The sequence below is a fragment of the Lachnoanaerobaculum sanguinis genome, from assembly GCF_033242365.1.
In the GTDB taxonomy this organism is placed as follows: domain Bacteria; phylum Bacillota; class Clostridia; order Lachnospirales; family Lachnospiraceae; genus Lachnoanaerobaculum; species Lachnoanaerobaculum sanguinis.
The window spans coordinates 1-115,343 of sequence record NZ_BTHK01000008.1 but is presented as its reverse complement, the minus strand read 5'-3'; the positions used below and the strand labels follow the sequence as shown (position 1 = coordinate 115,343).

The window sequence follows — 115,343 nt, the reverse complement described above, 5'->3', positions numbered from 1 at the left end:
TATTTTCTTAGAGAACATTATAATGACAAGCTTATGAGAGCAGAGTTTGATGTGGAATTGGCTGCATTGTTTGTGTTTATCAATAAGCATTGCTTTAATGGATTGTACCGTGTGAATGGTAAAGGCCTATTCAACGTTCCTTATAACAATAGCAGAAGGGCATCTGTTGATGAGAAGATTATCATGGAGACTTCGGAATATCTTCAGGGTGTAACGATTATTGAGGGTGACTTTGAGGCAGCATGTAAGGGTGCAGGAAAAGGAGATTTTGTATTTATAGATAGTCCGTATGCACCATTAAATCCAACTTCTTTTGAGTCTTACACAAAAGAGGGATTTGATATTGAAAGCCATAAGAGATTAGCAAAGTTGTTTGATGAATTAACTGCCAGAGGTTGCTATTGTATGCTCACGAATCACAATACAGATTTGATAAATGAGTTGTATGGGAACAAAGGCTACAAGATAGATGTAGTAAGTGTAAAGCGTATGATTAATTCGGATGCAAGTAATAGAGTCGGTGAAGAAGTAATTATATGCAATTATTAGAGGAGTCGAGATTATGGAGAACTTATTTACAAAGAAAGTGCCATTATATTTCGAGACAGAAGAATCGCAATTGGTGTTGGGCGATTCTTTCAAAATTCTGACAAAAATGAAACCGGAATCTGTGGATATGATATTTGCGGATCCACCATATTTTTTAAGTAATGATGGTATTACCTGCCAAGGTGGGAAAATGGTTTCAGTAAATAAAGGCTCATGGGATAAACTTTCGGATAGTGGAACCAGCGTCGATGAAAAGCACAAGTTTAACAGAAAGTGGATTAAGTTATGTAAGAAGGTACTAAAGCCGAACGGCACAATTTGGATATCAGGAACATTACACAATATATATTCGATTGGTATGGCACTGGAGCAGGAAGGCTTCAAGATAATTAACAACATAACTTGGCAAAAAACAAATCCACCGCCAAACTTAGCATGTCGATGCTTCACACATTCTACGGAAACCATTTTATGGGCAAAGAAGAATGATAAGAAGTCTCGGCATTTTTTTGATTATCAGAAAATGAAAGAAGAAAATGGCGGCAAGCAGATGAAGGATGTGTGGACTGGAGCATTGACAAAGCCTTCAGAAAAGAAAGAAGGTAAGCATCCGACACAGAAACCGGAATATTTGCTGGAAAGAATCGTGTTAGCTTCTACTGAAGAAAAACAAGTTATCTTGGATCCTTTTTGCGGTTCAGGTACTACTGGAGTGGAGGCGTTGAGATTAGGTAGAAAGTTTATTGGGATAGATGTAAGTGAAGAATACTTACAGATAAGCAAAAGAAGATTGGAGAAGGTAGCAAATGGCAAGTAGAGATTTTGATGAGTGGCTGAGCAAGTTCAGACCGAGTATATCAAGTTATGATTACTATATTGACTTTGATAAGGTTGTCAGAAATGTAGAAGAAATCAAGGTGGAATTAAATATTTTAAATTCTTTAATTGGCTCAAAAAACATAGAAGAAGATTTTGAGAGAATCGTGACAAAATATCAGGAAACATTGCAATCTGTACCGTTGCTTCTCGCAGTGCGCGGTTATGAAATCTATGCGCAGGATGAAGAAGGTGCGTTCCTATATAATTTCAAAAAGATGAATTATAGTGTGGAGCAGTATAAGGTATTTATGCGTAAGACCGGATTGTTTGATATGATTGCAAATCACTTGGTAAATAATCTTGTAGATTACGCTTTGGGCATCGAAACTGGATTGGATTCCAATGGTCGCAAGAATCGCGGGGGACATCAGATGGAAGATTTGGTGGAGAAGTACATACAGGAAGCAGGGTTTGAGAAGGATGTTAATTTCTTTAAGGAAATGTATCTTAAGGATATTGAAGAAAAGTGGGGAATTGATTTATCGGCACTTTCTAATCAGGGTAAAGCTGCGAAGAGATTTGATTTTGTAATCAAGACGGATAAACAGATTTATGGTATTGAAACAAACTTTTATGGTGGCGGTGGTTCAAAATTAAATGAAACTGCAAGAAGTTATAAAATGCTTTCACAGGAAGCAGATACCATAGATGGATTTATCTTTGTGTGGTTTACAGATGGAATTGGCTGGAAGAGCGCTAGAGGGAATTTGAGAGAAACGTTTGATGTAATGGAACATATTTACAGTATTGATGATATGGAAAGTGCAATTTTAGATAAATGTTTTTTATAGGGAACAAAAAATTAAAGTTTGACAAAAAATAACAAAAGGTAAGTGAGTTAGAATGATAAAAATAGAAAAGATAAAAATAGAGCGTTTTAGATCAATTAATTGTATTGAAATGTCAATTGATCAAGAAAATAACCTTATTGCAATATGTGGAAAAAATAATGTGGGTAAAACCAACGCATTGAGGGCAATAAATATATTTTTTAATCCAGGACAATATGATAAAGCGATTGATATGACAACACTTAAGCAGGCTACAGGAGGTGGTACAACTCATCCCAAAATTAGTATCACGTTTTATGATGATAAAAGTGAATTTTATTTTGAAATAGTGAGAGATATTAATTTGTATGAGAACGGTAAAGAGAGCTTTAGTGGAAAGAAATATCAGAAAGGTGGAGCAGGCAAAAGGAAGATTAATCCAACAGTTCTTACTGATGACGAGATAAAAGTCATTATAAATAAATTTGAATTTGTTTATGTAGAATCTATTAATGTGATTTTGCCAGAAATAATCAGTGACATTACGGAAGATGTTATTACTGCAGAATATGATAAAGCAAAGTTTTCTAGCAATAAAAAACAATTAAAAGAATCTTACGATTCGTACATTGATGGGTTGACGGAAATTTTGGGTGCATTTGCAAATGATATATCGGGTACGTTTAGAGAATTTCAACCTGCTTGGAGCGTAAGATTTGATGTTCCGAAAAATTCAGATTCATTCAGAGAGCTTATTTCTAATGATGTCAGCTTACAATTGGATGATAGCGGAAGTATAGGAATTGAGGATAAAGGTGCTGGGCTTCAGAGATTAGCGGCTATTCTATTGCAGTTTGAATTATTGATGAGAAGAAGGAAAAAAAATAAGATTAATATAGTTTGTATAGATGAACCAGATGCGTATATTCATGAGGGACTGCAACGGAAATTGAAAGATTTTCTCGAAGATAGAACAAATAATTCACAAATATTGTTAACAACTCATTCTAAAGTTTTCTTGAATCAATATAGCATGAAAAATGTTTTTTTATTCGATGCTAAGTATAGAATGCAATATTCAGCGAGAAGAAAGAGGGATATTAACGTTGTAGAAACATATTTAGTAGATATAAATACTGAAGATGGACATAAGAAAATATGCGAACATCTTGGGATCGAAACAATTACATGTGACCCATTGAAAAAACATAATTTAATTGTTGAAGGTGGTTGCGATGAAAAATACATTTCAGAATTGGGTAAATTTTTTGGGTTGAAATTACCATACATAATATCAGCAAATGGAGCGGACAATATATTTAAGTACCTAGAATTCTATGATTCATATTATAAAGACCTAGAAGAGAGACCGTATGTTAAAGTGCTTTTGGATAATGATGAAAAAGGGCGAGAAGTATTTAATAATATTAAAGAGAGTAAATATAGAAACATACAAGTTGAAAAAATAATGTTGAAAAACTTTAGGGGGACAGAGTTTGTGAATGACAAAAAATATCTGAATAATGAAATTGAAGATTTGATGTACCCTGAGATTATGATTGATTTAATAAATGTTATTTTAACAAGAAAAAATTTGAATAGAATAAGACAAGAAGAGGCATGCAATAAGATTAAAGCTCCTGCATTTGAAAAAAAGGGAGTTTTGTATTTGTGCGAAAATGAAAAGAATGAAGAAAATTTGGAAAAAGGAACAGAAATTACATTATATCCTTCTAGCGATGCGGGAATAAAAAAGAGTATTGCAGAACAGTTTAACTTGGAGGTAAATCTTAGACTTATTGAGAAGGTGGTTGAATGTGATAGAGCGTATCCTGCCGTTCGCGAATTTATTACAGGATTATTAGACTATCAGGAAAGTATATAGATAATAAGTTGAGAAGTATAGTTGTCTTGGGGAGTATAGGGCTGTGCTCCGTAAGTAATAGGTATGCAACACTAATTTTTACAAACCCTGTATTTCTGGGCTTTTCAAGATATCAAAACGTTAATTTTTGTTCTCAAAGAGATAATTATATATCGCAATATTACAGGGGATGTGAAAAAACTCAATCGAGTTTTTTCACATCCCCTTTTGAAGAAAAACCTTGATGCTTCAATTAGCTAGGGAGTCAATATGATGAAATTAGCAAAATATAAGGCATGCATATGTGAAGGCTCTGCAGAAGAAGCATATGATCAATTTAAACGTTCAGGGAAAAAGCCAAGTGAATTTTGTAAATCAAGTCTTAGGATGCATGATGTAAAATCGTATAATTTTGTGAAGAAGTACTTTAGTGATCCTCAGATATTGGTAAAAGCTATAAGAGAGTACCGTAGAACAGCAAATATTCATAATGGAGAATATGTATTGTCTGATTTACTTAGATGAGTTTGGAGTGATTTTGAAAAATTTACAATAGCGGTACAGAGCGTGCATTAAGTATAATAAAAGAGAAGAACCGGTATCTGTGTTAAATGGGATATTCAATACAGTCCGGTTCAGGCAAATAATAAATTAAAAAAGTTTATTCTACCGTAACAGACTTTGCCAGATTTCTCGGCTTATCAGGGTCTAATCCTTTTAAGAGGCTGACCTGATAGGATAAGAATTGTAATGGAATTACCAAAAGGCTTCCGGCAAAGAGAGGATGGGTTTTCGGTACACTAAGTATTTGAGCAAAGTCATCTTCCTCGACTGAAATATCTTCCATAGTGAGAGCAAAGCATTTTGCCCCACGACTTTTTACCTCGTGAATATTTGAAATACTTTTTCCGGCGAGTTCCTCTTGGGAAAGAAGAGCAATTACAGGACTGTCCTTTTCTATTAAGCTGATGGTACCGTGCTTTAACTCACCGCTGCTGTAGCTTTCACAGTGAATATAGCTGATTTCTTTAAGCTTTAAAGCTCCTTCCATGGAGATGGCCCAGTCAAGACCTCTTCCAAGGAAGAAAATATTGTCTGAGTCCTTAAGCTTCTTTGCCATAGGTAGGATTTCACTATCCAGGGAAAGACTTTGTTGAATCTTACCCGGGAGACTGAAAAGTTCATCTCTAAGGTTTCGAGCTTCTTCATCTTTAATTTTACCCTTTGCTTTAGCTAAAAGCAGGGAGAAAATATAGCCGGCAACAAGCTGACAGCTATATGCCTTTGTAGTGGCGACTGCAATTTCAGGTCCTGCCTGTGTATAAAAGACAAAGTCGGATTCTACGGCAATTGCAGATCCCTTGACATTTACAATGGAAAGAGTTTTTGCTCCCAATTTCTTTGCTTCTTTTACTGCAGCCAAAGTATCCGCAGTCTCTCCTGACTGGCTTATACTGATAACCAGTTCGCCGTCTTCTAAAATCGGATGATTGTAGCGAAACTCACTTGCAAGCTCCACCTGTACCGGAACTCTTGCCAGGCTTTCACAAACAGACTTTAATAAATAGCCTACGTGGTATGCAGATCCACATGCAATTATTCTGACTCTTCTAATATCCTTAAAGTCTCTTTCACTCATAGAGAAGGCTTCATAGGAAAAGTCATCATTTTCTTTACCGCAGGCATAAAGCAGAGTATCTTTTACAGCCTGTGGTTGCTCAAAGATTTCCTTTTCCATAAAATGTAGATATTCTCCTTTATGGATTCGGCTTTGATCAAGGTCGGCTATAGTGGAAGAGCGTTTTACCTCTTCCTTATTTTTGTTATAAATATGTATTTCATTTTCGGAAAGGCTTAAAATCTCCTTGTTTTCCAAGACATATATTTCATTTGTATAGTCCAAAAATGCGGAAATATCTGAAGCAATATAAAAAGAATTTTCCCCTTTTCCTACAATCAGAGGACTGTCCTTTCTCATTGCATAAAGAGTATTTGCATCATCTCTGAACATAATTGCAAAGGCGTAAGAACCTTTCAACTCTTTTTGCACTAAGAAGAGAGTCTTTAAAATATTCTTTTCTTTCAAGTAAAAATATTCAATCAGGTTTACAGCAACCTCGGTATCGGTTTCCGAGTAGAAACTGTATCCTTTGTCTTGTAAAAAGTTCTTTAAATCTGTAAAATTTTCAATAATACCGTTATGAACCAGCACAACTTCTTTATTCATAGATAAGTGTGGATGAGAATTTTTTTCATCAGCCTTACCATGAGTTGCCCAACGTGTGTGCCCGATTCCCATAGAGCAGGGAAACTCACATTCCCCCGAAGCTGCAACCTTTTTTTTCAATTCTTCCAATTTACCTACAGATTTTACCACAGTAAAAGGATTAGAATATAGGGCTATTCCGGCAGAATCATAGCCTCTGTATTCAAGACGCGAAAGACCGGACAGTAGAATATCCTTTGTATTCCCCTGCCCAACAAAACCAACAATACCGCACATCGTATTTTTCTCCTATTTAATTGTTTATTGTGCGAAGAAAGCTTTTGTTACGATCTTGATTTCGCTTTTTTTCTTTCTCTTACGATGCACTACTCCGAAACAGCATCCGCCGAATCTTTCGATAACTGTTTACCTCGTCAGCTAGGGGAATCCCCGAAGCCCTGGCGCTAATTTTCCCTCATTCCTCAGTAAAGAAAAATTTGTGTTATGATAACATATGAAAAAGAAATTTGGAATGCTTTTTTGCAAAAATTAAAAAAATTATATAAAATATGGTAGAATAATCATATGTAAATACGTAAATAGGAGGGTAAGTATGAGCGTCAGATTATTATTTATAGGATTAATGGTATTCTTAGGAGTTTGCTTTACTGCTATAGCACTCTGGCTTAGAAGCAGCTTGAAGAAAAGTTCAGTATACGGTATGAGTGGAGCGGCAAATAATCAAACCGATACAAGTAAAATGAAAATCGGTGAGATATTTTTATATATTTTAAGTATAGTTATTACGGTACTTATAGTGCTGAAGTTAATGAGCATTATGGGCTCAGGGGCTGCGGCTCTTGGTGGAATGATTATAGCAATACCTGTTAGATCTTTTTTTAATGCAAGAAAGCGTACATATAATGCTATATTTTCTCTTGCAGTATTGGCATTATTGTTTGTCTTTTTATGCTTCGGATATATTCTTATAGGTTTACCGGTAAAGCCCCCTGTAATGACTGTAGGAGGGATGAAAGTAACACTTAGTAAGACAAGTGTTGAAGACCTTTTAGACGGGGGATTTGATATATATATCATGAATGATGAGAATACATACGAATACAGTGAAATGCTGACAAGCGGTTCTTATACCAAGTATGATAGAAATCAGAGTCTTACTGTAGAAAGGGGATATAGAAGTACCGGAGAGACTCTAAGGGGAGCACCATATTTATTAGTTAAAGATGGTACACTTATAGGTGCAATAGATTTGTACGGAAGTCTTGATAAAGATGTGAATATAACAGATTCGAAGGTTGTGAATTTCTATATGGATGAGGACTGTGAGAATGCAGTGAAAAATGCCGGTATAGATATTAAGCTTGAAGATCTGGATCTGTTAGATACTTTTGATACAGATAATGTAAAAAATATTTTTAAAAAGAAACTTTGGCTAATACCGAATGAATCCGAGCCTACAGACTCTGTATATGGAATATCATGGCGTACCAACAGTGATTCTATATTCTGGAATGAGTATTATGCCTATATACGAATTGATGAAAATAAGAATATGAGAAATTTTATAGTTTCAACAAGCGTTGCGAAGGACAAACCTGAAAAGTAAAATTATACGTTTAAGAGCGAGAGAATATTTGCGTTTTTTTCCTATTTAGGATATATTATTGTATGTACAAATTAATTTATCAAGTATAGGAGATACAGATGGAATTAAAGCAGGAACTTATAATTGTTTTGGACTTTGGAGGTCAGTACAATCAATTAGTTGCAAGAAGAGTAAGAGAGAACAATGTTTATTGTGAGATTTATTCATATAAAACCCCTTTAGAAGATATCAAGAAGAAAAATCCGAAGGGAATCATACTTACAGGAGGACCGGACAGTTGCTATCTGCCTGATTCAGCTACATATTCAAAAGAGCTTTTTGAACTTGGAGTTCCTGTACTTGGACTATGTTACGGTGCACAGCTTATGCAGCATATGCTTGGCGGAAAGGTAGAGAGAGCAAGTGTAAGAGAATACGGTAAAATAAAGCTTACAGTTGATAAGGCTGACAGTGCATTGTTTGAGAATGTGCCTAAGGAAAGCATTGTGTGGATGAGCCATACAGACTATATAAGTAAAATTGGTGAAGGATTTGAGATTACATCACATAGTGATGACTGTCCTGTAGCTTCATATGAGAATACAGCAAAGAATCTCTATGGAATTCAGTTCCATCCTGAGGTTTTGCATTCAGAGTATGGACATGTAATGCTTGGAAACTTTATAAAGAATGTCTGCAAATGTGAATGTAACTGGAAAATGGATGCCTTTGTGGAAAACAGTATAAAGGCAATCAAAGAAAAGGTAGGCAACGGTAAGGTACTTTGTGCACTTTCAGGCGGTGTTGACTCATCAGTTGCTGCGGTAATGCTCAGCAAGGCGGTAGGTGAAAACCTTACCTGTGTATTTGTAGACCATGGACTTCTCAGAAAGAATGAAGGCGATGAGGTTGAGGCTGTATTCGGACCGAACGGCAATTATAAGCTGAACTTCATCAGAGTAAATGCAGCGGAAAGATTCTACTCAAAACTTGCAGGTGTAAGCGAGCCTGAAAAGAAGCGTAAGATAATAGGTGAGGAATTTATCAGAGTCTTTGAAGAAGAGGCGAAAAAAATCGGTAAGGTAGATTTCTTGGTACAGGGAACAATTTACCCTGATGTTGTAGAATCGGGACTTGGTGGAGAGAGTGTAGTAATCAAGTCACATCACAATGTAGGAGGACTTCCGGACTATGTTGATTTCAAGGAAATCATAGAGCCGCTTAGAGATCTTTTCAAGGATGAGGTAAGAAAGGCGGGACTTGAGCTTGGTATACCGAAGCATCTTGTGTTCCGTCAGCCGTTCCCGGGACCGGGGCTTGGAATCAGAATTATCGGTGAAGTTACAGCCGAGAAGGTAAAGATAGTTCAGGATGCTGACGCTATATACCGTGAGGAGATAGATAAGGCAGGACTTTCACAGGAAATCAACCAGTACTTTGCAGCTCTTACAAATATGAGAAGCGTAGGAGTAATGGGCGATTACAGAACTTATGACTATGCCATAGCACTTCGTGCAGTTAAGACAATAGACTTTATGACAGCAGAGGCTGCAAGACTCCCTTGGGAAGTACTTGAAAAGGTAACCAACAGGATTATCAATGAGGTAGACCATGTAAACAGGGTACTCTATGATATCACCAGCAAGCCACCGGGTACTATTGAGCTTGAATAATTTGAAATGCTTTAAGAATCCAGTATTTAGGCGGGCTTGCGGCACTTCAAGAAGTCTTTTGATAACAATTTGATAACGGTTGCATGAGAGTCATTATTCTTGTAATCCAGTGGTTTTCGGGTTAGAGAATGATTGACAGGTGGTTGTGCAACAAATAAATCCATATTATTTAGAAAGCCCTTAGCTGTGGGTAAAAAACTCATAGCTAAGGGCTTTTTTGGCGTTATTCAAGACCAGCTGTATTTAATTTCCATAGATTATTGTATAGAAAGCGATGTATTTCTTCATCATCGGCATACCATTCTTTATCATACCTGCTGTCTGACCAAGATGTTTTGCCTATTTCGCGAATATGCAACCGACCGTCTTTAATCGTGTAAATACGTTCATATTCTGAATTTCTCGAATCGTATGATGAACGAGTGCTGAATCCATCGTTTTGGAGTAATAGTTGCGTTCTGACACCCTTTGTTAATCGCATATTGATTAATCCTCCTTTGGTTTTGTGGTTGTAGAGTGAATAAAAATATCGCTAAGTGCCTGTGATGGGACTTTTGCCCATGTTTGCGTGGTATCAAATTCCGGGTAATGGTAACGCCACTTATCGTATTTGTCCTTGCTGATTTCTTCAGAAGATAGTTTGTCAGTCTGTTCTTTCCAGGCATACAGCATTTTCCGAAGTTCGTGAGCGTCCTTGCCTTTGGAAGTATCGACTTTCAGACAGATTTCTCCGTCTGCTGATTCACTGACCGTCAGACCGTATAAATCTTCAAGGGTAAATAAAGTGTGCATCAGTCCGATATAGCTGTCAATGTCAGGCACATCGAGGGCATGAGGGGAAACATCAAGAGCCTGTGCCAGTGCAGCGGTAAGTTCCGCCTTTGGTTTTCTTGTCCCTGTTTCGTATTGTGCTAAACGTACATCGGCACTTCGCTCAGGAAAGCCGACAATCGTACCAAGATATTTTTGTGTCATCCCACGCAGAATGCGGAAAAAATGTATTCTCTCTCCAATCGCCATAACGTGTCCACTCCTTGTATGTATTTTACAATGAGTATAGCAGATATATTTAAGAGAAGTCAAGATAATACAAAACAAAAAAGTTTAATATTTTCCGAAAAGCCACTTGACACAAACAAATATGCTTAGTATAATAAACTCAAAATTAAGCAAATAAGTTTAATAAAAATAAAATGACTGTCCGAATAGTATAAACCGCCAAGACCTTGCCAGACAGCAAGCGAGCGCCTGACATATTACGATATATCAGGACAGCACAGTGCCGAACAGGGAATACCTGCTGGAACTTTATTCGGATAGAGCGGCGATAAAAAACGAAAGAAAGGACTGATTATATGAAAAACAGATTTATTTGTGCCGAAGAAGTGGCACAGGAACTAAGCGTATCAAAGCCGTATGCCTATAAGCTAATCCGTCAGTTGAATGAGGAACTGAAGGCAAAAGGCTTTATTACCATTTCAGGACGGGTAAACCGCCAATATTTCTATGAAAGACTCTACGGAGCAGGAAGGGAGGAAGAATAATGCCGGTATTCAAAAACGAGAATAATGGAACATGGTATGTGATGGCGAGATATGTAAACTGGAAAGGCGAACGTAAGCAGAAATGCAAGCGTGGCTTTGTTACCAAGAAAGGAGCACAGGAATGGGAGCGAATGTTCCAGTTACAGAACTCCTCTGATATGGATATGAGTTTTGAAGCCTTTACTGAACTGTATATCCGGGACATGAAAAGCCGTCTGAAAGAGAACACATGGCTGACAAAGGAGCATATCATCCGTACGAAGATCTTACCTTATTTCGGCAAGCTGAAAATTAGTGAAATTTCCACGAAAGAGGTTATCGCATGGCAGAATGAGATGCTTGCCTATCGGGACGAGAAGAAAAAGCCATACTCACAGACCTATCTGAAAACACTGCATAATCAGTTATCCGCTATTTTCAATCATGCGGTGCGGTATTATGAACCGCGTTCCAATCCTGCCGCTAAAGCGGGAAATATGGGAAGTGAGGAACACAAGGAAATGCTGTTCTGGACGAAAGAAGAATACAAGAAATTCTCATTTGAGATGATGGACAAGCCTGTTTCCTTTTACGCTTTTGAATTGCTCTATTGGTGCGGTATCCGTGAGGGAGAATTGCTGGCACTGACTGCCGATGACTTTGATTTTGAGAAAGAAACGGTCAGAATCAACAAGTCCTATCAGTGATTACACGGCGAAGATGTGATTACCACACCGAAAACAAAGAAAAGCAACCGCATCATCAAAATACCGAAGTTCCTTTGTGAAGAAATGCAGGAATATTTGCAGATGCTTTACGGATTGAAGAAGAAAGAACGAATCTTTACGGTCACAAAAAGTTATCTCCATCACGAGATGGACAGAGGTGCGAAAGCCGCAGGAGTAAAGAGAATCCGTATCCATGATTTACGGCACAGCCACATCAGTTTGCTGATTGATATGGGATTTTCAGCGGTGGCGATTGCAGACCGTGTAGGGCATGAAAGCATTGACATCACTTATCAGTACGCTCATCTGTTCCCGTCAAAGCAGACGGAAATGGCAGATAGATTAGATGATTTAGGGAAAGGAGAGATTGAAAATGTCAGCTAAGAACAGAGACAACAAAAATCGTTGGAGAAACATCACAGTAGGGTTTCGGGTATCGCCCGAAGAAAATGAACTTATTAACAAGGCAGTTGCCTTATCGGGACTGCCGAAGCAGGAATACTGCTACCGCCGTTGTCTGAATCAAGATGTAGTGGTGCAGGGCAATCCGAGAGTATTTAAGGCACTCAAAACGGAAATTGCCGCTGTCCTCGCAGAACTAAAGCGGATTGAAGCAGGAAACCGTGTGGATGAAGAACTGCTGAATGTCATTGAACTAATCGCTGTTATTCTGGGCGGTCTGAAAGGAGAGAACGAGGATGGAAAATAAAAAAGAAAAGACTGCTCCGGATGTATCTGTTGGCGCAGATACGGAGCAGCCGATTTCAAAAAAACCTACAAGTAGTATATCCGAGAATGGTGGAAATATCAAGACTTTTGAGGAATTGCAGAGAGAAATGCAGTTGCGATCGGACCCATCCTATCTCCAGACAATTTCCATGAATGAGCTGTTTGACACACAGTATCGGAGTAAGCAGCCGTTGATTGACGGTCTGCTCTACCCCGGCACTTATATCTTTGCAGGTTCGCCCAAACTGGGAAAGAGCTTTCTGATGGCATAGCTTGCCAACCATGTCAGCACAGGCACACCGCTTTGGAATTATACCACCCGAAAAGGAACGGTTCTGTATCTGGCACTTAAGGACGATTACCGCCACCTGCAGGAGCGTCAGTACCGGATGTTCGGGACAGATCTTTACTTTACAATAATATTTGTTGATGTATAATCGAGAAGAAAGAAACAAATCGAAATTTGTGAGTTTTTGAATTCAACACAAAATCCTCTTTGTGTTGTTCAATTTTCCTCCCGTTGATAATATCATAGAGTCATCAAATAAAGGAGGCAATGAGCCATGAATACAGATAAAATTTATGCAGAACAGCTCGTTAACGAGTATGCACCAAAAGACACCTCAAAGGTTGTCGCACTTCGCAAACTGGATACGAAAGCAAAACTTCCAGCTATCATTTTCGCCTATACATTTGGAATTATCGCTACTTTGGTGACAGGTATAGGGATGTGTTTTTCTATGAATGTAATTGGCAATGGAACGAGTACAATGTTTGTGCTTGGTGTGATTATTGGAATTATCGGGTTAATGGGAATGGGAATTAACTATCCTGTTTACAGGAAAATGCTGGCAAAAGGAAAACAAAAGTATGCTTTTGAAATCATGGAACTGGCAAAAGAAATCAGCGAGAAATAAGCTGTGGAACAGACAAAGATGATTTTTAAGAAGGTGTTGCAGCCGAACAGATGGATTTTACTTTGTATGCCGCCAATGTCATTTGCCGCACTTGTTTTCATCTTTGAAATCCAAAATACCAAAAGTACGCTGGCATATCTGGTTTACTGTATGTTGGCGTATTCTCTTATAATATGGATTTCAGCACTTCCCAAAATGATAAAGAGGATGAAATCGGATATCAGGAACAGTAAAATCATGCAAAAAGCGACTGCTTCTAAAATTGTGGGACGTTATCTGACGGACACTGCTTTTCGCGGTAGTATCAATATTTATCAGGGGATGACAGTCAATTTTTTTATGTGGTGTTCCGTGTTATTGCAGGAATCCGCTATGCTTCAGTGTGGTTTATATCTATGGCGGTGTATTATCTGGTGCTGGGAATTCTGCGGCTGTATCTGATCTACAGTTATCGTCATCGAAGTCCGGAGTTGGAAAGTCGCTGTTACCGTAGAACGGCATGGATGTTGTTTTTATTAAACATTCCGATGGGCGGCATGATTGTTTTGATGGTTCGGACAAACTCCGGCTTTTCTTATCCAGGATATATCATTTATCTGTCGGCGTTTTACACATTTTATACGATGGTAATATCTGTTCTGAACCTTGTGAAATTCCGTAAATTAGGCAGTCCTATTTTGTCTGCGGCAAAGGTGCTGAATTTTATAGCAGCCATGATGTCAATTCTTGGATTGCAGACGGTAATGATCTCACGTTTTTCTGAAAATGGAGAAGCATATAGAAAAATGATGAACACTATTACAGGTGGATTTGTCTATGGTATTGTTATAGTGATTGCAATTACTATGTTGCTACATAGTAAAAAATCGCAAAAGAAGGAGGAAAGTATTGAACAAATCGGAAAGTAAGTATTTTGCAACTGCTGTGAGAATGGATGAAGCATTTTTGAGACTTCTGGAGAAAAAGGATTTTGATTATATTACAGTAAAAGAATTGAGTGAAACGGCAGGTGTCAACCGATCCACCTTTTATCTACATTATGAAACAATCGCAGATTTGCTCTCGGAAAGTGCCCAGTATATGAATGAACAATTTCTGACTTATATGAACAGGAATACAGAAACATTTGTCACAAAAATGAAAGAGTGTCCATTGGATGAATTATATCTTGTTACACAAGAGTATCTGACACCATATCTTAATTATATCAAAGAGCACCAACGATTATTTCGCACTGCAATGGAACACTATGTTATATTAGGAATGGATAGAAGCTATGAACGAATGTTTTGCCATGTATTTATACCGATACTGGAACGGTATGGAGTACCGAAAAAGGACAGGCATTATATCATGGCATTTTACATTCATGGGATTATGGCGATTATTTCGGAATGGCTGAGAACGGATTGTGATGATTCCATTGAATATATAATAAAGGTGATTCAACAGTGTGTAAAACGACACAGAGAGGAAAATGAAAGTAGGTATTTATTTAGGAAAAGAGCATATAGAAATTCGAGAATTGCCGTTACCAGAGGTTGGAAAAGATGATGTGCTGATACAAAATCTCTATTCCAGCGTTTGTGGTACAGACGTTGCCGTGTTTTCACACGGTCCGAATACAGGGCATAAAGTTACTGTCGGCGGTGAGTTTGGACATGAGACAATATCCCGTGTGGTTAAAGTCGGAAAGAATATCACCGATTTTACCGTGGGAGAACGGATATATCCGTATCCTCGTTATGCGAAAGATGATACAAAACGAGCCGGGACCATTGGTAGATTTTCAGAATATATTCTTATTCCGAATGCCAGACGCAATTATTCGCTTTATACTGTTGATGAGCGTATCTCCGACAAGCTTGCAAGTCTGATAGAACCTTTTACTGTTGGCTGCCGTGCTGCTCGCAGAGGTATGATTCCTTTGGGAGAGGGAAAATATGTTTCAGGGCAAAATGCGGTAGTTTTTGGAAGTGGAACCATCGGCATTGCTGCTGCGGTTGCATTTAAATACTTTGGGATGAAGAAGGTCATGGTTTGCGATTTTTCCGATTTTCGGTTAAATCTGGCGAAAAAGCTGGGCTTTGAGATTTGTAATCCTGCAACAGAAGATTTCAGTAAAAGATCCAAAGAATATTTCGGTATTGCCATGTCTTTAAATGGTGCGACTGCCGACATTGACTGCTGGTTGGATGCCGCTGGTGCAGAAAACATATTAGATGATTTTCTACATCTCGGAAAAATTGAGAGCCGATTTGTCTCTGTCGCAGTAAACAATAAACCTCGCAATATCGACCTGCTTTACATGACCTATGCACAACAGAGTATTATTGGTTCTGGCGGCTATATGCCAGAGGATGTATGGGATGTACAAAAAATCATGGCAAGTGGAAAATGGGAGTTAGAGAGTATCATCACTCATGAGTTTCCATTGGATAAGCTGGAACAGGCAATCCGGACAGCAGGTGATGTAGAACACGCTGGAAATGTAGTTGTGAAAATGAAAAATTGAAGTAGTTCGATAACTTCAATTTTGTTGGGGTAGTGTAAAAAATATTTGTTTATTGTATTTTGCAATATGGTGTTGCTTTTCTAAGTAAACTCGTTTATAATCTAAACTGGAATATATTGCTATTATCCACAGTTACGGAGCAAGTGTTATCAACAGCGATAACAAACTGATAACATTAGCCCATATAGGCAGGATAATATGGATAAATCAAAAAATTGAAAGAAAAGCAAACACGGAAACAAATAATCACTAAACAAAATCGATTAGTAATTGTCGAGCTGGAGTAAATAAATAACGCCACAAATCCTTTAAATACATGGGTTTGTGGCGATTTTATGTATGGTTTTAGTACAAAATTAGTACAAATTAGAAGTTTTGGAAGGTGACTTATGAGTGATGTTATTCTTGAACAGTTAAAATCAGATGATAGGGAGCAATTTATATTAGATAATCAGGAAGCATTTAATTATGGTGCAATGGTGGAGTTTGGTCTTAGAGATAACAACTTTGAAGAAGATGGACAAATTATTTCAAGAAAGACAATTGAACGCTCTATTGAAGGCGGAAAGGCTTATCGTATCATTTACAATAATAAAAAAGTCGGTGGAATTGTAATAAATGTTAAGGGTGAAAAAGGTGAATTAGATTTGCTGTTTGTTGCTCCAAATGTTCACGGTAAGGGAATTGGATATGCAGCATGGCGTGAGATTGAAAAAATGTATCCTAAAGTAAAAATTTGGGAGACGGTAACCCCATATTTTGAACAACGCAATATTCATTTTTATGTTAACAGATGTGGATTTCACATTGTAGAGTTTTTTAATAAGCATCATCCCGATCCTAACGAAAAGGAAAGTATGGATGAAGAAATCGATTCACAATTTAGAGATGGGATGTTTAGATTTGAGAAGAAAATAGACTAGCATATGAACTATATGAAGCCGGAGAGCATATTCCACAGGTGGGAGAATATAGTATTATTCTCAACGGCTCGGGAGAGCCTGTGTGTATTACTCAAACAAAGGTGGTGTATATCATGCCTTATAACTTAATTACGCCGGAACATGCATGGCATGAAGGTGAAGGTGACAGAAGCTATCGGTATTGGAAAGAGGTTCACGACAAATTCATCTGTGAAGAATATAAATCGGTTGGCAAAATTTTTTATGAACAAGCACCTATGTTATGCGAAGCATTTGAAAAGATTTATTAAATAAATTCCCGGTTGTATAAATCATTGAATAGTATAAAACTTGAGGTGGCAAATTGTGACCTCAAGTGAAGACAATACTCATGGTGGAAGAAGATATATGCCATATGTTTTTACATAACAAGGTATTACCATGCCGTCAGTCGTACTTAAAAGTGACTTGCAGTAGAGGTACGCATTAAAATTATGAATAGTTTTGTGGAAATAGAGATTGATAAATTAGAAATTTGTTTAGTTCCTTAGAGTAATGTATGAGCATTGCGTATTGTCTGATGCTCTAAAATTGTTCTAAGACCTTATATAGAAAGTAAGAGAATATGGGTAAAAAAGTAGCAATTATTGGAGCAGGTGTTTCTGGCTTGAGTGCTGGAATACATGCATTGCAGGCCGGATATTCAGTAGAAATATACGAAAAAAACAAAATGCCCGGTGGTGAGTGTGTAGGGTGGAATAGGCAAGGATATCATATAGATAACTGCATTCATTTTCTTGTTGGATGCAATAAGGATGAACAATTATATAAAATGTGGGAAAATCTAGGAGTTCTTTCTGATAGTTTGGAGATTTATCGTGAGCCATATTTTTATTGTATGGAAATGGACGGGGTAACACTACATTTGTGGAGAAATTTAGAGAAAGCAAGAAAAGAGTTTTTAGAACTTGCTCCGGAAGATACCAAAGAATTAAATTTGTTTTTTGACTGTGCTAAAAGCTTAGAGTGTATAAAGCCGCCATGTGATATTTCAATTGCTCATATGAACCTAATACAATTTATTAAACTAGGAATGAGTATGAAAGATGCTAATAAGGCTATAAAGGAATATGGAAAACAGTCTATGGAAGACTTTACAAATCGTTTTACAAATCATTACATTAGAGCGATTTTTAAAAATTACTTTAATAGCAACTTCATTGCCCTCTCCTTTGTTGCATCGTATGCTTTTTATACAAGTAATACAGCAGCTATTCCGGAGGGAGGTTCTGTTGGCTTGGTTAGTAGAATGCTTGCAAAATTTGAATCTTTGGGTGGAAAACTACATTTAGGTGTTAATATTGAAAAAATAAATATTGCAGATAAGCAGGTTGTTAATATTATTGGTAATAATGGAAAGGTTATCAACTCAGATAACTATATTTGGTGTGCAGATCCACATTCTCTTTTCTATGACTTAATTGATGAAGGATATTTGGATAAAAATCTTAGGTACATGTATGAGAATCCGGAGGGTTATGTTTCTAATACAGGTTATCAGGTTGCATTTGGAATAGTTGCTGAAGCGGATTTGAAATTACCTAAAGGAAGCATTATTTTTCCTTGTGACGAATATGATGTTGCAGGAGAAACACACAATTTTTGCGGAATGCGTGTTTATGATTATGATGAAACACTATTTCCTATGGGAAAGAGAGTTATTCAGTGTAATGTTTTACAAAATGCTGAAAATTATACTTACTGGTTTGGGCTAAAAGATAATAAAGAGAAATATAATCAAGAAAAACAGCGAATTGCAGAAGAATTGAGATTAAGGGTTGAAAAAAAGTTCCCTCAGCTTGAGGGTAAACTCATCGTGCTTGGAACGTATTCTCCAGTTACATTCACAACTTGGTGTAATGCCTACAAAGGGGGATATATGAGCTTTAATCCACAGAAAGGTTATAAAAGTAAGTATGTTAAGAGCATTATCAAAGGTATAAACAATTTATACCTTGCAAGTCAATGGATTCAAACCGGTGGAGGACTCCCTATAGCTGCAGCAAGTGGAAAGTTTGCCATAGATAATATGAAATCTCATAGATAAATCACGGGTTATCTAAATCATTGAATGGTATAAAAACAAGGCACATAACTTTAAGACTTAAAATCTTTCAGATATGTGCTTTTTCTGTGCTTATTTATATCGAAAGAAACTTTTGCTCTGATACCACCTCTGTAGAACTTTACATTATTTTATTCAAAGGGAATACAATCTTTTCATACTGTCTGGATAGTTCACTTTCCAATACTTCTTTTGTAATTTCTTTATTCTTATAGTTTGATTTCATTTCCTTACAATTGTCAAGTATTTCGTAAAAAAATAGATGTAACTATTGACATTACATCTGCATAGTGATAATATAAGTTCACAAGATGAAATAATAAAGGTTACATCAATGCAATAAATCAAATTCAGGAGGAAATTATCATGACAAACAAAGAGAAAGCATTGGCACTTATTAGCACATTTGCATCTGGAGATACAATGAAGGCAAGGGAACTTCTTGCAGAGGGTTACATTCAGCATAATCTTGCTTATGGAACAGGAAGAGATGCTTTTGTAGGAGCAGTTGAATATCTTGCATCGGCACCGGTTAAAACAACTGTTAATAATGTTCGTGCATTTGAAGATGGCGATAAGGTGTTTCTACAAACGGTATATAATTTTGCAGGAGCAGGAGAGCAGGTAGCGTTTGATATTTTCAGATTTGACTCAGAAGGAAAGATTGCAGAACACTGGGACAATCTGGCTACAAAAACTGAACCTAATCCGTCAGGACATACACAGATTGACGGCAACTTAGAGAAGAAAGATGTGGATAAGGAAGATACAAGAAAGGTTGTAGAGGGATTTGTAGGAGATATCCTTCGTGGAGAAAATCCTGATAGGCTTACTTCATACTTTGATGGAGATAATTATATTCAGCACAATACAGCAATTGCTGACGGACTTTCAGGGCTTGGTGCTGCACTTGAAGCTTTGGCAAAACAGGGAATACAGATGATATATAATAAGACTTATTTTGTATTGGCTGATGGAGATTATGCACTTGCAGTAAGCGAAGGAACATTTGGGGGTGTGGCAACATCCTTCTATGATTTGTTCCGTGTGGAAAATGGGAAAATTGCAGAACACTGGGATGCTATGGAAACCATAGCTGACAAAAAGACCTGGAAAAATCAGAATGGAAAGTTCTAATGTAAATTTTGATATTACAATATAACGTAGCAAGGGGTACAGGAAAATTATGATGGAAGCGAAGAATTATTTGAAATATATAGTAGATGAAATTCATACAGTCATAGTTGCTACTGTAGATAGCGAAGGTCTTCCAGTTACAGCGGCTATTGATATGATAGATGCAGATGATTCAAGTTTATATTTTTTGACCGCAAAAGGTAAGAACTTATATGATAGATTATCGGACAGGAAAATTCTTGCATTTACAGCGATGAAAGGTGAGGATACAATGTCACGAGTGGCGGTATCTGTAAGAGGGAAGGTTAGAGAGCTTGGATATGAAAAAATCCCTGAGTTATTTGAAAAGAATCAATATATGTATCAAATATATCCAACTGCTGAATCAAGAAAAGCCCTGACAGTATTTCAAATTTATGAAGGTACAGGAGAATGGTTTGACTTATCTAAAAAGCCTATAGAGAGAGCAAATTTTTCTTTTGGAGCTAAAAAAGATGAAATGAAAGGCTATTTTATTACGGATGATTGTATCGGATGTGGTAAGTGTGTGGAAGTTTGTCCACAAAATTGCATTAACCAAGAGACCATACCCTATGTAATTGAGAATAAGCATTGTCTGCATTGTGGTAACTGCTTAACGGTTTGTCCGGTTGGTGCAGTGGATAGAGTGTAAAAGTGGAGAAAAATATAGAATTTGTATTTGAAGGAGAATATTTGACATACTAAAATTGGGTCTGTAGGAATCATTCAAATAATGGGTTCTTTGTCAAGTGTTGGGGTGGGTTGATTTTTTAGCCCACTTTTTATATGTGGTTTGAGTGTTAATTTAAAGTTTTGGAGGCAGTTTAAATGGATGGTAAAGTTAAAGAGTTTTGAAGAGTTTTTCTACAGGCCCGGACTAAAAGATGGACTGAATATGAAAAGTACAGTAAAATCTATATTAGACATGTTATCGGGAAATATTCGTGGAGGGTAACTAAAGTATGAAGAATGAAATTGTATTATTTACAGATGGTGATATTAATATAGAAGTTCAAATCAATCCTGAACTGGATACCGTTTGGCTGACACAAAAACAAATGGAAGTATTGTTTGATGTTAAACACGCTACAGTAAGTGAACATATTTCAAATATTATTGCTTCAGGAGAACTGGATGAGACTTCTGTCGGTTTTTCCGACAAAAGTACAGGGGGAAGAAAACCTAAAATTTATAATTTAGATATGATTTTATCTGTCGGATATCGAGTTAATTCAAAAAGAGGTATAGCTTTCAGAAAATGGGCAAATAATGTTCTTAAACAGTATATTTTGAAAGGCTATGCAATCAATGAAAAGCGTCTTCAGGCGCTTAAAAAAACAGTTGATATTCAGTCAAGGATGATTGCAGATGCACTCAATATAGAGGAAAAAGATGTGCTCAGAGCTGTGAATGAATATACGGATGCATTGATTCTTTTGGATCAATATGACCATCAGGCATTAAGTAAGCCGGAGGGAAGTACTCCGGTATACCGCATAACCTATGAAGATTGTGTTAAGATGGTTTGTCAGATGAAAGATTCTTTTGAAACAGATGTATTTGGTGTAGAAAAAGAGTCCGGCAAGGTAGAAGGAATTATTGCAGCTGTTTATCAGAGTGTATTTGGGCAGGATGCGTATCAATCTTTGGAAGAGAAAGCGGCGAATCTATTGTATTTTATGATAAAAGATCATCCATACGTAGATGGCTGTAAAAGAATTGCCGCATCATTGTTCTTGGAATTTTTAGACAAGAACAATGCCTTGTTCGTGGATGGAGAGAAGAGACTCAGTGATGGAACTTTAGTGGCAACCACATTGATGATTGCTGAATCAAAACCGGAAGAAAAAGATGTGATGGTAAAAATGGTAATGAATCTGTTGAATTTATAGTGGTATTGTATCTTTTTTTATATTACAGGAGAAATCATGTAACAAGTGGGGAATGGTCCGAATTCATTCCTCATTTTTTTGTGTAGAAAATACATAGATTATTATCTTGATTGAAATACCCGGGAAATGTTTTGTAGAGAGGAATGGAGGTCAAAATATATCTCAAAAGATCCATAAAATTTTTGCCGGTTATAATTTAGTTATTTTTATCGGCTATAACAATACCATCAAAATGATGGAGGTTAATCAAATGAGTATTATATTGGAAACGAAAGGACTGACAAAAAAATATAAAAATGGGATTGCACTGGATAATGTTTCAATTAAAGTGGAAAAAGGTACGGTATATGGTCTGTTAGGTCCTAACGGTGCCGGGAAATCGACATTATTGAAAATCATCACAAGAGCGATTCCAAAAAGCTCAGGCGAAGTGATGTTTGAAAATCATCTGTTAGCTGCAGGTGATGTAAAGAAGATTGGGGCGATTATTGAACATCCTGCTATTTATCCAAATTTAACGGCTTATGAAAATTTAGAGGTTATTACTACTTTGCTAAATATTGACAGAAAGAAAATTGACGAAGTACTTAGCGTGGTTTCATTGACGAATACCGGTAAAAAGTTGGCAAAAGAGTTCTCCTTAGGTATGAAACAAAGACTGGGTATTGCAATGGCACTGATTAACAGCCCGTTATTATTAATTCTTGACGAACCTACAAACGGGTTAGACCCTGTGGGAATACAAGAACTAAGAGAACTGATAAAAATGCTTTCAAGTCATGGTATCACAATCATATTATCAAGTCATATTTTGAGTGAAGTAGGGCAGATTGCGGATAAAATCGGTATCCTAAATAAAGGACGTTTAAGTTATGAAGGTCTAAATACAGATTCGTCTAAGTTGGAAGATTTATTTATGGAAATTATCAGAAAGGATGTGATGAATGATGATTGAGATGCTGAAAGCGGAATGGATTAAGGAAAAAAGAGCTGCCAATTCTACACTAAAATATATAGTACCTGTTATTTTTGTACTATTTAATCTTTTTATGGTCAGTATTATGGGGCAAAGTCCTGTAGGAAGAAGTTATTTAATGGCTACAGCATTTAATTGGTATCCTGTTCTGATTTTACCTGTTGTGTTAAGTCTGCTTGTAGTTAATATTTCCTGTAAAGAGAAAGAAGAGCATATTGCCTTGTTGCAAAGATTGAATATACTCTCGGAAAAGATGTTAATTGCTAAGAACGGAATAGTTATTTTTGAATTATTTACTGTTTTGATATTGTCATCGACAGGAATTTATTTAATAGGTGGATTTTTATTACATGAGGAGATTAGTCTTAAAATCATGATAGCAGCTACCTGTTGTTTATTTATTGGAAGTTTGCCGATAGTTGCTTTATCTTTTTTTATTTACAAATTATTTCATAAAAGGTTTTTAGTGATTTTAATTAATTTTATATTTACCTTTCCGTCGGCAATTATTGCTGTAACCTCGTATTGGAAATTTTTCCCTTGGGATTATAATTTACGTATACTATGTCCGATTATTGAGGTTCATCCGAATGGTACCTTTTTAGAAAAATCATCGCCTTTAACATCTATGAATGCAGTGTATGTCGGATTAGTGTTAAGTGTCATGGTGTACATCATAATAACAGCTATAAATATAGTGATGGAAAGAGGAAAAGGTCATGCTTAATATTTTAAAGTCTTACCTGTTGAGAATCAAAAGAACACCGGCCGGAATGGTAATTATCTTGTGCCCGTTAATTTTTACCGGTATTTTTATTGTATATCGTTTAAGTGCAACAGGTTTAAAAGGAGTAGAGCTTGCCTACTTTTTTGGAGCATATACGATTTTAGCAGGCTTTTCTGTCAGCTTCTTTATTCCCATGTTATATGAAAGCGATAAAAAAGCCGGGAACTATGCCAATGATTTAAGAATAGGAATTTGTCGAAAAAAATTGTTTTTTGCAAGATTTATCTTTATCTTTATTTTATTAATGGCTATTGAAGGAATAGCAATCTTACCGTCTATATTGTTTTTACACTTTTATGGAATCAATATTCAAACATTGGATTTGGCAGTTTATGCTATGATCGGGTCTGTGGGATTGATTAGCATGGTACCTGTTTATCAATTTTTAAGTTTAAAATTCAATTATACAGGCTCTATTTTGGCAGGCGTTATTTTCACCTTGGCTGCCATTCTTTTAGGTACAACGGATTTGGGAAGCGGTATATGGTATTACTTCCCGTTTGTGTATCCGATAAAACTTATATATGGATATGTCAGTGGATCTTTTAATGTGGATACTGTTATTTTTTACCTTTTTATATCTTTGTTGCTCTCATTTGTAAGTGTGGGAATATTTTCATTTTGGTATAATAGGTGGGACGGAATAAGTGAAATGGAGGAATAAAGTGTATGAATCTTCTTATAATAGATGATGACAAAGATTTGCTGAAATTATTAAAGCTGACATTTGAGAAAGAATATAATGTTGTTATTTGCGATTCGGCACTGAAAATCCGGCCAAGCGATTTATATAAATATGACTTGATTATTCTTGATATAATGATGGAAGAAATGTCGGGGTTTGAATTTTTGAATAAATACAGAAATATGATAGATATTCCTATTATTTTACTTACAGCGAAAGATTTTGAAAAAGATAAAGTCGAAGGATTTGCATTAGGAGCAGATGATTATGTGACAAAACCGTTTTCTCTTGCTGAAATTAGAGCAAGGGTAGCAGCACATATCAGAAGAGAAAATAGAGAAAAACATTCAAAACTTACAGATTATCCGATATCTTGTGATTTGCTTTCGAAAAAAATTTATTTTGATAATGAAGAGATAAGCTTTACAAATAGCGAATATGAAATTTGTGAGTTCTTATTAAAAAATAAAAATCAAGTATTTTCAAAAGAAAAAATTTATACGGAAATTTATGGTTATGATAAGGAAGGTGACAGTTCTACAACGATTACCGAAGGAATCAAATTAATAAGAAGTAAATTTGAGCCATATTGTATAAATCCTATAAAAACAGTTTGGGGAGTTGGTTATCAGTGGGAAATAAAAAAAGTTTAAGATATTTAATCAGCAAATATGCAATTATGGAGTTAGTATATACTTTATTTATCATTGTGCTGTTTTATGTAGGATTAAATGTATTATTAAATACCGGAGTAGTATACCCTGCCAATTATGCTGATATTCAGTCGGAAAAAGTGGAAGCAGGTTTTAAAACAAAAGATTGGACACCGGCTGAAATACCATATTATTATGATTTTTTATATTTGAAAGACGGGAAAATAATAGAAAATACCATTGATAAAAAATATGATGATTTAGTACAGGAAGCCATAAAAAACGGAAAGGCAACAAGCGATGAGGTTATAGGCTCAAATATTTTTAAAGCTTATACTATAGGAAATAGACAACTGGTAATAAGATACAGAGTTAATGCTATATTTGCCAGTGAAAAGCTTTATAGACTCTTTGAAAATTTCGAGTGGGGGTATATTGTTTTTATACTGACGATTTGGTTTTTGGGATTTGCTTTGCTTCTAATTCGCTCATCAAATATATTAAAAAGGGAAATTCATAAGATTGCAATGGCGAATGATAACATCAGTCAGATGGATTTGGATTATGAGAGGGAGCATTCTAAGTATAAAGAAATAGACGGAGTACTGGTTTCGATTGATGTATTGGCTGAAAATCTAAAAAAATCTCTTGGTGAGCAATGGGATATGCAAATTAAGCAAAAAGAGTTGGTGGAACAACTTACCCACGACATAAGAACACCGATAACACTGATTAAAGGAAATTTAGAATTATTAAAAGAAGAGAATCCCGGTTTATCTTCTGATAGATTTGCAGATATTTCAAACGGTATTGACAGACTGGAAAAGTATATTGAAAAATTAAAAAAATTTTCTTATACGATGGAAGGGAAAAAAGATGTTGTAAGTAATGAAGTGATTTTATATTGGACTGAGATAATGTCCGGCATATGTAGGTTAAACGGTTTGAATTTAGAGGTAATAAAAAGTGACTGCAGTAATATTAAGCTGGATAAAGAGGAAATAGCTGCAGCTCTGCAAAATATAGTTACTAACGCGGTTGAATATTCTAAAAAAGGTTCTAAAATAACGGTAGAATTTAAAGATGAACCTGAAGAATTTATTTTGACAGTCAGAGATGAAGGAACAGGTTTTGATAAAGACTTATTACCTTTACTTACAGAAAAATTTATTTCCGGCAAAGTAAAGGATAAGTCTTATAAACATGGATTAGGCTTATGGGTAGTGAAGAATATTGTCTCGGCAAATAACGGCAACTTGTATTTGAAAAATTATACAGGAGTAAATGCAGGGGCTGAGGTTAAAATGGTATTTAATAAATGATTGAAGAATAATAACGGTTAAGGATACCCTTTTCCAATCAGAGTAAGGAGGCTAAATGAACGAATTTAATAAGTACAAATTATTAAGTGAAGGGAAAGCATTTGGAGACAGAGCTAAAATTGCTTTAGTATTACTTGATAGCAACACAGCTTATGAAGAGCTGAAAGTGGAAGGTGCACAAACTTCAGTTCCGGGAAGTTATAGCTGTGTCGGAGGAGATCCGGCTGCAATACTTGAAATGATAACGATAGAATTGATATGCCGCAATCCTCGTGATACCTGGTATTTGCCCGACAATGTAAAATTTTGGGACAGGAGATTTGGCAGTTTGTTTGAAACAAAGTTCTTTTGTTATGATGACGATGTGGAAACCTGGAGCAAAATACTGAATAAATACTTTATAAAGCTGCAGTGGATGCCTAAAAGAGCAGATTACAGTTCAACAAAAAGCTATAATAATGCCTGGGGATATTTTGCAGAGCTTTTAGCGGTTGTAAAAGAAAATAATCATCCTGAATTTAATAGTTATTATGAGATTGCTACCGGGAAAGGTATGAGTGAATCAGTATTTGAAAGAAAACTAAAAGAGCTGGTTGAATTAAAACAGTCATTTGAAAAGGATTAAATGTTATCATTTAATTAAGCCGACAGAGTTTAAATTCTGCCGGCTTTTTGAAAATTTTACTCAATTTCTTCTGAGGCTCTAAGCCCCAATATAAATTCTTCAAAGTTATCTGCAAGTTCAATTATCTCGAAATCATCTTCTTGTATACATATTGATACCTTCGGTTCTCCGTCTTTGCCACAATCTCTGTAGTCTAAATATATCATTTCATGTCCGCCTGAGATTGTATCGGCAATAATAACACCTACATTTCTTGGATATTCCCATTCATCATACCAAAACTCGTTTCCGAATTTTCCAAATAAGGAATCTTCTCTTTCTTCCGATATACTGTAGAATTCCTCTACATCAACACGGTACCTATTCTTTTCATCAAACCAAACATTTTTATTGGGCTTACCACCGTTTTGTGTTTTCATAAGCTCTATATATGACTTCGGTAACTTAACGCCCAGTTTTTTTCAGCTTCTTGTACCATCTCATCTGTTAAATTCTCTCCGGTACAGACTTTATTTATATACTCACTTTCCTTCCAAAAACTTTTGAAGTCAATATTATCAAACATTGTTGATTCCCCACTTTTTCCAAACTTGAATTAACTTATCAACTTATATTATAATCATGTTTAGCAATTAAAGTAAATATTAATAAAGGTAAATCCTACCTGGGGGAGGTTTTAATGAGTGAAAATGGACTTATGGATTTGAAACGACAAATGATAAAGCTGATTGAACATTTAGGCAATGAAAATATTATTACAGGTGTAAGTGCAAAGGATTTAGGCAGTCAAACATTTGACGAGTCGGTTATTTTATTAAGAGATATGCTTAAAGAAGAATACCCGAAGACAAAGTTGAAAAGAATTATGAAAAGCGTTCATTATGCAAACGGTTTTAGTGATTTGGATTTAAAACAAAGTGCATTTATACTTGATGAAATTGAACAGTATCTTTGTATAAATAAATTTCTTAATCATGATAAGTCGGTTAAATACTTCAATAAGCGTATATTATCAAACGAGTTTGAAATAAATCCACAAAATATGGTTTTGGTTATGATAGAAAGCTTGCTTTGCAGTAAGAGTTAAGTTGTAGTTTTATAATATTATTGGAGAATTGAAAATGGGAATAATAGCAAATTATCAATATTTAAGTGACAGAAACTTAAAAGAGATGAAGCTCTTTTATAATGAAGCAGTTGATGATATTGAATATGATAAAGACGGTAGTGATGATATAGAAATACATCTGGGTATGTATAAGATGTGGGATGCGCTTCACTTCGTGCTCACAGGGGTGAGTAAGGATGAGGCTATGGAAAATAATCATCTTAGTGAGGCTGTTTTTGGGGTGAATTCTATTAAAAACTCAGTGGAGTATATAGCTTATACACAAAAGTCGAAGGTTAAGGATATAGTACTTGCACTTGAGGATTTTGATATAGATAAAGCTTTGGAGAATTTAAGTATGAGCAGGCTTAAAGAAACAAATATATATCCGAATATCTGGGATTATGAAGAAGATGCTGATAAAATAAGAGAAGAATTAAGGACAGATTTCCAAAGACTAAGAGATTTTTATAAGAAAATACTTGAAGTAAATGGAAATGTAGTGATTATTATTTGCTAGTATAATGGAAGGTGGAGACCGGAAATTCAAAAAGTCTTCAATTGTTTGGAAATAGTGTGGGAATGATAAAACAGTATTTATCAGAAAATAAGTATAAAGTTATAAGAACTTAGGAGAATATATGTATTTAGGTAATCGAAAGTTTTTGAAGGATTCTTTGGAAGTGGCACATGAATATCTTAAAACTGCCATGCAGGATGAAAAATCTGCGGTTATACTTGAGAGCAGGGAGCTTTATAATCAGGCTGCGTACTTTTATGTGCAGGCTATGGAAAAACAAATTAAAGCGCAAATTGCTCAGATTGTGGATGTGACAAATGCTTATTATAAGGAAATGATAAAAAAGACTATCGGACATTCACTTGATAAGTCAATTGAGATATTGGTGCAGATATACAGCAAAGGCAATGCTATGGTTGAGGACAGGCTGAGAGAACAGCTGCTTACAAAGGTTCTAAAGGATATCAAGTTTTCGGCACTTCACAATAAAACCAGATATCCGGATTTTGATGAGAATAAGAAAAAGTATGCTGTAATAGAGATGGGCAAAATAGATTGTGTAGAGCTTGCAAAAATGCTCAAAGCACTTAAGCAATATTTAACGGACTTGGAAAGATATACTGACTTATAGGAATGGAATGATTATGGTTGGCAAAAATATGTGTGATTATTGTTCTAATATCAAAAAGATAGAATACTTTTCCTCACCTAAACTATATGAAGAAACCATAGAGTATATTAAAGATCTGGTTGAAAACAGGGGTTTTATAGTAGTTGAGGGAAGTTGCAAATTAGGAGAACATAAAAAAGACGGACATTGGATTGATGATATTATTTACCATATTATAAAATGTCCGAAATGCGGGAAGAGATTTACCTGCATTGTAAATACTTATAGAGGTGGCGGGTCTTTTGAATAACTTTCGCTTTGTAATAAATATATTCGTTATTTAACATAGAGAAGGAGCTTTTATGATTGAGTATACTAGTGGAAATATTTTTGATAGTGGTGCAGATTGCCTAATAAATGTGGTAAACTGTGAAGGGGTTATGGGAAAAGGAATTGCGTATCAGTTTAAGTTGAAATTTCCTGAAAATAACAAGTCGTATATTAAAGCATGTAAGTCAAGTGAACTGACCATTGGAAAAGTACATTATTTTACTGAGAATGGAATTACTATTGTAAATTTACCTACTAAAAACAAATGGCGTGAAAAATCAAAGATAGAGTATATTAAAACAGCAATGGATTATTTTGTCGATATATTGCCAAAACTGGAAGTAAAAAAGATTGCGATTCCACCTTTAGGATGTGGCAATGGGGGTCTTAATTGGGAAGATGTTAAAAAGATAATAGAATGTAAACTGGAAAATATTTCAGATAAGTATAATTTTATAATCTTTGAGCCGGCATTTTCAAGTAAGTCCGTAATTATGAAAAAACCTAAAGTGAATATTGCAAGTCTGATTTTACTTGATATTAGATTGAACTTAAAGAGATTTAATAATATAAGGCTACATAAGACCTGTTACTTTCTTAACTTCTTCCTTAAAGAAGAGTATTTTAAATTTGATAAATGGAAGTCAGGACCATATTCAAGTGTAATTGACACTGTTGCAAAAGATATAAAAGAATATCAAAAATACTATGGAATAGATGATGCAGGAACAACTTTTGATGAGGTATACAAAGTGATCTGCTCTGAGAGAGTAAGCAATGAATTTGACAGGTTACATACAGCAGTACAAAAGTCAGCTGAGTATGTCAATGTTATACAGACAGACAAAAAATTGGATTGTATTACATTGATTTTATATTTAATACAAACAGGTTGTTTGCAAAATGGTGAACAGCTAATAGAAAACCTTAAATGTAAATTGGAAGACAAGGTGAATAAATTTTCGGATAAATATATTTTTGAATGTATTGAGTATCTGGAAAGTACATCAATTATATCAAAAGATATAAATGGAAATTATTTTATTGGGGATTAAAATAACGGAGAAATCAATGAGTTTTTTATTTGTGGCACTTGGCGGAGCTATAGGGGCAATGGCGAGATATGCGATAAGTCTTATACCGGTTAAAACAGGATTTCCGATACTTACATTTATTACAAATATAGCAGGTGCAATATTGATCGGTTTTATTGTCGGGTTTACAAGTAACAAAGACAATATATCGGGTAATACCGTGCTGTTTTGGAAGACGGGTGTATGTGGCGGATTCACTACATTTTCAACATTTTCGCTTGAAGCGTTTAACTTGCTTGATAATAAGCAATTCATATTAGGCGGATTATATATTGTACTAAGTGTTACATGCTGTATATTAGGCATATTATGTGGAAAGAAGCTGGCAACAGTGGTAAAGTTATAAGCAGTACAGAACAAGAAAAGTTATAGAAACAAGTTGAAGTCAAAGTAAGGAAGGATATTATGAAGAATAAAAAAGCTTTATATATATTGTATCTGATTTTATTACACAGTATTTGTATACTTTTTAGCATCACCAAGTTAGTATTTGTAAAATGGGGAGTATGGCTAGTTAATACACACTTTTTAGCATCTTCTTTCTCCGTATATATTGCAATGATAATCGTAATATTTCCTTTTTTATCTGTTTTGCCATACTATTTTCAAAATAATTTCCCAAATGTGTCCACAAGAAAGAAGCTGGTTCTTGCTGCTTTACTTATAGGGAATTACTTATTGATATTAGCATATACTTCAATTATTCATATGACCTGTTTATAATTATTAAAACAGATAAGTGTACATATAGGCTTTTATTAAATGTACATTATATTAGAACATGATATAATTATAAAAGGTCGGATGCTGTGGTAAAATTATAAATTATGTTGAGAACCTATTTAACAAAAAGGAGAATAAAAAATGCTACTTGATGCAGAAAGATATGCAAGTGTCATAGAATACGGTAAGGATGCAGTAACTAAAATTAACGAAGGAAATATTAAAGAGGGATTTGAAAGTGCAGATAAAGGCTGGAGTGCCTTCCCGGAGTCGGGGGCCAAGTGGAATCAAGGCTATGGGTATGCTAAATCTTTCTTTAATAAAGCTATTGAAAATAATGATTTGGTAAATGCCAAAATATGGCTTGAAAGAATGATGGAGAATAATGATAACCTACATAATTTTGATGAAGAATTGGAGCATATGAAGGGAAAGTATGCATATGAAAGCGGTGAGCTCGATAAGGCCTTTGAAATATGGCAAAAAATTGTAAAGATAAAGGCGGTAAGTTACAGATACTTTGAATATGACGATCCTAAGTATAAGGAATTTTACAAGTCAAGAAAATAAAGAATAAAGCACATAGCCTTGAGAAACTCTAATCTATGTGCTTTTTAATTTTATGAGAATCTGCCTTTAGCCATCTCATAGGTCTCATCTGCAAGAGACATTGTAGATTTTCTATGTGAAACCAGTACAATAGTCTTTCCTGCGCTTTCCTCTGAGAGTGACTTTAAGATAATACCTTCATTCAGTACATCAAGATTGCTGGTAGGCTCATCGAGAAGCAGGAAGTCACCATCATGCAAGAAGGCTCTGGCAAGTCCTACTCGCTGCTTCTCACCGTCAGAGAGTGAATCACCAAGCTCACCGACATTGGTGTCATAACCATTTGGAAGGCCTGATATAAAATCATGTATACTTGCTTTCTTAGCAGCATTTTGAATCTCTTCAAGAGTTGCATTTTGCTTTGCAACTCTTATATTATCTGCAATAGTTCCCTGAAACATTACAGTTTCCTGAGTTACATAGCCTGTTATTTCACGAAGATTCTCAGTATTAACATCCTTTATATTCTTCCCTGAAATATGAACTTCACCTGTTTTTACATCCCAGAATCTCATCAGCAGTTTTAATAGTGTAGATTTACCGGAACCGCTCACACCATGTATTCCAAGCACCTGACCTTTCTTTATATCAAGAGAAACATTATAAAGTATAGTTTCATCTCCATAGGAGAAGTTTACACACTCAACATCAGCACCTTCAAATACAGTATTTTCTTTACCGGATACTTCTTCAACTACCGGATCTTCCTCAAGCAGCGAAAGTACACGCTCACCACAGGCAAGAGTCTGATTGAGATTGTTTGATAAAGAAGACAGTGCAACAGTAGGTCCGAATGAACTCATCATAGCCAGGGTAGCAATCAGCATCTGAGAAAAAGTTATACTCTCATTTTTATAAAGCATCAACATAGAAAAGAACATTACCCATGAGAAAAGTTGAATAACAATATTTGTAGCTGCTCTTTGAGAACCCTCGAAAAAGCTGAGCTTTTTTTGATTATCAGACAGTTCTAAAGACTTTGAGTCCATCTCATTTAAGCGTATTTCGCCCTGATTATACTGTAATATTTCGTCAACACCATACATACTGTTTATGACAAAGTTATTCAGTTCACCTACATTATTTCTAAATTTCATTCCGGCATCTGCACTGCGACTACCGTTCCAAAGAGGAAGAGCAATTCCTACAGTCATGTATGCAAGTAATGAAATAATACCGGCAATAAGATGTTGTGACCATATAAATATAACCATTATAAGAGATGTGATAAAAGCAATGGCTATAGGTGATATGGTATGTGCAAAGAATACTTCTAAAAGTTCGATATCACTTGTGATAATGGCGATAAGATTTCCCTTTTCTTTACCCTCAAGTTTTGCAGGGCAGAGCTTTCTAAGTACTGCAAAAACCTTGTGTCTTATAATTGCAAGTATTCTGAATGCGATATAGTGATTACAGTACTGTTCACCATAGTGAAGAATACCTCTTGCAACAGCCATTACGATAAGGGAAATAAATATTGTTCCTGAAAGATTCGGAGCGGAAGTAAAGCCGTTATTTAACAGAGTATAAAGTCCATACAGTATACCGTAGCCACCTGTAATAGTAAGAAAGATGGCACATAAAAAACCGATGACTCCAAGAAAAATTCCAAGTAACATAACACCTGTCAAGGGCTTTACCAAAACAATCAGACTTCTCATAATAGAAAGCCCTGATCTTCTTGTGGTTTGTTTCATTATTGTGCCACCTCCTTTCTTTTTGAGAAATTCTCAAGATTCATCTGATCTGTAAAGAGTTTTTCATAAGCACCTTTGTTATTCATAAGTTCAAAGTGAAGCCCTGATTCTACGATACTTCCGTTCTTAAGCATAAATATCTCATCACTGTTAACTACATTTGCAAGTCTGTGTGATATAAGAATTATGGTTTTTGTCTTCGATAATTCATGTATTACATTCATTATTATCTCTTCACTTCCGGCATCAACATTTGAAGTGGCCTCATCAAAGATATATACCGGTGTATTATGAAGAAGAGCTCTTGCAAGTGAGAGTCTTTGCTTTTGCCCTCCCGAGAGATTGCTTGCATTTGAGGTCAGTTTTGTATCAAGTCCGTATTGAGAATTGATAAAGTCAAGAAGGTTGACCTTCTCCAGTGCCTCATTCATTTCTTTTTCTGTAGCATTTGGATTGCCCATCAAAAGATTTTCTCTTACAGTACCTGCAAATATCCAACTGCGATGCCCTACCAAAGTAAAATTAGAGAGTATTGTTTCGCATGTAAGTTCACTATGCTCGTCATTATTTATCTTCAGGCTTCCTCTGTATTTAGGATTTTTACCCATAAGTATGCCTGCTATAGTGGATTTACCGGAGCCTGAGACACCTACTATTGAAACAAAGGACTTTGGTGCAATAGTCATATCTATTCCATTTAATATGGTCTTACTTGAGTCATATGAGAAAGAAAGATTCTCAAGTGATATTTTTATCTCTTTATCATTTATCTCTTTACTACCTCTTTGTTGCTCAGGGAGATCAAGGAATGCAAATATACGATCACTTGCTTTCATTCCGTTCATACCTATATGGAAAAAACTTCCTAAAATTCGCATTGGAAGGAAAAATTCTGCCGCAAGGAATAAGATCATCAGCATTCCAAAAAGAGAAATCTCAGCTTTATAAAACTGTGAAAGGGCACTGATAATTCCTACAGCCGCACCGCCATATGCCACTATATCCATAACAGAGGTACTGTTAAGCTGCATCATCAAAACTTTCATTGTTATTTTTCTAAATTGTTCCGACTCTCTATCCATATCATCTGCAGCAGCTTTATCAGCCTGATATATCTTAAGCGTTGTCATACCTTGCAGCTTTTCAAGGAAGCTGTCACCAAGACCGTAATATATGTCAAAATAATGGCTGAGCAGCTTTTTAGCTACTACCATTACAAGCATTATAACTATAGGTATCAGTGGAACTGCTACAAGAAGAATAAGAGCAGATTTCATGCTGATTCTCATTACAACTATAAATAGAGTAAGCGGAGCAAGTAAGGAGTAGAAAAACTGACTCAAATATCTGCTAAAATATACTTCAAGCTGTTCCACACCCTCACCTGCCATTTGTACGATTTCAGAGGTATGTACCTGTTCTCTGTAAGCAGGACCCAAGCGAAGTACCTTTTCATAGATACGGTTACGCAAGATTCTCTTTACATTTGCACCTGCATGAAAACTTGCTTTGGTGTAGAGTTTGTCACATACCGCTCTTATTAAAACACCTGCAATGACGACAATAACAACTCTTGGAATATGTGATTCAAAGGCTGTATCTAAGAAAACTTCTTGAATAAGCCCGGTAATGTTTATTGCAATGATTATTTGCATAATAAGAGATATCCATTGCCAAAGAACCTGGTAAAGGATATACTTTCCGGATCCCTTCAAAAGACGAATAAGTCTCATTTTAATCATAAACTAAAGACCTCCATATTATTTTGTAATATCAATAAATATAGTATGTTTGGAACACCTAACTTCATGCTATATTTTTAATTTAGCTGTTAAAGATGTAAGAGCATGCTGTATACACATGATTGGGTGGTAAAACATGATACGCGGTCCTGAATAACGCATTACCTCCTTGATTTTTACTCGCATATCAGGAGAATAACAGTGAACTTTACAATTACTGCAAAAACTTTTACTTTCCATAAATGGACAATGCTCAATTCTTGAGCGTGCATAGTCCATAAGCTTCTGACAATCTTTACATAGACCGGTATTATGGCTATGCTTCCCACGACAGTATATTTCTATCATCCGAGTTACGGCCTGTAATTCATCCAGCCTTTTCTTTTCTGCTTTTTCTGAATTCATATAATTTATCCTTTCAATATAGGAAAATGAAAGATTAAATAATAAACGTAGATTATGTATATATAAATATAGCATGATTTAAGGTGTTTTTCTATGATAAAAGGTTAGGGATGCCTAAAAAATTGACATAAAACTAAATATAGTTAATATTGAGAAGATAAAATCAATATGTAGTACTTGGATTTTTTTAAATTTAATGTATAATAGTATCTAACAGAGTTGCCCAGTCATTGCATTGGGGACCAGGTCGAGATTCTTATCTCGACCTTTTTACAATTTAGGAGATAATATAATGGAATTGAAGCGTCCTCTGACAATTGATGAACAGTTGAGTAAATTAGAGATGCATGGCATAGAAATAGATAATGAATCAGATGCTAAACATATTTTAGAACAAGTAAGTTATTATCGTATTACAGGATATACATTACAGTTTAGAAAAAATCCATCAAGCAGTGATCTTGTTTCAAAACATAAATTATCAGAAATTTACAGTTTATACACGTTTGATGCTATGCTAAGAACCTTGCTAAGGAAATATCTGGAAATAAATGAGGTGTACTATAAGACACATATCTCTAATATATTTTCTTTGGAAAAGTGTAAAGAATTTCCTCATGATCAACACTACGATGTAAATAATTATTTCAATAAAGATGGATTTAATAGGATAATTGAAAAATTTGAAAAGGAAGAAAAATATTATAATGATAGTTTGATTGTAAACCATCATAAGCAAAATTATAATGGGAAAATGCCGTTATGGGCTATGTTTGAACTTATGTCTTTTTCAAGTGTTTCTATGTTATATAGTGCAATGTTTAAAAGCTCACAAGATAAGATAGCAGTTCGGATTGGCATAGGAAGTAAGACATTGGCTAATCATTTACACTGTATGTCAGTACTTAGAAATAAATGTTCACATGCAGCTAGGCTGATTAATACAAGATATAATCCACCGGCAAAGTTATCAGGAAATTTTTTACGAGACAATCCAAGTGTAAATAATGATTCTTTATTTGCGTATATTATGGTTTTGAAGTATAGATTACCATCAGTCGAGTTAAGAACTGAATTAAAAAATGAACTAATAAAACTTATTGAAAGATTTAACGATATTTTAGACCTATCATTAATAGGTTTTCCAACAAATTACGAGAGTATACTATAGTTTTATTAAATTACATACATTTAATGTATTGAACTTGAAAGGAATATATAAATGTTTTCAAAAATAAAAAAAAGAGGCTTAAATACAGGTGATTTAAAGTTAATTGCTATTGTGGCAATGACAATAGATCACTTGACATGGCTGCTTTTTCCGGGACTTCAAAGAGTATGGTTTGTATGTGCACTTCATATAATAGGACGACTTACCGCTCCAATTATGTGGTTTTTTATAGCGGAGGGATCATATTATACTAAGGACTCTGTAAAATATATAAAGAGATTATTTTTATTTGCGGTAATATCGCATTTTGCATACAGCTTTGCCTTTGGACTGAGTCCTTTGCCGTTTAAAAGCGGAATATTTAATCAGACAAGTGTTATATGGTCACTTGCAATAGGGGCAACGCTTATATTTGCAGTGCAAAAACATAAATTACCTACTTTTGTAACTGTAGCCCTTATAATACTTGCAAATCTGCTTTCATTTCCTGCTGATTGGTCATGTATTGCGGTTATGGTTCCATTTTTCTTGTATATGCATAGAGGGGATTTTAAAAAGCAGGCAGTGGATTATATTATTTTTGCCATAGTATATGCGGCAGTATATTTTATATTTATAGACAGAGTTTACGCAGTGCTACAGCTGTGTATATGTTTGTGCCTACCGCTTTTAAAAATGTATAATGGTGAGGTCGGAAGCAATAAGAGTATGAAATGGTTGTTTTATATATACTATCCGGCACATTTATTTTTGATAGGTTTTATCAGAATATTATTATATGGAAATATAAATATTTTATTTTAAATAAGGGGGACATATGGTAAAAGGTTGGAAAGATAAGCTTGAAAATCATGTAAATCTAAATGAGAATATCTTTGTTGATATGAAAGTCAAAGGCAATGCAGAGTATGACTTTTGCTGTTTTGGAGTGGATGAAAACGGAAAACTTTCAGATGACAGATATATGATTTTCTATAACCAAAAGGTGAGCCCAAAAGGTGAGGTAAGTGTTGAGGATATAGCTGATGGAGTAAGGTATACTCTAAATCTGTCAACAATTCCCGATTTTATCAAAAGGTTGGTATTTACTGTAAGTATTGACGGTGACAAGACTATGGGAGAGATGAATGCTCTTGAGACTAAAGTATATCAATCCGAAGCTAAAGATATAGAGATGACACTTGGAGGTAATGATTTCTCCAAGGAAAAGGCGGTTATTGTTATGGAAATATACCGCAAAGATGTTTGGAGAATAGGTTGCGTGGCAAGTGGATTTGACGGCGGACTGTCTGCACTTTTGAAATACTTCGGTGGGGAAGAAGTAAGTGAGCCGGTACAGGAGCCTGTTGTTGAGAAAACTGTAAAAGTATCTCTTGAAAAGAAAATGGAGAAAGCACCTGAGCTTGTAAGCCTTGTAAAACCCTTGGTATTTGAGCTAAAGAAAAAGAATTTGGAGTCTACAGTTGCAAGAGTTGGACTTGTTTTAGATATCTCAGGGTCTATGGTACCGAGATTTAAGAACGGTACAGTGCAGTCTATTGTAAATAAGACATTGCCTTTGGCGGTACAGTTTGACGATGACGGGGAACTTGACTTTTGGTTTTACGGAACTACAGCGAGGAAGATGAACAGCGTTAATTTAAAAAACTACACGTCGGCAGTTCCCGAAGATTGGAAACACCTGATGCTGGATCTTGGCGGAAGAAATAATGAGCCTATTGTAATGAGGATGGTAGTGGATGAATATAAGGATACCAAGATTCCTGCCTATGTACTTTTTATTACAGACGGAGGTGTAAACCAAAAAAGAGAAATACAAAATATCATCACAGAGGCCTCACATTTGCCGATTTTTTGGCAGTTTGTGGGTGTAGGCGGTAAGAATTACGGTATACTTGAAAAACTGGATACCATGACCGGAAGATATGTGGATAATGCAGGAATTTTTGCATTGGACGATTTTAAAAAGGTATCAAATGAAGAACTCTATGCCAGGTTATTGGAAGAATTTCCGTCATGGCTTGAGGAAATAAAGAGAAAAGGAATGATTTAGATTTATGCTATAATGTAGCTCAAATATAGGTATTTTCTGCATTTAGTTAAGGAGGTAGCGGATGTACTATACAATAACATTAAATCCGGCAATAGATATGCTTACCAAGGTTGAAAATTTTGAACTTGGTAAGTTAAACAGAACCGGAGAATCGGATTATGTTGTAGGTGGAAAGGGTATAAATATTTCACTTTTGCTTAAAAATATCGGTAAAGAAAGTAAGACATTGGGCTTTATAGCAGGATTTACAGGATATTTTATAAAAAATGAATTAAAAAAACAGGGAATAGAATCTGATTTCGTTGAAACAAAGGGATTTACAAGAATTAATATCAAATTGACCACAGATACCGAGACTGAAATTAACTCTCAAAGCAGTAAGGTAAGTGCAGAAAATATAAAAGAGTTTTTTAATACCCTTGAAGGATTAAACAGCGAGGATACCGTTTTTTTATCAGGTAATATTATACCGGGTATGGAAAGTGATGATTTTGTAAAAATAGCTGAGAAGGTAAGGCAAAAGGCGGCAAAGCTTGTTGTTGACAGCAATAAGGATATGGTCCTTAATACTTTAAAATGCAAACCTTTTATTGTAAAGCCTAATGAATTTGAACTGGGAGAAATGTTTGGAGTTGAGTTAAGCTCCATTGAAGATATAAAAAAGTATGCCGGAAAACTTCAGGAAATGGGTGCACAAAATGTACTGGTTTCAAGAGGAAGTAAGGGTGCAATACTTTTCACATCTACAGGTGAAGTTCTTGGTGCAAATATTGCAAAGGGTAAGGTTGTCTCAACCATAGCTGCAGGTGACAGTATGCTTGCAATGTTTGTAGCAAAGTATGATGAGACCAAAGACTTTAGACTCAGTTTGCAGTATGCATCAGCGGCAGGCGGCGCTACTTCATTTTCTGCAGGAGTAGGTAAAAAAGAATTAATAGAAGAACTTTTAGTTCAAATAAAGGTTGAAGAGGTCCTATAATTTTAGGAGGTAAAATGAATTTAACACAACTTATTCAATTTGACTTGATTCAGTTCGGCTTTATGGCAAAAGATAAAAAAGATGCCTTGAATAAGCTTACTGATATGTTGGTAGAAGAAGGCATAATCGGAAATAAAGATGAGTTTTATAAGGCTCTTTTGGGAAGAGAAGAACTTTCAACTACCGGAGTAGGTGACGGAATAGCAATACCTCATGCCAAGGCAAGTTGCTTTGAAAAGGCTATGATAATATATGCTAAAAGTGATGAGGGAGTTGAATGGGAAAGTTTTGACGCTCAGCCGGCAAAGCATATATTTATGATTTGTGCTCCTGCAAACGGTGCTGATGAGCATTTAAAGGCACTGGCTACACTTTCCACCGCACTTATGAATCCGGAGGTTAAAGGTAAGCTTGACAATGCTACCACAAAGGAAGAGGTAAAGACAATCTTTGAGGACTTTGTGAAGTCAACCGAGGAGGTAAAAGAGAAGCCTAAGGAAGAAAGCGGCAGTGAAGACAAGAAGTACATTATTGCCGTTACAGCATGTCCTACAGGTATTGCCCATACATTTATGGCTGCAGAGAAGATAAAAGAAGCGGCAAAGGAGATGGGACTTGATGTCAAGGTTGAAACCAACGGTCAAATCGGTGTAGAAAATAAACTTACTAAAGATGATATTGAAAGAGCTGTAGGTATTATCATTGCGGCTGATAAGAAGGTTGAAATCGCAAGGTTTGACGGACATCCGACTTTATTTACCAAGGTGGCAGACGGAATAAATAAGCCTAAGGAATTGATACAGACCGTTTTAGACGGAAACGCAGCTATATACCATCATAGCGGTGAAAAGAGCAGTAGCGAAAGCACAGAGGGTGAGAGCGTAGGACGTAAGATATATAAGTATCTTATGGAAGGTGTCAGCAATATGCTTCCATTTGTAGTGGCAGGCGGAATACTTATAGCTTTGTCATTCTTCTGGGGTATTAATGCTTTCAATCCTGAGGATCCAAGCTACAATAAATTTGCTGAACTTTTGTTTGTTCTGGGTAAGCTTGCATTCAGTATGATGCTACCTATATTGGCAGGTTTCATAGGAAGAAGTATTGCCGACAGACCGGGATTTATAGTCGGTATGGTAGGTGGAATTCTGGCAGATCCAAGTATACTCGGATTAAAGAGTGCGGCATGGCTTAATTACACACCTTCGGGATTTTTAGGTGCTTTGGTGGCCGGATTTTTGGCAGGCGGTATTATTATCGCACTTAGATATATATTCTCATGGATTCCACGTTCACTTGACGGAATAAAGCCGATATTTTTATTCCCTGTACTTGGATCATTCATAATGGGTGTTTTGATGCTCTTTGTAGTAAATGCTCCGATGGCATTTATTATGACATCTTTTAAGAACTTTATCGAAGCTTTGAGCGGTGGAGAAAAGGTTATCTTAGGATTTGTTGTAGGCTCCATGATGGCTATAGATATGGGAGGTCCGATAAATAAGGCTGCGTATGTTACGGCAACAGCGCTTGTTACAACATCCGGAACGGCAGGAAGTGATGTTATGGCTGCAAGTATGGTCGGAGGAATGATACCGCCACTTGCTATTGCACTTTCAGCTACGATTTATAAGAATCTTTGGCCTGAAACACAAAGAGGAAGTGCTCTTGTAAATTATGTAATGGGATTTGCATTTATAACAGAGGGAGCAATACCTTTTGCGGCAAGTAATCCGATAAGAGTAATACCGCCACTGTTTTTATCAAGTGGTGTGGCAGGTGCGCTCAGCATGATTTTTGATTGCAGATCAAGGGCTCCACATGGTGGAATGTTTGCGGTTTTGGTAGGTGCTGTGACAAATCCTGTAATGTATTTGCTTGCATTAGTTATAGGAACCGTAATGGGTGCATTCCTGTTGATATTTTCACTGAATCTTGGAAGAAAGAAAGAAAACTAGAAATTACAGGCTTATGGGTTTTACCATAGGCCTGTTTATGAATTAAGATATTTAAAATTGAATGGAGATAAGATGGAATTTAGAGCAATGAGAAGATTAAAACAGCAGCTGTCAAAAGAGGAGTGCTTTGAAATACTAAGGAGTGCACCAAGAGGAGTTATTGCTATGAACGGTGAGAACGGATATCCTTATGCTGTTACGATAAATCAATATTTTGATGAAACTGAAGGAAGAATATATTTTCACGGTGCACTGCAGGGGCTTAAGGTAGATCTTTTGGGAAAAGATAACAAGGTATGTTTTACAACTACAGATGAGGGCCATATATAAGAGGGAGACTGGGCAAATACATTCAAAAGTGTTGTATGTCTGGGTCATGTAGAAGAAGTGAGCGATAAGGAAAAGATATATGATCAGTTGAGAAGACTTGCTAAAAGATTTTATCCAAGCCCGGAATCCATTGAAAAGGAAATTGAAAGCGCAGGCAGCAGAGTGAAAATGTATGTAATTAGTATTGACCATATAACCGGTAAACTGGTGCATGAAAAGTAAAGAGGCTTTATATAGGTGGAATGAGCGGATAGATTAGTATATAATTGGGATATAAATAAATGGAGGTAGTATAGTGCCTTTTAAGATTATAAGAAATGATATAACGAAGGTAAAAGCGGATGCTATTGTTAATACAGTAAATCCTTACGGTTTTATAGGACGTGGAGTTGAGACCGCCATATATAATGCGGCAGGAAGCAAAGAGCTTTTAGAGGAGCGAAGAAAGCTTGGAAATTTATATCCCGGAGATGTCGGTATTACACCTGCATTCAATCTTGATGCCAAATACATTATTCATGTAAGCGGTCCTGTTTGGAAGGACGGAAGAAGTAACGAACTTTCTATACTTAGGCAATGCTATGATAAAGCGCTGCATATGGCAGTTGAAAATAATTGCAATTCCATAGCATTTCCTTTGCTTGCAACAGGTACATACAGATTCCCGGAAGAAATCGGTGTAGCTATAGCTGTAGAAGCCTTCACAGAATTTTTAAAAGAGTATGAAATAGAAATATTTCTTGTGGTTTTCGGAAGTGATGCGGTAAAAGTTTCGGGTACACTGGTTGATAAAGTTACAGAGTTTATAGATGATGATTATGTAGCGGCGGCAAATGCTACAGAGTATCTGTCGGTAGATGAAGATTACTACGCATATGAAGATGATTATTACGATGAAGATGATAAGGAATGTTTCGGTTACAAAGAGCCTCCATATCCGAGTCTGAAAGAATTTGAAACAGGAGTAGGAGAATCTCAACATGAGTATAGTACTTCATCTTTAAACATACCGGATTTCTTGAGAAAAAAGAAGGCTGAGAATGTTTCTGAATCACTGGAGGATCTATTAAAGAAGATATATACTGAATCTTTTGGAAAACATTTGCAGCAGCTGATAAACAAGAAGGGATTAAAAAACTCCGAAGTTTACGCAACTTCAAATATCTCAAAGCAGTATTTTTCAAAGCTTTTAAAGGGAAAGGTAAAGCCTTCAAAAGAGAAAGTACTGGCACTTGCAGTCGGACTTAGATTGAATATTGATGAGACTGTGGACTTTTTAAGAATTGCAGGATATGCACTTTCACCTATTTCACAGACCGACAAGGTGGTGGAATACTTTATAAAAAATAAAGATTACAATGTAATAAAAATAGACATTGTACTGTTTGACTTTGGATTGGAACCGCTTTCAAGTTAAATGCAAAAGGTCGCCTTGGGGTTGACCTTTTTTTGGCTTAGTTAATGTATCATAAGCTTACAAAATAAATTTGAAGGAGAAATCTTATGAAAAAGACATTAACAGAAATAGTTTATATTTTGGACAGAAGCGGATCAATGAGCGGTCTTGAGGCTGATACAATCGGAGGATTCAATTCAATGATTGAAAAGCAAAAACAGACAGGAGAGAAAGCATATGTATCAACAGTATTGTTTGATGACAGAACCGAGGTTATTCATGACAGAGTGCCGATTGAAAAAGTGGATAAGATAACAAATAAAGAGTATTTTGTAAGAGGATCGACTGCATTTTTGGACGCAGTTGGTGGTGCAATCAAACATATAATCAATATCCATAAATATGCAAGAGAAGAAGACAGGCCTGATAAGACCATATTTGTTATAACAACGGATGGAATGGAAAATGCAAGCATCAATTATAACTACAAGCAGGTTAAGAAGATGATTGAAAAAGAGCAGAAAGAGTATGGCTGGGAATTTATCTTCATAGGAGCAAATATAGATGCATGTGCAGAAGCCGAGAGATTTGGAATAAGAAAAGAAAGAGCTGTAAATTATATACATGATGATATAGGTACAAAGCTGGTATATGAAGGAGTATCACAGGCTATGTGTGCTGCAATGGAAGCAGATTCTCCAATGCTTATGGAAGAGAGTTTATCTAATAATAGCTGGAAAAAAGAAATAGTTTTTGATTTTCTGAGGCGTAAGAAATAAAAAAAGTAGAGGATTAAAAATATGCCAACATATACAATATTTGCCGGAGTAAACGGTGCAGGAAAGTCAACTTTATATAGTACATTACTACAGGAAAATCATGATTTCGGAGTAAGAATAAATTCAGATGAAATCGTAATATCCAATGGTGGAGATTGGAGGAATCAATCCGATCAGGCCAAGGCAATGAAGATGGCCGTAAAGCTTATAAAAGACTGTATAAATAAAGCTGTTTCATTAAATCAGGAAACCACATTGACCGGAAGAAGTATGATAAATAATATACTAAAGGCAAAGAGGCTTGGCTACAAGGTAATTATGAATTATGTAGGACTTAGTAGTCCGGAGTTAGCAATTCAAAGAGTTGCCCACAGAGTCAGTATGGGCGGACATGGTATTCCGGAAGAGGATATAAAAAGAAGATATCATGTTTCATTGTCAAAACTTAAGGAATTAATGCCGCTTATAGATGAATTATATATTTATGATAATTCCGATCATATGAATTTGGTGGCTAAGACGATTGGAGGATACCGTACATTGCTTGATACTGACTGCTTGTGGTTGAATTCTTTGCACTTATTTGATAGATACACAAATGAATTCATGCTATAATGGAAGATGTGCGATATGGTAACATAGTGATGTTAATATATTGTACAGAAAGAAATCAAATATAAGAGAGGTATTTATCATATGAAGAAGATAGCAGGAATCATATTAACAGGAGTTTTACTCACAGTTGCAGGATGCTCAAATAATGCAAGTATGCAGGAGACTACAGCAAAGGAAACAGCTGTAAGCAGTGTAGCTACAAGTGAAAAAGCCGGAGAAACTATGAAGGAAAGTGAGGAAGCTAAAAAAGAGAGCTATACACATATTGATCAGGAAACTGCAAAGCAGATGATGGCAAATGAAGACGGCCATGTGATTGTTGATGTGAGAAGCAAGGATGAGTATGCAGCAGGTCATATTCCGGGGGCTATATGTATACCAAATGAGAGTATAACAAATACTCAGCCTACAGAGCTTCCTGACCTTGATCAGGTTATACTTGTATATTGCAGAAGCGGAAACCGCAGCAGACAGGCATCAGAAAAACTTGCAGCTATGGGATATACAAATGTATATGAATTTGGCGGTATCAAAGACTGGACAGGAGAAACAGTAGCAGGTAATTAATAATAAGCCAAATTAGGATAAGTATAGAGTGAAACTTTTCATATAGAACTTTAAAAGACATTGATTAGAGGAGATATCATGAGTACAAGTACATTAATAAAGACAAACAGCGGTATTACACAGGTATCACTGGAAGCAAAGTTTTTCAGTAAAAGATGTATAAATATCAATGGAGAAATAACAGATGAGCTGGCTGTTGATTTTACAGACAAGATATTGGAGCTAAATCTTGAGTCAAATGAGCCTATTACAGTGCTTATAAACAGTCCGGGAGGAGAAATAAACAGCGGTCTTTTGATGTATGATGCAATAGTAGGCTCCATAGCACCTGTAAGGATGATATGTAGGGGAAAAGCCTACAGCATGGCTGCAGTGCTTTTGGCATGTGCAGGCAAAAGATATATGCTTCCAAACAGTGAACTTATGCTACATCAACCGATGCTTGGCGGAAGAGTATCAGGAAATGCTTCAAGTATCAAGAGTATTTCAGACAGCATGCTTGAAACCAAGAAGAAAATTAACAGTCTACTGGCAAAACATACAGAAAAGACCGAAGAAGAGATTGACAAAGCTACTGATTTTGATCATTATTTCTCACCTGATGAAGCAATTGCATTCAATCTATGTGATGAAATAATAGAGTTCTCAAAAGTTATTGATTTTGTAAAAGAAGCGGAGTGGTAATGAGAGATAAAAATGGTAAGCAGATACAATCACAAATTGACAGGGTGATTTTAGGTGAAGGCGAAGATTGTATATTTTCTACAGACAGTAATATAACCGGTATAAACAATAATATCTTGGTAGTCGGAGGCTCAGGTTCAGGTAAAACCCTTTCCATAACGGAGGCATTTCTTCTGGAATCATATAACAGAAATATCATTACCTCTGTAACAAAGAGAAGAATTGTAAATAAATATTTTTCATTATTGGAAGAAAGAGATTATAAGGTCTGGGATCTTGACTTTGTACATCCTGAAAATGGAAATATAGCTTATGATCCGCTTGATTTTATCAAGAGTTATCAGGATATAGTCTTTGTAGCCAAGAGCATTGTTACAGCAAATAAGAAAAAAGAAAACAGTAATGCGGATCCTTTCTGGGATGAGGCGGCTACTTCACTTTTTGCGGCATTTATATCCTATGTACTGATGAAAAAGGATGATCCGAGTTTTATTGATGTTCTTGAGATGCTTGATAAGCTTAGCTTTGAAGATGATACAAGCGAGATAAAGACTAATTATGATTACGATTTTTTAGAGCTTGAAATGACAAACACTTTTAACTTTGCTACGGTTAACTGGAAATCTTTTAGGAGATTGCCTATAAAAACCGCAAGTTGTGTTTTCGGCACATTAAATACGGCCATCGGATATGTCTTTACACCTGAGCTTAGAAGAATGTTCAAGATGGAAAATAAGATAAGCTTTGAGAAGCTGGCAATGGAAAAGAGAGCATTGTTTGTGACTACAAGTCCGGTAAATCCAAGCTTAAACAGTTTTATAAATATGTTTTATGCACATATATTTAAAGAGCTGTTTGAAATTGGAGAAAAACAGGCCGAAGGCGTATTGCCAAGACCTATACATTTTCTGGCGGACGACTTTGCAACCGGATGTCCGGTACCTTTATTTGACCAGTATATTTCAATATTCAGGGAAAAAGGTATCTCGGTGACACTTTTGATACAGTCGGAGTCACAATTGTCCTCACTTTATGGAAATGACAGTGCTACAACCATTATTAACAACTGTGATACATATGTCTATATGGGTTCAAATGATTTGGATACTGCAAGAAATATCGGAATGAGAGCCGGAATAATGACGGAGGATTGCCTGAATATGAAACTTGGAAATCAGATTATATTCAGAAGAGGCTCAAAACCTAAGTTTTCAAAAAGATATAATATCACGGAAAACGAACTGTATAAGAAGCTTACAAATAATATGAAAGAGCCGAAGGTATTTGAAGGATTTACCCAAGAAAGAAGCTTATTTATAGAAGAACTTAAAAACAGTGTAAAGCTATATGAAACAGATTTATATGAAGACGATTCATATGAAACAGACGAGTTTGAACCGAAGTCATATAAAATAAAGCTCGACCCTGAAATGGTAAAACTACATGAGGGAAGGAAAAATGGAACGAATGAAAATTTTGATGACTCTTTTGAAGACTCTTTTGAAGATAATGATGAATTCTTTGAAGACGACGATGACTTTTTCGACATTTTCTAGGTATTAGAGACAAAATTTAAAATACAGGGTGAACAGGGAGAGTATTGATGAAAATAGGTGGTGATTTGATGAGAAAGATTTGTGTTACAAGAGGTATGGAGTTTATATATGAATATTAAGAAAACCGGATATTTGCTTATTTTTATATGTGCCGCCATTCTTAGTATATACAGTTTTTCTTTATTGGCTGAAAAGACTTATATATTATTTGATATCGGAGAGATGGAAACAAAAATGCTTTATTTTGAACATATATTGCTATTTGTTATATTTTATCTGATATTAAGATTGGTAAAAAACAATTATATTAGACTTACAGGTATAGGTTTTTTTAGTCTGATATATATGATTTTACATCAGGCCGCCACCGCTTTTATAGTAGATTGTATCTTCCTTATGGTACTCATTTGGCTTGGTGAAATAATACTTGTAAAGGTGAGAAAAAGCTGTGTGGAAGATGGCATTATAGCCCGCTATTTAAACAGCTTTAGTGCCGGAAGTCTTACATATATTATTTTCATATGTGTCCTTTCGGCACTTCATCTTGCTTCAAAAAAAGGAGTAAGATACTTTACCCTGGGACTTGCAATGCTTGTTGTAGTCACTTATATTTTGATGAGATTTTTCAAAATCATAGTACCTGTAGTAAAGAATAATACAGAAAAAAAGAAAGATTTTGAAAATAAAAATTTTTTCTGCATCGGTTCTGCAATATCCCTTTCAGCAATACTGTTGCAAATTGGAAGAATCAATATTACTTTGGACTATGATTCTTTAAGGTACGGACTTAGAAGCTTGTCTGTACTTATCGGAAATACCGGAATATATGACAATCTGGGAACCGTAAACGATGTATATGTCTATCCGAAAGGACTTGAGATACTTACACTTGCACTTAATACAAAGAAAAGCTTCGGATTTGTACTGAGTTTTTCTTACATATGTGCAATAATGGTGCTTTTTACGGTGTTTGAGATAGTAAAAGTCTGCAGTGAAAAAAGATATGATAAGTCATGGCTTGCAGTAGTACTGGTATCCGTGACACCTGCAATTATGAATATGGGATTATCTGCAAAGACTGATATGATCACATTATTAATGCAGCTGATATCAATACTGAATATGTGCCTGTATGTGAAAAAAAGACATAGTTACTATATTACATTTGCATTGATAGCCCTGCTTGCAAGTATTATATATAAGCCTACGAGTCTATTGTTCAGCTTGGGTATAGGTATTGCAAATATTATTTATCTTGTTACAGACCTTATAAAGAATAAAAATAAAATTAAAAATTTATTCGGATTTGCCTACCTGTCAGTTCTTCCGATTGCAGCAATTGTACTTGTATATGCAAGAACATATATACTTACAGGACATATTATTACTTCGGTATATTCTTCTGTATGGTATAAGCTTGGAATAGAGACAAAATATCCTTATACTATCGGAGATTATAGAAGTGCAGGTATGAATATGTCATCAGGTGAGAGAGTGGATATATTTTACAGATTATTCCAGCTTTTTATATCACCGACAAATGAGACGCATATTTATATAGCTTCACCTACCGTACTGATAACTGTATTATTTATAATTCTGGCTGTATTTACTGTAAGATACTGCATTAAGAATAAGAGTAATAGAGATATATTCACATATATAATGATTATTCTCGGAGTAGATGCTACGGTCAGTCTGTTTAGCTTATTTATATTAAATCAGGTAGACGGTAATTATTTCATATTATTGTTTGCTTTGGTGATCATTGCGGTTTGTTTTCTCGTTGAAGAAACAGGGGTTAAGAGTCTATTCTATTCATTGATACCATGTATAGCATTTTCACTTCTTATAACGGGGGTTACAAACTGGGCAGGTATCAGAGGGCTTACTGAAAGTCCGAAGTATATAAGAGAACTTGGAATATATAATCATCATGACAGATATATCGACAAAGAAGTGTTGGGAAATACAGACAGCAACTTTGTAGATGTATATATGGATTTGATGAGTTTGGGTAATCCGAGAACACTATTATTGTCAGAGGACAACTTACTTAAAATATTAAGTGCGGATATAAGGACTTATACAGATATTACAGGAAGCGGAGGTAATTCCGCTGTTGTAAGAACACTTGATAATTTTAAGGATTATCTGCATTATGCGGATATAAAATATATCTGTGTTGAAGATGAGTATCTGGAAGGCAGAGAAAGAGCGGCGGATGTTGTAAGATACCTATTGGAGGATGGAAGTACCGAGGTTTATAAAGATTATGGAGATGTAATGCTTTATAAAGTGATGATAAATTAAAAAAAGTGTGCAAGTTTTTGGGGCTTGCACACTTTTTTACCAAATACCAAGTATATGCTGCATTATAAGGCTTACTGCGGTAATTCCTATCCAACATATTCCGCCAAGAATAATAGGTTTGCCTCCTGATTTGATAAGCTTTATCAGATTGCTGTTAAGTCCGATTGCAGCCATTGCCATAATGATACAGAACTTGCTGAAATCCTTTAAAGGAGCAAATGAATGTGAAGGTACACCTGCACTTAAAGCAATAGTAGTGATAACGGATGCAACAATAAAAAATATAATAAACATCGGAAATGATCTTTTAAGGCTGAATCCGTTTTGATTATCATTTGACTTCCTTGCATTGATTATTGCAAGTACCAAAGTAATGGGGATGATTGCCAGAGTTCTGGTAAGCTTTACAGTAACAGCCTTATCAAGAGTCTGAGTGCCGAGACTCCACATACTGTCCCAAGTGGAAGCGGCGGCGGTAACGGATGAAGTATCGTTTATTGCAGTGCCTGAGAATATGCCGAAAGCCTCTCCGCTTAGAGTATCAAATCCAATCATCTTTCCAAAAACAGGAAAGAGCAGCGCAGCCAGTACATTGAAAAAGAAAATAACGGATATAGCCTGTGCAACCTCGTCATCATCCGCATTTATCACAGGTGCTGTAGCCGCTATGGCGGAACCTCCACATATGGAAGAACCCACGCCCACAAGAGTTGAAATATTGCCGGGGATCTTCATCAGCTTATGTAAAATAAAGGCAATTATAAGTGCGGTGGATATCGTGCATATGATTATAGGAAGCGACTGCCTGCCGGTTTGAAGTACAACACTTAGGTTAAGGCCGAATCCCAGAAAAACCACCGCCGCCTGCAAAACATATTTTGAAGTGAACTTTATTCCGGCACCTGCCCTGCCCTTCTCATTCCAAAAAAGTGTAATAATCATACCTGCAATAATCGCAATCACCGGCCCTCCGATTATAGGAAATCTCTTCCCCAGAAACCACGCCGGCAGAGCAATGAGAAAGCATATAAGCATACCGAATAAGTTTTTTGATAAGAAAGATTTTATTGAATTCATCTTAATGTCCTTTCTGAATTTTATAGTATGATTATAGTACAATGAGGGGAGATGTGGGGAGAAAATTTTGTGCTGAAATTTTTTTCAAGAAATGTATTGCAAAAACAATATTTTGAAATTTAAAATTTTTAAAGATTAAAGGAGCTATTACTTTTTGACAGTGAGCTTGGGAGAGCTTTATTTAAAAGTATATATGTAGGTAGCGTAATCCCAACAATTTCTTTAGAAAAGTTGAGAAAACTTGAGATTCCTTTGCCTTCACTGGAAGAACAGAATATAATAGGGGAGAAATATAAAGAGGAACTTGAGAGGATAGTTGACTTAAAAGAAAAGCTTTCAACTTCAAGAGAAAAACTGAAGCGAATTTACAATATAAAAAATAATATGGAATAAAATAAAAATTATTTTTAAAGAAAGTTGAAATGGAGATTATGACAGGCGAATTAAAAAATAAGATTGACGGATTGTGGGAGATATTCTGGACAGGAGGTATTACAAATCCTCTTGAAGTTGTAGAGCAGATGACATATCTGATGTTTATCAGAGATATTGACAGTGCAGACAATATAAGAGCAAAAGAAGCAGCGATGCTTGGCTTACCTTTTAAGAGTATATTTGACGGTGAGGTAGAGATAGAGGGACGTAAAGTGGAAGGAGAACAGTTGAAATGGTCTGTTTTTCACGATTTTCCTGCACAAAGAATGTACAGTATAATGCAGGAATGGGTATTTCCATTTATAAAGAACCTACATGGTGATAAAAAAAGTGCATATAGTAAATATATGAATGATGCCATTTTTAAAGTAAATACACCTCTAATGCTTTCAAAGATAGTAGATGCTATGGATGAAATATATGCAATAATGGACAAGGAGCAAAGTACAGATGTAAGAGGAGATGTATATGAGTATTTACTTTCAAAACTTGAAAAATCAGGTGTTAACGGACAGTTCAGAACTCCAAGAAATATAATAAGAATGATAGTCAAGATGATGGATCCACAGCCAAATGAGACTATATGTGATCCGGCATGTGGTACATCAGGATTTCTCGTAATCAGTGGTGAGTACTTAAAGGAAAAATATAAAAAAGAAGTACTTATGAATGGAAAGAATAAAGAGCATTTTATGAATAGCATGTTCCACGGTTTTGATATGGACAGAACCATGCTTCGTATAGGTGCTATGAATATGATGGCTCACGGTATAGAAAATCCTTGTATAGAATATAGGGACAGCTTGTCTGATCAAAATCCTGACAGGGATAAATATTCTCTGATACTTGCAAATCCACCATTTAAAGGCAGTTTGGATGCAGAAATAGTATCTGAGGATATCCAAAAAATATGTAAGACTAAAAAAACAGAGCTTTTGTTCTTGTCACTATTTACAAAAATGCTGAAAATAGGAGGAAGATGTGCCTGTATAGTACCTGACGGTGTACTCTTCGGTTCTTCCAATGCTCATAAAGCAATCAGAAAAGAAATAGTTGAAAACCAGAAACTTGAAGCGGTAATATCTATGCCTTCCGGAGTCTTTAAACCATATGCCGGAGTGTCTACAGGAATACTTATCTTTACAAAGACCAATCATGGCGGAACTGATAATGTATGGTTCTATGATATGACAGCAGACGGCAAGAGCCTGGATGATAAGAGAACACCGGTAGCAGAAAATGATATACCGGATATCATAGCTCGCTTTAAGAATCTTGATGGAGAAAAGGATAGAAAACGTACAGATAAGTCCTTCATGGTACCAAAGAGTGAAATAATAGAAAAAGATTATGATTTATCAATAAATAAATACAAGGAAGTTGAGTATGTTCCTGTAGAATATCCACCAACATCAGAGATTTTGGATGAAATAGAACGCCTAAATGAGCAAATAATGGAAGAGACTAAGGTGTTAAGAGAATTATTGAAAGGAATCTCAAATTGAGATTTGTGTGGGAAGGTAGATGGAATATAAGACACTTAAGGATATAGCAAAAATAACTATGGGACAATCTCCTGATTCATCCAGTTATAATAAAGAAAAAGATGGATTACCTTTCTTTCAGGGTAATGCAGATTTTGGTGAACTATACCCTAATGAAAGGATTTGGTGTAATGAGCCTAAAAAAGTTGCTATGCCAGGAGATATTTTGATTTCTGTTAGAGCTCCAATAGGTGCATTAAATTATGCTAAAGATAAAAGTTGTATAGGAAGAGGACTAGCTGCATTAACTGTAAAAAATATAGTTGAACGAAGCTATATTTTTTATATGCTAAGGGCAAGAAATAATTACCTTAATAGTAAGGGAACTGGGAGTACGTTTAAAGCTATTGGGAAAAATGTACTTGGAGAAGTACTAGTACCACAGATAAGCAGGGAAGAACAACAGAAATGTGTGAATATTATAGAGTTACTAGAATCTATTATAAGAGAAAGGCAATCTCAGATAGATAAACTTGATGAGCTTGTTAAAGCCCGATTTGTTGAACTCTTTGAAGAGATAAAAGAGATGTGCAATGTGGATTATTATATTAAAGAACTTATAGCTGGAAAAAGCCTTGCGAGTGAAGTTGAATGTAAGAATAAAGTTTTAAAGACAGGAGCAGCTTCATTTGATTATTTTGATGGTAGTCAGGTTAAAAATTTACCGATAAATTATGAACCTAAGGAAGAGCATTTAGTGCATAAAGGTGATATTATAATCAGTCGTATGAATACAGCTGAATTAACAGGAGCAGCTGCATATGTTTGGAAAGTATCAGACAATGTATACATTCCAGATAGACTTTGGAAAGCTGTAATAAGAGATGGAGTAAATCCAATATTTTTATGGAATATGTTGATTCAACCTTCTACAAAAGAACAGATTCAAAAGGTATGCTCAGGTACTAGTGGAAGTATGAAAAATATTTCTAAATCAGGTATGTTGGGGATAAGAGTTAAGAAAGTTGATACGCACCTTCAAAATGACTTTGCTAGTTTTGTTGAACAAGTCAACAAATCAAAAGTTGAAGTGCAAAAAGCATTGGACAAAGCTCAGTTATTATTTGATAGTCTTATGCAAAAGTACTTTGGGTAGGTGACAAATAGTAAAAACAGAACAAATGTATGAAAACATTTTGTTATTGAATAATTAAATCAGTATATATAATAAGGAATTGGATGGCGTAGGATGATGGTATACAAAGGAGAATACCATCATGGAAGACAAAATTGTAATAATACTAAACGAAATGTCAGAGTACTTATCTATTTCGCAGATGAAAAGGCTTCAGGAGGTAATCTTGAAAGCTTTTTCTGATTGTGAGGCTACTAAGCAGGATATACCGAACGAAGATTTCTTGAAACTATTTTTAGATGCAAAGAAAGTAGAAGGATGTTCTGAAAGGACGATACAGTATTATAAAGTAACAATAGAACATTTATTAAGGAATAAGGATACACCGGTAAGAAGAGTAACCACCGAAGAGATGAGAGAGTATCTCTCTAACTATCAAAAGATAAATAATTGTAGTAATACTACCATTGACAATATAAGACGAAATATTTCGAGTTTCTTTTCATGGCTTGAAGAGGAAGATTATATTCTGAAAAGTCCTTTGAAGCGTATTCATAAAATAAGAACTAAGACAGTGGTAAAGAGCGTTATTTCTGATGAGAGTATAGAAAGACTTAGAGATAATTGCTCATCAAAAAGAGATAAGGCTATAATAGACTTGCTGTATTCTACCGGTATAAGAGTAGGCGAACTTGTAAATTTAAATATCGGTGATATTGACTTGGAAGGTCGTGAATGTGTTGTATATGGTAAGGGAAATAAAGAGAGAAAAGTATACTTTGATGCCAAGGCAAAGGTACACCTTATTGATTACATTGAAAGTAGAGATGATGACAATGAGGCTCTTTTTGTTACATTAGATGCACCGCATGATAGATTGAAAATAAGTGGAGTAGAAATTAGATTAAGGCAACTTGGTAGAAAGCTTAATCTTGAAAAAATTCATCCACATAAATTTCGCAGAAGTATGGCAACCAGAGCTATAGATAAGGGAATGCCAATCGAACAAGTGCAGAAGATACTTGGTCACTCTCAAATTGATACTACAATGCAATATGCCATGGTAAACCAAAATAATGTAAAGAATTCCCATCAGAAGTATATTGCCTAATTTTTTAGCAACTTGAGATTTATATGGATGATTTATGACTAAATTAATAGAAATAACGGGTAAAGCTCTACTTGGAGAGTGGGGAACAGATGATGAGACTGGTGAAGGAATACCAGTGCTCAGAACTACAAACTTTACTAATAAGGGAGTAGTTGATTACAGTAATGTTGTCACAAGAACGATTACGAAGAATAATATAGATGAGAAATTCCTTAGATCAGGTGATATCATTATTGAAAAATCTGGTGGAAGTGATAAATATCCTGTTGGCCGAGTTGTATACTTTGATGGACCGAGTAATACATATCTTTTCAACAATTTCACGGGGGTACTAAGAGTACGGAATCAGGAAAAGTGGTTTCCAAAGTACGTATTCTATTCTCTTTATAGAAACTATAGAAGAGGTGGAACGAGGGCATTTGAGAACAAAACAACTGGATTACATAATTTAAAGACGGATGATTATGTATCTAGATACGAAGTTACTGGGGTTGATTATTCAAAGCAAAGGAAAATCTGTACTCATTTGGATATGCTTTACTCTATTATAAAGATGAGAGAGGAAGTGATTGTAAAACTAGATGAACTTATTAAAGCCCGATTTGTTGAACTCTTTGGTGATCCCATTAAAAACAATAAAGGCTGGGATATGCCTTTTATTGAAGATGTCGTTGCGAATGAAAAAAATGCTCTGAAAGCTGGGCCTTTTGGCTCAGCTTTAAAGAAAGAGTACTATGTAGAATCTGGTTATAAAATATATGGACAAGAACAAGTAATAAGTGGTGACCATACGTTTGGTGATTATTATATAGATGAAGAGCGATATAAGACTTTGAAAAATTGTGCTGTACAAGCAGGAGATGTGTTAATAAGTCTTGTTGGAACATATGGGAAATTGCTCATAATGCCTGAAATATTTGAGCCAGGAATTATAAATCCACGACTTATGAAGATTACTTTTGATAAAGATAAGGTAAATCCATATTATTTTAAATTTTTCTTCCAATCAGAGTCTTTGAAAAGATCCTTATCAGAGAATACGCATGGTGGAACGATGGATATATTAAATCTGAGAATTGTAAGAAAAATAGCCATGCCCTTGCCACCAGTGAAATTACAGAATGAATTTGCAGATTTTATTGAACAAGTCAACAAATCAAAATTGTCAGCCGCCTCGCAACCTCAAATCCATATATACAAAACCCTAACTTTACTGTAAAATAGTCATAGTTAACGATTTTCTTAATACAAAAGAGTTTTGCATAAATAAAATTTTAAGAATATTCCTATAAAGTTGAGATATTCTTTACTAAATACTGCTTACTAAAACTACGGGGAGGTTTGCCATGGGCAACTTTGACTATTTGAAAAAGGAAAAGAGATTTGATACCTTTTCAGATGTTGCTATTGCGGCAGAAAAAGTTTTATATATAGATCCGGGACTGTGTGTGATGAATTGCCGCAGAGCCATGGAGTTTGCTATTAAATGGATGTATTCGGTAGATGCTTCATTGACTAAACCATATCAGGACAATCTAATCAGCCTAATGAATACCGAAGAATTCAAAGATATTATTGATGCAGACCTGTTTAAGCGTATGGATTATATACGTAAGATAGGTAATGACGGTACTCACAATGCAAGGAAGGTAACAGAGGAGAAGGCAATACTTTGTCTCGAGAATCTGCATATATTCTTTGATTTTGTGAGCTATTGTTATGCGGATAATTATGTTGAACAAAGCTTTGATAAATCACTTCTGACAAAAGAGGTTGAGCCGCCAAAGACAACTGAAATTTCCGATATAGATTTGGATAAATTGATAGCAGAGAATGCATCACTTAAGGCTTCACTTACAGAGCAGAGAGAAGAAAAGATCCAAAGCTATGTTACAAAGCCGCTTGAACTCTCAGAATATTCAACAAGAAAAATGTACATTGATGTTATGCTGGCAGATGCAGGATGGAGAGAGGGTTCTGATTGGTTAAATGAGGTAAAGATAGATGGATTACCTACAGATTCAGGTGACGGATTTGTAGACTATGTACTTTATGATGCTTCTCACAAACCACTTGCAATAGTAGAGGCAAAGCGTACATGTGTGGATGTTGTGGCCGGAAGAAAACAGGCAAACGACTATGCAGACGTTATTGAGAAAAAATTCGGTAGAAGACCTTGTATTTTTCTTACAAACGGATTTGAGACCAGAATAATAGATGGTGATTATCCTGAAAGAAAGGTAGCAAGCGTATATTCAAAAGAAGACTTGGAAAAGATGTTCAACTTAAGAAAAATGAGAACATCTCTTGAAAATGTCGTTATAGATAAGAATATTGCCGGTAGATATTATCAGGAGGCGGCAATCAAGGCGGTATGTAATGCTTTTGATAAAAAACATCGCAGGAAAGCATTACTTGTTATGGCTACGGGTTCAGGAAAGACAAGAACTGTAATAGAGTTGTGTCATGTACTTCTTGATGCAGGATGGATTAAGAATATCTTGTTCCTTGCGGACAGAACATCTTTGGTAACTCAGGCAAAGAGAGCGTTTAGAAATAATTATCCTGACCTTTCAGTAACCAATCTTTGTGATGAAAAAGATAATTATAATGCTCATTGCGTTTTTTCTACATATCAGACTATGATGAATTGCGTAGATTCAGCTAAGGAAGAGGATAGAAAAATATTCACATGCGGACATTTTGATCTTGTGATATGTGATGAAGCACATAGGTCTATATACAATAAATATAAAAATATTTTTACATATTTTGATGCTCCTTTGGTAGGACTTACAGCTACACCAAAAGACGACATTGATAAAAACACTTATGAAAGATTTGATCTTGAGCAGGGAGTTCCTACATACGGATATGAACTTTCACAGGCTGTAAAGGATGGATATCTGGTTGATTTTTTATCAGTTGAAACGAAGCTTAAGTTTATTGAGGAAGGAATTGTGTATGCGGATCTTTCAGATGAAGATAAGAGCATATATGAGAATACTTTTGAGACAGAGGATGGTTATTTACCTGAGTCAATAAGCTCATCTGCACTCAATGAGTGGATATTTAATTCTGATACTATTCGTAAAGTTCTTGATACATTTATGAAGAACGGAATTAAAATAGATTATGGACAAAAAATTGGCAAGAGCATTATTTTTGCAAAGAATCATGCACATGCTGAGAAGATTCTTGAAATCTTTAATAAAGAGTATCCACATCTAACCGGATATGCTCAGGTTATTGACAACAGGATTAAATTTGCACAGCGTATTATTGATGATTTTTCGGATGCAAATAAATTTCCTCAGATAGCTATTTCTGTAGATATGCTGGATACCGGTATTGATGTTCCGGAGGTTGTCAATCTTGTTTTCTTTAAGAAAGTAATGAGTTATGCAAAGTTCTGGCAGATGATAGGACGTGGTACAAGATTGTGTTCTGGTCTTATTGACGGAGTTGACAAGTCTAAATTTTATATTTTTGACTTTTGTGGTAATTTTGATTTCTTTAGAATAAGTAAGGGTAAGGCTACAGATAATTCTATTCCTATACAGAGTGCCATATTTAATTTAAAGTTTGAAATTGCATATAGATTGCAGGATTTGGATTACCAGAGTGATGAGCTTAGAGCGTTTAGAAAAAGACTTGTTGAAGAGATGGTAGCAAAGGTATCAGAGCTTTCAAGAGACAGCTTTGATGTAAGGCAACATTTAAAGTTTGTGGAGTTATATTCTACTGAAGAAGGTTATAAGGCACTTACATTTGAAGATACTGTGTTGATAAGAGAAGAACTTTCACCTCTTATTTTACCTGAAGATGATGAAATCAGTGCAGTGCGTTTCGATGCATTGATGTATGGCATAGAGCTTGCATGCCTTGCAGGTAAATCATATAAGAGATTTGTTACTGATTTAAGGAAGAATGCGAAAAAACTTGCAAGTATTGCGAATATTACAGAAATAAATGAGCAATCAGACCTTATAGGAGATATATTACATACTGATTACATAGAGGGCTGTGGTGTAAACGAGTTTGAGATAATAAGAGAAAAGCTCCGTGGACTTATGAAGTATATCCCAAAGGGAGGTATTATATATGATACCAACTTTACTGACGATATTATTTCCATAGAATGGAATGACTCGGATCTTGAAAGTGATTCGCTGAAAAACTATCGTGCAAAGGCTGAATATTATATTAAAGAGCATCAGGACAATGAGGCTATACAAAAGTTGAAATCAAATATTCCTTTAAGCAAAGATGATATAAAAGAACTTGAAAAAGTGCTTTGGTCAGAACTTGGAACAAAAGAGGAATATGAGAAGGAATACGGACAAAAGCCACTTGGTGAGCTGGTAAGAGAAATAGTCGGTCTTGATATGAATGCAGCGAAGGAAGCATTTTCAGAGTATCTTGAGAACAGTAATCTTGACAGCAGACAGATTTACTTTGTAAATCAGATTGTAGAGTATATAGTTCACAATGGAATGATGAAGGATTTATCTGTATTACAAGACGCTCCATTTACAGACCAGGGAAGTATAGTTGAGATATTTACAGACTTGGGTGTATGGGCAAATATCAAAGGCATTATTGACAGTATTAATGAGAATGCTGCTGCGTAGTTGAGTTAGAATCAAAGAGGTACAAATTTTGAGAGTAATTGTTTGTGGAGGCAGGAATTTTCAGGATAGAGAATTTTGCTTTGAAAAGCTTGATGAGATTATTGGACAATTAGATAATGTTGAGATAGTATCCGGTCATGCAAAAGGAGCAGACACATTCGGTGAAGAGTATGCCTTGAAAAACTCTCTGAAGGTGTCTGTATTTAAACCTGATTGGAAGAAATATGGCAGAGGTGCAGGACCGGTCAGAAATAAGGAAATGTATAAGTACGCCTTAGAAGATGAGCCTATGGTTATTGCATTTTGGGATGGTGAGAGTAAAGGTACAAAAAGCATGATAGATATTGCATCAAAAGACGGTGCAAAAGTTCATGTGGTAGAGATTTAAAATTATTTATATGAAAACCTATTATATATGGATAGCTACATTCGAAGAGAATGACTTTGAACAGTATTGGGATAATGAGCCATATGAAAATGAATTAAAACTTTTCAAAGAGGGGCTTGGAGCTAAACCTGATATTAGCCTAAAGTGTGGCTTTTGCAGGGAAACGGGATTGGAAGAACTGGATGAAAAGGACTTTTGGTTTTGTTTTAGGGCTTCTTTATGTAATGTACGTGATCTTGCAAAAGATTATATCTCTGATTTGGATGAATTTGAGAGTGTGTGTAATGCAAAAGGGATTTTAGAAGGAAATGTTATTTGGGGAGTAGCTGTTAAAGATTTTCCGGATTTAGATTCGGAAGGTTGCAGTAGTATGAAGTATGTAGGTATATTAAAGGTGTAAAGTTTTCTTAATTCCATTTATTTTACTTTCTATATTGTGCTAATATATCAGAAAATAAATTTTACAAAGAATAAGTATATCAGTATTAAAATTTCAATACAGGGTATATGGGAGATATTTATGTACAAGATATTTGTATATGGGACTTTGAAATCTGAATATTTGCAAAATAAGCTCTTAGGCCATACTTTGGAATCATATGATGCAAGACTTGAGGGATATTCTATAAACATAGGTGAGAAGTATTTCAATGTAGTTCCAAATGAGGGAGGATGTGTTAAAGGTAAGGTTTTACTTGTAAATAAGGAGGACATGTTCTATATAGACCAATGGGAAGTAATTCCTATGTATATAAAGGCAAAGGTGAGAGTTCATTCCGAGTATGGTTATGAGGATGCTTTTATTTACATAAAAAAAGATAAGGAAGAGAAGATACATTTGCAGGATGATGTCAGCAATATGTGCAACAGTGAAAATCTTGAAGCTACAATTGATAAATTTGCAGATGTGAGAGATATGGAGTTTCCAGTCTGTGATCTATACCTTAATTATCCTATAGAAGACTTAAATAATCTATCAAAAAATAAGGATATATTCACTGAAAAAGTAAAAGAGGTAGTTACAGATAAAGAGTTTTCATTTATCGGATATGAGTATTTAAGCTACAAATATGGGGAGAATCAAGTAACTGTAAGAGTATCACTTTATATTATAGGAAATAATGAAAAAGCCACATTAAGCGTAATGCTACCTGTTTCGACATGTAATCCTGCAAAGTTTTGGGAGAAGGCTTTTACACGAGCGTTGGAAATAGAAGGAAGAAACTTTGCAGATTATATTTATTCAAAATATAATCTCAAAGTCTTGGATACACCGAAATTTATCATATATTCATCAGGTGAAATTGATGAGTCAAAAAGGCTTGATATTTTCTCGGTTGAAAAGTTTTTTAATAAAGCGTTTGATATTAGTAAAGCGGTAAATACGGATATTTCAAAAAACAAGGATGTTAAGATTTATATTTCCGATAATGTAAAAATAGAAATACCAAATAACTTTGAGGTTTGTTATAGCGACAGATTAAAATCTGTTATGTTGACTCTATCTATATAACATTCATCAGTAAAATATGATAAAATAGCCTATATCTATAGATAAGGAGAATACTATGTTGGAAGTAGGAATAAAGGGACAAAGAGAGACTATTGTAACAAAGGAAAATACTGCAGCAGGTATAGGAAGTGGAAGTTTAGAGGTGTTTTCCACACCGATGATGATACTTTTGATGGAAGAGTCATGTTTTATGAGTGTTAATGATATACTGGAGGAGGGATTTACTACAGTAGGCACTTGTGTAAATGTAAAGCATTTATCAGCCACACCGCTTGGTATGAAGGTCGTGATAAAGTCTGAGCTTATAAATGTGGATGGAAGAGCTCTTACATTCAAGGTTGAGGCATATGATGAAAAAGGTCTTATAGGAGAGGGAATTCACGAAAGATTTATTGTAAATAATGAAAAGTTCCAGGCAAAGACCGACAGTAAGTTAGATAAATAAGTAAATGGCTGTCACTCTAAAGGCATATACAATTTTTATTCTACTTTAATTGTATGTCTTAAGTGACAGCCTTTTTAAAATTCATTATTTTGCAACAACAAATTGGGTTTCAGTAAAATTCTCACCATCTAAAATATTGATTAATCGAAATGCAGGTCCGGTCGGATGTGTCCTACCACCCTCCCAAGCCTCGACAGTCTTTTTTGATACTCCCATATATGATGCAAAAACCGTCTGTGTCATACCTGCCCTTTTACGTATCTCTTTAATCTCATTGTTTGAATACTCTCTAACAGGCATAATCATATATGTTCTTTCTTTTGCCATTTTGCTACCATTTTCATGAGCTATAGCTTCTTCTAATCCCTCTTTCAAATCATCAAATAGTGAACTCATAGCTTCCTCCTATTCTTAGAAATCTCTTCCTTTAATGATTTTACCAGCTTTTTAAGCACATTCTTCTCTTCCATAGTAAGATTTTCCCGCTCTTTTTTCTCAAAAGCTGTTATCAAATATGTCACCTCATACTCAGCAAAATCAGTGTAACATACTCTTACCTTTCAGATTTAATAAATATATTATATACCCTATTTTATAGGGTGTCAACTTTGCTATTTTAAGACTATCTTTATTGGTGGTACAATTATTTTGTGATAGTATAGGATAAAAGGAGGACTTTATGAAAAAGAGTTTTATATATTTGATTCCTGCAATTTTTTTATTGGCAGGATGCGGAAAGAAGATTTCAATAACAATTAATACAAATGAAAGTACAGTGGCTGAAAGTTCTGCGAAAGAAAGCGTTCAGGAAACTGAAACAAAAGTACAAAATGACGTGGAAATGCTAAAGGCACATGTATATAACAAAATAGCGGGTGATGGAAATACAATACCTCAACTTAGTGTAGAGGGAAATGAAAAGTTAAATGACATTGTAAACAAAATAAATAATGATTGGGTGGGCGGATATTATCCAAGGATTAATCTGACTCGAACCGATACAAGTGTTTTCAGTGCATTGCTGGCTACTACCGTAATGAATGGAAGTACTGATACAAAAGAACTGCTTAGAGGAGTAAATATAGACTCAAATACAGGCAAGGAGCTTAAGATAGAGGATGTATTAAAGGATCCCACAGGTCTATATGATAGGATTGAAAAGGATAATTATCTTGCAGATGAATATGGAGAAGATATAGAGGGATTTAGTGAGAAGCTAAAGACTGTTCTGACAAATCCCGATGCTTTTAATTTGGGAGCAAATGATAAGGCCAATCTGGCGTGGACACTAAGTAGTGCCGGTATGATGATTTATATGACTGCAAAGGATGAATATACAGAAAGGATAGTTTCCTTACCTTTGGAGTTTGCAGTATATGGTGAGTTTTTTAATGAAGAGATACTTAGCTTGCCAAAGGATTACGCTTTTGAAATACCAATAGATAAAGAGGTAAAGATAGATCTTGACGGTAAAATTAGAACTGTTAAGATAGAACAGGATATTGACGAGTATCTTATGTTACAGAAGATAGATGTAACAATTGACGGTGAAAAAAGCACATATGAGGAAGATGCAAGCTATGGTATTTCCAAGGCAAGTGTGGTGAAAAAGGGAGATAATGCCTATCTCTATATTGAATTGCAGTATGACAATGATTACAACAGTATATCAATCATTGATTTGAATAATAAATCAGAAAAACTTGAAATTTCTGAAAGTTTTGCAGATACTTCTCTTTTAAATCCGGATGAATTTTATCTTGGAGACAGAATTTATACTATAAGTACCTTGGGTATAGAGGGAAGATATACTGTTGGAAATAAAGGAATGCCGAAGATTTTGGAAAACTACTATACAATTGCAACTCCTATACAATTGACAACTAAAATTTCTATAAAAGCTAAGAAATTGGACGGTATAAACGGTAAGGAAGTTGGGGATTATGATATTCCTATCGGCAGTGTATTGGTTCCGGTAGGTACAGATAAGGAGAGTTTTACCGATTATACAACTTCGGATGGCAGTCTTATTCGTATACCTATGGGAAAAGCTTCTGAATACGGTTTCAGTATAGAGGGAAAGAACATAGAAGATGTGTTTGAAGGTACAATCTTTGCAGGATAATGATATGTCTGAAGGTCAAATAATTATTCATGTGGATATGGATGCCTTTTATGCTTCAGTGGAGATGAGAGATGATAAAACTCTAATAGGTAAGCCGCTTATCATAGGTTCAATGCCTAATGAAAGAGGAGTTGTATCGACCTGTAATTATGAAGCCAGAAAATACGGTATTCGTTCAGGGATGAATATTAAAGAGGCGTTTAATCGTTGTCCTAAAGGAATATTTAGGCATCCGAATTTTGAGAAATACAAAAAAGTATCGGAGCGGTTGCATAAGATACTGGAAAGTTATACCGATGTAACGGAGTATATTGCGCTTGATGAGGGCTATCTTGATCTTACGGAAAAGGTGGATTCATGGGAGGAAGCAGGAAAAATCGGATTTGAGATCAAAAAAAGGGTAAGAGAGGAGCTATCTCTTACCTGTTCTGTAGGTTTGGCGTATTCAAAGACCGCAGCAAAGACTGCAAGTGAAGAGAAAAAGCCTGACGGATATTTTGAAATAAGGACAAGAGAAGATTTTGTAACATTGGTACTTGATAGAAATGTAAAATCATTATATACAGTAGGAGAAAAAACTGCCAAAAGGCTTCATTTATACGGTGTTGATACAGTAAGAGATTTACAAAATAAAAGTAATGAAGTGAAAATGTTTATGGGAAAGCAGGGTGAATATCTTGTTGATTTGGCTTTCGGTTATGACGACAGAAAGGTAATACCTTATAGGGAAGAGGATACAAAGTCTATCAGTAAGGAGTTTACATTTCAAAAGGATGTATCAAGCTTTAAACTTTTGTATGATGTGCTTTTTATATTGTCTTTTCGTGTGGCAGGGAGGGCAAAAAGACTTGGACTTTACGGGGAAGGAGTTTCCCTTAAAATCACTTATTCCAATATGAAGAGTATAACAAGATCCATGCTTATAAGTGCAAGTACAAGTGATGCCTATACCATATATGAAAATGCGAGCAATCTTTTAAAGAATATACCTAAAGGCGAGGTAAGACTTGTTGGTACAGGGCTTTACCATTTGAGAGAGGAAGATGGAAGACAGCTTAGTTTTTCAGATATTTTCTCTGTAGAAAAAGATATGGTAAAAGAGAAAGTCGAAAGTAAATGGCAGGAAATGAGCATGTATTATAATCTTAATTTTGATGAAATAAAGGACATGCAAAATAATGTAAAAGTATATGATTATATAGAGCGAATGAGGGAAGTAATGGACTCTATGCAAAAATATAACAGTTAAAAATTTGTGATATAATATATCCAAAAGATATCGGAAAGGATAGAATATGAGAACTTTTGATGAGCAGGCTATAGTTTCTATAGCACCTAATGCGAATGCGGTTTCAAACGGCAGAAAGCTGTCATCAGGAAACAGTTTTGTAAAAAGAATGAAGTCGGCTGATGACAGTCTTTATTTTGGTGAGTGCAAAGGAAGTGGAAAGAGCAATTATAATGTTTCCATAGACTTTGAAAAAGAGGGTGAACCGGTATTTCGATGTTCTTGCCCAAGTAGACAGTTTCCATGCAAACATGCTATAGGCTTGATGTTTGAGATGAAAGAGGGCAAGAGCTTTGAAACGGCTGAGATTCCTCAGGATATTTTGGATAAGAGAGAAAAGATAGAGGCAAGAGAAAAGAAAAAGGCCGAGAAGGAAATTGAAAAGGAGAAAAATCCTGACAAGCCGAAAAAAACAAGTGCAGCCTCAAAAGCGGCTAAAACAAAGAAGATAAAGAAGCAGATTGAGGGCTTGGATCTGTTAAAAGATGTTATGAGTCAAATAACCGGTTCAGGTGTGGCAGCTTGCGTGGATAAAGCATTTGATAAAAAATATGATGAACTGGCAAAACAGTTGGGAGATTACTATTTGCCGGGAGTACAGATAATATTTAAAAGATTTTTAAAATCTCTAAGAACGATAAAAAATGATTTGTTTATAGAAGAAATAATAAATGATTATCCTAAGAGCTATATAGATGAGTTAAGAAACGATTATCCAAATGACTATGTTGAGGAGTATTTGTTATCTTTAGCGGTAAAGGAGCTCACAAAGCTTAGATATATCGAAAAGAGAGCAAGGGATTACCTTAATAAAAAGCTTGAAAGTGATTCTACCGACCCTGATGATAATATACTATATGAGGCACTTGGCGGAGTCTGGAAGCTTGAAGAACTTGGTGAAACAGGTCTTAAAAAGGAAAATGTATCAATCGCAGAGTTAAGCTTTATGTCAGAATATGATGATGTAAAGGAAGAATATACAGATAAGGGCTATTGGATAGATCTTGATACCGGAGATATAAATTATACAGCCAATTATTGCCCTCTAAAGGCTAAAAAGTATATTCAAAGAGATGACAGCTTCTTTGGTAAAAAGTTCATTGAAAAGCTTTATTTCTATCCTGCTAATGAGGGAGAAAACAGAAGAATACGTTATGAGAGCAGTAGAGATGAGGATTTGGATATAGATGATATAAAAAAGATAAGAAGCTTTGCAAAGAAGAATATAACAGAGTTTTTAAAGCCTGCTAAAAACATATTGAAAGCTACTTTATCCGATAATGCTTATGGAGTACTTTTTGAGTTTGCAAAGATAGGTACAAACGGTAGTGATGTTGTAGCAGAGGATAAAGAAGGAAAGCAGATCTTACTAATGGCTATGACTAAGGATAAAACAGCTATGGACGCAATATTCGGACTTCCAAGTAAAGACTATCTTAAAAATCAGGTGTTATTCGGATTGGCACATTATGACTCAAGGTTGAAGCAGATTTGTGTAGAGCCAAGAAGTATTATCACGGAAAACGAAATACTCAGATTGGCATATTAAGGGAGGTTATTATGAATTTGGATATTTTATATAAATTACAGGCACAATTAAGAAATAGCATAATAACAGGCAGCTCTCTTATAAAGGAAGACTTCAGACTGAAAAAATGTGTAGACGATATGGAAGCACTTTCAAAGGCGGCACCTGTGTTTGCCCAGATCAAAAAGCAGGCAGAGGAGCTGTTTGTATGTGATAATCCCGGTGAGAAGACTTTGGATCTGCTTGCACTTGTGGATGCGGTACTTGAAACTCAAGCCGGAACATATGAAAGCAGTGAGCTTTCAGATATTGAAAAAAGCTGTGGAAGGGTCAATGGAAATTATTCTTATAAGATGCTTGAGCCTATTATAACTGCACTTACTACAACAGGAAGCGGTAGATGGGATATATTGGTTGAAGCCAGAAAAGAAAACCCTGATATCTTCTTAGACTATAGAATATTGCCGAAGTTTATTGACGGACTGGGAGACGGATACAGTGAGATCTCATTTATGATCGGAAGATGGATCATGGAATATGGCAAGATGATGATAGAGCCGTTAAAAAAAGGCTTTGACCCTATGGGAAAAAGTGAAATGTATCTAAGATTTGATATTATCGCGGACCTTGCAAAAGAAGAAGAAAATGATTTTTATTTGTCTGTTATAAACGGCGAAGCAAGAAAAGATATAAGAAAAAGGGCTATAAGGTCTTTGAAGTATAGTGAAGATAATATAGACTTTTTGATAGAACTTGCAACAACAGCTGACAAAGCAAGTAAAACTGATGCTATAGAGACTTTAAAGACATTTAAGAATCCGAAGGCGGTTGAATTTTTGAAAACTGTAGAAGTAAAGAAGAAATAAAAGGTGATAGATATGAGCGAAGAATTACAAAGACTTCCTGCGGAGGTCATGTTCCAAAAAGAAATAGATGCACTTATTGCGGCTGAAAAAAATCCGATTCCTACCGGGTGGAAGATGTCACCAAAGTCTGTACTTACTTATATTATGGGCGGTGAGTGCAATGGTGTGAAAATAATGCCTAAGTATATAGGAAATAAAAGAATAGTTGAAATAGCAATAGCTACTTTGGTAACAGACAGAGCGCTTCTTTTGATAGGTGAGCCGGGTACTGCAAAGTCATGGCTTTCAGAACATCTATGTGCTGCTATAAACGGTAACTCAACCTGTGTTATACAGGGAACTGCAGGAACTACAGAGGAGCAGATAAGATATTCATGGAATTATGCAATGCTTATTGCAGAAGGCCCAAGTGATAAGGCAATTATAAAGAGTCCTGTTTTTGAGGCTATGGAAGAGGGAAAGATTGCCAGATTTGAAGAGATTTCTCGTTGTGCTTCCGAAGTACAGGATGCCCTTATTTCAATTCTTTCTGAAAAGAGAATTTCTATTCCTGAGCTTGGTAAGGACAGTGCGGCTAAGAAGGGATTTTCCATAATAGCTACAGCTAATACCAGAGACCGTGGTGTAAATGATATGAGTGCCGCTCTAAAGAGAAGATTTAATATAGTGGTGCTTCCAAGTCCAAATACTCTTGAAGAGGAGATGGATATAGTAAAGACCAGAATAGAGAAGCTTTCAGAGGGTATGGCATTGCTTTCAAAGGTGCCTGAGGCTGAGGTAATAAAAAAGGTTTGTACAATATTCAGAGAACTCAGACAGGGTGAGACACTTGACGGAAAGCAAAAGATAAAATCTACAGCAAATGTACTTTCCACTGCAGAGGCTATATCCTTACTTACAAACAGTATGTCTTTGGCAGGCAGCTTTGGAAACGGAGAGATAAGTGATGCGGACCTTGCAGCCGGACTTCAGGGTGCAATAGTAAAAGAGGATTCTAAGGACTCAAAGGTTTGGGAAGAGTACCTTGAAAATATAATGAAAAAGCGTGGAAAAGAGTGGATCGGACTCTACAATGAGTGTAGGATGCTCAATGGCTAGGAGGCAGCCATGAAAACTTTTGGAATTAGACATTTTTCACCTGCCGGAGCTTATTTTGTAAGGCAGTTTCTGGATAAAATAAAGCCTGATTTGGTGCTTATAGAGGGGCCGGCGGATTTTGACTTTTTAATAGATGATATTGTTTCAAAAAAACTTGTTCCTCCGTTTGCTATTATGGCATATACAAAGGAAGCACCTATTGATACCATACTCTATCCTTTTGCAGAATATTCGCCTGAGTATCAGGCCATTCTTTGGGCAAGGGAAAATAATAAGGAATGTCATTTTTTTGATTTGGAATCCGATATAATGCTGGGATTTGGAAGAACAGATGATGATACTAAAGATGAAGAGACGATTTCTAAAGAACCTGAAAAGAATAAATCAGATGTGGATATGGAAGGCTTTTGGGAGAGAAACTTAGAGCAGAGTGAGAATATGGATGCCTACAGAGCGGGCAGTGCTTTGTTTGGTGAAAGCCTTAGAAAAGATACGAAATCAGATGAAAAATCTTTTGCAAGAGATATAATTCGTGAAAGCTTTATGAAAAGAAAGATAAATGAATATATAAAAAAGGGATTTGATTCGGAAAAGATAGTAGCTATAACAGGTGCCTTTCATACATCAGCTATTGAAAACCTTGAGGGTGAAATGTCCGATAAGGAATATAAGGGATTAGAAAGAAGAGAATCCAATATCACATTGATGCCATATTCATACTACAGACTTAGTAAAAGAACCGGTTATGGTGCGGGAAATGCGGCACCGGCATATTATGAGTTACTTTGGCAGGGATTTTTAAGTGGAGATATTACTTATCATGAAAGAAAGTATCTGAGCAGTTTGGCAAAGTATATGAGAGAGCATGGCGGAATCGTTTCATCCGCTCAGGTAATAGAGGCGACAAGGCTTGCAAGAGAGCTGGCTATTATTCGTGGTGGCTCTGTTCCTACACTTGAAGATTTAAAGGATGCAAGTATTACCTGTATGGGTGGTGGAAGCTTCGGTGAGATGGCAATGGGCTTTGCCGAAACCGATATAGGCAAAAAGATAGGCAGTGTTCCTCAGGATGCTATGCAGACTTCCATACAGAGTGATTTTACTTTAAAACTTAAACAGTTAAAACTTGAAAAGTATAAAGAACTTGTAGCAACCCCATTGCAGCTTGATTTAAGAGAGAACTTAAGAGTAAAGTCAGAGGAAAGTGCTTTTCTTGATTTGAACAGGTCTTTTTTCCTCTATAGACTGGTTGTACTTGGAATAGATTTCGCCAAGATCAAGAAAAGTAATCAGGATAATGCAACATGGGCAGAGAACTGGATACTGCAATGGACACCTGAAGCTGAAATACAGATAGTGGAAAGTGTTTTAAAGGGAGATACTATCGTAGATGCTGTAGCATTTGTGTTGGGTGAGAAGCTTTCTGAGGCGACAAAGATATCTGAAATAGCGGAGGTTATAGAAGATGCATTTAACTGTGGATTGCCAAAGATAGTAGAGGGTGCGAAAAGAAGTCTTGATGAAATGGCAAACGGTACAATAGCTATGTGTGATATCGCGGATACTGTGAGCAAACTTTCAAATATGATCTCATTTGGTGATATAAGAAAACTTGACAGAGAACCTTTGGTGCCTATTGTAAAAAGACTTTGTATCAGAGCTTCTCTTATGCTGGTGGGAGAATCGGCATGTGATGATATAGCTGCAGCTACATTGGCAGATGATATTCAAAAAATACATAGTGTTTTTATGATGCAGGATTTTTTGGATGAGAGCTTTTGGTTTGATAAGCTTATAGAACTTTCAAACAGAGATGATTTGAATACTAAAATATCAGGACTTGCCACAGCAATACTTCTGGATGCAGGTAAGATAGATGAGGTTACTCTTAGAATGGAGGTTTCAAGACGACTTTCTATGGGTATGCCGGCAGAACTTGGTGCAAATTGGTTTGCAGGGTTGTCTATGAGAAATCACTATGCTCTTATAGGCAGGCTTACACTCTGGGAGAGTCTTAGTGAATACTTGGATACTTTGGATGAAGAGGAATTTAGACGCTCTGTGGTATTTTTAAGGAGAGCCTTTGTAGAATACAGTGCAAAGGAAAAGGATATGATTGCAGAGAATCTGGGTGAAATATGGGGACTAAATGCACAGGCGGTAAGCGAAATAATCAACTCTGAGATAAAGGAAGTGGATACGGAGATACTTGAAGACTTTGATTTCGGAGACTTTTAGGAGATATAAATGGATACAAATGAAAGACTGAGGCGTTGGAGGCTGATACTTGGATCCGAGGCTGAAAAAAGAATTGACAGTATGGATGACGGCAATGCCCTCAGTCAGGAAGATCTTATGATGGATATGGCTTTAGATGCCATCTATAATAGGGATATGAAATTCAGCTTTGGAGGAGGAGCCGGAAGGGGTGCTTCAAGTCCACAGATAAGCAGATGGCTTGGAGATGTAAGAACACTTTTTGATAAGGATCTTGTAAAGATAATCCAGTCTGATGCTATGGAAAGATGTGGTTTAAAACAGCTTATATTTGAGCCGGAACTTCTAAATAATATAGAACCTGATATGCAAATGGCAAGTATGATACTTACTCTAAAGGATCAGATACCAAAACAAAGTAAGGAAAATGCAAGAGAATTTATCAGAAAAATAGTGGAACAGATAAATGCATTACTTGAAACGGATTTAAAAAGAGCGGTTACAGCAAGTATAAATAGAAAGTTGCATTCTCCTATACCGTCAGCATCTGCACTTGATTTTCAGACTACAATAAGGAAGGGAATCAAGGATTATAATGCAAAGCTAAAGAAGATTATTCCGCAAAAGTATTATTTCTTTGAAAGAAGTGCTACAACGGCAGCCAATAAATATACTGTTGTTTTGGATATTGACCAGAGCGGTTCTATGGGAGAGTCGGTAATTTATTCATCTATAATGAGCTGCATACTGGCAAGTATGAGTGCTATAAAGACTAAGGTAGTGGCTTTTGATACCAATATAGTGGATCTGAGTGAAAAATGTGAGGACCCTATTGATTTGCTTTTTGGATTTACGCTGGGTGGCGGAACAGATATTGAAAAATCTATAAAATATTGCTCTAAATATATAGAGAACCCTAAAAAGACTATTTTCTTTTTGATTTCAGATCTTGAAGAAGGCGGAAATCGTGCAGGACTTCTTAGAAGACTGACACAGATGAAGGAAGACGGCGTAATTGTTATCTGTCTGCTTGCGATATCTGATGACGGAAAGCCTTTTTATGATGCAAATATGGCAGGAAAAATTGCCGCTCAAGGTATTCCTTGTTTTGCAGCAGCACCACAGATGCTACCAAGGCTGCTTGAAAAAGCAATGAAAAATGAGGATATGAGTGAGTTTGCTACCGGTAAATTCGGGGTGGAAAAATAAAAATTAAATTTATATTGTGACCTTATAACATTTTTCCGTCTGTATAATTGAGTGAGGTAATCACAGTAATATTTTGTTTAAGGGGATAAGAAAATGAGAAGATTATTTACTGTTACATTGGGAATACTCTGTGTGGCTTCAATTATGGGTTGCGGTGCAAAGGCGAATAATACAGAATCTCAGGCAACTACAGCATCACAGGAAAGTACACTTACTAAAGAAGCAGAAGAAATAAGTGAAACAAATGAATCTACACCTATAACAGGTGGATGGGCAATAAATAATGATTTTGACGGAATCGATGATGCAAATGCTATGTCAGCTTTTGAAAAGGCTACAGAGGATTTGGATGGCTACAGATATGATGTAGCAGCGGTACTTGGTTCGCAGATTGTTGCCGGAACAAATTATTTATATCTTTGCAGAGCGGAAATGGTAGTACCGGATGCCAAGCCGGAGTATGTAATTTTAAAGGTATATGAGGACTTGGAAGGAAATGCTGAAATCACAGGCAGCCTTAGACTTTTGGAAGGAAAGGAAGGCTGGGAGTACAATGATGCAAATCCTTATATGGATGAAAATGAAGAGGTCAAGGTTGCTTTTGATAAGGCACTAGAAGGCTTAACAGGAGTGGAGTATAAGCCGATTGCATATATAGGTTATAAGGATAATTCATATGCAGTGCTTACAAAGATAACAATTACCTCAGTAGAGCCTTTAACAAGTCTTTCAATGGTATATATTACAAAAACAGACAGTGGGGCTATGATTGATGATATATATGATATTGATATGTCTTTGGAGAATGTAGGAGAGCAATAATTTAATTTTATTTATGGGACAACTTAGTCTGTTGTAGGAACTGTTAAACGAATAATTTATAAAGGGGGAAATATGAATTTTAGGTTCGCAAAAAGAGAAGATACCGATTTAATACTTTATTTTATAAAGGAGCTGGCCCTTTATGAGAAAATGCTTGATGAAGTGGTAGCTGATGAGAAGACATTGGAAGAATGGATTTTTGATAAGCAGAAAGCGGAAGTTATTTTTGTAATGGAGAATGAAAAGGAAGTCGGGTTTGCACTTTTCTTTCACAACTTTTCTACATTCTTAGGCAGAGCCGGAATATATCTTGAGGATCTTTTTGTACTGCCTGAGTTTAGAGGAAGAGGATATGGCAAGGCTTTATTAAATAAGCTGGCCTCCATCGCTGTAGATAGAGGTTGTGGCAGACTTGAGTGGTGGTGCCTTGACTGGAATAAGCCAAGTATTGAGTTTTATCTGTCTCTGGGTGCCAAACCCATGTCAGACTGGACGACATACAGGATTGCAGGGGATACATTAAAGAGGATGGCGGAATTGTAAAATATATAATTGTTAATGTTGATGGCCGCAATGACAGGCGATAAAAGATTTGAGGAAACTATAAATGATTTAAACGGAAAGGAGAGAGTGACTATGTGTGAAGTACTTGATAGAGTAGAGGCAAAAGGTATTGAAAAGGGTATTGAAAAAGGCATTGAGAAAGGAATTGAAAAAGGTGCAGATATCATAAGCAAACTGAATGAAATATTGGTAAAGGAAGGTGATTTGGAGAAGATACTTAAAGCCAATACTAATAAGGAATATAGAAATGAATTACTCAAAAAGTATAATTTGATGGATGAATTTAAAAACTGAGTTTATAATAGGACCTGAAAAAGGTACTGTAAAATCTGATTTACAACGATTTTGCAGTACCTATTTTTCTATATTATTATCTCAGCCCTGCTTCCGCCGGTCTTGTCCTTTTTTACAATAATTTGTTTGTCGATTTTTTGCTTGAGTTCACCCACATGGGAGATGATGCCGATAAGCTTATTGTTGCTTGCAAGTGATGCAAGGGCATTCATTGCCTGAGCGAGGGAGTCTTCATCAAGTGAGCCGAAGCCCTCGTCTATAAACATAGTATCAAGTTGTATACCGCCGGCAGATGATTGAATTTCATCAGAGAGTCCAAGTGCTAAAGCTAAAGAAGCTTTAAATGATTCACCACCGGAGAGTGATTTTACACTTCTTGTAGTACCGTTGTAGTGGTCTATTACATCAAGATCAAGTCCGGTTTGTCCGACTTTACTAAGGGATTCCTCTCTACGGATAAGATCATATTGACCGTCTGTCATTATCATCAGTCTGGCGTTTGCTCTTGAGATAATTCGGTCAAAGTAATGCATTTGAATATAGGTTTCAAGCATTATCTTATCTTTCCCGGTGATAGTGCCGTTTGCAGTATCTGAGAGAGCTTTTACCCAGGTGTATTTTTTCTCAATATCTATAAGCTCGGAGGATTTGAGCTTTATATTATCGTGATTTGACTTATTATTTACTATTCGGCTATGAATATTCTCCTTATTTTTATTAAACTGAATTTTGTTTGCAGTAAGTCCAACCATTTTTTGTTTTTCAGCTTCAAGATCAATTTCCTGCTTATTTTCCATCTGCTTTGAAAGCTCATCCTTTGTAGCATTGGCTGAAGCCAGATTTTCACTGCACTCATTTAATCTCTTTGCAGCCAGCTCTATATCTTTTTTTATTTTTAAAATCATTTCTTGATTCTTTTGTATTTCCTTGGTTGCTTCAAGCTTTGAAGCAAATGCAAGTTTTGATTTTAAATCAATAATTCTCTTATTTAGTGAGTTATTCTCAGATGTCAAAGTACTTATTGTATTGCTGATAGCAGTTATACCGCTTTGCAATTCTTCTACCCTTGCACGTGACTGAGGAAGTCTGACTTCAATAGCTTCTTTTCGGGCAATGTTTTTTTCTTCCGTCCGGATATTTTGGTCAAGTACTTTGATATTACTTTCAAGTTCGGTTATTTTTGACCTTGTAATATCGGTGGCATTATTCATATCGATATCACCAAGAAGTTCCTTGATAGAGGACACTGTAGCATCTGTCTTCTCGTTCTTTATACCTCTTAAGTTTCCGGCTCTAAGGCTGGCATCATTTGCCTCGGCATTCGCCTTTGAAAGCTTGGATTGGAGAGCATCCAGTTCATCCTTTTCTGGAACATCAGTGGGCTTGACGGCTTTTTGCGGGTGTGATAGGGAACCACATACAGGACAGGGCATATTATCTACAAGGGTTTCTGCCAAAAGACCTGCCTGAGCATCAAGATAAAGATTGTTTTTCACTTTAAAAGATAGGTCAAGCTCGTTTGCTATAGCTTTTTTCTTTTCGTATATTACAGTAGCCTCTTTGTACTCTGCGGCAATTTGTATCAGACTTTCCATGCTCTTTAATAAAGTATTTAACTTTGAGAGGCTATCCTTATAAACAGACTTTTGATTTTCAAATAAAATCTTTTGCTCTCCAGATTTTTGTAGAGCTTTTGATTCTTCACTCAATCGCTCGATTTCAGCTTTTAAATCTTCTATATCTTTTCCTGTTTTTATAAGCAGAGCATTGTTTTTCTCTATATTTGCAACATTATTCTTAAAGGCTGATTCTTTTTGGCTTAATTCATCATACTCAGACAATTGAGACTCTATAGTTGCAGAATCCTTAGTAAGCTTTTCCTGGAGTGATGTTTTTTTCTGTTCGTCTTCTAAAGCTTTTGTTAAAGAGAGCTTGTCTTCAGTGAGTCTTGAAATCTGTATTTCATTTTGCTCAAAGGCTGACTTTGCTTTCAGATAATTCTCGCCACGCTCAATATTTATCTTTAATACATCAAGTTGCTTTTCTATTTCAGATATCGAGTCAGCAGTCTTTTCTTCAGCTGCAATATCTTCTGATATAAGTTTTTCAATAAGCTCAATACATTCATCTGTAGGTAATTCAGAGTTTTTTGCCTTTGTAACCTCTGTATAAAGCAGTGAGGAGTCATCACAACTTATTCCTGAGATATACTGTGAAATACTTTGCTTTATTTTTGAGCAGGAGTTATCAAGAGCGGATGCTTCTGACTTTAACCTGCTTTGCAGATCTGAATAAAGTTTTGTTTTAAATATATGCCTGAATATTTCTATTCTGTCTTTAGTAGGTGCTATTAAAAGTTTTAGGAAATCTCCCTGTGCAATCATTGCTATTTGACAGAACTGATCTCTGTTAATACCTATGATATTGTTTATTTCCTTATCAACCTCTCTGGTTTTGGTGATTGGTTTTCCATCGGGAAGAATAAGCTCCACAGCTGCAGTCTGCTTTGTAAGCCCTGATCCTCGTTGTGCCGCTCTTTCATATTCCGGATTTCTTTTGATGGTATATTTCTTTCCCTTATAATTGAAGATAAGTTTCACAAATGTAGGTGTTTCATCGCTTGCATACTTTGAGCGAAACATGGAAACTTCTCTGTTATTACCGCTTGGATCCCCGTAAAGAGCATAGGTAATAGCATCAAAAATAGTTGTTTTACCGGCGCCTGTATCACCGGTTATAAGATAAAGACCGCCTGTACCAAGCTTGTCAAAGTCAAATTCCGTTTTGCCGGCATAAGGTCCAAATGCAGAAACTGTTAATTTTATAGGTCTCATTATTTATCCCTCCAAATATCTTCAATAATATTTTTCATAAAATCTTTTTGTATATCATTTAAATGTTGACCGTTTCTTGACTCATAGAATATATCAAACAATTCAAGAGGTGACTTTGATTCCATATCATTGATAAGGTTTATCTCGGCACTGTTTCTTGTTCTTTGATTGTCATAATCAAGCTTCATTATATTTTTGTAAACCACACGAAGTTTTGTTATAACATCCTGTATATCATCTTCATCAGTCAAGGTGATATGAAGGTAGTCATTTCTTAAAGTACTGCCTTCATAAAAATCTTTAAGCATAATTTCATTATATTTACCTTTTATTTCCACCATATCACGAAGCGGTGTGAGAGGAATGAAATCAAGTTTTATATTTCCTTTTTCTTTTATATCAATTACGGTTATACTCTTGGTATCATTTGCTTCAGAGAATGAGTACTTTAGCGGTGTACCGCAATATCTTATATACTCACTTCCACAGTTTTGCGAACGGTGAATATGTCCAAGTGCCACATAATCAAAGTCTTTAAAAACGCTTGCATCTACATTGTCACTACCGCCAACGGAAATATCTTCTGATTCTGTTCTTGAAGAGCCTGTAACAAACTGGTGAGTGACAAGGATATTTCTACTATCAGTATCTATAGGCATATTATCGATTACAGTGGAGACGGCGGCGGTATATGAATTTATTTCTTCATCCGGAAAATATCTTCTAACATTAACAGGTTTTATAAAAGGCAACATGTATATATTTATCTTTCCAAAATCATCAGAAAGTTCAATTGGAGAAATATTGCCGTTATAAACCGGAGACAGATGTATGCCTGCTTTATCAAACAGTCTGGAACCGAATGCAATACGCTCTGCAGAATCATGATTGCCGCTTATTATAAAAACATTTAGTTCTCTCTGTGACAGTTTATAGAGAAAATCATCAAAAAGCTCCACCGCTTCGGCAGGAGGAATGGGCTTATCATAGATATCACCGGCAAGTATTATACCGCTTGGTTGTTCCTCATCTATAATATGAATGATTTTATTGAGGATATAGGTCTGGTCTTCCAGCATTGAAAATTCATTTACACGTTTTCCAAGGTGTAAATCGGATAGATGCATAAGCTTCATGAGCTGATTCCTTTCACTTGTATGATTACGGATTTTATTCTTATAGCTAAAAAACCATATAAAAAATAAATATATTATAGCTTTAAGTATAAAAATATATATGTTAATATTATAGCATAAGGAAGAAGGATAGTGAAAATTTTTAGACTATTTTCTTTGTTTTGCGTGCATTAAACTATAAAATATAAAAGGAAGTTGACTTATGAATTTTTGGATTTTTATGCTTGTAATGAACTTACTTACTCCTTTTGTTATGATAATTTACGGACGTGTCTTTGAAAAAAAGCCTCCCAAAATAGCAAGAAGTAAGTTTGCATTCGGATACCGTACTGTAATGTCTATGAAAAATGAAGAAACATGGGAGTATGCACATAGATTTTTTGGTAAGCTCTGGTTTAGATTCGGTATTGCAGTAGGGTTAATAAGTATAATTGTATTATTCTTTTTTATCGGAAAAGATAAAGATACTGTGGGATTTGCCGGAATGATTATATGCTATGTTCAGTTGGTAGCAATGCTTTTGCCGGTTATTCCGACAGAAATATCACTTAGAAAAAGATTTGATAAAAATGGAAACAGAAAGGACAAATAATGAGAAAAGTTAAGCTTTGCACTCTATGCTATATTGAGAGAGATGATAAATATTTGATGCTTCATAGAGTAAGTAAGAAAAATGATATAAACAAAGATAAGTGGATAGGGGTTGGCGGACATTTTGAGGAAATGGAAAGTCCTGAGGATTGCCTTGTCAGGGAAGTAAGAGAAGAGACGGGATATGAACTTTGCGATTTTGATTTTCGAGGTATCGTAACCTTTGTATATGGTAAAGCAGGAGAGGAAGTTGTAGAGTATATGCACCTTTTTGTCGGAAGAAATGTAGTAGGGGATCCCATAGAATGTAATGAAGGTGTATTAAAATGGATAGATAAAAAAGAGGTGTTGAATCTAAATTTATGGGAAGGTGATAAAATTTTTCTGAAGCTTTTAGAAGAGAGAGAGGAATTTTTCTCACTTAAACTGGTGTATAATGAGGATGAAATACTGAGTGAAGCTTTCCTGGATGGAAAATCAATGGATATATAATCATAGATGAATTTTCGGAAGCAATATTGTATAATAAAATAAATCATTGGATTTGAGGGGGAATTATGGAAAAGAAAATTCGTATAAAAGGTGAAATATACTTATTACTGTCCGGATTTTTCTTCGGACTGCAGCCTTTTTTTGCAAAGATCATATATGCTCACGGCGGAGACGCATATAGTCTGCTGGTGCTTAGATTTTTGATAAGCGGAGCGGTATTTGCCGCCATTTATATGATGCTTGGACAAAGTATTTGGTTAACTAAGGATGAGTTTATATCAATATTTATTTTGTCTGTTCCTGAAGTTATTATGTGTATATTGTTATTTTTATCATACAGCTATATATCATCAGGTTTGGCTTCGACATTGCATTTTTCATATCCGGCAGCAGTTATTTTACTTGAGTTATTGATTTTTAGAAAAAAAATAAGTAAGATAAAGCTGTTATGTTTATTGTTCTGTGCAATAGGTATAGGTGTGTTCTATCAACCTGACGGAAATATAAATATTTTGGGAATGGTTATGGCACTTGCCTCAGGTGTAGGTTATGCCATATATATTATAGTGTTGACACATGGAAAAGCGGGTAAGATACCTGTAATTAAAATGTCTGCATGGCTTTCGTTTTTACTTGCAATAGAGATTGCCATAGTTATGCTTGTATCCGGTAAGTTCAGATTTCAAATGGATACCACAGCTATAGGAATGAGTGTATTTATGGCGGCTGTTATATCTACATTGGCACTTGCAACATTCCAAATCGGTGCACCTATGTGCGGAGCTCAGACGGCGGCACTTCTTAGCACTATAGAGCCGGTGAGCAGTATTTTACTTGGAGTAATATTCCTTGGAGAACATATGAGTCTGAGGATTTTTGTCGGTATATGCTTTATACTGATGTCAATAGTGATTCAAATTAAAGAAAAGAAAGAATAAGGATTTGAAGGGAGTTATATGAAATTAGCGGTAGCTTTACAGGAAAGAGCAGATCTCAATATCAAAATAGAAGATTTGAAGGGTAGATTAAACAGAAATATATTGGTGCAGGAAGGAGAAAAGCCTGCAGAAGATCCTAAGGATTTAAAAAAGGAGCTTGATGCCTGTATTAACAGATTGGAATATTTGATAGCTGCTATCAATAAGACAAACTGTGAAACAAAAGTTGACGGAAAGTCTATTACAGAATTGCTTGCAAGAAAGGATGCTTTGCAAGTAAAGTCATCTGCTTACAGAGACAGTGTGTATGTGGGAAGCAGCAATACAGACAGAGCCAGAAATACAGAGATAAAGATAGTTCCTGTGATAGATGTTAAGGCTTGGCAAAAAGAGGCTGATGAGACAGCAAAAGAAATCAGACTTATAGATAATAAAATCCAGGAAACAAACTGGACTACTGAACTTATAGAATAATATTTTTTAGATGGTAGCATATTCAGGGCGAGTAAAAACGGCGTTTGCGCACATATTGGGGCCTTGGGCAAGCATTTGTTTATAGTTATGCCCCGACAGTGTACAAGTGTATTGTTATAAATTACTGTTATTACCGATTACTGACTGTTTGTGTGAGGGAGGGAAGTGGGATTATGATAAAAACAATATCAGATTATTGTAAAGAAAAATTTGGAACAAAAGTGTACAGATTGGCACTGACTACAGGAGCCACCTGCCCCAACCGTGACGGAAAGGTTGGGGTAGGTGGCTGTAGTTTTTGCTCTGAAAAAGGCTCGGGAGAGTTTGCAGTAAGCGCCAACGATATAAAAGAGCAAATAGAAAAAGCGAAAAACTTGATTTCAGCGAAGATTCCGGGCTCAATAAAGGAATGCGATAGAAAATATATTGCTTATTTTCAATCATTTTCAAACACGTATGGAGATACGAAGAGACTAATCAGCTTGTTTGAGAAGGCTATACAAAGAGATGAAATAGTGGCACTTTCCATTGCTACAAGGCCCGATTGCTTTAGTGAAGAGATGTTGGACGGACTTGAGCGTTTAAATCAGTTAAAGCCTGTTTGGATAGAACTTGGTCTTCAGACTATAAATGAAAACACTGCAAAGGCGTTTAACAGAGGTTATACACTTGATGTATTTGAAAAGACATATGATGAGCTGAAGCAAAGAAATTTTGAAGTAATAGTACATATGATTCTTGGGTTGCCGGGTGAAAGTAAAGAGGATATGTATGCCACAGCTAAGTACCTTGCCAAAAAGAAAATAGACGGTATTAAGATACATGGACTTCATGTACTAAGAGGAACAAGACTTGCAAAGGAATACAAAGATCAACCGTTTAAAATAATGAGCCTTGAAGAATATACCGAGGTACTTATAAATTGTTTAAAAATACTTCCGGAGAGTACAATCATACATAGAATGACCGGAGACGGAGATAAGAAGCTTCTTATTGAGCCGATGTGGAGCGCAGACAAAAAAAGAGTACTCAATTATATAAATAAAAGGATCAGAGAAGAATTTTTATAAGGCTTGCAAGAACATATGTTTTGGTCTAAAATGAAATAAAGAAAACTTTTAGAGGTATTATGTCTACTATATACGATAAATTAAATGATAAACAAAAACAGGCGGTTTTTACTACAGAAGGTCCCCTTTTACTTTTGGCGGGAGCGGGTTCCGGAAAAACCGGTGTACTGATGCACAGGATTGCATATTTGATAGAGGAAAAACATGTAGATCCCTATAATATTATGGCAATCACCTTTACAAATAAAGCTGCCAAGGAAATGAAAGAAAGAATAGGTAAACTTATAGGTGAAGAGGGAAATTTTGTTTGGGTAATGACATTTCACTCAAGCTGTGTAAGATTCCTTAGAAGATTTATTGATAAGATTGGTTTTGACAACAGTTTTACGATATATGACAGTGATGATCAAAAGACTCTTATGAAAAAGATTTTCAAAGAGAATGATATAAACACAAAAGTATATAAAGAAAGAGCAGTACTTAATATTATTTCCAGTTGTAAGAATGAACTTATGTCACCGGCAGAATTTATGAAGTCTGCCATAGACTCATATGAAAAGGGAGTAGCCAGACTTTATGAGATATATCAAAGTGCTCTAAAAAAGAATAATGCCCTGGATTTTGACGATCTGATTTGCAGAAGTGTTGAGCTTTTTGAAAAATGTCCTGAAGTGCTTGATTATTATCAGGACAGATTCAGATATATAATGGTGGATGAGTATCAGGATACCAATACAGCTCAGTTTAGGCTTATTTATTTGCTTGCGCAAAAATACGGAAATATATGTGTGGTAGGTGATGACGACCAGAGTATATATAAGTTTAGAGGTGCAAATATTGAAAATATCCTAAGTTTTGAAGACAAGTTTGAGAATGTAAAGGTGATAAAGCTTGAACAAAACTATCGTTCCACAGGAAATATACTTGATGCGGCAAATGCTGTCATAAAAAACAACAGGGGAAGAAAAGATAAAAGCCTTTGGACAGAGGGAGATAGTGGAGAAAATATAGAGCTTCGCCAATTTCAAACTGCTAATGAAGAGGCTGACAATATAATAAAGGATATTAGAGACAGAGCAAGGGATAATTTCAGAGACTTTGCTGTGCTCTACAGAACAAATGCTCAGTCCAGACTTTTGGAGGAACGTTGTGTAACTCTTGGCATTCCGTATCAACTTGTGGGAGGTGTAAACTTCTATCAAAGAAAAGAAATAAAGGATGTGCTTGCTTATTTAAAGACCATTGCCAATGGTAATGACGATATTGCATTACTTAGAATTATTAATGTGCCGAAAAGAGGAATAGGAGCTACCACTATTGCAAAGGTAAGCGAGTATGCCAATGAAAATAATATAAGCCTTTATGATGCCATGAGTATAAGCGAAATGGCAGGAGTAGGTAAGGCAAGTGATAAAATTAAGAGTTTTATTACAATGATTGAGGAGTTTAGAGAGAAGGTAGCAAGGAAGGCAAATATTGCAAATCTGATTGAAGAACTTCTTGAGGAAACCGGATATATTGAAAGCCTCTATGATGAGGGTGAAATTGAAGGTGAGAGCAGAAAAGAAAATATCGAGGAACTTATAAATAAGTCGGGAGAATATGAGGACGGAGAACTTTCACTTTTCCTTGAGGATGTATCTTTGGTTGCCGATATTGACAGGATGGATGAAAATGCCGACAGAATAACACTTATGACTTTACATGGTGCCAAGGGACTTGAGTTTGATACTGTATATCTTGCAGGCATGGAGGAAGGTCTGTTTCCAAGCGCTATGAGTTCAAATTCCAGAGAGGATTTGGAAGAAGAGAGAAGACTTGCTTATGTAGGTATAACAAGAGCAAAGAAAAATCTTATACTGACATCGGCAAAGCAAAGAATGGTAAATGGTGAGACAAGGTATTCTTTGATGTCCAGGTTTGTCAGTGAAATTCCAAGAGAACTTTTAAATAAACATGTTCTTGATACCGAAAAAAGGTATACAGAAAAAAGCGGTAGTTTTGGCGGGGCATTGCCTTGGGAGACAAAAACTCCGGTAAATAATAATAATTTTGAGAAAACGCTCAGCTTTGGAAAACAGTTTAAAGTTGAAAAGGCTCAGAGTCTTGATTATTCTGTAGGTGATACTGTAAAACATATAAAATTCGGAATGGGTAAAGTTCTTGAAATAGTTGACGGCGAAAGAGATTTTGAAGTAAAGGTCAATTTTGAGAAATTTGGAATTAAAAAGATGTATGCAGGATTTGCCAATCTGACTAAAATATGATAAAATCAATTAATTGAGTAGTTAAGCATTTTTGCCTGACTTTGTACACAAAATATATCTTTAGAAGAGAGGTATGGTTATGGATAAATTTAATAATTTAAGTTCTAGAATGGAAGAATTGGTTAATGCATCAAGACTTAACAGTCTTTTGGCAAAGAGAGAAGAAGATGAGAAGAAGAAAAATACCATTATTTGGGTTTTGGCTATTATAGGTGCTATCGCTGCTGTAGCAGGTATTGCTTTTGCGGTATACAAATTCTTCACACCTGATTATCTTGAAGACTTCGAAGAAGACTTTGATGATGATTTTGACTATGACTTTGATGATGAAATAGAAGAATAAGAAATAACATGATATGATGGCGGCCCTTGAGGTCGCCTTATCTTTTGTGAGGTGATAATGAAAAAAGGCGATATCTTAAAGGGACAGATTACAGAAAGCCATTTCCCCGACAGCTCATATATTGACCTTGAAGGAGAAAAGGTACTTATAAAGAAAGGTATTTTAGGTCAAACTATAGAGTTTGCTGTTACCAAAAAAAGAAAAGGGAAGCTTGAAGGAAGAGCATTAAACATAATTGAAAAATCACAATTAGAGGACAATGAAAATCCTTGCATACATTATGAGGTATGTGGAGGATGTACTTATCAGAATTTAAGCTATGAAAATCAGCTTAAATTAAAAAATGAACAATTAAAAGCACTTATGGAAGGTGCAACAGATAAGGATTTTGATTGGGAGGGAGTTATACCTTCACCAAAGTATCTGGCATACAGAAATAAGATGGAGTTTTCTTTTGGTGATGAACAAAAAGACGGTGATTTGGCACTGGGCATGCACAAGAAGGGCAGTCACTATGATATAGTGAATGTTTTTGAATGTAAAATAGTGGACAGTGATTTTACCAAGATACTTGAACTTACTTTAAACTTTTTTAAGGAGAGAAAAGTATCATACTTTCATAAAAATAGCCATATAGGTTTTTTAAGACATTTGCTTATTAGAAGAAGTGAGTATACAGGAGAGATTTTAGTGTCTTTGGTAACTACAAGCAGTTTCGGTTTTGTGGAGGATCCAAATTCATTACCTGAGCCTTCTGTACTTGGAACTGCGGAAGAAGTACTTATAAAAGAATGGGCAGATTATTTAAAGTCAGAGACCGACAAGGGAATTCTAAACGGAAGCATCGGAGGAATTTTGCATACAAAGAATGACTCATATGCAGATGCGGTACTAAATCAGGGAACAACTCTATTACATGGGAAGGACTATATTACAGAAAGATTGAATGGGCTGGATTTTAAGATAACACCGTTTTCATTCTTCCAGACCAATTCTAAGGGAGCAGAGGTTTTATACAATGTTGCCGGAAAGTATCTTGGAGATACGGCCGGGAAATCTGTATTCGATCTGTATTCCGGCACAGGTACTATTGCTCAGCTTCTGGCATCTGAGTCTGAAAAAGTTTATGGCGTGGAGATAGTTGAAGAGGCCGTTGAAGCCGCCATAGAAAATGCGAAGAAAAACGGCCTTGATAACTGTGAGTTTATAGCCGGAGATGTATTAAAGGTGGTGGATACCTTGGGATTTAATCCTGATATTATAATACTTGACCCGCCAAGAGACGGCATCCATCCAAAGGCATTGCCAAAGATACTTGAATTCGGTGCAAAGAAAATCGTGTACATATCTTGCAAGCCTACATCTTTTGTACGAGATCTTAAAATAATGGAAGCCGCAGGCTACAGAATGGAAAAGTGCGTGGGAGTAGACATGTTCCCAAACACAGTTAATTGTGAGGCGGTTGTTATGCTGTCGCGACCGTAAGGGAAGCGAGAGCATTACAAACCACCCATGCAATAGCCGTCCGTGATTGTCAAGTGCGAAGCATGCAGACAGAACGGAAACGGCGAACTGCGGAGGCGGTTGTTATGCTGGCCCGTAAGGGAAGTGAGAGCATTACAAACCACCCATGCAATAGCCGTCCGTGACTGTCAAGTGCGAAGCACGCAGACAGAACGGAAACGGCGAACTGCGGAGGCGGTAGCACTATTGTCCAAATTTGATGTCGATAAGCATATAGATGTTGAAATTAAGCTGGATGAGCTTGATTTGACAAGTGCTGAAAGCAAGGCTACTTATGCACAAATATAAATTTATAGATGATTTCTGAAAATTTTAAAATACATCAAATATTTTTGATTTGATGTTGACAACCGGTTTTATTTGGTATACAATAAATACATCAAAAATATTTGATATGAGGTTAATAATGAAAAATTATGAAGAGAATGCTAAGGTATTTAAGGCTTTATGCGATTCTAAAAGACTAAAAATAATTGATATAATCAAAGATGAAGAAAAATGTGCTTGCGTACTCCTAGACAAACTTGATTTATCACAATCCGGATTATCCTATCATATGAAGATATTAACAGATACAGGATTAATAAATGCAAGGCAAGATGGTAAATGGACACATTATAGCATTAAAGACAATGGAATTGATGAAGTCATACAATTATTAAATGAATATCTAAAATAAAAACTGGTCATCCGAGTTTGGATGACTAAAAAAACAAACAACATATCAAAAATATTTGATGTATAGGAGGTGATTTAATGATTTTGTCGATAGGAAAATTTATTCAAAATCAGATTTTAGGGATGAAGTGGCTTAATGATTTAATAGGATATGTATTAAAACTATTAAATATTGATGTAACCGGTAAATGGGGTGCATCTGTACAATTTTTCATTTATGACGTGATTAAAATCGGTATCTTATTATGTACTTTGATTTTTATTATTTCGTATATTCAAAGTTATTTTCCACCTGAACGAAGTAAAAAAATATTATCAAAGTTTAGGGGGATTTGGGCGAATATTATGTCTGCACTTTTAGGCACAGTTACGCCATTTTGCTCTTGCTCATCTATTCCACTCTTTATAGGTTTTACATCAGCCGGACTTCCATTAGGAGTTACTTTTAGTTTTTTAATTTCATCACCTATGGTCGATCTTGGGTCTTTGGTACTTCTTATGACCATATTTGGAGCCAAAGTTGCAATAGTCTATGTTTTATTTGGACTTTTGATCGCCGTTGTTGGAGGAATGATAATTGAAAAGCTTGGGCTGGAAAATGAAGTTGAAGATTTTATCATGAATTCACCAAAAGGAATTGAGCTTGAAGTTGCACAAATTGGAAAAAGAGAGAGAGTAATATTTGCGAAGAATGCAGTAGTAGAAACCTTTAAAAAAGTGTTTCCATATATCTTGGTTGGTGTTGGAATTGGAGCAATTATTCACAACTGGATACCGGAAGTATTAATAGAAAAGGTACTGGGAGGGAACAATCCATTTGGTGTGATTTTAGGAACATTAGTAGGTGTGCCAATGTATGCTGATATTTTTGGTACTATACCAATTGCAGAAGCACTACTTTCTAAAGGAGCAATGCTTGGAACTGTTTTAGCCTTTATGATGGGAGTAACTACACTAAGCTTGCCATCTATGATTATGTTGAGAAAGGCTATTAAACCAAAGCTTCTATATGTGTTCATCACCATAACCACTATAGGAATTATAATAGTAGGATATATTTTTAATGTGTTACAAAATCTATTTATCTAAGGAGGAATAAAAATGTTATTTAAGAAAAAAGCTTGTTGTAATCAAGTATCAGAGCAAGGAGAAAGCAAGATTGAAGAAAAAGGAATCTATGTTTTAGGCTCAGGATGTTCTAAATGTAATGCTTTAGAGAACAATGTTAAAGAAGCTTTAACTAGACTGGATGTTAATGAAGAAATAAAACATATAAGAGATTTCTCTGTTATTGCATCTATGAGTGTTATGACTACCCCTGCACTTGTGATTGATAATAAGGTTGTAAGTTATGGTAAGGTTCTAAATCCGGATGAATGTGTAGAGATTATAAAAAACTCAAGAGGTGGAGTATCTAATAACAATGGGGTGTAATGTAGTTTGTCCGGTTCTTCCGTTTAACTATAAAAAGGCTGATTGGGGGCTTGATGATCCAACAGGAAAGCCAGATGAAGAATTTATAAAAGTCATAGAAGAAATTGAAAGAAAGGTGCTTGATTTATTAGAAGAAGTCAAGGAATGGGGAAACTAGAGTTTAATAATGTATCAATTCCAACGACCATCTTACTTTGGATTATGATTTATCCAATGATGTTAAAGATTGATTTTAATAGTGTTAAAGATATAGGTAAGAATCCAAAGGGACTTTTTATAACGTGGTTTGTTAACTGGATTATAAAACCATTTACTATGTATTTAATTGCAAGTTTATTTTTCTTTATTATTTATAAAGGCTTTATCAGCAAAGAATTAGCTTTGGAGTATTTAGCAGGAGCGGTATTGTTGGGTGCGGCTCCATGTACCGCAATGGTTTTTGTATGGAGTAAATTAACCAAAGGTGATAGTGCATATACTCTAGTACAAGTAGCAAGTAATGATTTGATAAATATACTATAGCAGGACTTTTGCTTACATTGATCATCATTTTTTCATTCCAAGGTGAGAAAATTATCAATCAACCATTAAATATTTTCTTAATAGCAATACCACTTGTTTTGTAGACTTTATTTATTTTTGGGATAACTTTTGTTATGGCGTATTACGCTAAATTACCATATTCTATAGCTGCACCTTGTGGTATGATAGGAGCATCTAATTTCTTTGAATTGGCAGTAGCAGTAGCAATTTCACTTTTTGGGTTGTCCTCTGGGGCAACGCTGGCAACTGTAGTTGGTGTATTGGTTGAAGTTCCGGTTATGCTTATGTTAGTAAAATTTGCAAATTCTATGGAATACAAATTTTAGATTAATAATTGGGAATGCAGATCCCAAAGGGCTGATTCATCAATTTTTTTGTAAGTGTCCGTACACTTACTGTGCTTGCTACAAAAGTCAAGCAAGCATTAAGCATTTCTCTAAAATTGTAAATATATTATACCATAAAATTCAAGAGAAATGAGAAAATAATTGACAAATTGTCAGTTGTGTGATACCCTCTAAATAGGAGGTATAAAATGAGAGATGTAAAAGAACCTGAAATACGACGTGCAGAGATTATGGATGCTGCAATGATACTCTTTATGGAGAAAGGATATACCAATACAACAACACAGGATATAGTTGATAAAGTAAATATATCAAGAGGGTTGTTATATTATCATTTTAAGAATAAAGAGGATATCTTATATTGTCTTGTAGAACAATATTCAGATAGACTACTGAAAGATATTTATAGTATTGTTTATGATGAAGATAAAACTGCCATAGAAAAAATCAGATCATTTATAGATGTCACAATTATATCTTCGGAAAATGTTTCAGCAGAGGGTACAGTGCTACAAAAGACAGTTGATCTTGAAGAAAATCAATATATGCTAGATAAGTTATCCCATAAGCTTGTTGAGAAACTTACAATATATTTTGAAAAAATTATAAGTCAAGGAATAGCAGAAAAAGTTTTTTCTGTAAAATATCCATTAGAAACAGCAGAATTTCTTATGACAGCTTATGTTTTTGTTTCAAATAACATAAGTATAAGAGATTCGAAAAAAGAACCTATTAGTGACTATTTAAACGCATTTAAGATAATACTTGAACAAAGCTTAAATACGAAAAAAATCTTTAGTACTTAAAAATAGAAAAGAATGTTTGCAAGGAGAATAATATGCCGATAGCTACTGCTACGCAAGCTATCGGTATTATTTCAAAGAATAACTGACAAAATGTCAATGGAGATAGAAATTATGTTAGAGATAAAGAATTTTAGTAAATTCTATGGGAATAAAAAAGCTGTTGAAAATTTATCAATTTCAGTACAGCCCGGAGATATTTATGGATTCATTGGTGCAAATGGAGCCGGAAAAACTACAACGATAAAGGCGGTAGTTGGAATTCATGATTTTGAGAATGGAAGTATAACGATTGATGGGCATTCCATTAAAGGGGAGCCTGTTATTTGTAAAAAAATGATGGCATACATTCCGGATAATCCGGATTTATATGAACATCTGACAGGATTTCAGTATATTAATTTTATTGCAGATTTATTTGAAGTTTCTACTGAGATACGCAGAGAAAGAATTCAGAGATACGGCGATTTATTTGAAATGACTAAACATCTTTCGGGAATGATATCTTCGTATTCACATGGTATGAAGCAAAGAACGGCGATTATTTCTGCACTGGTGCATTCTCCAAAGTTACTAATTTTAGATGAACCTTTTGTTGGACTTGATCCGAAAGCAACTTTTCTACTAAAGAAAATAATGCACGAATGCGTATCAGATGGAGGAGCTATTTTCTTTTCAACACATGTATTGGATGTTGCAGAAAAATTATGTAATAAAATTGCAATTATAAAAAATGGAAAGTTAATTGCGAGCGGAAATACAGAAGAAGTCAAAGGCAATAAATCTTTGGAAACTTTTTTCATGGAGGTGCAGGATAATGAGCAAAATTTGGATATTAATTAGAGCACAATTAATGAATTTCTTTCCAATCAACGAAATGAAAGAGCCGGGGAATAAAAAACAAAGTTCGATTGTTATTACAAGTTTTGGAATAATAACTCTTGCCATATTTTTCTTTGTTTATAATATCATAACAGCTAAAACATTGGTACAAGTGGGACAGCAGGAATTGATACCGGAATATATGGTGTCGGTATCAAGCTTTGCAATATTATTTTTGACAATATTTTATTCAAATGGGATTTTATTTGGCAGTCGTGATATGGAAAATCTTTTGTCGTTGCCTGTAAAAAGTTCGGATATTATGAGCAGCAAGTTTATGTTTATGTATTTATTGAATTTTTTAATAGGATTGATGTTTATGCTTCCGGGAGGAATTGTTTGGGTGTTAAACGGAAGTTTAAATGTATTACAGATTATATTGTATTTTACCTCCATGATTTTTGTTCCGTTGATACCGATGTGTATAGCAGCATGTATGGGAATCATTATAGTTGTTGCTTCATCTTTCTTTAAGAGAAAAAATGTTATTGCTTTAATCTTTTCATTTGCAATGATAGGGATAATTGGATATATTGCAGTGTCAGCCATGAAATCAGGTAATGAAAATAGTATCGGGATTATGCTTTCTAAGCAAATTACAGGATTGTACCCACTATCTAAGCTATTTATGGAATACTATAATTTTCCAATGCACATTGGAGTAGGGTTATTTATTGTTCTCTCAATAGTATTTTTTTATATATTTGCCAAAATGGTTTCATTGAAGTATGGATTACTTAATACTCTTGCTAAAACAACAACAAGATATTCCGACAACAAAAATTCTAATAGTAGAACATCGGTATTTTTTGCCCTATATAAAAAGGAAATGGGACTATTTCTAAACTCATATATGGCAGTGTTGAATGCAGGTTTTGGTGTAATATGTTTATGTGTTTTCAGTATATTTTTCCTGTTTAACTCTTTACAACAAATAGGGGAATATTCGGGAATCGAAAATATTAATGAATATCTTTCAAATTTTGCTCCAATATGTATTGCTTCAATGTTTGTACTTAGTTGTCCGGCAGCGTTTTCTATATCTTTAGAAGGTAAAAATGTTTGGATTTTGCAAAGTTCTCCTATTCGAGTAAAAACGATTTTGAATTCTAAGATTGCAGTAAATCTTACGCTTCATTTAATCGGATATATTATTTCTGTGTTTATAGTTTTGGTAAAGCTTGATATGGATATTATTCAAACTGTCAGCTTAATAATTGTCCCTATTTGTTATTCCATTTTTATAACAGTGATTGGAATTTCTTTGAATAAAAAATTCCCTAACTTTGAATGGGAAAGTGAGATGATGATAGTAAAACAGAGTATGCCTGTAATTGTGTCTTCAATTATTGGAATGACTGTATTAGTTATACCAATTCTTTTACATTGGTTTTTGCATTTTCCTATAGTACCTACATTATTGGGAGTAGCACTTATTTTGCTCGTTATTGCGGGTGGCGTTTATATAAAAACTTGTATATTAAATTTTTTAGTTTAAGGAGGAAATGTTCTATGAAAAAAAGATTTTTGAAAGATTTATTAGTTCTGATAGGAATAATGTTTGTAATATTTATTGTTTGCATATTTCTTCCGGAGAAAATTCCTGTTCATTTCAATGCAAGAGGAACCACTGATATATTTGCTGGAAAATATTATCTTCTGTTCGCTACAGTTATTCCATACTCTGCATATTGGAAATTTTTACGAGGGCGGAAAAGTAAAAACGAATGAAAATATATCCATATTTACAAATTGCATCAGTGTTAAGAGCGACTATTTTAAGAGGAGACTATGTTCCGGGACAACGGATGCCACCTATAAGGGATTTAGCACAGAGGGAGGGACGTAATCCTGCAACAGTTCAAAAAAAGTTCTTAAAAATGAAGTGCACCCCAAAAGTTAGACATAAAACTAATTTTTGGAAAGATAAGAGTCGACATAGGAAAAATATTAAGACTCCTTTGTGAAAGAAAAGGAATACATACAATCGAAGCAGAATGTTGTCCTGATCATATACATATGCTTGTAGAGATACCACCAAAATACAGTGTGTCACAAATTGTTGGTTATCTCAAAGGGAAAAGCTCATTGATGATTGGGGTAGTACAAACCACCGGCTGAGCCGGTGGTCATAATTGTAATAAGTTATAATCTGGTTTTTTCTTTACGAAGTACACAATAAAGATTCCTGTTTGACAGACGCTCATAATACTAGTAATCAAGATGACTGTGTCAGGATTCTTTGATAATAATAGACTTAGAATCAGGCCGCAAAGATATAGCACTATTTGAAATGCATAGTAACATTTTGGAAACTTAAAATCCTCTATATTATATTTGCTGTTTGCAAGAGTAGCTCCTTGAAAAATTGCAATTCCAAAATAGAAGAATGATGCAGCAAAGAGGTGATTTACGCTTGGCAAAACGAGAAAACTCATAGATACAGTTATTACAATCAGTCCAACAATGATAGGTATGTGGCTATATATTAGGAATGATATATTGGCATCAGTTGCCTCGTCAATAGCATGGTCGAATTCGCCAAAATAGAAGAGGAATAGCGAAGCCATAATAATAAAGAGAAGAACTGAGTTAATTGAAAAATTTTCGGTAGTGAAGAACTGGGCAAGTCCCATAACCATCTCTCCGAAGGTTATAATAACAAGAAGCGATAGCCTTTCAATCAAATGAGGTAGATTTGATATGAACTTTTCTCCTCTCATTTCCATAAATATTGGCATAGCAAAAGTAGATAAAAAACCTGCCAAGAAAATGGGAACACCAAACTTAAGAGGCAGAAAAGATGCTGTATAGACAGAGACTGCTCTAAGACCTGTTAACCACAATAATCCGCGTACTGTTCTTAATGATCCGCATGAAGTGCTTTTTTTCATATATTCGATCAAATACTGAACGAATAAAGTTAGGCTCAGTGTTCCTAGTGCTAAGCAGAACTTTTGGAAAGCAAGTTCCCACTCCTGTGTAATCAGATTAGAAATGAAAAGTAGGATTCCCATATTTAAGAAACTTACAAACATATTAAGAAGGGAATTCTTTCCGTGACGATTTGTAAATCCGGTTTGAATCAACCAATTGTTGAGTAGGATAATGAGAGTTAATAAAAATGTGAGCATGGATTCAAAGGTCACTATGCCATTATCTAAATGATGTATTAATGCTGTTGCTTTAGAAATAGCGTATACAAAGACCAAGTCATAAAATAACTCAGTATATTCAACACGTTTATGTGTAATTGAAGTCATGATTTTCTCCTTAAATTTCAATATAATCCGAACGTAATAAGTGTATTATAGTCAAAAATAAAAGTCAAGAAAAGACCTTTTTAGCATTGAATTTAATAAGTTATATGCAGAAAAAGGTGAATCAGGTAGTCGCCTTTTATTAGATAAAAAAGATATAGAGTATAAACAATTATACTTGAGTAAGAGCTACATTTATTATAGAATGATGAAAAGACGGAAATAATACTAAAACAGGTTTTGCAGAAAGGAGAGGATCCAATATTCTATACAGGAGAATACCGGATTGTATTTGGATATGAAAATAATAGAAAACAAAATGGTGTTTGCATTTGATGGAAATAATAAATGTGTGGCAGAGGTTGAGGATGGAGAAACTCTGGTTTTCCGTACACATGATTGCTTTGATAATCAGTTAAGTGAAGAGGGTTCATCTATTGGTAGTCTGAACTGGGATTGTATCAATCCGGCAACAGGACCGGTATATGTAAAAAATGCGGTAGCCGGAGATGTATTAAAAGTTGAAATATTGGATATCAAGCTTGAAAACCAAGGTGTGATGTGCGCACTCCCTGATAACGGTGTATTGGGTTCTTTAGTAAAAGAAGAGTCTGTAAAGCGTTTGAAGGTGGAAAATAATAAGGTTTACTTTAATGAAAATATTGTATTTGATGTAAATCCTATGATTGGAGTAATTGGTGTAGCACCAAAGAGTGGAGCTATAAATTGCGGAACACCCGGAAATCATGGTGGAAATATGGACAATAAGAGGATTGCAAAAGGTGCGACTCTTTATTTCCCTGTATTTCATGACGGAGCAATATTTTCTTTAGGTGATGTACATGCGGCTATGGGAGATGGAGAAATAATGGTCAGTGGTGTGGAGATTTCCGCTGATGTTACTGTGCGACTTTCTGTAATAAAAGGTGTAAGTATTGAAACACCGCTGCTTGAAAATGATAATATCTGTGGTGTTATCTATTCTCATGAAGAGATTGAAAAAGCCGTATTTCACGCAGTAAGAATTGCAAATGAGGTTATGCAAAAGAAACTTGGACTTTCATTCAATGATGCCGGTATGTTAATAAGTGCAGTTGGAGACTTGAGATTTTGTCAGGTAGTGGATCCCGAGCGTACGGTTATGATGTGCATTCCTAAAACTATACTGAGTGAATTGTTTTAGATAAAAGTATAATTAAATATTGATATAGTAATATTAGCCGGAGAATGAATACATCTCCGGTTTTTTACAGTTTAATTATCAATACATTGACTATATACCGATTACTTTTATAATAGAATCATATGATAAATTACTACAGAGTATACTAAGAAAGAATAAATGGAGAAAGTATGGATAAGGGGAATATATTGGTAATAGGTGATTCAGGTGTCGGCAAATCAACCTTGATCAATGCTGTTTTAGGAGAAGAAATTGCTGAATCCGGTTTTGGAGATAAGGGTACTACAAAGGAACTGAAAGTATATGAAAGTGATGTACCGGATTTTCATATTATAGACACTGTAGGTTTTGAACCTTCATTTTTTAAAAGAATGGGGGCTATAAATGCTGTAAAAAAGTGGTCAAAAAATGCCATTAAAGAGGGAAAAGAGAACTCGGATATAAATGTTATATGGTTTTGTGTTGAAGGCACTTCGAGTAAATTATTTCCGGAGGCAATAAAAAGTCTTTCTAAAGCGACATCTATTTATCCATCTGTTCCAATAATAGTTGTAATTACAAAATCATATTCAAAGCCTGAGCGTGAAAGAAATATACAGATGGTTAAAGAGGTATTTGAAAAGCAAAAGAATACTAAAAATCTAAAGGGCATTATTCCTGTAGTTGCTTTGATATATGAAATAGATGAAGAACAGTTTGTGGCACAGGAAGGTATAACGGAGCTTATAGATATGACCTATGAGCTGATACCTGAGGGTATGCAAGCTGCAAGAAAAGATATTGAAGCGTTTAAATTAAACAGAAAAAGGTCATTTGCACAAACTGCCATTGCTACTTTTACGCTAAGCGCTGTTGCAATAGCTGCAATACCTATTCCACTTTCAGATGCAGCATTGTTATCACCTTTAGAAATTGGTGAAATAAATTCTTTGGCAAAGATATATGGTATCAAGAATGATAAAAACTCTAAAAGATTTTTAAATTCTGTTGTGGAAGCGGGAACTGTAGGTTTAGCGGCAAAGGCGGCTATAAATGCGCTAAAAGCAATTCCTGCAATTAATTTGGCGGCTTCTGTAATAAATGCAGCTGTTGCAGGTGCTATCGTTCTTGGAATAGGTGAAGTATGTGTGTATACATATGAGCAAATTTACCTTGGAAACAAGTCTTTGGACGATGTGGATTGGATAAATAAAATAATTGAGGCCAAGTTAAATAAACAAATAATTGAAAAGATAAATATGATAGTCACAGATGAGGACTTTAGAAACGGTAACATAACTAATTTGAAGAAACTGTTTACAAAGCTGTTATCAAAATAAAGGTTACAATATTTATAACGTTATCATAGGAGTAAAACTATGAAGAATAAACTATGTGGTGTTGAAGATACACTATATATTCCGCTTGTGGCAAGAATTTATGTATCTAAGAGATTTCCGGACTTTTTCTATGATGGAAAGGCTTTGGAACTTGAAGAACATTTTTTAAAAATTGTACCGGTAATTACTACTACAGAATTTTTCAATATGGCAAGTGCATGCAGGCAACAGACAATAGACAAGAAAATAAAAGAATTTTTAAATGCACATAAAGAATGTAATGTTGTTTTTCTTGGAGCAGGGCTGGAAACGGCATATGACAGGATAGGGAATAAGACTGCAAAATTTTATCAGGTGGACTTACCAAATGTTATAAATGTAAGGAAGGGTCTGCTGGGTGAAGCTGTAAATGAAAAGCTGATATCCGGTGATATGTTTACACTTGAATGGATAAATGAAATAGACACTAAGCTTCCAAGCATGGTTGTAGTGTCAGGTGTATATCAGTATTTTACAAAGCCTAAAATTGTAAATATGATTAAAAGAATGGCAGAGCGTATATCAAAATTTGAATTGGTATTTGATGTAACAAATACTACAGGCTTAAAGTTTGCAAACAAGTATGTAAAAAAGACAGGAAATACAGATGCGACAATGTATTTTAGTATAGACGATGTCTGTGTGTTTTCACAAGAAGTGGAGATGAAATTAGTAAGCCTTGACGGATTCTTCTCTGATGCCTTGCTACATTGTAAGGGAATGAGCTTGAAGACAAAAATATATATGTACTTTGCAGATAAACTAAGAAGAACTATGGTGATTCATCTATGTTCAAAATAGATTTTAAAAGGGGATTTTATGGCGATAGACGGAGTTAAAATTATAGACAGTGATGATGCTTATGATATTTATAATGATATCGTGGAGCGATATAAGGATGGAATAGATGTTGAGCTTATTAAAAGAGAATGGCTTGATGAGGAAGCAAATTTTTGCATAGATGAATTGTATACAGAGATATACTGGACATCTCTTGCCTATGCGCTTTGGAAGATAGGACATTTGGATGAAGATATAAAAAATAAAGCTATGGAAATTATATCAAAAGGTGCAAGCAAACTATGGAACGAGATAGACGAAAGGGCGGTAAAAGCGAGACAGAAAGCTTTAAATAAATTAGCTCTTCAAATTCAAAGTGAAAATCCAAGACCTATTAAAAAGCCCAAGCCACAAAAAAGAAGAGAACCGTATTTTGAACTTGGAGATGTTATCTCGATAAAGTTTGAGGATAAATATGGTATATGTTTTGTCTCGGATTTGGAGGTTAGACCGAGAAAGATAGAATATCATATAGCCTGTGCAAGAACATTACAGGATTTTGAGCCTACCATAGATGATTTTGTAAACAGCAGTATTGCGTATAAGAAGATGAATACCGAGTTTGTGCTTGAGACAGACTGCTGGTTTAACCATAAGGATCTAGGTGAACTACTGCCATATTTAAAAAAGATAGGAAGAATAAAACTAAAACCTTACAGTTTGGGTGTGCTCTCACCTGCCGACTCACTTGAGAATTTTTATGATGATATTACAAACAAGTCGGAACTATGGCCTTTTAAAACAATTGAGATAAGCGAAATAATAGAAGAAATTTTAGAAAATTAATAGGGGAGTAATTTATAATGAATAAAAAATGTTGTATAAAACCTGAAGATTTAAAAGATCTTTTTCACACAGACGGTCCTGAGGGTTGTATAGCTTCCGACAGAATAATGGTAGAAGGCAGAAAAGTCGGATATATGTACAGAGAGCATGCCGACCGCAAAGAAGACAGCGGATGGAGATTCACTGCAGGAGATGAGGATGAAGAATATATGTCAAATGCTGAAAATGCCGGTGTATATACTCTAAATGCAGTAGCTAATATTGATTCGGATATCATTCCTTTTTTGAACTCGCCTGTAGGAAGCGGATTTCTCAGGGATGAAAACGGGAAACTTGTAAAGGATGATTTTAATATAATTGCAAGGCAGGAGATAGATGAAATTTTATATGAGTATAAGATTGAAAACTCAGAGGATTATAAGAACAGAGATCCGGAGGAGCTTGCAGAAATTTATGAAAATATAAAGGTTGTTCAGGAAAATCATGATTTGTCTGATGATGATGTAGAGGAATTATTAAAAAGTATTTTCTCTGACTATGATGAATCATAATAAATCGTAAACAAAAAGGCGGCGTATATTTGATACGCTGCCTTTTTAAGTATTAATAGCTTGTAAGCTTATCTACATTTTCAATTATAACAATCTTTGTATCGGCATCTACGCTGTTTACAAGTTTTTTCATATATTCCTCAGGAATTCTTACACAACCGGCTGATGAAGTATCGTTGTCGGTTTTTGTACAATGAATGAAGATTGCCGATCCCTTACCCGGTATGGATTCTGTATTATAGTTAAGTGCTAATGCATAGTTATAGAAAGGATTAGCCGCCTTTAAATCTTCGGCTGAATTCCAGTCTTTCTTTACATTTGAGGTATTTACCCATTTATTGTAGTATGCACTGTTTGAATCATCTACCCAGTAATCGTCATCACCGATTTTACGATATTCCAAGATGCTTCCGGGATTATCCTTAAGTCCGAAGGCGAACATTGCACTGAATACTCCTTCAGGTGTTTTTCTGTCACCTTCAGCTTTTTGAAGAGAAATACCGTTTGTACCTGCAATACCGTTTACATACCAGTTCTTTTTCCATGTGCCGTCAGCCGACTTTGTATAATCATTTACCGTAACCTTATTTTTATTGCTCTTATGTCCGACAATAAGCACAATGTGGCTTGCAGATTTTGAAATCGCCAGCTTCTCTACAGGTAGAGCTGCATGAGAGTTTATAGTTGTACTTGCCAGCAGTGTTGTAAACACCATAAAAGTTGCACATATTTTCTTAATCAATTTCATATATTATTCCATTCCATATTGGAGATGTAAATACATCTCATTATCAAAAATTTTCTATAAACAAGATTTTATACTGATAAATATGTTTTAGTCAATGAAAAAAATATTAAAAAATATGGTCCTTATTTCTTTTTACATAAAAAACAGGTGACATATAACAGTGTAATGTGGTAACATACTAAAGTATACACGAAGAGAGGTAGCATATGTTGAGTACTATAACAAAAATTTTGAGCACGGTGGATGACTTTGTTTGGGGATTACCACTGATTATTTTGATTTTGGCAACGGGATTATTTTTGACTGTAAGACTAAGGGGACTTCAGATAAAGAGGCTACCTCTCGCAATCAAGTATATGTTCTCATCGGATGAGGAAGACGGAAGCGGAGAGGTATCAAGCTTTGCGGCACTTTGCACAGCTCTCTCGGCCACAATCGGAACAGGAAATATTGTAGGTGTAGCTACGGCCATAGTTTCCGGAGGACCCGGAGCACTGTTTTGGATGTGGGTGGCAGCAATAGTAGGAACCGCAACAAAGTATGCGGAATGTCTTCTGGCTGTAAAGTACAGAGTCGTTGAAAAGGACGGACATGTTATCGGAGGACCGTTTTATTATATTGAAAACGGAATGGGCAATCAGTTTAAATGGCTGGCAAAAATATTTGCAATATTCGGTATAATGGTAGGTCTCTTCGGAATAGGAACTTTTACACAGATAAACGGTATTACAAGCGCAATAGGAAACTTCTTTGATAAAGAGAGTGTTCATTATGTAAATCTGTTTGGAAGGGATTATTCTCTTACTATCATTATATCAGGAATTATACTGACCTTTTTTGTAGCATCAGTTTTAATAGGAGGATTAAAGAGAATTTCAAATGTAGCGCAGATTATAGTACCTTTTATGGCAATTATTTATGTCGCTGTGGTTATGATTATTCTTATACTTAATCTTGGAAAGATACCGGCTGCACTTATTGAGATAGTACAAGGTGCATTTGGACTAAGAGCTTTTGGCGGGGGCATGTTTGGTGCTATGATAGTCGCCATGCAAAAGGGAATTGCCAGAGGAATATTCTCAAATGAGGCAGGACTTGGAAGTGCACCGATAGCCGCTGCTGCGGCTCAGTCTAAGGAAGAAGTTCGCCAAGGACTTATCTCCATGCTTGGAACCTTTATAGACACTATTATTATCTGTACTATGACAGGACTTTCAATAGTAATCACAGGTGCATGGGATATGGGGCTTGAAGGTGTAGCTGTTACAACAAAGGCTTTTCAAATAGGATTGCCTTTCCCGGACAGTGTGGCTGCATTTATATTGATGGTATGTCTGGTGTTCTTTGCTTTTACAACTATTCTTGGCTGGGATTATTATTCTGAAAAATGCCTTGAGTACATAATAGGAAATAAGCCGAAAGCTATAACGGTTTACAGATGGGTTTATATTGCATGTATCTTTATAGGTCCTTATATGACGGTTAAAGCGGTATGGACAATTGCGGATATTTGTAACGGACTTATGGCAATACCGAATCTGATAGCTTTGATAGCACTGAACGGAGTAGTGGTAAGAGAGACAAAATCATTTTTTGAGCGTGGCGTTCATAATAAAATATAAAGTAAAAAGGTCTTAGACTCACAGATGTATAACTGTAAATCTAAGACCTTTTGTTAATTATTATTGTTCTGCATATTCAGGAAATGTAATACTGTTTTCCTTGAAAACATGAACAAAAATATCCTCAACGAAATCCTTCATAAGTTTAAACGTATTGGCATATGTGACACAAGTATCAGCCGGTACTTGAAAGTTATTTGTAAGCTGTTGCATTTCTTTAATCATGTCGCCTACATCTACATGTTCACCTTCAAGTTCACTTATCAATTCAAGAGCTTCTTTGTCAGGGTGATGATTTGAACGCATCAGCGGGAATATGAGCCTCTCTTCTTTTGCAAAATGCTCTTCAAGTTCTGCTTTCATTCTTGCAAATAAGTTGTGAATCTTTGTAAGTTCCGCACCATGATGCTGATAATGTACTATCAAAATCTTGTTTAAAAGCTTTTCGATTTGTTCCATCATCTCACGCTCTGTAACATGATGAGTTGCCTCAAGATTATCAAGCATCTCATTAACGCTTAGTTTTTCAAAATCTTCTATGGATTCCACACTTTCTTTGTTTTGTGGAACAGGCTGCGAAGCTATATTGTTAAGTTCATTTATAAGTGAAGTAAGGTCAATACTCCCGTCTGTGAAAGACTCATCAAGTGGCATATGACCACCACAGCAGTAGTCAAGGTGTAAATTGTTAAGATAAGGAATTGTTTGAGGATATTGTTTAACAATATCGGCAAGTGACATTTTAGCTGTAATCATAGCATACCTCCTTAAAGTGAGTGAATTATCATAAACAAATTCACTGTCGGTTTTATAGATAAAGATGAACTTACATCAATATCTATAAAAGAGTATACACTTATAAAATATCGGAATCTGTAACAAATAAGACAAAACAAAATATTATAAGAATATAATTACAGTTTTGAATTTAAAAGATACAAAAACCGGATGAAGTGGTAGGGTTTAAAATCAGCTTGAAAGAAGTATGTATTTGTTGTATACTTTTTTTGTTATAATTATATATAGGTTCTCTTAGTTAAATGGATATAACGATAGCCTCCTAAGCTGTAATTGTGGGTTCGATTCCCGCAGGGAACATCCATTTTAAGCGGTAATGAAGATAAGGTTATTACCGTTTTTTCATGCAAAAACTTATATTTATAATTTAGCACTTCGGCTGGCACCTGGAATGACAGCCAGATGTCCCTCAAGGTGTCCACCAAGAGAAGGTATTTTGATACAGTTATGATGAATAGTTTCAACTTTGCAACAGGTTGTTGCAAAGTTAGCGGTAAAAGAATTGATATTTCATTAAATTGACGCTCAATTTGCTCTGTGCTAGAATAACATTAACAGATTCATCAGCAAAGTAATACACTGTGAGCTTGTTATGGATAAGAGTTATGAAGCTATTAATGAATTTTTAAATAATCCACAGAATACAGATGATTTTTATGAAAATGATACAGTCATTGCAATTGATTGGAGAGAGGATGATGAGGATATTGTAAAATATTTTAATCAGGCGATAGGAAATAAGATTGCTATTAAAATGGAAAACAATGATAAGCCTTATGGTGATGATATTATTTTAACCTATAAAGACAAAATCGTAAAAATCCCTATGATAGGCAATGAAAATTATAAAATCAAAAATATACTTATAAAAACAAGGAGATTGAGATGAATTTAAAAAGTAATAATTATCCAACCATTGAATATGAAAAAGGAGAAGAAATTTTTTTGTCACCAGAGGAAATTAATAGTTCTTTTTACTTTGATGTTGAAGAGGAATTAACCTCAAATGATGAAGCTATGGCGATTGTAGCCTCTATGATAGATGAAGTGGATACATTAGTAGAAGCAGCTAAAGATTTTTTGAAAAATACATTATTGAATGAGGGAAATGAATACTATGGCACTGTTGCATATTTTATGGAATTTCATAGAGATGAAATGGATGCTGATACGGTATTGGAGCTGTTTCCTTCAAGTAATGTTGATACAATAACATTTACAGAAATGGTAGATTTTTTAAAAATGATACGTTTTGGGAGCTTAATTGATAATAAAACAAATCAGCAAGCTTTTATTATGGATTTAAGTTTTAATCCGGAATTAACAGATGAACTGATGGTTATTTATTTTAATTTAGAAAAACAGGTATTTTATGTAACACATGAAAGCTGATCTAAATAAAAAATAGATAACAGTCATCATATAATATTTCAAAAAACAGTAAATCAAATTGGTTTACTGTTTTTTGTTGCAAAAAAACAGAAAAGAAAGTACATGAACAATAGCATAACTTAATACCCATAATTGCTGAATTACCAGCTTGCACTGGGTAAAATTGTATCATATTGAATTACGAAAGGCAAAAAAAATTTTGACCTGCAAGCTTTAAGTGTTAAAATCGTACTTAGTATATGAAGGAGTGATTAGTGTATGGAAAAGAAGTCAGATAGCAAGTTGATTGCACTACATCAATCGGTAGCTGTCAAACTCCCGGTGTGAGTTCAAAAACTATAAAACGGCATATAAAAGAAATGGATAATGTTCGTTATATTGGTAGTGGATATAGTGGGCATTGGGAAATAATAGAATAAAAATAACGGTCAAAACCCAATAGACATCCGACTTAATTAACACTATAATATATTTAATCTAATAAGAAAATAGAGCAATCATTGTTGCAAACTTTTTGACAATGGTAGCCATAGGCATGAACTCCATGGAACTGAATGGTTATATCCTTTCAGTGCTTCGGGCACCGGACAAGCGTCGTCAGGTACTTTTACAAGGGATAAAACAGGTTTTCTTATTTTGACACAGATTTACAGTAAAGTTAGAAAACAAGCTACTTTCATTGACTTATGTTGATAGATAATATTAGTAAATTACAGTACAAACCTTAGCTCCTAAGTTGTAATTGTTGGTTCGATTCCCGCAGGGAACATTTTTGGCGGTAATGACTTGTGACAGATGCTTGTCATTATCGTTTTTTGTTGTATATAAAAGTTTGATTTTTATTGAATAACTAATTATTATATGAGAAAATAATAGCGAACAGTCAAGTTTAATCTTGATTATATAAGCAAAGATAAAAACGCAATGTACATTTATTGTGCTATAGCCGGTAGGTAGCCCGGCAGTCCTATAAGTATATAGGGTAAGTAACCTGCCCCTCCGGGTTGTCCGTTCTTTGTAAAGAAATTGGAGGGATGGCGATGAATGATATAAATGTCAAGTTAACTGTGTTTTTTGAAAATCCGTTTTGGGTAGGTGTGTTTGAGCATGTTGAAAACAACTTTCTTGTTGCATCAAAAGTAACGTTCGGTGCAGAGCCTAAGGGCTATGAGGTATTAGACTACATAATAAAAAATTACTATAGTTTGGTATTCAGCCCTGCTGTTGAAACAAAGATAAAAAAAGACAAAACAAACCCTAAGAAAGCTCAACGTGATGTAAGAAAGCAGATGCAAGTATCCGGTATAGGAACAAAATCGCAACTTGCATTAAAATCGCAACATGAACAGAATAAGAAGGAAAGTAAGGTAAGAAGGCGAGAAGAAAAAGAGGCGGATGAACTTAAGAGATTTTTATTAAAACAGTATAAGAAAAGAAAAAAACATAAGGGACATTAATATTAAGTACAAGTATTTGTAGGTGAAAGCGGGTATTTATATGTATGAGAATGAGAAGACAAAGCTTCAAAAAATTATTGATGACAGTACCAATATAGTATTTTTCGGTGGTGCCGGAGTTTCTACCGAAAGCGGTATTCCGGACTTTCGAAGTGCGGACGGACTCTACCATCAAAAGTATAAGTATTCACCGGAGCAGGTGGTAAGCCACAGCTTCTTTATGAAATATCCTGAAGTTTTTTATGAGTTTTATAAGGAAAAAATGATGTGTCTTGATGCAAAGCCTAATGCAGCACATAATAAACTTTCGGAGCTTGAAAGCTCGGGAAAGCTTAAGGCTGTAGTGACACAGAATATTGACGGACTTCATCAAAAAGCCGGAAGTAAAACAGTCTATGAGCTTCACGGAAGTATACATAGAAATTACTGTATGAAGTGTCAAAAATCCTATGACGCAAATTATGTTAAAAACCAAAAAGGAATACCGTATTGTGAATGTGGCGGTATGATAAAACCTGATGTTGTTTTGTATGAAGAGGGGCTTGACGGAAATGTAATAAACGCTGCAATAAGAGCTATAGCATCTGCAGATACTCTTATAATCGGCGGAACATCTTTGGTGGTATATCCTGCTGCAGGTTTTATTGACTATTTTCAGGGTAAGCATCTTGTTGTAATAAATAAGTCGGAGACCGGAAAAGCTGTAAATGCCGAGTTATCTATAAATGCTCCTATCGGAGAGATTATGAGCGGAATAATTGTTCAATAGAAAATAAAAAAGAGGTGAGTTATGCCAAGGGGGAGCAATCAAAAATTTAAATTTACATATCTTATGAAGATTATGGCTGAAAAGACTGATGATGAACATAGTCTTACTATGCCTCAAATACTTGAGGAGCTTGAAAAGTACGAAGTAAGTGCCGAGAGAAAAAGCATTTATGAAGACTTTAAGGATATGTCAAAATTGGGTATAGATGTTATAAAGGAGCAAAGGGGTAGAGAGACCTTTTATCATATCGCAGGAAGGGAGTTTGAGCTTGCAGAGGTAAAGCTTCTTATTGACGCTGTACAATCTGCAAAGTTTATTACTCAAAAAAAGTCAAAGTCCCTGATTTCCAAAGTGAAGAATTTTGTAAGTGAGCATCAGGCCAAGCAATTACAAAGGCAGATTGTGATAAACGATCGTGTAAAGACTATGAATGAAAGTGTGTATTACAATGTGGATGATATACATACTGCTATAAATCAAAACAGGAAGATTAAGTTCAAATACTACAAATGGGATATTGATAAGAAACTTGTGGAAAGACATGGTGGAAGCTATTTTGTTGTAAGTCCGTGGGCACTGCTTTGGGATGATGAAAACTACTATATGATTGCTTTTGATGACTGGGATAATAAAATCAAACATTATCGTGTAGATAAGATGATGTATATTGAAGTTGGAAATGATGAAAGATCCGGAAAAGAAGAGTTTAAAAACTTTGATATGGCAAAATACTCAAAGGCGACATTCGGTATGTATCATGGTGAAAAGACCAAGGTATGTATAAAATTTGCAAATCATATGTGTGGGGTATTTATAGACAGATTCGGAAAAGATACTCTTTTCAGAAAAATAGATGAAAACAACAGTGAGTTGATAGTGGATATAAATGTCAGCCCACAGTTTTTCGGGTGGATATTCAGCCTTGGAAATGATGTGGAAATAGTATCTCCTATAGAAGTTGTTAATGAACTTAGGGAATACACAAAGAAATTTATAATGAAATATGAATAGATTTAATAAAGGTAATATAAGGAGTAAGTATGGGTACTTTGGGTAATGTTTTGTGGTTTATTTTCTGTGGACTTTGGAGTGGACTGATGTGGATATTTGCAGGTTGTCTTTGCTGTATAACGGTTATAGGTATACCTTTAGGTCTACAATGCTTTAAATTTGCCGGACTGGCATTTTTCCCTTTCGGGAAAGAAGTGGTATATGGCGGAGGTGCGGTAAGCTTTCTTGTAAATATTATCTGGCTTATTATACTTGGAATACCTATGGCAATCGCTCATGCGACAGCCGGTGTGATCCTTTGTATAACCATAATAGGTTTTCCTTTTGGACTTCAGTTCTTCAAATTGGCTAAACTTTCATTAATGCCTTTTGGAGCCAGGGTGATTTAATGAAGACATTCTTAAATTACATGGTAGCTGATTGAAAAAAGAGTATAATTGATATATTATTGAGGTAACAAATTTTGGTAATTTATATATCAATGATATATCAGGAGGATAATATGCCAATTAGTTTAAAAAAAGGTCAAAAAGTTAGTCTAACAAAGGGAAATCCGGGACTTAAGAATGTTGTGGTAGGACTTGGATGGGATACAAACGCCTATGATACAGGTGCGGATTTTGACTTGGATGCGGCAGCGTTTTGCTTGACAGATTCAGGGAAAGTTTCAAGCCAGAATGATTTCGTATTCTTTGGAAACCTTAATCATCCGTCAGGTGCAATAAGCCATTTGGGAGATAATCTTACAGGGGCAGGTGACGGTGATGACGAGCAGATAAAGATCGATCTTTCAAGAGTTCCTGCAGAAATCACAAAGATTGCATTCACAGTAACTATTTATGAGGCGGAAGCAAGAAGACAGAACTTCGGTCAGGTATCAAATGCCTTTGTAAGAATATTTGACGAGAATACAGGTGAAGAACTCTTAAGATATGACCTTGGTGAGGACTTCTCTATAGAAACCGCAGTTGTATTCGGTGAACTGTATAAGAACGGTGACGAGTGGAAATTCAATGCCATAGGTAGCGGATATCAGGGTGGATTGGCTGCTCTTTGCAATATGTACGGAATAGATGCGGAATAAATTTTAAAATTTGGACTGTGCACTTTTTTAAGTGTCGGTCCTTTTTTATTTATTTTTTATATTGTAACATATGATACTGAAAAATGTCTTTTATAAGATTATAATTAGGGCATACTAACTTATATGGGGAAAAGGAGAATGATATGAGTAAAATACTTGATTTAAATAAACCGGTTTTTGAGTTGGCAAAGGAATATCCTGACTTTATTGAAATATTCGCAGGTCTCGGATTTAAAGATATAAAAAATCCTGTTATGTTAAATTCTATGGGGCGTTTTATTACTATAAATAAGGGTGCTGAAATGAAGGGCATTCCTCTTGAAAAAATAAAAGAAGTTTTTAGAGAGCATGGATATGAGATAGCTGAGGACAAAAAAGAAGAAAAAGAATTAAAAGATGTGGCGGAGAGTATACCAAATAACACCGAAGACAGTACCGAGTTACTCAAGCAGTATTTGATAAGACTCTCAAACGGTGAATCTTTGGAGTCGGTTCAAAAAGATTTCAGAGAAAAATTTGAATCTGTAGATGCAAGTGAAATAATGAAGGCGGAGCAGTCACTGATGGAATCCGGAATGCCGTATCAGGAGGTTCAAAAATTATGTGATGTGCACTCAGCACTGTTTCACGGAACAACAAGCAATGAGCTTGGAAATGAAAATGAAATAAAGAATACTATGAGTATGGCAGACGGTGCAAATGAAGATGACACTAAAATGCTTATTGAGACAAAGGGACATCCGCTTTCTACATTTACAAGAGAAAATGAAAATCTTGAGAAGTATATAAATGAATTTCTGGCTAAAATGGAAAACAATGAGATAGACAGAGCGCTACTTTCAAAGATAAGAGAAGTTTCAATGCATTATGCAAAGAAGGGCGATCTTTTATATCCTTTGTTAAAGACCAAATATAATGTTTCGGGTCCTGCTACAGTAATGTGGTCTGTAGATGACGAAATCAGAGATGAGCTTGGAAGACTTGATAAAATCGAAAAAGAAGATGAGAAATGGATAGAGGATATAAAGGCTGTAATTACCCGTATGCAGGAGATGATTTATAAAGAAGCCAATATTTTATTTCCGATATGTACAGTGAACTTTACAGATGAGGACTGGTTAAATATTTATTTGGACAGCAAGGGATATGAGAACTGTCTTGATATAGTACCTGAAAGTTTTGATAAAGCCGAGAAAGTTAAAAGAGAGTTTGACGATATTGACGGTGAGATAGTACTTCCGGGAGGGCATTTTACAAAGGAGCAGCTTATTGCACTCTTAGATACCATGCCTCTTGAGATTACATTTATAGATGCCGATGATATAAACAGATTTTTCAATGATAATGATTGTCCGAAAGCATTTAAGAGACCGTTAATGGCAATTGACAGGGATGTGTATTCATGCCATCCTCCAAAGATAGAGCCGATGGTAAGAGAGATAATATCAGGATTTAAAAACGGAAGCAGAGATGAAGTTGCTATCTGGATGAAGAAGAACAATAAGGACATGCTTGTAAAGTATATGGCGGTCAGAGACAAAAATAAAAAATATCTTGGAACAATGGAAATAGTTCAGGATATGGATTTTGCAAGAAAGCATTTTGAAGAAGAAGGTCAGAATAACTGATATAAAAAGAGCCTATGAATTTTTCATAGGCTCGATTTATTATTCCATAATATTTGTAAGTCCGTTGCGTATAAATGACAGAGTGAGTACTGCGAGATCATGAGGTGACATCTCAAATTCACTGTCAATCCATCTTACAAGCAGACCGAGTGTTCCTGAAAGAATGAAATCGTAATATAATTCAAAATAAGGCATATTCTTTTGCTTTATAAAAGCCTTATACTTATTGAATACACAGGTCTGCAATTTATTTCTGAGTTCATTAGAGAAGTTTGCATCCAAATCGTCATGCAGGAATATTTTTGCCATATCTTTGTTATCATATATAAATACAAATAAAGCTTCTATAAAAGGTACAAGGTTGTCTGTATCCGGAGCTATTTTAGTAAGTATATCTTCAAATTCTTTTAAAAGATCGGCTTGTATATGCTCCATCAAATCATATACATCCTTATAATGTAAGTAAAAGGTTCCTCTGTTTATGTCTGCCATCTGTGCAAGTTCTTTTACCGTGATATTTTGGATTTTCTTTGTTTCAAGCAAGATACTCAGACATTTTCTAAGCTGCGATCTGGTTTTTCTTACTCGCCTGTCTACAGTTTTTTCGTTCATAAAACCTCCCGATAGTGTTATAAAATAAAATTTTCAAATTTTCGACTAAATGTACAATAGACGATGTTTAAGAATTCCATATCAGTTAATTAACTAATGTACATTAATATACTTAAAAGTATAGTCAATTACAATAAAAAAAGCAAGTATAAACTAAGTATGTAATAAATATTTTTTAATTAAAAAATATTTCAAGTAAAGTGAAAAGTATAGTATAATAAAATACCGGGGTTAAGAGCCCTATTTGACTCTAAAACATTATGTGATATAAGGGAATTTTATGAGAACTAAGAAATTTAGATATATTATATTTGTATTTGTATTCCTATTGGCGGTAACAGGTTTTTTATTATACTCTTTTTTGAAAAAAAATAAAGTTGACACTACAGGTGGAGATATTGAGGCAAGTGATATTAATATACCGAGATTATATAATGTACTTGGAGATTATTATATAAATAAAATGTATGGTTACAGTGATGAGACGGATGTTGAGGCTGCCGACAATATACTGTCATTGGTACTGGATGATTACAGTATGAAGTTTAGAGTGGTAGATGCAAATATTGCAGATATTGAAGATTATGATTACAGCATAAGAACATTTGATACTAATGAACTTGTAGAAAGCGGAGACAGGACAAAACTTGATGGCGATATTATAGATTTGCATCTGTCAAGTCTGGTGGAAGAAAATAAAGAATACTTTCTTGAACTTAGATTGTATACAAATGGACAGACATTTCATTATTACAGCAGGATAGTCAGGAGCAATACCGAATTTGCCAAAAGGCTTATAGATATGGCAAATACTTTTTCCAATAATAATTTTGACAACAATACGGCAAAAGACAATACCGTATACCTTGAAAGTGACGGTACAGGGAATTCAAGAGGACTTGAATATGTAACATTGAAGTCGGATTTCAATATGATAAGCTATAACGGAATGAACCTTACACCTTCTGAAAAAGAGGTGAGCCTTGTAAATTATAACGGTAAGGTAGGGGAAATACATTTCAGCTTTACTGCAAGTTCGGAAAATAAAGTTTATAATATAGAAGAGAATTTTATCTGTAAATCCGGTACACAAAGACTTTATATGCTGGATTATACCAGAACGATGAATCAAAGTTTATCAAAAGATATTGAGTACAATAAGAAAATAGATTTAGGCATCGGTAATAAAGATATCAGGTCTATATCGGATAATACAGGCGAGAAAATTGCATTCCCGGTAGATAATAAGCTCTTTTTATCAGACAGTAAAAAGGAAAGTCTTGAACAGGTTTACAGCGTAGGAAAAAACAGTTATATTTATCCGCTGAAATTTGGAGACGGATTGTACTTTATAAGCTATGGTTATAATGTTGACTCATCTCATATAGGAGCTGTAGGTGTTTGCCTTTTTAAATATATGGAGAGCACAAAAAAAGTTTCAAAGCTGGCTTTTGTAAAAACAGAAATTGATGCTCAAAGTTTAAAGGAATCGATAGATGAACTTGCATATATGGGTGATAATGCAATGCTTTATCTTAAGCTTATGGATAAAGTTGTAGGCCTTGATGTTTTGTCGGGAAATTATGTGACTGTGGCGGAAAACCTTGAAAACGGAAAGTATTCCATAAGTCAGGATAAGAGTTTATTATCCTGGAATATCGGAGACGGATTGAATATTTATAATTTTGCTACAGGAGAAAATAAGCAATTAGATAATGCAAATGAGATAATGTTGCCTATAGGGTATATTGGAAGCGACTTGGTAGTAGCAATAGAATCTCAAAATATTTCCAACACAATCAACGGCAAATCTACCGGAAGTATTTTTGAAAAGGTGAGCATATACAATAATCTTTTGGAATTACAAAAGGAATATACTTATGACGGCAGATATATTGACAATATTGATGTAAAGGGAAATCGTGTGCATATTGATCTTTATCAATATGACGGTGAAAACTTTACCAGGTCGGGAGAGGATACAATAATCAGCAACAAGTCTGTGGCAAGTGAGAGCAGAGTATCATCTTATATGGACAGTTTCAGAGCAAAGAACTATGTCATAGACACCGGTAAGTGGATTGAAGGTGAGGCTTATTACTTTAAGGATCTTCAAATTGACAGTACCGATATAGAATATAATATCGATTTGAATAAACCGTATCTTGACAATATGTATTATGTCTATATTAATTCCAAGTTGGAAGGGATATATGATAATCCGGTGAATGCTATAGATACCGCATATACAGATATGGGATTTGTAAGAAGAAAAGGTATAATGGTGTATGCTAGGTCCATGGTTGAGACCGCGTCAAATACAAATTTTGATGTAAACAAAGTCGGAGAATATGTAAATTATTGGGAAAATAATGAGCTTACAAGATTTCAGGGAATAACATTAAAAGAGGCAATGTACTTTTTAACTGTTAAAAAGCCTGTGTTTACATTTACAGCAATAAATAATCCGGTTATAATAACTGCGTATGATTCAAAAAGTGTCACAGTATATGATATAAATACAGCAAGTGTACAGAAAATAGATATAAATGAGGCTCAAAGTATATTCAATAGCACCCAAAATGACTTTTCTTGTTTCTTTACCTTTAGAATGTAATGTGATAAAATTAGAATCGTAATAAAAAAAGAAAGATTTGATTTAGGTTTTTATTTACTTAAATATTAAAGTTTAAATATATAGTTTTATATAGAGGAGAAAAATGGCTCAATATATAATGAATGGTGGCAGTCCATTGGTAGGAGAGGTTGCTATAGGCGGTGCAAAGAATGCGGCACTTGGTATTTTGGCAGCTGCTATAATGACAGATGAAGATGTTTATATAGAAAATTTACCTGATGTAAAAGATATTAATGTAATGCTTGAGGCGATAAAGGCTATAGGTGCAAGTGTTGAAAGACTTGACAGACATAGCGTGAGAATTAATGCATCTTCAGTAAAGGATGTATTGGTTGATGACGAGTTTATAAGAAAAATCAGAGCATCATATTATTTTATCGGAGCCTTGTTAGGTAAATATAAAAGTGCCGAGGTTGCTTTGCCGGGTGGATGTAATATAGGATCAAGACCTATAGATTTGCATTTGAAGGGATTTAAGGCATTGGGAGCCGAGATTGATATTGAGTCGGGAAGAGTAAAAGCACATGCCATTGATTTGGTTGCGGCGGATATATATCTGGATACCGTATCTGTAGGTGCCACTATAAATATTATGATGGCGGCATCGTTGGCGGAAGGAAGAACGGTTATAGAAAATGCGGCTAAAGAACCGCATATTGTTGATGTTGCAAATTTCTTGAACAGTATGGGTGCGGATATAAAGGGTGCAGGAACAGATGTTATAAGAATAAACGGTGTTAAGTCATTACATGGAAGCAGATATTCCATAATACCGGATCAGATCGAAGCCGGAACATTTATGTGTGCCGCAGCTATTACAAAAGGTGATATTACTGTAAAGAACATTATACCGAAGCATATGGAAGCTATAAGTGCAAAACTTATGGAGATGGGATGTGAGGTTGTGGAATTTGACGATGCAATAAGGGTTATTGCGAAGAACAATCAAAAGTCTACAAATATAAAGACATTACCTTACCCGGGCTTTCCTACAGATATGCAACCACAGATAACTACCGCTTTGGCTCTAGCTACAGGCAGCAGTCTGGTAGTTGAAAGTATATTTGAAAACAGATTTAAATATGTGGATGAACTCGCAAGAATGGGTACAAATATCAAAGTAGAGGGTAATACCGCTATGGTTATCGGCGTAGCAAAACTGAGAGGAGCGGCGCTTAAAGCACCGGATCTTAGAGCCGGTGCGGCACTTGTTTTGGCAGGGCTTGCAGCAGAGGGACAGACCACAGTGGACGATATTAAGTATATAAAAAGAGGGTATGAAGATTTTGAAGGCAAGTTGGTTTCATTGGGCGCCGATATAAGAGAAGTGGACAGTGAAGTTGAGGCAAGAAAGTTTAATATCAAGGTTGTATAAGAATGTTTTGCGGACGGCTTGGCTGTCCGCTTTTTATATAAGTAAATATAAGAAAGGGGGATATATGAAAAGAGAAGAATTGTTACATATATGTGGCGGAAAAGATTGGCATAGTAATGAAGATAATATTTGTTTTACAGGTAATGTATACGGTAAAGAAATAAACTTTGATTTTTCAGGATACAAAGAGGAAGAGCTGTTATCATATTTAGGGGACTTTCTTGAAAGGATTATAAATGATATAGAGAGGCTTGATAAAGAGGCAAGGGGTATTATCAAAGAGCAACATAAAAATGAGGATGTAGATATATTGGAGTTAAGTGATATCATTTTTGATAAAAGCGGATGCTATAATATGTTTGCGCTTGGATATCGTGTAGGAGAAACACAAGCAGGAGAACTTTATCTGCTGATAAAGTTTGATGAAAATCTTTTAGCAGACAGCGATATAGTTTACGAAGTCTATTAGAATAAAGGGGTTAAATCGGCTTAAATAAAGGGTTTTACAGCCTTTAAATTTTTTAGAAAAAATAGAAATAAATGCTTGACATTAATGCCTTGTTGCGATATTATAATTAGGCAGTTACGGAGAGGTATCGAAGTGGTCATAACGAGGCGGTCTTGAAAACCGTTTGTCCGCAAGGGCGCGTGGGTTCGAATCCCACCCTCTCCGCTTCCTTTTTGCCCAAAAGCAGAGAGGTGAACAGAAGAAGGATAACTCGCAACCAAGCAGAAGTACCCAAGTGGTTGAAGGGGCTCCCCTGGAAAGGGAGTAGGCTGTTAATAGCGGTGCGAGGGTTCAAATCCCTCCTTCTGCGTTGAACCTTGATAATTTAAGATTAAACAGTACACACAACCCTGAAAATTTGCATATTTTTGTTAACGAGAACGAGCGAAGCGAAGTTCGAGTTTAGAAAAATAGTACACCTCGTCGAGCGTAGCGAGACGATGGTGCTACCTTAAAAATATGATGAAGTTTCAGAATAACAACGTTTAGATTCGAACAGAATTTAAAACCTTTAAAAAACAGTAGATCTGTAAAAACAGATGCAAGCTAGCGAGAAGGCTAGATTAAACTTTTATATGAGAGTTTGATCCTGGCTCAGGATGAACGCTGGCGGCGTGCTTAACACATGCAAGTCGAACGAAGCTGCTTAAAGGAAGTCTTCGGATGGAATTTAGGTAGACTTAGTGGCGGACGGGTGAGTAACGCGTGGATAACCTGCCTTATACAGGGGGATAACGGAGAGAAATTTCCGCTAAGACCGCATAAGACCACAGCACCGCATGGTGCAGGGGTAAAATATTTATAGGTA

At 35.3% G+C, this 115,343-nt stretch carries 119 protein-coding genes, 3 tRNA genes, 1 rRNA gene and 3 pseudogenes (1 of these 126 running past the window's edge); 110 read left to right on the top strand and 16 right to left on the bottom strand.

Translation table 11 applies throughout. The annotated features are described in order from the left end of the window. The 5 genes from SBH76_RS07175 to SBH76_RS07155 all read left to right on the top strand — a co-directional run. Positions 1-549, top strand: the 3' portion of a protein-coding gene (locus SBH76_RS07175; RefSeq protein WP_317977313.1) for a DNA adenine methylase. It extends 285 nt beyond the left edge of the window; the window shows 549 of its 834 coding nt (coding positions 286-834); its start codon lies beyond the left edge, outside the window; the stop codon is at positions 547-549. Between the two features lie 13 nt (positions 550-562). Then, on the top strand, positions 563-1,366 hold the full coding sequence (locus SBH76_RS07170; protein WP_317977312.1) for a DNA-methyltransferase: 804 nt from the start codon (positions 563-565) through the stop codon (positions 1,364-1,366). Continuing rightward, on the top strand, positions 1,356-2,219 hold the full coding sequence (locus SBH76_RS07165; RefSeq protein WP_317977311.1) for a type II restriction endonuclease: 864 nt from the start codon (positions 1,356-1,358) through the stop codon (positions 2,217-2,219). Before SBH76_RS07170 ends, SBH76_RS07165 begins: the two co-directional genes overlap by 11 nt. Positions 2,220-2,271: 52 nt before the next feature. Beyond that, the gene (locus SBH76_RS07160; RefSeq protein WP_317977310.1) at positions 2,272-4,083 is read left to right on the top strand and encodes an ATP-dependent nuclease; all 1,812 of its coding nucleotides are present in this window, start codon (positions 2,272-2,274) and stop codon (positions 4,081-4,083) included. A 249-nt stretch (positions 4,084-4,332) separates the two neighbouring features. Continuing rightward, a complete protein-coding gene (locus tag SBH76_RS07155; protein WP_317977309.1) occupies positions 4,333-4,587 on the top strand; it encodes a hypothetical protein in 255 nt (84 codons plus the stop codon). A gap of 136 nt (positions 4,588-4,723) precedes the next feature. On the opposite strand, the gene glmS is transcribed toward SBH76_RS07155, so the two are convergent. Beyond that, entirely contained in the window at positions 4,724-6,565 is a 1,842-nt protein-coding gene (gene glmS, locus SBH76_RS07150; protein ID WP_317977308.1) for a glutamine--fructose-6-phosphate transaminase (isomerizing), read from the bottom strand. 316 nt (positions 6,566-6,881) lie between these two features. On the opposite strand from glmS, the gene SBH76_RS07145 reads away from it, so the two are divergent. Further along, complete coding sequence (locus tag SBH76_RS07145) at positions 6,882-7,895, top strand: hypothetical protein (RefSeq protein WP_317977307.1); 1,014 nt, start codon at positions 6,882-6,884, stop codon at positions 7,893-7,895. 98 nt (positions 7,896-7,993) lie between these two features. Further along, complete coding sequence (gene guaA, locus SBH76_RS07140) at positions 7,994-9,547, top strand: glutamine-hydrolyzing GMP synthase (RefSeq protein WP_317977306.1); 1,554 nt, start codon at positions 7,994-7,996, stop codon at positions 9,545-9,547. A 223-nt stretch (positions 9,548-9,770) separates the two neighbouring features. Here the strand turns inward: guaA and SBH76_RS07135 are convergent, their stop codons facing one another. Both SBH76_RS07135 and SBH76_RS07130 read right to left on the bottom strand, forming a co-directional pair. After that, positions 9,771-10,028, bottom strand: a complete 258-nt coding sequence (locus tag SBH76_RS07135; RefSeq protein ID WP_317977305.1) for a hypothetical protein — start codon at positions 10,026-10,028, stop codon at positions 9,771-9,773. A gap of 5 nt (positions 10,029-10,033) precedes the next feature. After that, positions 10,034-10,567 carry a helix-turn-helix domain-containing protein gene (locus tag SBH76_RS07130; RefSeq protein ID WP_317977304.1) on the bottom strand — a complete coding sequence of 178 codons (534 nt, stop codon included), beginning with the start codon at positions 10,565-10,567 and terminating at the stop codon, positions 10,034-10,036. A gap of 335 nt (positions 10,568-10,902) precedes the next feature. Here SBH76_RS07130 and SBH76_RS07125 point away from each other — a divergent pair, with 335 nt between their 5' ends. From SBH76_RS07125 to SBH76_RS07030, 20 genes and pseudogenes are all read left to right on the top strand, one after another. Further along, positions 10,903-11,091: a LysR family transcriptional regulator gene (locus SBH76_RS07125; protein ID WP_317977303.1), complete on the top strand. Its 189-nt coding sequence runs from the start codon at positions 10,903-10,905 to the stop codon at positions 11,089-11,091. Continuing rightward, positions 11,091-12,182, top strand: a pseudogene (locus SBH76_RS07120) (site-specific integrase). The gene SBH76_RS07125 and the pseudogene SBH76_RS07120 overlap by 1 nt, the downstream one beginning before the upstream one ends. After that, positions 12,172-12,507 (top strand): plasmid mobilization protein, encoded by a 336-nt coding sequence (locus SBH76_RS07115; RefSeq protein ID WP_317977302.1) that lies wholly within the window; start codon positions 12,172-12,174, stop codon positions 12,505-12,507. Before SBH76_RS07120 ends, SBH76_RS07115 begins: the two are co-directional and overlap by 11 nt. Further along, positions 12,497-12,799 (top strand): hypothetical protein, encoded by a 303-nt coding sequence (locus SBH76_RS07110; protein ID WP_331678114.1) that lies wholly within the window; start codon positions 12,497-12,499, stop codon positions 12,797-12,799. Before SBH76_RS07115 ends, SBH76_RS07110 begins: the two co-directional genes overlap by 11 nt. 291 nt (positions 12,800-13,090) lie before the next feature. After that, positions 13,091-13,444 (top strand): dihydropteridine reductase, encoded by a 354-nt coding sequence (locus tag SBH76_RS07105; protein ID WP_317977301.1) that lies wholly within the window; start codon positions 13,091-13,093, stop codon positions 13,442-13,444. A 344-nt stretch (positions 13,445-13,788) separates the two neighbouring features. After that, the gene (locus tag SBH76_RS07100) at positions 13,789-14,352 is read left to right on the top strand and encodes a hypothetical protein (protein ID WP_317977300.1); all 564 of its coding nucleotides are present in this window, start codon (positions 13,789-13,791) and stop codon (positions 14,350-14,352) included. After that, a complete protein-coding gene (locus SBH76_RS07095) occupies positions 14,333-14,998 on the top strand; it encodes a TetR/AcrR family transcriptional regulator (RefSeq protein ID WP_317977299.1) in 666 nt (221 codons plus the stop codon). Before SBH76_RS07100 ends, SBH76_RS07095 begins: the two co-directional genes overlap by 20 nt. Continuing rightward, positions 14,922-15,959 carry a zinc-dependent alcohol dehydrogenase gene (locus SBH76_RS07090; RefSeq protein WP_317977298.1) on the top strand — a complete coding sequence of 346 codons (1,038 nt, stop codon included), beginning with the start codon at positions 14,922-14,924 and terminating at the stop codon, positions 15,957-15,959. Before SBH76_RS07095 ends, SBH76_RS07090 begins: the two co-directional genes overlap by 77 nt. Positions 15,960-16,348: 389 nt before the next feature. Further along, a complete protein-coding gene (locus SBH76_RS07085) occupies positions 16,349-16,882 on the top strand; it encodes a GNAT family N-acetyltransferase (protein ID WP_317977297.1) in 534 nt (177 codons plus the stop codon). 11 nt (positions 16,883-16,893) lie between these two features. Beyond that, positions 16,894-17,172: pseudogene (locus tag SBH76_RS07080) on the top strand (ASCH domain-containing protein); the annotation flags it as partial. Positions 17,173-17,486: 314 nt separating this feature from the next. Beyond that, on the top strand, positions 17,487-18,968 hold the full coding sequence (locus SBH76_RS07075; RefSeq protein WP_317977296.1) for a phytoene desaturase family protein: 1,482 nt from the start codon (positions 17,487-17,489) through the stop codon (positions 18,966-18,968). Between the two features lie 384 nt (positions 18,969-19,352). Beyond that, complete coding sequence (locus SBH76_RS07070) at positions 19,353-20,123, top strand: nuclear transport factor 2 family protein (RefSeq protein ID WP_317977295.1); 771 nt, start codon at positions 19,353-19,355, stop codon at positions 20,121-20,123. Positions 20,124-20,175: 52 nt separating this feature from the next. Further along, on the top strand, positions 20,176-20,796 hold the full coding sequence (locus SBH76_RS07065; RefSeq protein WP_317977326.1) for a DUF362 domain-containing protein: 621 nt from the start codon (positions 20,176-20,178) through the stop codon (positions 20,794-20,796). A gap of 310 nt (positions 20,797-21,106) precedes the next feature. Beyond that, a complete protein-coding gene (locus tag SBH76_RS07060) occupies positions 21,107-22,036 on the top strand; it encodes a virulence RhuM family protein/type II toxin-antitoxin system death-on-curing family toxin (RefSeq protein ID WP_317977294.1) in 930 nt (309 codons plus the stop codon). A gap of 250 nt (positions 22,037-22,286) precedes the next feature. Next, complete coding sequence (locus tag SBH76_RS07055) at positions 22,287-22,991, top strand: lantibiotic protection ABC transporter ATP-binding subunit (protein WP_317977325.1); 705 nt, start codon at positions 22,287-22,289, stop codon at positions 22,989-22,991. Continuing rightward, entirely contained in the window at positions 22,981-23,739 is a 759-nt protein-coding gene (locus SBH76_RS07050) for a lantibiotic immunity ABC transporter MutE/EpiE family permease subunit (RefSeq protein WP_317977293.1), read from the top strand. Before SBH76_RS07055 ends, SBH76_RS07050 begins: the two co-directional genes overlap by 11 nt. Then, positions 23,732-24,463: an ABC-2 family transporter permease gene (locus SBH76_RS07045; protein ID WP_317977292.1), complete on the top strand. Its 732-nt coding sequence runs from the start codon at positions 23,732-23,734 to the stop codon at positions 24,461-24,463. The genes SBH76_RS07050 and SBH76_RS07045 overlap by 8 nt, the downstream gene beginning before the upstream one ends. Positions 24,464-24,468: 5 nt before the next feature. Beyond that, positions 24,469-25,137 (top strand): response regulator transcription factor, encoded by a 669-nt coding sequence (locus SBH76_RS07040; RefSeq protein ID WP_317977291.1) that lies wholly within the window; start codon positions 24,469-24,471, stop codon positions 25,135-25,137. After that, positions 25,116-26,459 carry a sensor histidine kinase gene (locus SBH76_RS07035; protein WP_317977290.1) on the top strand — a complete coding sequence of 448 codons (1,344 nt, stop codon included), beginning with the start codon at positions 25,116-25,118 and terminating at the stop codon, positions 26,457-26,459. The genes SBH76_RS07040 and SBH76_RS07035 overlap by 22 nt, the downstream gene beginning before the upstream one ends. 55 nt (positions 26,460-26,514) lie before the next feature. Beyond that, complete coding sequence (locus tag SBH76_RS07030) at positions 26,515-27,084, top strand: hypothetical protein (protein ID WP_317977289.1); 570 nt, start codon at positions 26,515-26,517, stop codon at positions 27,082-27,084. Between the two features lie 56 nt (positions 27,085-27,140). Here the strand turns inward: SBH76_RS07030 and SBH76_RS07025 are convergent, their stop codons facing one another. After that, positions 27,141-27,503, bottom strand: coding sequence for an SMI1/KNR4 family protein (locus tag SBH76_RS07025; protein ID WP_317977288.1), 363 nt, complete (start codon positions 27,501-27,503; stop codon positions 27,141-27,143). Positions 27,504-27,508: 5 nt separating this feature from the next. After that, entirely contained in the window at positions 27,509-27,649 is a 141-nt protein-coding gene (locus SBH76_RS07020; protein WP_317977287.1) for a hypothetical protein, read from the bottom strand. Between the two features lie 114 nt (positions 27,650-27,763). Between SBH76_RS07020 and SBH76_RS07015 the strand changes: the two genes are divergently transcribed. The 7 genes from SBH76_RS07015 (at position 27,764) to SBH76_RS06985 (ending at position 32,039) form a co-directional block, all read left to right on the top strand. Then, the gene (locus tag SBH76_RS07015; protein WP_317977286.1) at positions 27,764-28,171 is read left to right on the top strand and encodes a hypothetical protein; all 408 of its coding nucleotides are present in this window, start codon (positions 27,764-27,766) and stop codon (positions 28,169-28,171) included. 34 nt (positions 28,172-28,205) lie between these two features. Beyond that, positions 28,206-28,712, top strand: a complete 507-nt coding sequence (locus SBH76_RS07010; RefSeq protein WP_317977285.1) for a YfbM family protein — start codon at positions 28,206-28,208, stop codon at positions 28,710-28,712. Positions 28,713-28,833: 121 nt separating this feature from the next. Further along, the gene (locus SBH76_RS07005; protein ID WP_317977284.1) at positions 28,834-29,343 is read left to right on the top strand and encodes a HEPN domain-containing protein; all 510 of its coding nucleotides are present in this window, start codon (positions 28,834-28,836) and stop codon (positions 29,341-29,343) included. Positions 29,344-29,356: 13 nt separating this feature from the next. After that, positions 29,357-29,632, top strand: coding sequence for a hypothetical protein (locus tag SBH76_RS07000; RefSeq protein ID WP_330368668.1), 276 nt, complete (start codon positions 29,357-29,359; stop codon positions 29,630-29,632). Positions 29,633-29,684: 52 nt separating this feature from the next. Further along, the gene (locus tag SBH76_RS06995; protein ID WP_317977283.1) at positions 29,685-30,707 is read left to right on the top strand and encodes a macro domain-containing protein; all 1,023 of its coding nucleotides are present in this window, start codon (positions 29,685-29,687) and stop codon (positions 30,705-30,707) included. 16 nt (positions 30,708-30,723) lie between these two features. Then, positions 30,724-31,092, top strand: coding sequence for a fluoride efflux transporter CrcB (gene crcB, locus SBH76_RS06990; RefSeq protein ID WP_317977282.1), 369 nt, complete (start codon positions 30,724-30,726; stop codon positions 31,090-31,092). Positions 31,093-31,610: 518 nt separating this feature from the next. Next, entirely contained in the window at positions 31,611-32,039 is a 429-nt protein-coding gene (locus SBH76_RS06985) for a hypothetical protein (protein WP_317977281.1), read from the top strand. A 50-nt stretch (positions 32,040-32,089) separates the two neighbouring features. Here SBH76_RS06985 and SBH76_RS06980 read toward each other — a convergent pair whose 3' ends face one another. The 3 genes from SBH76_RS06980 to SBH76_RS06970 all read right to left on the bottom strand — a co-directional run bounded on the left by SBH76_RS06980 (position 32,090) and on the right by SBH76_RS06970 (position 35,925). After that, positions 32,090-33,778, bottom strand: coding sequence for an amino acid ABC transporter ATP-binding/permease protein (locus SBH76_RS06980; protein WP_317977280.1), 1,689 nt, complete (start codon positions 33,776-33,778; stop codon positions 32,090-32,092). After that, positions 33,778-35,520 (bottom strand): ABC transporter ATP-binding protein/permease, encoded by a 1,743-nt coding sequence (locus tag SBH76_RS06975; protein WP_317977279.1) that lies wholly within the window; start codon positions 35,518-35,520, stop codon positions 33,778-33,780. The genes SBH76_RS06980 and SBH76_RS06975 overlap by 1 nt, the downstream gene beginning before the upstream one ends. 69 nt (positions 35,521-35,589) lie before the next feature. Then, a complete protein-coding gene (locus SBH76_RS06970) occupies positions 35,590-35,925 on the bottom strand; it encodes a nitrous oxide-stimulated promoter family protein (RefSeq protein WP_317977278.1) in 336 nt (111 codons plus the stop codon). A 292-nt stretch (positions 35,926-36,217) separates the two neighbouring features. Here SBH76_RS06970 and SBH76_RS06965 point away from each other — a divergent pair, with 292 nt between their 5' ends. From SBH76_RS06965 to SBH76_RS06900, 14 genes are all read left to right on the top strand, one after another. After that, complete coding sequence (locus tag SBH76_RS06965; RefSeq protein WP_317977277.1) at positions 36,218-37,096, top strand: Abi family protein; 879 nt, start codon at positions 36,218-36,220, stop codon at positions 37,094-37,096. A gap of 51 nt (positions 37,097-37,147) precedes the next feature. Beyond that, positions 37,148-37,900 carry a TraX family protein gene (locus tag SBH76_RS06960; protein WP_317977276.1) on the top strand — a complete coding sequence of 251 codons (753 nt, stop codon included), beginning with the start codon at positions 37,148-37,150 and terminating at the stop codon, positions 37,898-37,900. 13 nt (positions 37,901-37,913) lie between these two features. Then, positions 37,914-39,149, top strand: coding sequence for a VWA domain-containing protein (locus SBH76_RS06955; RefSeq protein WP_317977275.1), 1,236 nt, complete (start codon positions 37,914-37,916; stop codon positions 39,147-39,149). A 61-nt stretch (positions 39,150-39,210) separates the two neighbouring features. After that, entirely contained in the window at positions 39,211-40,128 is a 918-nt protein-coding gene (gene pfkB, locus SBH76_RS06950; RefSeq protein WP_317977274.1) for a 1-phosphofructokinase, read from the top strand. 14 nt (positions 40,129-40,142) lie between these two features. Next, positions 40,143-42,086, top strand: coding sequence for a PTS fructose transporter subunit IIABC (locus SBH76_RS06945; RefSeq protein WP_317977273.1), 1,944 nt, complete (start codon positions 40,143-40,145; stop codon positions 42,084-42,086). A gap of 72 nt (positions 42,087-42,158) precedes the next feature. Beyond that, positions 42,159-42,416, top strand: a complete 258-nt coding sequence (locus SBH76_RS06940; RefSeq protein WP_317977272.1) for a pyridoxamine 5'-phosphate oxidase family protein — start codon at positions 42,159-42,161, stop codon at positions 42,414-42,416. 57 nt (positions 42,417-42,473) lie between these two features. Further along, entirely contained in the window at positions 42,474-42,638 is a 165-nt protein-coding gene (locus SBH76_RS06935; protein WP_317977271.1) for a hypothetical protein, read from the top strand. A 73-nt stretch (positions 42,639-42,711) separates the two neighbouring features. After that, positions 42,712-43,833, top strand: a complete 1,122-nt coding sequence (locus SBH76_RS06930) for a macro domain-containing protein (RefSeq protein WP_317977270.1) — start codon at positions 42,712-42,714, stop codon at positions 43,831-43,833. An 86-nt stretch (positions 43,834-43,919) separates the two neighbouring features. Continuing rightward, the gene (locus tag SBH76_RS06925) at positions 43,920-44,591 is read left to right on the top strand and encodes a vWA domain-containing protein (RefSeq protein ID WP_317977269.1); all 672 of its coding nucleotides are present in this window, start codon (positions 43,920-43,922) and stop codon (positions 44,589-44,591) included. Between the two features lie 21 nt (positions 44,592-44,612). Then, the gene (locus tag SBH76_RS06920) at positions 44,613-45,206 is read left to right on the top strand and encodes an ATPase (protein ID WP_317977268.1); all 594 of its coding nucleotides are present in this window, start codon (positions 44,613-44,615) and stop codon (positions 45,204-45,206) included. Positions 45,207-45,287: 81 nt separating this feature from the next. Beyond that, complete coding sequence (locus SBH76_RS06915; protein ID WP_317977267.1) at positions 45,288-45,773, top strand: rhodanese-like domain-containing protein; 486 nt, start codon at positions 45,288-45,290, stop codon at positions 45,771-45,773. Positions 45,774-45,851: 78 nt separating this feature from the next. Beyond that, complete coding sequence (locus tag SBH76_RS06910) at positions 45,852-46,457, top strand: ClpP family protease (RefSeq protein ID WP_317977266.1); 606 nt, start codon at positions 45,852-45,854, stop codon at positions 46,455-46,457. Further along, on the top strand, positions 46,457-48,013 hold the full coding sequence (locus SBH76_RS06905) for a type IV secretory system conjugative DNA transfer family protein (RefSeq protein WP_317977265.1): 1,557 nt from the start codon (positions 46,457-46,459) through the stop codon (positions 48,011-48,013). The genes SBH76_RS06910 and SBH76_RS06905 overlap by 1 nt, the downstream gene beginning before the upstream one ends. 108 nt (positions 48,014-48,121) lie before the next feature. Further along, positions 48,122-50,326 (top strand): beta-carotene 15,15'-monooxygenase, encoded by a 2,205-nt coding sequence (locus SBH76_RS06900; protein ID WP_317977264.1) that lies wholly within the window; start codon positions 48,122-48,124, stop codon positions 50,324-50,326. Positions 50,327-50,362: 36 nt separating this feature from the next. On the opposite strand, the gene SBH76_RS06895 is transcribed toward SBH76_RS06900, so the two are convergent. Further along, on the bottom strand, positions 50,363-51,403 hold the full coding sequence (locus SBH76_RS06895; protein ID WP_317977263.1) for a YeiH family protein: 1,041 nt from the start codon (positions 51,401-51,403) through the stop codon (positions 50,363-50,365). A 189-nt stretch (positions 51,404-51,592) separates the two neighbouring features. Here SBH76_RS06895 and SBH76_RS06890 point away from each other — a divergent pair, with 189 nt between their 5' ends. The 10 genes from SBH76_RS06890 (at position 51,593) to SBH76_RS06845 (ending at position 62,548) form a co-directional block, all read left to right on the top strand. Further along, entirely contained in the window at positions 51,593-51,796 is a 204-nt protein-coding gene (locus SBH76_RS06890; RefSeq protein WP_317977324.1) for a restriction endonuclease subunit S, read from the top strand. A 38-nt stretch (positions 51,797-51,834) separates the two neighbouring features. Continuing rightward, positions 51,835-53,343, top strand: a complete 1,509-nt coding sequence (locus SBH76_RS06885; RefSeq protein WP_334309069.1) for a class I SAM-dependent DNA methyltransferase — start codon at positions 51,835-51,837, stop codon at positions 53,341-53,343. Positions 53,344-53,362: 19 nt separating this feature from the next. Next, complete coding sequence (locus SBH76_RS06880) at positions 53,363-54,478, top strand: restriction endonuclease subunit S (RefSeq protein WP_317977262.1); 1,116 nt, start codon at positions 53,363-53,365, stop codon at positions 54,476-54,478. Between the two features lie 121 nt (positions 54,479-54,599). After that, positions 54,600-55,568: a site-specific tyrosine recombinase/integron integrase gene (gene xerA / locus SBH76_RS06875; protein ID WP_317977261.1), complete on the top strand. Its 969-nt coding sequence runs from the start codon at positions 54,600-54,602 to the stop codon at positions 55,566-55,568. A gap of 34 nt (positions 55,569-55,602) precedes the next feature. After that, positions 55,603-56,787, top strand: a complete 1,185-nt coding sequence (locus tag SBH76_RS06870) for a restriction endonuclease subunit S (RefSeq protein WP_317977260.1) — start codon at positions 55,603-55,605, stop codon at positions 56,785-56,787. A 127-nt stretch (positions 56,788-56,914) separates the two neighbouring features. Continuing rightward, positions 56,915-60,202, top strand: a complete 3,288-nt coding sequence (locus tag SBH76_RS06865) for a DEAD/DEAH box helicase family protein (RefSeq protein WP_317977259.1) — start codon at positions 56,915-56,917, stop codon at positions 60,200-60,202. Positions 60,203-60,230: 28 nt separating this feature from the next. Then, the gene (locus SBH76_RS06860; RefSeq protein WP_317977258.1) at positions 60,231-60,590 is read left to right on the top strand and encodes a DUF2493 domain-containing protein; all 360 of its coding nucleotides are present in this window, start codon (positions 60,231-60,233) and stop codon (positions 60,588-60,590) included. Between the two features lie 10 nt (positions 60,591-60,600). Then, a complete protein-coding gene (locus tag SBH76_RS06855; RefSeq protein WP_317977257.1) occupies positions 60,601-60,990 on the top strand; it encodes a hypothetical protein in 390 nt (129 codons plus the stop codon). Positions 60,991-61,110: 120 nt separating this feature from the next. Next, the gene (locus tag SBH76_RS06850) at positions 61,111-62,103 is read left to right on the top strand and encodes a gamma-glutamylcyclotransferase family protein (RefSeq protein ID WP_317977256.1); all 993 of its coding nucleotides are present in this window, start codon (positions 61,111-61,113) and stop codon (positions 62,101-62,103) included. A gap of 55 nt (positions 62,104-62,158) precedes the next feature. Next, the gene (locus SBH76_RS06845; protein WP_034212649.1) at positions 62,159-62,548 is read left to right on the top strand and encodes a thioesterase family protein; all 390 of its coding nucleotides are present in this window, start codon (positions 62,159-62,161) and stop codon (positions 62,546-62,548) included. Between the two features lie 84 nt (positions 62,549-62,632). Here the strand turns inward: SBH76_RS06845 and SBH76_RS06840 are convergent, their stop codons facing one another. Then, positions 62,633-62,944, bottom strand: a complete 312-nt coding sequence (locus SBH76_RS06840; RefSeq protein WP_317977255.1) for a helix-turn-helix domain-containing protein — start codon at positions 62,942-62,944, stop codon at positions 62,633-62,635. A gap of 283 nt (positions 62,945-63,227) precedes the next feature. On the opposite strand from SBH76_RS06840, the gene SBH76_RS06835 reads away from it, so the two are divergent. From SBH76_RS06835 to SBH76_RS06790, 10 genes are all read left to right on the top strand, one after another. Beyond that, on the top strand, positions 63,228-64,673 hold the full coding sequence (locus SBH76_RS06835) for a putative periplasmic lipoprotein (RefSeq protein ID WP_317977254.1): 1,446 nt from the start codon (positions 63,228-63,230) through the stop codon (positions 64,671-64,673). A gap of 4 nt (positions 64,674-64,677) precedes the next feature. Continuing rightward, positions 64,678-65,922: a DNA polymerase IV gene (dinB, locus tag SBH76_RS06830; protein ID WP_317977253.1), complete on the top strand. Its 1,245-nt coding sequence runs from the start codon at positions 64,678-64,680 to the stop codon at positions 65,920-65,922. A gap of 46 nt (positions 65,923-65,968) precedes the next feature. After that, a complete protein-coding gene (locus SBH76_RS06825) occupies positions 65,969-67,510 on the top strand; it encodes an SWIM zinc finger family protein (RefSeq protein WP_317977252.1) in 1,542 nt (513 codons plus the stop codon). An 11-nt stretch (positions 67,511-67,521) separates the two neighbouring features. Further along, positions 67,522-68,355, top strand: coding sequence for a HEAT repeat domain-containing protein (locus tag SBH76_RS06820; protein ID WP_317977251.1), 834 nt, complete (start codon positions 67,522-67,524; stop codon positions 68,353-68,355). Between the two features lie 12 nt (positions 68,356-68,367). Next, on the top strand, positions 68,368-69,453 hold the full coding sequence (locus SBH76_RS06815; protein ID WP_314448440.1) for an ATP-binding protein: 1,086 nt from the start codon (positions 68,368-68,370) through the stop codon (positions 69,451-69,453). 9 nt (positions 69,454-69,462) lie between these two features. Beyond that, positions 69,463-71,691 carry a DUF5682 family protein gene (locus SBH76_RS06810; RefSeq protein ID WP_317977250.1) on the top strand — a complete coding sequence of 743 codons (2,229 nt, stop codon included), beginning with the start codon at positions 69,463-69,465 and terminating at the stop codon, positions 71,689-71,691. Between the two features lie 9 nt (positions 71,692-71,700). Further along, positions 71,701-72,879: a VWA domain-containing protein gene (locus SBH76_RS06805; RefSeq protein ID WP_290649549.1), complete on the top strand. Its 1,179-nt coding sequence runs from the start codon at positions 71,701-71,703 to the stop codon at positions 72,877-72,879. Between the two features lie 93 nt (positions 72,880-72,972). Beyond that, positions 72,973-73,701 (top strand): hypothetical protein, encoded by a 729-nt coding sequence (locus tag SBH76_RS06800; RefSeq protein WP_290649547.1) that lies wholly within the window; start codon positions 72,973-72,975, stop codon positions 73,699-73,701. Positions 73,702-73,773: 72 nt separating this feature from the next. Next, the gene (locus SBH76_RS06795) at positions 73,774-74,244 is read left to right on the top strand and encodes a GNAT family N-acetyltransferase (protein ID WP_317977249.1); all 471 of its coding nucleotides are present in this window, start codon (positions 73,774-73,776) and stop codon (positions 74,242-74,244) included. 15 nt (positions 74,245-74,259) lie between these two features. Then, positions 74,260-74,559: a hypothetical protein gene (locus SBH76_RS06790; protein WP_331678108.1), complete on the top strand. Its 300-nt coding sequence runs from the start codon at positions 74,260-74,262 to the stop codon at positions 74,557-74,559. Between the two features lie 68 nt (positions 74,560-74,627). On the opposite strand, the gene SBH76_RS06785 is transcribed toward SBH76_RS06790, so the two are convergent. Beyond that, on the bottom strand, positions 74,628-77,393 hold the full coding sequence (locus SBH76_RS06785; protein ID WP_317977248.1) for an AAA family ATPase: 2,766 nt from the start codon (positions 77,391-77,393) through the stop codon (positions 74,628-74,630). Further along, a complete protein-coding gene (locus SBH76_RS06780; RefSeq protein ID WP_317977247.1) occupies positions 77,393-78,529 on the bottom strand; it encodes an exonuclease SbcCD subunit D in 1,137 nt (378 codons plus the stop codon). The genes SBH76_RS06785 and SBH76_RS06780 overlap by 1 nt, the downstream gene beginning before the upstream one ends. A gap of 202 nt (positions 78,530-78,731) precedes the next feature. On the opposite strand from SBH76_RS06780, the gene SBH76_RS06775 reads away from it, so the two are divergent. The 21 genes and pseudogenes from SBH76_RS06775 to tnpA form a co-directional block, all read left to right on the top strand. Then, entirely contained in the window at positions 78,732-79,121 is a 390-nt protein-coding gene (locus SBH76_RS06775) for an SdpI family protein (RefSeq protein ID WP_317977246.1), read from the top strand. Beyond that, positions 79,121-79,612 carry an NUDIX hydrolase gene (locus tag SBH76_RS06770; protein WP_317977245.1) on the top strand — a complete coding sequence of 164 codons (492 nt, stop codon included), beginning with the start codon at positions 79,121-79,123 and terminating at the stop codon, positions 79,610-79,612. The genes SBH76_RS06775 and SBH76_RS06770 overlap by 1 nt, the downstream gene beginning before the upstream one ends. Before the next feature lie 65 nt (positions 79,613-79,677). Then, positions 79,678-80,550 (top strand): DMT family transporter, encoded by an 873-nt coding sequence (locus tag SBH76_RS06765; protein ID WP_317977244.1) that lies wholly within the window; start codon positions 79,678-79,680, stop codon positions 80,548-80,550. An 18-nt stretch (positions 80,551-80,568) separates the two neighbouring features. Beyond that, positions 80,569-81,024: a DIP1984 family protein gene (locus tag SBH76_RS06760; RefSeq protein ID WP_317977243.1), complete on the top strand. Its 456-nt coding sequence runs from the start codon at positions 80,569-80,571 to the stop codon at positions 81,022-81,024. A gap of 173 nt (positions 81,025-81,197) precedes the next feature. Further along, complete coding sequence (mnmL, locus tag SBH76_RS06755; protein WP_317977242.1) at positions 81,198-82,094, top strand: tRNA modification radical SAM protein MnmL/YtqA; 897 nt, start codon at positions 81,198-81,200, stop codon at positions 82,092-82,094. A 59-nt stretch (positions 82,095-82,153) separates the two neighbouring features. Next, positions 82,154-84,361 carry an ATP-dependent helicase gene (locus SBH76_RS06750; protein WP_317977241.1) on the top strand — a complete coding sequence of 736 codons (2,208 nt, stop codon included), beginning with the start codon at positions 82,154-82,156 and terminating at the stop codon, positions 84,359-84,361. Positions 84,362-84,440: 79 nt separating this feature from the next. Continuing rightward, positions 84,441-84,704 carry a hypothetical protein gene (locus SBH76_RS06745; RefSeq protein ID WP_009663776.1) on the top strand — a complete coding sequence of 88 codons (264 nt, stop codon included), beginning with the start codon at positions 84,441-84,443 and terminating at the stop codon, positions 84,702-84,704. A gap of 57 nt (positions 84,705-84,761) precedes the next feature. Next, complete coding sequence (locus SBH76_RS06740) at positions 84,762-86,189, top strand: class I SAM-dependent RNA methyltransferase (protein WP_317977240.1); 1,428 nt, start codon at positions 84,762-84,764, stop codon at positions 86,187-86,189. Between the two features lie 225 nt (positions 86,190-86,414). Next, a complete protein-coding gene (locus SBH76_RS13970; protein WP_035620343.1) occupies positions 86,415-86,516 on the top strand; it encodes a hypothetical protein in 102 nt (33 codons plus the stop codon). Between the two features lie 118 nt (positions 86,517-86,634). Then, positions 86,635-86,907, top strand: a complete 273-nt coding sequence (locus SBH76_RS06730; RefSeq protein ID WP_009663735.1) for an ArsR/SmtB family transcription factor — start codon at positions 86,635-86,637, stop codon at positions 86,905-86,907. 77 nt (positions 86,908-86,984) lie between these two features. Then, positions 86,985-87,995 carry a permease gene (locus SBH76_RS06725; RefSeq protein ID WP_009663779.1) on the top strand — a complete coding sequence of 337 codons (1,011 nt, stop codon included), beginning with the start codon at positions 86,985-86,987 and terminating at the stop codon, positions 87,993-87,995. Positions 87,996-88,007: 12 nt separating this feature from the next. Then, on the top strand, positions 88,008-88,340 hold the full coding sequence (locus tag SBH76_RS06720; protein WP_009663675.1) for a thioredoxin family protein: 333 nt from the start codon (positions 88,008-88,010) through the stop codon (positions 88,338-88,340). Next, positions 88,330-88,497 carry a low molecular weight phosphatase family protein gene (locus tag SBH76_RS06715; protein WP_009663721.1) on the top strand — a complete coding sequence of 56 codons (168 nt, stop codon included), beginning with the start codon at positions 88,330-88,332 and terminating at the stop codon, positions 88,495-88,497. Before SBH76_RS06720 ends, SBH76_RS06715 begins: the two co-directional genes overlap by 11 nt. Then, positions 88,485-88,862, top strand: a complete 378-nt coding sequence (locus SBH76_RS13930; protein ID WP_330370069.1) for an arsenic resistance protein — start codon at positions 88,485-88,487, stop codon at positions 88,860-88,862. The genes SBH76_RS06715 and SBH76_RS13930 overlap by 13 nt, the downstream gene beginning before the upstream one ends. A 134-nt stretch (positions 88,863-88,996) precedes the next feature. Next, positions 88,997-89,209: a bile acid:sodium symporter family protein gene (locus SBH76_RS13925; protein ID WP_009663762.1), complete on the top strand. Its 213-nt coding sequence runs from the start codon at positions 88,997-88,999 to the stop codon at positions 89,207-89,209. 209 nt (positions 89,210-89,418) lie between these two features. After that, positions 89,419-90,036 carry a TetR/AcrR family transcriptional regulator gene (locus SBH76_RS06705; RefSeq protein ID WP_009446406.1) on the top strand — a complete coding sequence of 206 codons (618 nt, stop codon included), beginning with the start codon at positions 89,419-89,421 and terminating at the stop codon, positions 90,034-90,036. A 111-nt stretch (positions 90,037-90,147) separates the two neighbouring features. Beyond that, a complete protein-coding gene (locus SBH76_RS06700) occupies positions 90,148-90,876 on the top strand; it encodes an ABC transporter ATP-binding protein (RefSeq protein ID WP_009663708.1) in 729 nt (242 codons plus the stop codon). Continuing rightward, the gene (locus SBH76_RS06695) at positions 90,851-92,413 is read left to right on the top strand and encodes a permease-like membrane multi-spanning protein (protein WP_009663740.1); all 1,563 of its coding nucleotides are present in this window, start codon (positions 90,851-90,853) and stop codon (positions 92,411-92,413) included. The genes SBH76_RS06700 and SBH76_RS06695 overlap by 26 nt, the downstream gene beginning before the upstream one ends. A 14-nt stretch (positions 92,414-92,427) precedes the next feature. Then, entirely contained in the window at positions 92,428-92,646 is a 219-nt protein-coding gene (locus SBH76_RS06690; protein ID WP_009446402.1) for a DUF1648 domain-containing protein, read from the top strand. Next, positions 92,643-92,882: a GntR family transcriptional regulator gene (locus tag SBH76_RS06685; protein ID WP_198007472.1), complete on the top strand. Its 240-nt coding sequence runs from the start codon at positions 92,643-92,645 to the stop codon at positions 92,880-92,882. Before SBH76_RS06690 ends, SBH76_RS06685 begins: the two co-directional genes overlap by 4 nt. Further along, positions 92,824-93,012, top strand: a pseudogene (gene tnpA, locus SBH76_RS06680) (IS200/IS605 family transposase); the annotation flags it as partial. The gene SBH76_RS06685 and the pseudogene tnpA, both read left to right, overlap by 59 nt. Positions 93,013-93,044: 32 nt before the next feature. On the opposite strand, the gene SBH76_RS06675 reads toward tnpA, so the two are convergent. Continuing rightward, positions 93,045-94,178 (bottom strand): low temperature requirement protein A, encoded by a 1,134-nt coding sequence (locus SBH76_RS06675; RefSeq protein WP_317977239.1) that lies wholly within the window; start codon positions 94,176-94,178, stop codon positions 93,045-93,047. Positions 94,179-94,473: 295 nt separating this feature from the next. Between SBH76_RS06675 and SBH76_RS06670 the strand changes: the two genes are divergently transcribed. From SBH76_RS06670 to SBH76_RS06650, 5 genes are all read left to right on the top strand, one after another. Further along, positions 94,474-95,358 (top strand): acetamidase/formamidase family protein, encoded by an 885-nt coding sequence (locus SBH76_RS06670; RefSeq protein WP_317977238.1) that lies wholly within the window; start codon positions 94,474-94,476, stop codon positions 95,356-95,358. A 170-nt stretch (positions 95,359-95,528) separates the two neighbouring features. Further along, positions 95,529-96,677, top strand: a complete 1,149-nt coding sequence (locus SBH76_RS06665; RefSeq protein WP_317977237.1) for a YcjF family protein — start codon at positions 95,529-95,531, stop codon at positions 96,675-96,677. Positions 96,678-96,716: 39 nt separating this feature from the next. Beyond that, the gene (locus SBH76_RS06660; RefSeq protein ID WP_315086580.1) at positions 96,717-97,517 is read left to right on the top strand and encodes a class I SAM-dependent methyltransferase; all 801 of its coding nucleotides are present in this window, start codon (positions 96,717-96,719) and stop codon (positions 97,515-97,517) included. Between the two features lie 18 nt (positions 97,518-97,535). Continuing rightward, entirely contained in the window at positions 97,536-98,342 is an 807-nt protein-coding gene (locus SBH76_RS06655) for a hypothetical protein (RefSeq protein WP_317977236.1), read from the top strand. 17 nt (positions 98,343-98,359) lie between these two features. Then, a complete protein-coding gene (locus SBH76_RS06650; RefSeq protein WP_317977235.1) occupies positions 98,360-98,893 on the top strand; it encodes a DUF2185 domain-containing protein in 534 nt (177 codons plus the stop codon). 52 nt (positions 98,894-98,945) lie between these two features. Here the strand turns inward: SBH76_RS06650 and SBH76_RS06645 are convergent, their stop codons facing one another. Then, entirely contained in the window at positions 98,946-99,641 is a 696-nt protein-coding gene (locus SBH76_RS06645; protein WP_290651444.1) for a L,D-transpeptidase family protein, read from the bottom strand. A gap of 206 nt (positions 99,642-99,847) precedes the next feature. On the opposite strand from SBH76_RS06645, the gene SBH76_RS06640 reads away from it, so the two are divergent. Beyond that, positions 99,848-101,263: an alanine/glycine:cation symporter family protein gene (locus SBH76_RS06640; RefSeq protein WP_315086586.1), complete on the top strand. Its 1,416-nt coding sequence runs from the start codon at positions 99,848-99,850 to the stop codon at positions 101,261-101,263. A 60-nt stretch (positions 101,264-101,323) separates the two neighbouring features. Here SBH76_RS06640 and SBH76_RS06635 read toward each other — a convergent pair whose 3' ends face one another. After that, on the bottom strand, positions 101,324-102,019 hold the full coding sequence (locus SBH76_RS06635; RefSeq protein ID WP_315086587.1) for a DUF542 domain-containing protein: 696 nt from the start codon (positions 102,017-102,019) through the stop codon (positions 101,324-101,326). A gap of 270 nt (positions 102,020-102,289) precedes the next feature. On the opposite strand from SBH76_RS06635, the gene SBH76_RS06630 reads away from it, so the two are divergent. The 9 genes from SBH76_RS06630 (at position 102,290) to SBH76_RS06590 (ending at position 109,402) form a co-directional block, all read left to right on the top strand. Next, a tRNA-Arg gene (locus tag SBH76_RS06630) sits at positions 102,290-102,361 on the top strand. A gap of 292 nt (positions 102,362-102,653) precedes the next feature. Beyond that, complete coding sequence (locus tag SBH76_RS06625; RefSeq protein ID WP_009663728.1) at positions 102,654-102,950, top strand: hypothetical protein; 297 nt, start codon at positions 102,654-102,656, stop codon at positions 102,948-102,950. After that, positions 102,947-103,453 (top strand): DUF2004 domain-containing protein, encoded by a 507-nt coding sequence (locus SBH76_RS06620; protein WP_009663701.1) that lies wholly within the window; start codon positions 102,947-102,949, stop codon positions 103,451-103,453. Before SBH76_RS06625 ends, SBH76_RS06620 begins: the two co-directional genes overlap by 4 nt. A 1,040-nt stretch (positions 103,454-104,493) precedes the next feature. After that, the gene (locus SBH76_RS06615; RefSeq protein ID WP_315086589.1) at positions 104,494-104,910 is read left to right on the top strand and encodes a YjdF family protein; all 417 of its coding nucleotides are present in this window, start codon (positions 104,494-104,496) and stop codon (positions 104,908-104,910) included. Between the two features lie 40 nt (positions 104,911-104,950). Continuing rightward, complete coding sequence (locus SBH76_RS06610; RefSeq protein WP_009663691.1) at positions 104,951-105,679, top strand: NAD-dependent protein deacylase; 729 nt, start codon at positions 104,951-104,953, stop codon at positions 105,677-105,679. Between the two features lie 21 nt (positions 105,680-105,700). Next, a complete protein-coding gene (locus tag SBH76_RS06605; RefSeq protein ID WP_009663660.1) occupies positions 105,701-106,690 on the top strand; it encodes a helix-turn-helix transcriptional regulator in 990 nt (329 codons plus the stop codon). Positions 106,691-106,719: 29 nt separating this feature from the next. Next, complete coding sequence (locus SBH76_RS06600) at positions 106,720-107,079, top strand: YccF domain-containing protein (protein ID WP_009663751.1); 360 nt, start codon at positions 106,720-106,722, stop codon at positions 107,077-107,079. A gap of 113 nt (positions 107,080-107,192) precedes the next feature. Further along, positions 107,193-107,774, top strand: coding sequence for a TerD family protein (locus tag SBH76_RS06595; RefSeq protein WP_007590935.1), 582 nt, complete (start codon positions 107,193-107,195; stop codon positions 107,772-107,774). A gap of 143 nt (positions 107,775-107,917) precedes the next feature. Further along, positions 107,918-109,402: a DUF438 domain-containing protein gene (locus SBH76_RS06590; RefSeq protein ID WP_009663777.1), complete on the top strand. Its 1,485-nt coding sequence runs from the start codon at positions 107,918-107,920 to the stop codon at positions 109,400-109,402. A gap of 39 nt (positions 109,403-109,441) precedes the next feature. Here the strand turns inward: SBH76_RS06590 and SBH76_RS06585 are convergent, their stop codons facing one another. Next, on the bottom strand, positions 109,442-110,014 hold the full coding sequence (locus tag SBH76_RS06585) for a TetR/AcrR family transcriptional regulator (protein ID WP_007590937.1): 573 nt from the start codon (positions 110,012-110,014) through the stop codon (positions 109,442-109,444). A gap of 280 nt (positions 110,015-110,294) precedes the next feature. Between SBH76_RS06585 and SBH76_RS06580 the strand changes: the two genes are divergently transcribed. The 6 genes from SBH76_RS06580 to SBH76_RS06555 all read left to right on the top strand — a co-directional run. After that, the gene (locus SBH76_RS06580; RefSeq protein ID WP_317977234.1) at positions 110,295-112,631 is read left to right on the top strand and encodes a hypothetical protein; all 2,337 of its coding nucleotides are present in this window, start codon (positions 110,295-110,297) and stop codon (positions 112,629-112,631) included. Positions 112,632-112,734: 103 nt separating this feature from the next. Then, entirely contained in the window at positions 112,735-114,027 is a 1,293-nt protein-coding gene (murA, locus tag SBH76_RS06575) for a UDP-N-acetylglucosamine 1-carboxyvinyltransferase (protein ID WP_034215590.1), read from the top strand. Positions 114,028-114,091: 64 nt separating this feature from the next. Then, complete coding sequence (locus SBH76_RS06570) at positions 114,092-114,496, top strand: hypothetical protein (RefSeq protein ID WP_317977233.1); 405 nt, start codon at positions 114,092-114,094, stop codon at positions 114,494-114,496. Between the two features lie 118 nt (positions 114,497-114,614). Next, positions 114,615-114,700 (top strand) — tRNA-Ser (locus SBH76_RS06565). A gap of 56 nt (positions 114,701-114,756) precedes the next feature. Beyond that, a tRNA-Ser gene (locus SBH76_RS06560) sits at positions 114,757-114,845 on the top strand. A 261-nt stretch (positions 114,846-115,106) separates the two neighbouring features. Then, a 16S ribosomal RNA gene (locus SBH76_RS06555) occupies positions 115,107-115,343 on the top strand; the annotation flags it as partial.

What these genes read in the sequence shown, in the direction of transcription:
- SBH76_RS07170 (WP_317977312.1), top strand. Translation starts at nt 563, where the DNA reads ATGGAGAACTTATTTACAAAGAAAGTGCCATTATATTTCGAGACAGAA.
- SBH76_RS07165 (WP_317977311.1), top strand. Translation starts at nt 1,356, where the DNA reads ATGGCAAGTAGAGATTTTGATGAGTGGCTGAGCAAGTTCAGACCGAGT.
- SBH76_RS07160 (WP_317977310.1), top strand. Translation starts at nt 2,272, where the DNA reads ATGATAAAAATAGAAAAGATAAAAATAGAGCGTTTTAGATCAATTAAT.
- SBH76_RS07155 (WP_317977309.1), top strand. Translation starts at nt 4,333, where the DNA reads ATGATGAAATTAGCAAAATATAAGGCATGCATATGTGAAGGCTCTGCA.
- glmS (WP_317977308.1), bottom strand. Translation starts at nt 6,565, where the DNA reads ATGTGCGGTATTGTTGGTTTTGTTGGGCAGGGGAATACAAAGGATATT.
- SBH76_RS07145 (WP_317977307.1), top strand. Translation starts at nt 6,882, where the DNA reads ATGAGCGTCAGATTATTATTTATAGGATTAATGGTATTCTTAGGAGTT.
- guaA (WP_317977306.1), top strand. Translation starts at nt 7,994, where the DNA reads ATGGAATTAAAGCAGGAACTTATAATTGTTTTGGACTTTGGAGGTCAG.
- SBH76_RS07135 (WP_317977305.1), bottom strand. Translation starts at nt 10,028, where the DNA reads ATGCGATTAACAAAGGGTGTCAGAACGCAACTATTACTCCAAAACGAT.
- SBH76_RS07130 (WP_317977304.1), bottom strand. Translation starts at nt 10,567, where the DNA reads ATGGCGATTGGAGAGAGAATACATTTTTTCCGCATTCTGCGTGGGATG.
- SBH76_RS07125 (WP_317977303.1), top strand. Translation starts at nt 10,903, where the DNA reads ATGAAAAACAGATTTATTTGTGCCGAAGAAGTGGCACAGGAACTAAGC.
- SBH76_RS07115 (WP_317977302.1), top strand. Translation starts at nt 12,172, where the DNA reads ATGTCAGCTAAGAACAGAGACAACAAAAATCGTTGGAGAAACATCACA.
- SBH76_RS07110 (WP_331678114.1), top strand. Translation starts at nt 12,497, where the DNA reads ATGGAAAATAAAAAAGAAAAGACTGCTCCGGATGTATCTGTTGGCGCA.
- SBH76_RS07105 (WP_317977301.1), top strand. Translation starts at nt 13,091, where the DNA reads ATGAATACAGATAAAATTTATGCAGAACAGCTCGTTAACGAGTATGCA.
- SBH76_RS07090 (WP_317977298.1), top strand. Translation starts at nt 14,922, where the DNA reads ATGAAAGTAGGTATTTATTTAGGAAAAGAGCATATAGAAATTCGAGAA.
- SBH76_RS07085 (WP_317977297.1), top strand. Translation starts at nt 16,349, where the DNA reads ATGAGTGATGTTATTCTTGAACAGTTAAAATCAGATGATAGGGAGCAA.
- SBH76_RS07075 (WP_317977296.1), top strand. Translation starts at nt 17,487, where the DNA reads ATGGGTAAAAAAGTAGCAATTATTGGAGCAGGTGTTTCTGGCTTGAGT.
- SBH76_RS07070 (WP_317977295.1), top strand. Translation starts at nt 19,353, where the DNA reads ATGACAAACAAAGAGAAAGCATTGGCACTTATTAGCACATTTGCATCT.
- SBH76_RS07065 (WP_317977326.1), top strand. Translation starts at nt 20,176, where the DNA reads ATGGAAGCGAAGAATTATTTGAAATATATAGTAGATGAAATTCATACA.
- SBH76_RS07060 (WP_317977294.1), top strand. Translation starts at nt 21,107, where the DNA reads ATGAAGAATGAAATTGTATTATTTACAGATGGTGATATTAATATAGAA.
- SBH76_RS07055 (WP_317977325.1), top strand. Translation starts at nt 22,287, where the DNA reads ATGAGTATTATATTGGAAACGAAAGGACTGACAAAAAAATATAAAAAT.
- SBH76_RS07050 (WP_317977293.1), top strand. Translation starts at nt 22,981, where the DNA reads ATGATGATTGAGATGCTGAAAGCGGAATGGATTAAGGAAAAAAGAGCT.
- SBH76_RS07045 (WP_317977292.1), top strand. Translation starts at nt 23,732, where the DNA reads ATGCTTAATATTTTAAAGTCTTACCTGTTGAGAATCAAAAGAACACCG.
- SBH76_RS07040 (WP_317977291.1), top strand. Translation starts at nt 24,469, where the DNA reads ATGAATCTTCTTATAATAGATGATGACAAAGATTTGCTGAAATTATTA.
- SBH76_RS07030 (WP_317977289.1), top strand. Translation starts at nt 26,515, where the DNA reads ATGAACGAATTTAATAAGTACAAATTATTAAGTGAAGGGAAAGCATTT.
- SBH76_RS07025 (WP_317977288.1), bottom strand. Translation starts at nt 27,503, where the DNA reads ATGAAAACACAAAACGGTGGTAAGCCCAATAAAAATGTTTGGTTTGAT.
- SBH76_RS07020 (WP_317977287.1), bottom strand. Translation starts at nt 27,649, where the DNA reads ATGTTTGATAATATTGACTTCAAAAGTTTTTGGAAGGAAAGTGAGTAT.
- SBH76_RS07015 (WP_317977286.1), top strand. Translation starts at nt 27,764, where the DNA reads ATGAGTGAAAATGGACTTATGGATTTGAAACGACAAATGATAAAGCTG.
- SBH76_RS07010 (WP_317977285.1), top strand. Translation starts at nt 28,206, where the DNA reads ATGGGAATAATAGCAAATTATCAATATTTAAGTGACAGAAACTTAAAA.
- SBH76_RS07005 (WP_317977284.1), top strand. Translation starts at nt 28,834, where the DNA reads ATGTATTTAGGTAATCGAAAGTTTTTGAAGGATTCTTTGGAAGTGGCA.
- SBH76_RS07000 (WP_330368668.1), top strand. Translation starts at nt 29,357, where the DNA reads ATGGTTGGCAAAAATATGTGTGATTATTGTTCTAATATCAAAAAGATA.
- SBH76_RS06995 (WP_317977283.1), top strand. Translation starts at nt 29,685, where the DNA reads ATGATTGAGTATACTAGTGGAAATATTTTTGATAGTGGTGCAGATTGC.
- crcB (WP_317977282.1), top strand. Translation starts at nt 30,724, where the DNA reads ATGAGTTTTTTATTTGTGGCACTTGGCGGAGCTATAGGGGCAATGGCG.
- SBH76_RS06985 (WP_317977281.1), top strand. Translation starts at nt 31,611, where the DNA reads ATGCTACTTGATGCAGAAAGATATGCAAGTGTCATAGAATACGGTAAG.
- SBH76_RS06980 (WP_317977280.1), bottom strand. Translation starts at nt 33,778, where the DNA reads ATGAAACAAACCACAAGAAGATCAGGGCTTTCTATTATGAGAAGTCTG.
- SBH76_RS06975 (WP_317977279.1), bottom strand. Translation starts at nt 35,520, where the DNA reads ATGATTAAAATGAGACTTATTCGTCTTTTGAAGGGATCCGGAAAGTAT.
- SBH76_RS06970 (WP_317977278.1), bottom strand. Translation starts at nt 35,925, where the DNA reads ATGAATTCAGAAAAAGCAGAAAAGAAAAGGCTGGATGAATTACAGGCC.
- SBH76_RS06965 (WP_317977277.1), top strand. Translation starts at nt 36,218, where the DNA reads ATGGAATTGAAGCGTCCTCTGACAATTGATGAACAGTTGAGTAAATTA.
- SBH76_RS06960 (WP_317977276.1), top strand. Translation starts at nt 37,148, where the DNA reads ATGTTTTCAAAAATAAAAAAAAGAGGCTTAAATACAGGTGATTTAAAG.
- SBH76_RS06955 (WP_317977275.1), top strand. Translation starts at nt 37,914, where the DNA reads ATGGTAAAAGGTTGGAAAGATAAGCTTGAAAATCATGTAAATCTAAAT.
- pfkB (WP_317977274.1), top strand. Translation starts at nt 39,211, where the DNA reads ATGTACTATACAATAACATTAAATCCGGCAATAGATATGCTTACCAAG.
- SBH76_RS06945 (WP_317977273.1), top strand. Translation starts at nt 40,143, where the DNA reads ATGAATTTAACACAACTTATTCAATTTGACTTGATTCAGTTCGGCTTT.
- SBH76_RS06940 (WP_317977272.1), top strand. Translation starts at nt 42,159, where the DNA reads ATGGAATTTAGAGCAATGAGAAGATTAAAACAGCAGCTGTCAAAAGAG.
- SBH76_RS06925 (WP_317977269.1), top strand. Translation starts at nt 43,920, where the DNA reads ATGAAAAAGACATTAACAGAAATAGTTTATATTTTGGACAGAAGCGGA.
- SBH76_RS06920 (WP_317977268.1), top strand. Translation starts at nt 44,613, where the DNA reads ATGCCAACATATACAATATTTGCCGGAGTAAACGGTGCAGGAAAGTCA.
- SBH76_RS06915 (WP_317977267.1), top strand. Translation starts at nt 45,288, where the DNA reads ATGAAGAAGATAGCAGGAATCATATTAACAGGAGTTTTACTCACAGTT.
- SBH76_RS06910 (WP_317977266.1), top strand. Translation starts at nt 45,852, where the DNA reads ATGAGTACAAGTACATTAATAAAGACAAACAGCGGTATTACACAGGTA.
- SBH76_RS06905 (WP_317977265.1), top strand. Translation starts at nt 46,457, where the DNA reads ATGAGAGATAAAAATGGTAAGCAGATACAATCACAAATTGACAGGGTG.
- SBH76_RS06900 (WP_317977264.1), top strand. Translation starts at nt 48,122, where the DNA reads ATGAATATTAAGAAAACCGGATATTTGCTTATTTTTATATGTGCCGCC.
- SBH76_RS06895 (WP_317977263.1), bottom strand. Translation starts at nt 51,403, where the DNA reads ATGAATTCAATAAAATCTTTCTTATCAAAAAACTTATTCGGTATGCTT.
- SBH76_RS06885 (WP_334309069.1), top strand. Translation starts at nt 51,835, where the DNA reads ATGACAGGCGAATTAAAAAATAAGATTGACGGATTGTGGGAGATATTC.
- SBH76_RS06880 (WP_317977262.1), top strand. Translation starts at nt 53,363, where the DNA reads ATGGAATATAAGACACTTAAGGATATAGCAAAAATAACTATGGGACAA.
- xerA (WP_317977261.1), top strand. Translation starts at nt 54,600, where the DNA reads ATGGAAGACAAAATTGTAATAATACTAAACGAAATGTCAGAGTACTTA.
- SBH76_RS06870 (WP_317977260.1), top strand. Translation starts at nt 55,603, where the DNA reads ATGACTAAATTAATAGAAATAACGGGTAAAGCTCTACTTGGAGAGTGG.
- SBH76_RS06865 (WP_317977259.1), top strand. Translation starts at nt 56,915, where the DNA reads ATGGGCAACTTTGACTATTTGAAAAAGGAAAAGAGATTTGATACCTTT.
- SBH76_RS06855 (WP_317977257.1), top strand. Translation starts at nt 60,601, where the DNA reads ATGAAAACCTATTATATATGGATAGCTACATTCGAAGAGAATGACTTT.
- SBH76_RS06850 (WP_317977256.1), top strand. Translation starts at nt 61,111, where the DNA reads ATGTACAAGATATTTGTATATGGGACTTTGAAATCTGAATATTTGCAA.
- SBH76_RS06845 (WP_034212649.1), top strand. Translation starts at nt 62,159, where the DNA reads ATGTTGGAAGTAGGAATAAAGGGACAAAGAGAGACTATTGTAACAAAG.
- SBH76_RS06840 (WP_317977255.1), bottom strand. Translation starts at nt 62,944, where the DNA reads ATGAGTTCACTATTTGATGATTTGAAAGAGGGATTAGAAGAAGCTATA.
- SBH76_RS06835 (WP_317977254.1), top strand. Translation starts at nt 63,228, where the DNA reads ATGAAAAAGAGTTTTATATATTTGATTCCTGCAATTTTTTTATTGGCA.
- dinB (WP_317977253.1), top strand. Translation starts at nt 64,678, where the DNA reads ATGTCTGAAGGTCAAATAATTATTCATGTGGATATGGATGCCTTTTAT.
- SBH76_RS06825 (WP_317977252.1), top strand. Translation starts at nt 65,969, where the DNA reads ATGAGAACTTTTGATGAGCAGGCTATAGTTTCTATAGCACCTAATGCG.
- SBH76_RS06820 (WP_317977251.1), top strand. Translation starts at nt 67,522, where the DNA reads ATGAATTTGGATATTTTATATAAATTACAGGCACAATTAAGAAATAGC.
- SBH76_RS06815 (WP_314448440.1), top strand. Translation starts at nt 68,368, where the DNA reads ATGAGCGAAGAATTACAAAGACTTCCTGCGGAGGTCATGTTCCAAAAA.
- SBH76_RS06810 (WP_317977250.1), top strand. Translation starts at nt 69,463, where the DNA reads ATGAAAACTTTTGGAATTAGACATTTTTCACCTGCCGGAGCTTATTTT.
- SBH76_RS06805 (WP_290649549.1), top strand. Translation starts at nt 71,701, where the DNA reads ATGGATACAAATGAAAGACTGAGGCGTTGGAGGCTGATACTTGGATCC.
- SBH76_RS06800 (WP_290649547.1), top strand. Translation starts at nt 72,973, where the DNA reads ATGAGAAGATTATTTACTGTTACATTGGGAATACTCTGTGTGGCTTCA.
- SBH76_RS06795 (WP_317977249.1), top strand. Translation starts at nt 73,774, where the DNA reads ATGAATTTTAGGTTCGCAAAAAGAGAAGATACCGATTTAATACTTTAT.
- SBH76_RS06790 (WP_331678108.1), top strand. Translation starts at nt 74,260, where the DNA reads ATGTTGATGGCCGCAATGACAGGCGATAAAAGATTTGAGGAAACTATA.
- SBH76_RS06785 (WP_317977248.1), bottom strand. Translation starts at nt 77,393, where the DNA reads ATGAGACCTATAAAATTAACAGTTTCTGCATTTGGACCTTATGCCGGC.
- SBH76_RS06780 (WP_317977247.1), bottom strand. Translation starts at nt 78,529, where the DNA reads ATGAAGCTTATGCATCTATCCGATTTACACCTTGGAAAACGTGTAAAT.
- SBH76_RS06775 (WP_317977246.1), top strand. Translation starts at nt 78,732, where the DNA reads ATGAATTTTTGGATTTTTATGCTTGTAATGAACTTACTTACTCCTTTT.
- SBH76_RS06770 (WP_317977245.1), top strand. Translation starts at nt 79,121, where the DNA reads ATGAGAAAAGTTAAGCTTTGCACTCTATGCTATATTGAGAGAGATGAT.
- SBH76_RS06765 (WP_317977244.1), top strand. Translation starts at nt 79,678, where the DNA reads ATGGAAAAGAAAATTCGTATAAAAGGTGAAATATACTTATTACTGTCC.
- SBH76_RS06760 (WP_317977243.1), top strand. Translation starts at nt 80,569, where the DNA reads ATGAAATTAGCGGTAGCTTTACAGGAAAGAGCAGATCTCAATATCAAA.
- mnmL (WP_317977242.1), top strand. Translation starts at nt 81,198, where the DNA reads ATGATAAAAACAATATCAGATTATTGTAAAGAAAAATTTGGAACAAAA.
- SBH76_RS06750 (WP_317977241.1), top strand. Translation starts at nt 82,154, where the DNA reads ATGTCTACTATATACGATAAATTAAATGATAAACAAAAACAGGCGGTT.
- SBH76_RS06745 (WP_009663776.1), top strand. Translation starts at nt 84,441, where the DNA reads ATGGATAAATTTAATAATTTAAGTTCTAGAATGGAAGAATTGGTTAAT.
- SBH76_RS06740 (WP_317977240.1), top strand. Translation starts at nt 84,762, where the DNA reads ATGAAAAAAGGCGATATCTTAAAGGGACAGATTACAGAAAGCCATTTC.
- SBH76_RS06730 (WP_009663735.1), top strand. Translation starts at nt 86,635, where the DNA reads ATGAAAAATTATGAAGAGAATGCTAAGGTATTTAAGGCTTTATGCGAT.
- SBH76_RS06725 (WP_009663779.1), top strand. Translation starts at nt 86,985, where the DNA reads ATGATTTTGTCGATAGGAAAATTTATTCAAAATCAGATTTTAGGGATG.
- SBH76_RS06720 (WP_009663675.1), top strand. Translation starts at nt 88,008, where the DNA reads ATGTTATTTAAGAAAAAAGCTTGTTGTAATCAAGTATCAGAGCAAGGA.
- SBH76_RS06715 (WP_009663721.1), top strand. Translation starts at nt 88,330, where the DNA reads ATGGGGTGTAATGTAGTTTGTCCGGTTCTTCCGTTTAACTATAAAAAG.
- SBH76_RS13930 (WP_330370069.1), top strand. Translation starts at nt 88,485, where the DNA reads ATGGGGAAACTAGAGTTTAATAATGTATCAATTCCAACGACCATCTTA.
- SBH76_RS13925 (WP_009663762.1), top strand. Translation starts at nt 88,997, where the DNA reads ATGGCGTATTACGCTAAATTACCATATTCTATAGCTGCACCTTGTGGT.
- SBH76_RS06705 (WP_009446406.1), top strand. Translation starts at nt 89,419, where the DNA reads ATGAGAGATGTAAAAGAACCTGAAATACGACGTGCAGAGATTATGGAT.
- SBH76_RS06700 (WP_009663708.1), top strand. Translation starts at nt 90,148, where the DNA reads ATGTTAGAGATAAAGAATTTTAGTAAATTCTATGGGAATAAAAAAGCT.
- SBH76_RS06695 (WP_009663740.1), top strand. Translation starts at nt 90,851, where the DNA reads ATGAGCAAAATTTGGATATTAATTAGAGCACAATTAATGAATTTCTTT.
- SBH76_RS06690 (WP_009446402.1), top strand. Translation starts at nt 92,428, where the DNA reads ATGAAAAAAAGATTTTTGAAAGATTTATTAGTTCTGATAGGAATAATG.
- SBH76_RS06685 (WP_198007472.1), top strand. Translation starts at nt 92,643, where the DNA reads ATGAAAATATATCCATATTTACAAATTGCATCAGTGTTAAGAGCGACT.
- SBH76_RS06675 (WP_317977239.1), bottom strand. Translation starts at nt 94,178, where the DNA reads ATGACTTCAATTACACATAAACGTGTTGAATATACTGAGTTATTTTAT.
- SBH76_RS06670 (WP_317977238.1), top strand. Translation starts at nt 94,474, where the DNA reads ATGAAAATAATAGAAAACAAAATGGTGTTTGCATTTGATGGAAATAAT.
- SBH76_RS06665 (WP_317977237.1), top strand. Translation starts at nt 95,529, where the DNA reads ATGGATAAGGGGAATATATTGGTAATAGGTGATTCAGGTGTCGGCAAA.
- SBH76_RS06660 (WP_315086580.1), top strand. Translation starts at nt 96,717, where the DNA reads ATGAAGAATAAACTATGTGGTGTTGAAGATACACTATATATTCCGCTT.
- SBH76_RS06655 (WP_317977236.1), top strand. Translation starts at nt 97,536, where the DNA reads ATGGCGATAGACGGAGTTAAAATTATAGACAGTGATGATGCTTATGAT.
- SBH76_RS06650 (WP_317977235.1), top strand. Translation starts at nt 98,360, where the DNA reads ATGAATAAAAAATGTTGTATAAAACCTGAAGATTTAAAAGATCTTTTT.
- SBH76_RS06645 (WP_290651444.1), bottom strand. Translation starts at nt 99,641, where the DNA reads ATGAAATTGATTAAGAAAATATGTGCAACTTTTATGGTGTTTACAACA.
- SBH76_RS06640 (WP_315086586.1), top strand. Translation starts at nt 99,848, where the DNA reads ATGTTGAGTACTATAACAAAAATTTTGAGCACGGTGGATGACTTTGTT.
- SBH76_RS06635 (WP_315086587.1), bottom strand. Translation starts at nt 102,019, where the DNA reads ATGATTACAGCTAAAATGTCACTTGCCGATATTGTTAAACAATATCCT.
- SBH76_RS06625 (WP_009663728.1), top strand. Translation starts at nt 102,654, where the DNA reads ATGGATAAGAGTTATGAAGCTATTAATGAATTTTTAAATAATCCACAG.
- SBH76_RS06620 (WP_009663701.1), top strand. Translation starts at nt 102,947, where the DNA reads ATGAATTTAAAAAGTAATAATTATCCAACCATTGAATATGAAAAAGGA.
- SBH76_RS06615 (WP_315086589.1), top strand. Translation starts at nt 104,494, where the DNA reads ATGAATGATATAAATGTCAAGTTAACTGTGTTTTTTGAAAATCCGTTT.
- SBH76_RS06610 (WP_009663691.1), top strand. Translation starts at nt 104,951, where the DNA reads ATGTATGAGAATGAGAAGACAAAGCTTCAAAAAATTATTGATGACAGT.
- SBH76_RS06605 (WP_009663660.1), top strand. Translation starts at nt 105,701, where the DNA reads ATGCCAAGGGGGAGCAATCAAAAATTTAAATTTACATATCTTATGAAG.
- SBH76_RS06600 (WP_009663751.1), top strand. Translation starts at nt 106,720, where the DNA reads ATGGGTACTTTGGGTAATGTTTTGTGGTTTATTTTCTGTGGACTTTGG.
- SBH76_RS06595 (WP_007590935.1), top strand. Translation starts at nt 107,193, where the DNA reads ATGCCAATTAGTTTAAAAAAAGGTCAAAAAGTTAGTCTAACAAAGGGA.
- SBH76_RS06590 (WP_009663777.1), top strand. Translation starts at nt 107,918, where the DNA reads ATGAGTAAAATACTTGATTTAAATAAACCGGTTTTTGAGTTGGCAAAG.
- SBH76_RS06585 (WP_007590937.1), bottom strand. Translation starts at nt 110,014, where the DNA reads ATGAACGAAAAAACTGTAGACAGGCGAGTAAGAAAAACCAGATCGCAG.
- SBH76_RS06580 (WP_317977234.1), top strand. Translation starts at nt 110,295, where the DNA reads ATGAGAACTAAGAAATTTAGATATATTATATTTGTATTTGTATTCCTA.
- murA (WP_034215590.1), top strand. Translation starts at nt 112,735, where the DNA reads ATGGCTCAATATATAATGAATGGTGGCAGTCCATTGGTAGGAGAGGTT.
- SBH76_RS06570 (WP_317977233.1), top strand. Translation starts at nt 114,092, where the DNA reads ATGAAAAGAGAAGAATTGTTACATATATGTGGCGGAAAAGATTGGCAT.